This is a genomic window from Paracoccus sp. M683 (assembly GCF_007096355.1).
Lineage (GTDB): Bacteria > Pseudomonadota > Alphaproteobacteria > Rhodobacterales > Rhodobacteraceae > Paracoccus.
Genome location: NZ_VKDF01000011.1, coordinates 1 through 89076 on the forward strand (window position 1 = coordinate 1; position 89076 = coordinate 89076).

89 protein-coding genes and 2 tRNA genes are annotated in these 89076 nt (G+C 63.2%); 51 read left to right on the plus strand and 40 right to left on the minus strand.

Features of this window, described 5'->3' with window-relative positions:
* Positions 1 to 209: 209 nt before the first annotated feature.
* The 3 genes from FNJ84_RS16765 (at position 210) to gorA (ending at position 4456) form a co-directional block, all read left to right on the plus strand.
* Positions 210 to 2174, plus strand: a complete 1965-nt coding sequence (locus FNJ84_RS16765; RefSeq protein WP_143794462.1) for a calcium-binding protein — start codon at positions 210 to 212, stop codon at positions 2172 to 2174.
* Positions 2175 to 2291: 117 nt separating this feature from the next.
* Positions 2292 to 3065 (plus strand): ribose-5-phosphate isomerase RpiA, encoded by a 774-nt coding sequence (rpiA, locus tag FNJ84_RS16770; RefSeq protein WP_185968574.1) that lies wholly within the window; start codon positions 2292 to 2294, stop codon positions 3063 to 3065.
* Entirely contained in the window at positions 3062 to 4456 is a 1395-nt protein-coding gene (gorA, locus tag FNJ84_RS16775; RefSeq protein ID WP_143794463.1) for a glutathione-disulfide reductase, read from the plus strand. Before rpiA ends, gorA begins: the two co-directional genes overlap by 4 nt.
* Before the next feature lie 12 nt (positions 4457 to 4468).
* Here gorA and FNJ84_RS16780 read toward each other — a convergent pair whose 3' ends face one another.
* Complete coding sequence (locus FNJ84_RS16780; protein ID WP_143794464.1) at positions 4469 to 5110, minus strand: histidine phosphotransferase family protein; 642 nt, start codon at positions 5108 to 5110, stop codon at positions 4469 to 4471.
* Positions 5111 to 5143: 33 nt separating this feature from the next.
* Between FNJ84_RS16780 and FNJ84_RS16785 the strand changes: the two genes are divergently transcribed.
* The 8 genes from FNJ84_RS16785 (at position 5144) to FNJ84_RS16820 (ending at position 12993) form a co-directional block, all read left to right on the plus strand.
* Positions 5144 to 5323, plus strand: coding sequence for a DUF3553 domain-containing protein (locus FNJ84_RS16785; protein ID WP_143794465.1), 180 nt, complete (start codon positions 5144 to 5146; stop codon positions 5321 to 5323).
* Positions 5324 to 5502: 179 nt separating this feature from the next.
* Entirely contained in the window at positions 5503 to 6288 is a 786-nt protein-coding gene (locus tag FNJ84_RS16790; protein ID WP_143794466.1) for a GNAT family N-acetyltransferase, read from the plus strand.
* Positions 6285 to 7136 (plus strand): 1-acyl-sn-glycerol-3-phosphate acyltransferase, encoded by an 852-nt coding sequence (locus FNJ84_RS16795; RefSeq protein WP_143794467.1) that lies wholly within the window; start codon positions 6285 to 6287, stop codon positions 7134 to 7136. Before FNJ84_RS16790 ends, FNJ84_RS16795 begins: the two co-directional genes overlap by 4 nt.
* Before the next feature lie 63 nt (positions 7137 to 7199).
* Complete coding sequence (locus FNJ84_RS16800) at positions 7200 to 9464, plus strand: adenosylcobalamin-dependent ribonucleoside-diphosphate reductase (protein ID WP_143794468.1); 2265 nt, start codon at positions 7200 to 7202, stop codon at positions 9462 to 9464.
* A 146-nt stretch (positions 9465 to 9610) separates the two neighbouring features.
* Entirely contained in the window at positions 9611 to 10480 is an 870-nt protein-coding gene (locus FNJ84_RS16805; protein ID WP_143794469.1) for an ABC transporter permease, read from the plus strand.
* A gap of 11 nt (positions 10481 to 10491) precedes the next feature.
* Positions 10492 to 11298: an ABC transporter permease gene (locus tag FNJ84_RS16810; protein WP_143794535.1), complete on the plus strand. Its 807-nt coding sequence runs from the start codon at positions 10492 to 10494 to the stop codon at positions 11296 to 11298.
* Between the two features lie 38 nt (positions 11299 to 11336).
* Entirely contained in the window at positions 11337 to 12440 is a 1104-nt protein-coding gene (locus FNJ84_RS16815; RefSeq protein ID WP_143794536.1) for an ABC transporter ATP-binding protein, read from the plus strand.
* Between the two features lie 109 nt (positions 12441 to 12549).
* On the plus strand, positions 12550 to 12993 hold the full coding sequence (locus FNJ84_RS16820; RefSeq protein ID WP_143794537.1) for a pore-forming ESAT-6 family protein: 444 nt from the start codon (positions 12550 to 12552) through the stop codon (positions 12991 to 12993).
* A 55-nt stretch (positions 12994 to 13048) separates the two neighbouring features.
* Here FNJ84_RS16820 and FNJ84_RS16825 read toward each other — a convergent pair whose 3' ends face one another.
* The 7 genes from FNJ84_RS16825 to FNJ84_RS22065 form a co-directional block, all read right to left on the minus strand.
* On the minus strand, positions 13049 to 13420 hold the full coding sequence (locus FNJ84_RS16825; RefSeq protein ID WP_143794470.1) for an MmcQ/YjbR family DNA-binding protein: 372 nt from the start codon (positions 13418 to 13420) through the stop codon (positions 13049 to 13051).
* The gene (locus FNJ84_RS16830) at positions 13417 to 14766 is read right to left on the minus strand and encodes a cytochrome P450 (protein WP_143794471.1); all 1350 of its coding nucleotides are present in this window, start codon (positions 14764 to 14766) and stop codon (positions 13417 to 13419) included. The genes FNJ84_RS16825 and FNJ84_RS16830 overlap by 4 nt, the downstream gene beginning before the upstream one ends.
* Entirely contained in the window at positions 14763 to 15968 is a 1206-nt protein-coding gene (locus FNJ84_RS16835) for a hypothetical protein (protein WP_143794472.1), read from the minus strand. Before FNJ84_RS16835 ends, FNJ84_RS16830 begins: the two co-directional genes overlap by 4 nt.
* 75 nt (positions 15969 to 16043) lie before the next feature.
* Positions 16044 to 16733: a M48 family metallopeptidase gene (locus FNJ84_RS16840; protein ID WP_143794473.1), complete on the minus strand. Its 690-nt coding sequence runs from the start codon at positions 16731 to 16733 to the stop codon at positions 16044 to 16046.
* 5 nt (positions 16734 to 16738) lie between these two features.
* Positions 16739 to 17326 carry a DedA family protein gene (locus FNJ84_RS16845; RefSeq protein WP_143794474.1) on the minus strand — a complete coding sequence of 196 codons (588 nt, stop codon included), beginning with the start codon at positions 17324 to 17326 and terminating at the stop codon, positions 16739 to 16741.
* A gap of 16 nt (positions 17327 to 17342) precedes the next feature.
* Positions 17343 to 18524, minus strand: a complete 1182-nt coding sequence (locus tag FNJ84_RS16850) for a VWA domain-containing protein (RefSeq protein WP_143794475.1) — start codon at positions 18522 to 18524, stop codon at positions 17343 to 17345.
* Positions 18524 to 18688 carry a hypothetical protein gene (locus FNJ84_RS22065; protein WP_185968575.1) on the minus strand — a complete coding sequence of 55 codons (165 nt, stop codon included), beginning with the start codon at positions 18686 to 18688 and terminating at the stop codon, positions 18524 to 18526. Before FNJ84_RS22065 ends, FNJ84_RS16850 begins: the two co-directional genes overlap by 1 nt.
* A 110-nt stretch (positions 18689 to 18798) precedes the next feature.
* On the opposite strand from FNJ84_RS22065, the gene putA reads away from it, so the two are divergent.
* From putA to FNJ84_RS16865, 3 genes are all read left to right on the plus strand, one after another.
* On the plus strand, positions 18799 to 22233 hold the full coding sequence (putA, locus tag FNJ84_RS16855; protein ID WP_143794476.1) for a bifunctional proline dehydrogenase/L-glutamate gamma-semialdehyde dehydrogenase PutA: 3435 nt from the start codon (positions 18799 to 18801) through the stop codon (positions 22231 to 22233).
* Positions 22234 to 22370: 137 nt separating this feature from the next.
* On the plus strand, positions 22371 to 23495 hold the full coding sequence (locus FNJ84_RS16860) for a Ppx/GppA phosphatase family protein (protein WP_143794477.1): 1125 nt from the start codon (positions 22371 to 22373) through the stop codon (positions 23493 to 23495).
* Positions 23495 to 24262, plus strand: a complete 768-nt coding sequence (locus FNJ84_RS16865; RefSeq protein WP_143794478.1) for an RlmE family RNA methyltransferase — start codon at positions 23495 to 23497, stop codon at positions 24260 to 24262. Before FNJ84_RS16860 ends, FNJ84_RS16865 begins: the two co-directional genes overlap by 1 nt.
* A 168-nt stretch (positions 24263 to 24430) precedes the next feature.
* Here FNJ84_RS16865 and FNJ84_RS16870 read toward each other — a convergent pair whose 3' ends face one another.
* Both FNJ84_RS16870 and FNJ84_RS16875 read right to left on the minus strand, forming a co-directional pair.
* Positions 24431 to 24901, minus strand: coding sequence for a hypothetical protein (locus FNJ84_RS16870; protein ID WP_143794479.1), 471 nt, complete (start codon positions 24899 to 24901; stop codon positions 24431 to 24433).
* 117 nt (positions 24902 to 25018) lie between these two features.
* On the minus strand, positions 25019 to 25471 hold the full coding sequence (locus FNJ84_RS16875; RefSeq protein WP_143794480.1) for an Lrp/AsnC family transcriptional regulator: 453 nt from the start codon (positions 25469 to 25471) through the stop codon (positions 25019 to 25021).
* Positions 25472 to 25619: 148 nt separating this feature from the next.
* On the opposite strand from FNJ84_RS16875, the gene FNJ84_RS16880 reads away from it, so the two are divergent.
* Complete coding sequence (locus FNJ84_RS16880; RefSeq protein ID WP_221932004.1) at positions 25620 to 26579, plus strand: nucleoside recognition domain-containing protein; 960 nt, start codon at positions 25620 to 25622, stop codon at positions 26577 to 26579.
* Here the strand turns inward: FNJ84_RS16880 and FNJ84_RS16885 are convergent, their stop codons facing one another.
* Both FNJ84_RS16885 and miaA read right to left on the minus strand, forming a co-directional pair.
* Complete coding sequence (locus tag FNJ84_RS16885; RefSeq protein WP_143794481.1) at positions 26580 to 27620, minus strand: AraC family transcriptional regulator; 1041 nt, start codon at positions 27618 to 27620, stop codon at positions 26580 to 26582.
* A 138-nt stretch (positions 27621 to 27758) separates the two neighbouring features.
* Entirely contained in the window at positions 27759 to 28637 is an 879-nt protein-coding gene (gene miaA / locus FNJ84_RS16890; RefSeq protein ID WP_143794482.1) for a tRNA (adenosine(37)-N6)-dimethylallyltransferase MiaA, read from the minus strand.
* A gap of 88 nt (positions 28638 to 28725) precedes the next feature.
* On the opposite strand from miaA, the gene pyrH reads away from it, so the two are divergent.
* Together pyrH and FNJ84_RS16900 are read left to right on the plus strand one after the other, a co-directional pair.
* Positions 28726 to 29460, plus strand: a complete 735-nt coding sequence (gene pyrH, locus FNJ84_RS16895; protein WP_143794483.1) for a UMP kinase — start codon at positions 28726 to 28728, stop codon at positions 29458 to 29460.
* Positions 29461 to 29580: 120 nt separating this feature from the next.
* Positions 29581 to 29832 carry a PAAR domain-containing protein gene (locus FNJ84_RS16900; RefSeq protein ID WP_143794484.1) on the plus strand — a complete coding sequence of 84 codons (252 nt, stop codon included), beginning with the start codon at positions 29581 to 29583 and terminating at the stop codon, positions 29830 to 29832.
* A 139-nt stretch (positions 29833 to 29971) separates the two neighbouring features.
* Here the strand turns inward: FNJ84_RS16900 and FNJ84_RS16905 are convergent.
* A tRNA-Ser gene (locus FNJ84_RS16905) sits at positions 29972 to 30062 on the minus strand.
* A 230-nt stretch (positions 30063 to 30292) separates the two neighbouring features.
* Between FNJ84_RS16905 and FNJ84_RS16910 the strand changes: the two genes are divergently transcribed.
* A complete protein-coding gene (locus tag FNJ84_RS16910; protein ID WP_143794485.1) occupies positions 30293 to 31156 on the plus strand; it encodes an SMP-30/gluconolactonase/LRE family protein in 864 nt (287 codons plus the stop codon).
* A gap of 317 nt (positions 31157 to 31473) precedes the next feature.
* Here the strand turns inward: FNJ84_RS16910 and FNJ84_RS16915 are convergent, their stop codons facing one another.
* The gene (locus tag FNJ84_RS16915; RefSeq protein WP_143794486.1) at positions 31474 to 32379 is read right to left on the minus strand and encodes a LysR family transcriptional regulator; all 906 of its coding nucleotides are present in this window, start codon (positions 32377 to 32379) and stop codon (positions 31474 to 31476) included.
* Positions 32380 to 32542: 163 nt separating this feature from the next.
* Here FNJ84_RS16915 and FNJ84_RS16920 point away from each other — a divergent pair, with 163 nt between their 5' ends.
* The 9 genes from FNJ84_RS16920 to FNJ84_RS16960 all read left to right on the plus strand — a co-directional run bounded on the left by FNJ84_RS16920 (position 32543) and on the right by FNJ84_RS16960 (position 42309).
* Complete coding sequence (locus tag FNJ84_RS16920; protein ID WP_143794487.1) at positions 32543 to 35947, plus strand: indolepyruvate ferredoxin oxidoreductase family protein; 3405 nt, start codon at positions 32543 to 32545, stop codon at positions 35945 to 35947.
* A 76-nt stretch (positions 35948 to 36023) separates the two neighbouring features.
* Positions 36024 to 36836 carry a glutamate racemase gene (locus FNJ84_RS16925; protein ID WP_143794488.1) on the plus strand — a complete coding sequence of 271 codons (813 nt, stop codon included), beginning with the start codon at positions 36024 to 36026 and terminating at the stop codon, positions 36834 to 36836.
* An 18-nt stretch (positions 36837 to 36854) separates the two neighbouring features.
* On the plus strand, positions 36855 to 37304 hold the full coding sequence (gene ccmE / locus FNJ84_RS16930; protein ID WP_143794489.1) for a cytochrome c maturation protein CcmE: 450 nt from the start codon (positions 36855 to 36857) through the stop codon (positions 37302 to 37304).
* Positions 37305 to 37453: 149 nt separating this feature from the next.
* The gene (locus tag FNJ84_RS16935) at positions 37454 to 38065 is read left to right on the plus strand and encodes a holin-associated N-acetylmuramidase (RefSeq protein ID WP_143794490.1); all 612 of its coding nucleotides are present in this window, start codon (positions 37454 to 37456) and stop codon (positions 38063 to 38065) included.
* The gene (locus FNJ84_RS16940) at positions 38056 to 38604 is read left to right on the plus strand and encodes a holin family protein (protein ID WP_143794491.1); all 549 of its coding nucleotides are present in this window, start codon (positions 38056 to 38058) and stop codon (positions 38602 to 38604) included. Before FNJ84_RS16935 ends, FNJ84_RS16940 begins: the two co-directional genes overlap by 10 nt.
* 96 nt (positions 38605 to 38700) lie before the next feature.
* The gene (locus FNJ84_RS16945; protein ID WP_143794492.1) at positions 38701 to 40662 is read left to right on the plus strand and encodes a heme lyase CcmF/NrfE family subunit; all 1962 of its coding nucleotides are present in this window, start codon (positions 38701 to 38703) and stop codon (positions 40660 to 40662) included.
* Complete coding sequence (locus FNJ84_RS16950; protein WP_143794493.1) at positions 40659 to 41126, plus strand: cytochrome c-type biogenesis protein; 468 nt, start codon at positions 40659 to 40661, stop codon at positions 41124 to 41126. The genes FNJ84_RS16945 and FNJ84_RS16950 overlap by 4 nt, the downstream gene beginning before the upstream one ends.
* 2 nt (positions 41127 to 41128) lie before the next feature.
* Positions 41129 to 41422 carry a hypothetical protein gene (locus FNJ84_RS16955; protein ID WP_185968577.1) on the plus strand — a complete coding sequence of 98 codons (294 nt, stop codon included), beginning with the start codon at positions 41129 to 41131 and terminating at the stop codon, positions 41420 to 41422.
* A gap of 116 nt (positions 41423 to 41538) precedes the next feature.
* Positions 41539 to 42309: an enoyl-CoA hydratase-related protein gene (locus FNJ84_RS16960; protein ID WP_143794494.1), complete on the plus strand. Its 771-nt coding sequence runs from the start codon at positions 41539 to 41541 to the stop codon at positions 42307 to 42309.
* A gap of 25 nt (positions 42310 to 42334) precedes the next feature.
* Here FNJ84_RS16960 and FNJ84_RS16965 read toward each other — a convergent pair whose 3' ends face one another.
* From FNJ84_RS16965 to FNJ84_RS16975, 3 genes are read right to left on the minus strand one after another with little or no spacing between them, the layout of a single operon-like run.
* Positions 42335 to 43315 carry a methyltetrahydrofolate cobalamin methyltransferase gene (locus tag FNJ84_RS16965; RefSeq protein ID WP_143794495.1) on the minus strand — a complete coding sequence of 327 codons (981 nt, stop codon included), beginning with the start codon at positions 43313 to 43315 and terminating at the stop codon, positions 42335 to 42337.
* A 15-nt stretch (positions 43316 to 43330) separates the two neighbouring features.
* Complete coding sequence (locus tag FNJ84_RS16970) at positions 43331 to 44212, minus strand: methylenetetrahydrofolate reductase (protein WP_143794496.1); 882 nt, start codon at positions 44210 to 44212, stop codon at positions 43331 to 43333.
* A 13-nt stretch (positions 44213 to 44225) separates the two neighbouring features.
* Positions 44226 to 44510 (minus strand): virulence factor, encoded by a 285-nt coding sequence (locus tag FNJ84_RS16975; protein WP_143794497.1) that lies wholly within the window; start codon positions 44508 to 44510, stop codon positions 44226 to 44228.
* Positions 44511 to 44720: 210 nt separating this feature from the next.
* On the opposite strand from FNJ84_RS16975, the gene FNJ84_RS16980 reads away from it, so the two are divergent.
* Together FNJ84_RS16980 and FNJ84_RS16985 are read left to right on the plus strand one after the other, a co-directional pair.
* Positions 44721 to 46358, plus strand: coding sequence for a GMC family oxidoreductase (locus FNJ84_RS16980; RefSeq protein ID WP_143794498.1), 1638 nt, complete (start codon positions 44721 to 44723; stop codon positions 46356 to 46358).
* Between the two features lie 41 nt (positions 46359 to 46399).
* Complete coding sequence (locus FNJ84_RS16985) at positions 46400 to 48097, plus strand: amidohydrolase family protein (RefSeq protein WP_143794499.1); 1698 nt, start codon at positions 46400 to 46402, stop codon at positions 48095 to 48097.
* Here the strand turns inward: FNJ84_RS16985 and FNJ84_RS16990 are convergent.
* The 4 genes from FNJ84_RS16990 to FNJ84_RS17005 all read right to left on the minus strand — a co-directional run bounded on the left by FNJ84_RS16990 (position 48094) and on the right by FNJ84_RS17005 (position 51656).
* On the minus strand, positions 48094 to 48966 hold the full coding sequence (locus FNJ84_RS16990; RefSeq protein ID WP_143794500.1) for a metal ABC transporter permease: 873 nt from the start codon (positions 48964 to 48966) through the stop codon (positions 48094 to 48096). The genes FNJ84_RS16985 and FNJ84_RS16990 overlap by 4 nt on opposite strands.
* A complete protein-coding gene (locus tag FNJ84_RS16995) occupies positions 48963 to 49829 on the minus strand; it encodes a metal ABC transporter permease (protein WP_185968578.1) in 867 nt (288 codons plus the stop codon). The genes FNJ84_RS16990 and FNJ84_RS16995 overlap by 4 nt, the downstream gene beginning before the upstream one ends.
* A gap of 79 nt (positions 49830 to 49908) precedes the next feature.
* Complete coding sequence (locus FNJ84_RS17000; RefSeq protein WP_143794501.1) at positions 49909 to 50757, minus strand: manganese/iron ABC transporter ATP-binding protein; 849 nt, start codon at positions 50755 to 50757, stop codon at positions 49909 to 49911.
* A complete protein-coding gene (locus FNJ84_RS17005; RefSeq protein WP_143794502.1) occupies positions 50754 to 51656 on the minus strand; it encodes a metal ABC transporter substrate-binding protein in 903 nt (300 codons plus the stop codon). The genes FNJ84_RS17000 and FNJ84_RS17005 overlap by 4 nt, the downstream gene beginning before the upstream one ends.
* Before the next feature lie 103 nt (positions 51657 to 51759).
* On the opposite strand from FNJ84_RS17005, the gene FNJ84_RS17010 reads away from it, so the two are divergent.
* The 5 genes from FNJ84_RS17010 to purN all read left to right on the plus strand — a co-directional run bounded on the left by FNJ84_RS17010 (position 51760) and on the right by purN (position 55322).
* Positions 51760 to 52185, plus strand: coding sequence for a Fur family transcriptional regulator (locus FNJ84_RS17010; protein WP_143794503.1), 426 nt, complete (start codon positions 51760 to 51762; stop codon positions 52183 to 52185).
* Between the two features lie 117 nt (positions 52186 to 52302).
* Complete coding sequence (locus FNJ84_RS17015; RefSeq protein WP_143794504.1) at positions 52303 to 53475, plus strand: homoserine O-acetyltransferase; 1173 nt, start codon at positions 52303 to 52305, stop codon at positions 53473 to 53475.
* A 62-nt stretch (positions 53476 to 53537) separates the two neighbouring features.
* Positions 53538 to 53614, plus strand: a tRNA-Ile gene (locus tag FNJ84_RS17020).
* An 80-nt stretch (positions 53615 to 53694) separates the two neighbouring features.
* Positions 53695 to 54741 carry a phosphoribosylformylglycinamidine cyclo-ligase gene (gene purM, locus FNJ84_RS17025; protein WP_143794505.1) on the plus strand — a complete coding sequence of 349 codons (1047 nt, stop codon included), beginning with the start codon at positions 53695 to 53697 and terminating at the stop codon, positions 54739 to 54741.
* Positions 54738 to 55322 carry a phosphoribosylglycinamide formyltransferase gene (gene purN / locus FNJ84_RS17030; protein WP_143794506.1) on the plus strand — a complete coding sequence of 195 codons (585 nt, stop codon included), beginning with the start codon at positions 54738 to 54740 and terminating at the stop codon, positions 55320 to 55322. Before purM ends, purN begins: the two co-directional genes overlap by 4 nt.
* Here the strand turns inward: purN and FNJ84_RS17035 are convergent.
* From FNJ84_RS17035 to FNJ84_RS17040, 3 genes are read right to left on the minus strand one after another with little or no spacing between them, the layout of a single operon-like run.
* Complete coding sequence (locus FNJ84_RS17035; RefSeq protein ID WP_255471263.1) at positions 55319 to 55735, minus strand: LysR substrate-binding domain-containing protein; 417 nt, start codon at positions 55733 to 55735, stop codon at positions 55319 to 55321. The genes purN and FNJ84_RS17035 overlap by 4 nt on opposite strands.
* Complete coding sequence (locus tag FNJ84_RS22430) at positions 55735 to 55959, minus strand: LysR family transcriptional regulator (RefSeq protein WP_255471264.1); 225 nt, start codon at positions 55957 to 55959, stop codon at positions 55735 to 55737. Before FNJ84_RS22430 ends, FNJ84_RS17035 begins: the two co-directional genes overlap by 1 nt.
* Before the next feature lie 9 nt (positions 55960 to 55968).
* Positions 55969 to 56187, minus strand: coding sequence for a hypothetical protein (locus tag FNJ84_RS17040; RefSeq protein ID WP_143794507.1), 219 nt, complete (start codon positions 56185 to 56187; stop codon positions 55969 to 55971).
* 227 nt (positions 56188 to 56414) lie between these two features.
* Between FNJ84_RS17040 and FNJ84_RS17045 the strand changes: the two genes are divergently transcribed.
* From FNJ84_RS17045 to FNJ84_RS17060, 4 genes are read left to right on the plus strand one after another with little or no spacing between them, the layout of a single operon-like run.
* Positions 56415 to 58124: a bifunctional sulfate adenylyltransferase/adenylylsulfate kinase gene (locus tag FNJ84_RS17045; RefSeq protein ID WP_143794508.1), complete on the plus strand. Its 1710-nt coding sequence runs from the start codon at positions 56415 to 56417 to the stop codon at positions 58122 to 58124.
* Between the two features lie 28 nt (positions 58125 to 58152).
* Positions 58153 to 59055 carry a glycosyltransferase family 2 protein gene (locus tag FNJ84_RS17050; protein ID WP_185968579.1) on the plus strand — a complete coding sequence of 301 codons (903 nt, stop codon included), beginning with the start codon at positions 58153 to 58155 and terminating at the stop codon, positions 59053 to 59055.
* A gap of 6 nt (positions 59056 to 59061) precedes the next feature.
* A complete protein-coding gene (locus FNJ84_RS17055) occupies positions 59062 to 59883 on the plus strand; it encodes a PD40 domain-containing protein (RefSeq protein WP_143794509.1) in 822 nt (273 codons plus the stop codon).
* A gap of 53 nt (positions 59884 to 59936) precedes the next feature.
* Positions 59937 to 60437, plus strand: a complete 501-nt coding sequence (locus FNJ84_RS17060) for a GNAT family N-acetyltransferase (protein WP_255471265.1) — start codon at positions 59937 to 59939, stop codon at positions 60435 to 60437.
* 95 nt (positions 60438 to 60532) lie between these two features.
* Here FNJ84_RS17060 and FNJ84_RS17065 read toward each other — a convergent pair whose 3' ends face one another.
* On the minus strand, positions 60533 to 60757 hold the full coding sequence (locus FNJ84_RS17065) for a DUF1150 family protein (RefSeq protein ID WP_143794511.1): 225 nt from the start codon (positions 60755 to 60757) through the stop codon (positions 60533 to 60535).
* A 14-nt stretch (positions 60758 to 60771) separates the two neighbouring features.
* A complete protein-coding gene (locus FNJ84_RS17070; RefSeq protein WP_143794512.1) occupies positions 60772 to 61182 on the minus strand; it encodes an Hsp20 family protein in 411 nt (136 codons plus the stop codon).
* 178 nt (positions 61183 to 61360) lie between these two features.
* On the opposite strand from FNJ84_RS17070, the gene FNJ84_RS17075 reads away from it, so the two are divergent.
* From FNJ84_RS17075 to FNJ84_RS17090, 4 genes are read left to right on the plus strand one after another with little or no spacing between them, the layout of a single operon-like run.
* Complete coding sequence (locus tag FNJ84_RS17075) at positions 61361 to 61579, plus strand: YdcH family protein (protein WP_143794513.1); 219 nt, start codon at positions 61361 to 61363, stop codon at positions 61577 to 61579.
* Between the two features lie 54 nt (positions 61580 to 61633).
* The gene (gene purE, locus FNJ84_RS17080; protein ID WP_143794514.1) at positions 61634 to 62119 is read left to right on the plus strand and encodes a 5-(carboxyamino)imidazole ribonucleotide mutase; all 486 of its coding nucleotides are present in this window, start codon (positions 61634 to 61636) and stop codon (positions 62117 to 62119) included.
* Entirely contained in the window at positions 62112 to 63149 is a 1038-nt protein-coding gene (locus FNJ84_RS17085) for a 5-(carboxyamino)imidazole ribonucleotide synthase (RefSeq protein ID WP_143794515.1), read from the plus strand. The genes purE and FNJ84_RS17085 overlap by 8 nt, the downstream gene beginning before the upstream one ends.
* 2 nt (positions 63150 to 63151) lie before the next feature.
* Positions 63152 to 63592 (plus strand): NUDIX domain-containing protein, encoded by a 441-nt coding sequence (locus FNJ84_RS17090; protein WP_143794540.1) that lies wholly within the window; start codon positions 63152 to 63154, stop codon positions 63590 to 63592.
* A gap of 65 nt (positions 63593 to 63657) precedes the next feature.
* On the opposite strand, the gene FNJ84_RS17095 is transcribed toward FNJ84_RS17090, so the two are convergent.
* Positions 63658 to 64812, minus strand: a complete 1155-nt coding sequence (locus tag FNJ84_RS17095; protein ID WP_143794541.1) for a dipeptidase — start codon at positions 64810 to 64812, stop codon at positions 63658 to 63660.
* 387 nt (positions 64813 to 65199) lie between these two features.
* On the opposite strand from FNJ84_RS17095, the gene FNJ84_RS17100 reads away from it, so the two are divergent.
* Both FNJ84_RS17100 and FNJ84_RS17105 read left to right on the plus strand, forming a co-directional pair.
* Entirely contained in the window at positions 65200 to 67035 is a 1836-nt protein-coding gene (locus FNJ84_RS17100) for a hypothetical protein (protein WP_221932005.1), read from the plus strand.
* Positions 67036 to 67094: 59 nt separating this feature from the next.
* Positions 67095 to 68030: a hypothetical protein gene (locus tag FNJ84_RS17105; protein WP_143794517.1), complete on the plus strand. Its 936-nt coding sequence runs from the start codon at positions 67095 to 67097 to the stop codon at positions 68028 to 68030.
* A gap of 39 nt (positions 68031 to 68069) precedes the next feature.
* Here FNJ84_RS17105 and FNJ84_RS17110 read toward each other — a convergent pair whose 3' ends face one another.
* The 5 genes from FNJ84_RS17110 to fmdA form a co-directional block, all read right to left on the minus strand.
* Positions 68070 to 69050: a DUF4123 domain-containing protein gene (locus FNJ84_RS17110; RefSeq protein WP_143794518.1), complete on the minus strand. Its 981-nt coding sequence runs from the start codon at positions 69048 to 69050 to the stop codon at positions 68070 to 68072.
* Positions 69051 to 69064: 14 nt separating this feature from the next.
* Positions 69065 to 71035, minus strand: coding sequence for a type VI secretion system Vgr family protein (locus FNJ84_RS17115; RefSeq protein ID WP_143794519.1), 1971 nt, complete (start codon positions 71033 to 71035; stop codon positions 69065 to 69067).
* Positions 71036 to 71202: 167 nt separating this feature from the next.
* The gene (locus FNJ84_RS17120) at positions 71203 to 71499 is read right to left on the minus strand and encodes a zinc ribbon domain-containing protein (protein ID WP_143794520.1); all 297 of its coding nucleotides are present in this window, start codon (positions 71497 to 71499) and stop codon (positions 71203 to 71205) included.
* 12 nt (positions 71500 to 71511) lie between these two features.
* Positions 71512 to 72024 carry an AmiS/UreI family transporter gene (locus FNJ84_RS17125; protein ID WP_143794542.1) on the minus strand — a complete coding sequence of 171 codons (513 nt, stop codon included), beginning with the start codon at positions 72022 to 72024 and terminating at the stop codon, positions 71512 to 71514.
* Positions 72025 to 72084: 60 nt separating this feature from the next.
* Positions 72085 to 73311, minus strand: a complete 1227-nt coding sequence (fmdA, locus tag FNJ84_RS17130; protein WP_143794521.1) for a formamidase — start codon at positions 73309 to 73311, stop codon at positions 72085 to 72087.
* 226 nt (positions 73312 to 73537) lie between these two features.
* On the opposite strand from fmdA, the gene FNJ84_RS17135 reads away from it, so the two are divergent.
* Together FNJ84_RS17135 and FNJ84_RS17140 are read left to right on the plus strand one after the other, a co-directional pair.
* Positions 73538 to 76159 carry an ATP-binding protein gene (locus tag FNJ84_RS17135; protein ID WP_143794522.1) on the plus strand — a complete coding sequence of 874 codons (2622 nt, stop codon included), beginning with the start codon at positions 73538 to 73540 and terminating at the stop codon, positions 76157 to 76159.
* Positions 76156 to 77259 carry a sensor histidine kinase gene (locus tag FNJ84_RS17140; protein ID WP_143794523.1) on the plus strand — a complete coding sequence of 368 codons (1104 nt, stop codon included), beginning with the start codon at positions 76156 to 76158 and terminating at the stop codon, positions 77257 to 77259. Before FNJ84_RS17135 ends, FNJ84_RS17140 begins: the two co-directional genes overlap by 4 nt.
* On the opposite strand, the gene FNJ84_RS17145 is transcribed toward FNJ84_RS17140, so the two are convergent.
* From FNJ84_RS17145 to msrB, 3 genes are all read right to left on the minus strand, one after another.
* Positions 77235 to 77996, minus strand: coding sequence for a response regulator (locus tag FNJ84_RS17145; RefSeq protein WP_143794524.1), 762 nt, complete (start codon positions 77994 to 77996; stop codon positions 77235 to 77237). The two genes, FNJ84_RS17140 and FNJ84_RS17145, sit on opposite strands and share 25 nt — an antisense overlap.
* 243 nt (positions 77997 to 78239) lie before the next feature.
* The gene (gene msrA / locus FNJ84_RS17150; protein ID WP_143794525.1) at positions 78240 to 78743 is read right to left on the minus strand and encodes a peptide-methionine (S)-S-oxide reductase MsrA; all 504 of its coding nucleotides are present in this window, start codon (positions 78741 to 78743) and stop codon (positions 78240 to 78242) included.
* The gene (gene msrB, locus FNJ84_RS17155) at positions 78740 to 79186 is read right to left on the minus strand and encodes a peptide-methionine (R)-S-oxide reductase MsrB (RefSeq protein ID WP_143794526.1); all 447 of its coding nucleotides are present in this window, start codon (positions 79184 to 79186) and stop codon (positions 78740 to 78742) included. Before msrB ends, msrA begins: the two co-directional genes overlap by 4 nt.
* A 426-nt stretch (positions 79187 to 79612) precedes the next feature.
* Here msrB and FNJ84_RS17160 point away from each other — a divergent pair, with 426 nt between their 5' ends.
* From FNJ84_RS17160 to FNJ84_RS17180, 5 genes are all read left to right on the plus strand, one after another.
* Positions 79613 to 80083 (plus strand): acetyltransferase, encoded by a 471-nt coding sequence (locus FNJ84_RS17160; protein WP_255471268.1) that lies wholly within the window; start codon positions 79613 to 79615, stop codon positions 80081 to 80083.
* A 255-nt stretch (positions 80084 to 80338) separates the two neighbouring features.
* Positions 80339 to 80791 carry a hypothetical protein gene (locus FNJ84_RS17165; RefSeq protein ID WP_255471269.1) on the plus strand — a complete coding sequence of 151 codons (453 nt, stop codon included), beginning with the start codon at positions 80339 to 80341 and terminating at the stop codon, positions 80789 to 80791.
* Positions 80788 to 82086: a relaxase/mobilization nuclease domain-containing protein gene (locus FNJ84_RS17170; RefSeq protein ID WP_143794527.1), complete on the plus strand. Its 1299-nt coding sequence runs from the start codon at positions 80788 to 80790 to the stop codon at positions 82084 to 82086. Before FNJ84_RS17165 ends, FNJ84_RS17170 begins: the two co-directional genes overlap by 4 nt.
* 130 nt (positions 82087 to 82216) lie before the next feature.
* A complete protein-coding gene (locus FNJ84_RS17175; RefSeq protein WP_143794528.1) occupies positions 82217 to 83290 on the plus strand; it encodes a hypothetical protein in 1074 nt (357 codons plus the stop codon).
* Positions 83290 to 84183, plus strand: coding sequence for an antitoxin (locus FNJ84_RS17180; RefSeq protein WP_143794529.1), 894 nt, complete (start codon positions 83290 to 83292; stop codon positions 84181 to 84183). Before FNJ84_RS17175 ends, FNJ84_RS17180 begins: the two co-directional genes overlap by 1 nt.
* Positions 84184 to 84253: 70 nt before the next feature.
* On the opposite strand, the gene FNJ84_RS17185 is transcribed toward FNJ84_RS17180, so the two are convergent.
* From FNJ84_RS17185 to FNJ84_RS17205, 5 genes are all read right to left on the minus strand, one after another.
* Positions 84254 to 85159, minus strand: a complete 906-nt coding sequence (locus FNJ84_RS17185) for an ArdC family protein (RefSeq protein ID WP_143794530.1) — start codon at positions 85157 to 85159, stop codon at positions 84254 to 84256.
* A gap of 321 nt (positions 85160 to 85480) precedes the next feature.
* The gene (locus FNJ84_RS17190) at positions 85481 to 86209 is read right to left on the minus strand and encodes a hypothetical protein (RefSeq protein ID WP_143794531.1); all 729 of its coding nucleotides are present in this window, start codon (positions 86207 to 86209) and stop codon (positions 85481 to 85483) included.
* A 48-nt stretch (positions 86210 to 86257) separates the two neighbouring features.
* Positions 86258 to 88318 (minus strand): AIPR family protein, encoded by a 2061-nt coding sequence (locus FNJ84_RS17195; RefSeq protein WP_143794532.1) that lies wholly within the window; start codon positions 88316 to 88318, stop codon positions 86258 to 86260.
* Positions 88318 to 88938, minus strand: a complete 621-nt coding sequence (locus FNJ84_RS22070; protein WP_363323853.1) for a PD-(D/E)XK motif protein — start codon at positions 88936 to 88938, stop codon at positions 88318 to 88320. Before FNJ84_RS22070 ends, FNJ84_RS17195 begins: the two co-directional genes overlap by 1 nt.
* A 38-nt stretch (positions 88939 to 88976) precedes the next feature.
* A partial coding sequence (locus FNJ84_RS17205; protein ID WP_143792218.1) for a transposase domain-containing protein occupies positions 88977 to 89076 on the minus strand: 100 nt, incomplete at its 5' end.

Genomic DNA, 89076 nt, shown 5'->3' on the forward strand with positions numbered 1-89076 from the left:
TTGGCACCGAATCCGACGTGAACGGCGATGGTCGCATCGACGCGGTCTTTGATTTCGGCGGCGGCAACACGCTGACGGTTCTGGGCATGACGATCAATGCCCTGGCCGACGACGTGCTGCTGTAATCGCCAGCATCTTGCGCCGCGCCTGCAAAAGGCGCGGCATCATTTGACAGGCAAGTGACTGCCGCCTTTAAACAGGAGACCCCCATGCCAACCATCACCGGAACCGCCGCTGCCGACAGTCTGTTGGGCAGCGAAGGGAACGACCTGATCCTTGGGCTTGACGGTGACGACCGCCTTGACGGATTTTATGGCGTCGACCGGCTGGTTGGCGGCGCCGGCGCTGACCGGCTGACGGATGTTCTGGATGGTCTTGACGATCCCGGCGTCGACACCCTGAACGGCGGCGATGGCAATGACACCATCTACAGCTATTCCGGGCAGGATATCATCCTTGGCGGGGCTGGCGAGGATTACCTGACGATGCGCGGCTATGGCCAGGTTTTTGCTGGCGCAGGCGCGGATAGGATCTATGTCGCAGGCGGTTATGTTTCGGCTGGCGAGGGCCGTGACAACCTTTATGTCACGCCCAATGCCTCTGGTCGGGTTGCCACCACGCTGAACCTGGGTGGTGGTGCTGATTACGTGACCTACAATGATGTCGGGGAAAAGGCGATCACGTTCGATATGCGGCCCGGCGCGACCGGGACGAGGGACACAGTCGCAGTCTGGGCGGCCGAAAGTCTCGCCTATTACGGCAGCAGCAACCACATCACGATCCTTGACGGTGCCAAGGATAGCTATGTGCGGTTGAGGCCATACGAAGCCTTCGTCCCTGCCTCGGGCGAGTCGCCGCTGGCGACGCTGCGGATGGGCGGCGGCGATGATGACGTGCAACTGTTTAGTCATCGGGTCGACGCCCAGATGGGAAGTGGCGACGACGAGATTGAAATCGAAAACCCGCGCGGTGGTGTGATCGACGGCGGCGAAGGCCTGGATTATGTCGAGCTATACGTCGATTACAGCCTGTTGACGCCTGACGGTGCCGGGCCGTTGGTTATTGATGCACGGCAGGGTGCAATGACCGGCGGCCAGGATAAACTGGTCTTGAAAAATGTCGAGGCGTTGGGGATTGATGCCTGGCTCGATGCCCCCAATCAAACTTTTGGCTGGATCCATTATTTTGGCGGCAATGACGCCACCAACCTGGCCCTGCGGGGGGCCAACCTCAAAGCCGTTTTGGGCAGTGCGGCCGATCTCGTCGGCGTGAGCGGCACCAAAAGCACGTTGGATCTTTTTCTGGGGGGCGGTGCTGATACGTTGTCCGGCACGTCGAGTTCTTTGCTCAATGGCACGATCAGGGGTCAGGCCGGCGATGATGTGATCAATGTCTACAATTTCTATGGGACCATCAATGGCGGCCTGGGCAACGACACGATCAATTTGTCGTCCGAGTTGCCGTCGCCGTTAGCCGTTCGGATTGATGGCGGGCAGGGCAACGACACGATCTGGGCCGAGGGCCAAGGCAAGCATGTGATCGACGGCGGCGCCGGGCGCGACAGCCTGAGCGGCGGTGACGGCAATGACGCGCTGTTTGGCCGGCAGGGCGCGGATGTGCTGCTGGGCGGCGCCGGCAACGACACCTTGCAGGGCGGTGTCGGTGCGGATCAGCTGCTGGGCGGCACCGGGAAGGACCGGGCGCGCTACGCCGATGCGGCGGCGGCCGTGGTCGTCGATCTGGTCACGCCCGCGAACAACAGGGGCGATGCAGCTGGCGATGTGCTGACCTCGATCGAGAATATCTCGGGTTCGAACCACAATGACGGGCTGTTCGGCGATGCCGGCGACAACGTGCTGTGGGGCGAGAAGGGCAAAGACCGGCTGGACGGGCGCGGCGGTAGCGACACGCTGTTTGGCGGCAATAACGCGGATACCTTTGTCTATTGGCAGAATTACGGCGCGGATCGGATCGCCGATTTCCAGGACGATCTGGATCAGGTGAACCTGCGCGGCCATGGCCTTGCCGATTTTGCAGCACTACGCGCCCTTGGCACCGAATCCGACGTGAACGGCGATGGTCGCATCGACGCGGTCTTTGATTTCGGCGGCGGCAACACGCTGACGGTTCTGGGCATGACGATCAATGCCCTGGCCGACGACGTGCTGCTGTAATCGCCGCGACCTTGCGCCGCCCCCGGTCATCTTGGGGGCGGCGTTGCTGCAATCGGCACTCGCACGCCGTCCAGCATCGGCCTATAACATCGCCGACCGACTGCCAGCGAGGATGCCATGCCCGATATTTCCGATCTTTCCCCCTCTGACGCGGCCAAGCTGGCCGCATCGCGCGCCGCCGTGAAACTGGTTCGCGATGGCATGAAGCTGGGGCTTGGCACCGGATCGACCGCCGTGATCATGGTCAGGGTGCTGGCCGAGCGTGCGGCGGCCGAGGGGCTGACGCTGCGCTGCGCGGCGACCTCGAAGGCGACGGCGGAACTTGCGACCAGTCTGGGGCTGCGGGTCGAAAACCTGGATGACATCGGCTGGCTGGACATGACCATCGACGGCGCAGACGAGGTGGACCCGGACCTGAACCTGATCAAGGGTGGCGGTGGCGCGCATCTGCGTGAAAAGATCGTGGCGCGGGCCAGCGACCGCATGGTGGTGATCGCCGATCCGGGCAAGGTGGTCGAAACCCTTGGCGCCTATCACCTGCCGGTCGAGGTGATCCCCTTTGGCTGGAAGGTGACCGAACGGCTGATCCGCGAGGCACTGGATGCGCAGGGGCTGGGCAAGCGCCCGATCCTGCTGCGCCAGCGCGATGGCCGGCCCTTCCAGACGGATGAAGGCAATCTGATCCTGGACCTGTCGCTTGAGGCGATTGCCGATCCGCACCGTCTGGCGCGCGGCTTGTCCGACATTCCCGGCGTGGTCGAACATGGGCTGTTTCTGGGCATCTGCGATCTGGCGATCATCGGTCAGCCAGATGGTAACGTCACCCTATTGCGCAGCGAAGCGGCCGAAGGCGATCTCGACCCGGTTCTGGACGCAGGAGAGAACGCATGAATTTCGACTATGATCTTTTCGTCATCGGCGGCGGTTCGGGTGGCGTTCGCGCGGCGCGGATCGCGGCCAGCCAGCATGGCGCACGCGTCGGTCTGGCCGAGGAAAGCCGCATGGGCGGCACCTGCGTCATCCGGGGTTGCGTGCCCAAGAAGCTGATGGTGTTCGCCTCGTCCGCGCCCGCCCTTGCCGAAGAGGCGCGGGGCTATGGCTGGCTGTCGGCCGATGCCGGGCCGTTCAGCTGGACCGATTTCCATAACAAGCTGACCGATGATCTGGACCGGCTTGAGCGTGCCTATACCAGCGGTCTGGACAAGGCCGGGGTCGATATTCACCTGCAACGCGCGCGTCTGAGCGATGCCCATACGATCGAATTGGCCGATGGCAGCCGCAAGACCGCCAAGCATATCCTGATCGCCGCCGGCGGCCGGCCGCAGCGGCCCGATATTCCGGGTGCCGAACTGGGGATGATCTCGGACGATGTGTTTCTGATGAAGGAATTGCCCCGTCGCGCCCTGCTGATCGGGGGTGGTTTCATCGCCTGTGAATTTGCCTGCATCCTGAACGGGATGGGGGTCGATACCGCGCTGGCCTATCGCGGCAATGCGGTGCTGCGCGGGTTCGATCTGGAAACACGAGAGCTGATGACCCGGCAATTGCAGCAGAATGGCATCGACCTCAGGCTTGGTCTGTCGCCAGCGCGGCTGGAACGGGCGGATGACCGGATCAGGGCCAGCTTTGACGATGGCAGCCATGGCGATTTCGACGCGGTGATCTTTGCCACGGGCCGGGCGCCCTATACCGGCGATCTGGGGCTTGAGGAAACCGGCGTCCGGCTGAAACCCAATGGCGCCATCGAGGTGGATGACTGGTCGCAGACTGCCGTGCCCTCGATCTTCGCGGTCGGCGATGTGACCAGCCGGGTGAACCTGACCCCGGTGGCGATCCGCGAAGGCCATTCCTTTGCCGATACCGTCTTTGGCGGCATCCCGCGCAAGATGGACCACCGGCTTGTCGCCCACGCGGTCTATACCCGGCCGCATGAACTGGGCAGCATCGGCCCGACCGAGGAAGAGGCGCGGGCGCAAGGCCCCATCGACGTCTATGCCACGACCTTCCGGCCGATGCGGTCGTTCTTTGCCGGGTCGGATGCGCATGTGATGATGAAGCTGATCGTCTGCGCCGAAACGCAAAAGGTGCTGGCCTGCCATATCTTCGGCCCCGAGGCCGGCGAGATGATCCAGCTGGCCGCGATTCCGATAACCATGGGCGCGACAAAGGCCGATTTCGACGCCACGATTGCGGTGCATCCGACCATGGCCGAGGAAATGGTGACCATGCGCGAGCCGACCCGGCGGTTTCACGAGGCGACGACTGATGCCGCCGCCCGTTGATCGCGCCGGCGCCTAGAACACGATCTCGGCGCCGGTTTCGTCCAATTCCCAGCTGATCGGCCTGCCGCGAAGGCGGGCTGCCTCGGCCAGCAGGGCGAAATGCACCTTGGCGGGCGGCGGCGCCGGCAGCGCCGCTGCGCCGGGGGCGGGCGTGTCCAGCCAGGCCCACAGCTCGGGCTCGGGCTTGACGCGATCGGCCTCGGCGACCAGCCGCCATTTCGGTCCGTTGCGCAGGGCCAGAACGCGACCGCCCCAGGGCATCGCGCTTTCCAGGCACATGATCGCCAGCAGAACCATCTGCACCTCGCTGCGGGGCTGGTCGGCATCATCCTCGATGTCGATCTTCAGCCGGCCCTGCACCGCCATTCCCTGTGCCAGCTTTTTCAGATCCGGCCCGCTGACGCGCTGATCCCCTCGGGTCTGGCCAAAGACCATGCGGAAGGTTTGCAACCGGGTCCGCGCCGCCTCGACCGCGTCCGAGACCAGCTGCATCTCGGGGCCTGCCGCCGGCCCGCCGGTCTGCGCACCGCCCAGTTGCAGCAGCTCGACCCCGTTCGAGATGGCACCGAAGGGCGATATCAGGTCGTGGCACAGTCGCGAGCCAAGCAGAAGCGCCAGATCGAGCGGGTCGATCCGCATTGAACTGTTCGTCATAGGATCCTATTTTTTCCTGGAAAGGGCGTGATCATGAATGAGATTCTGGAACCCGGCATGATCGTGCGCCACCCCGGCGCGCCCGATTGGGGTTTGGGGCAGGTGCAGTCGCGCATTGGCGACCGCATCACTGTGAATTTTGCGAATGCGGGCAAACAGGTCATCGACGGACGCAGGGTCGAATTGCTGATCGTGCGGACGGATGGGGCCTGAAATGCGGGTCTCATGCCGCTGTTTCTGCAATTACGGCGCGATTTTCGCAAGAAGAACTCGACCTTCGGTGGTGAAATCCCGGATGCTGTGACGCCAGTGCCGCGGCAGCACGCTTGCATTGCTGGGTAAGGCCACCTAAACAACCGTCCCGAACGCCCGAAAAGGTCCCGTCCGACCGCATGACCCCCGATAGCAGTTTCTTCCAGATCAGGATCGCCACAAGCGAACTCGACCTAAAGGCCGCGCAACGGCTGCGCTATCGCGTTTTTGTCGAGGAGTTGGGTGGCGATGGCGTGCTGGTCGATCATGCCAACCGGCTTGAACGCGACGAGTTCGATCCCGTGGTCGATCACCTGTGCCTGATCGATTCGCGCCGCAACCCCGACGACCTGGATCATGTCGTGGGCGTCTATCGGGTGCTGCCTGGCGCCCGCGCGGCCCAGTTCGGCCGCTTCTATTGCGACGGGGAATATGACCTGACGCCGCTGCGCGAATCCGGCCGCAACCTGCTGGAACTGGGCCGGTCCTGCGTCGATCCGGCCTATCGTGGCGGCTCGGGGATGTTTCTTCTTTGGAACGCGCTGGCCGATTATGTGCTGGATCTGGGGGTCGAGGTGCTGTTCGGCGTGGCCAGCTTTCACGGCACCGATATTCAGACGCTTGCGCCGTCGCTCAGCTGGTTGCATCACCACCATCTTGCCCCCCAAGCCCTGCGCCCGACCGCGCGGCCCGAGGGCTATCAGGACATGAACCTGATCCCCGCCGACCGCATCGACCGGCGCGAGGCGATGGTGAACATGCCTGCGCTGATTAAGGCTTATCTGCGGGTCGGCGGCGTCGTGGGGCAGGGCGCCTTTCTGGACCGTGCCTTCAACACCACCGATGTCTTTTTGCTGATGGATACCGCGGTGATGTCGGACAAGCACCGCAAATTCTACGAATCGCGCTGGCAGCAGGGGCAATGAGCCAGCCGGGGCGGGGTGCCGCCACCTGGCGCGGCGAGGAAGGGATTCAGCTGGGCCGGCCGCAGGGGGTGACGGGATGGTTCCGGGTGATCCGCCGCGGGGTGCCTGCCGTTCTGGTTCTGATCACCGGCGTCCTGCTGATCCTGCCGTTGCGCCTGATCGAGCGGCTGTTCCACGGCCCGCGCCGTCCCTGGACCGGTCCTTACGTGCAGATCGTCTGCCGGCTGGTCCTGTTCTGCATGGGGATCGGCTGGCATCGCAAGGGTCAGCCCCTGCGCGGCCCCGGTGCGGTGGTGGCCAACCACTCCAGCTGGCTGGATATCTTCGTGCTGAACGCCGCCATGCCGGTGTTTTTCGTCAGCAAGGCCGAGGTTCAGGGCTGGCCCGGTATCAATATCCTGACCCGCGTGACCAATACCCATTTCGTCGTGCGCGACCCGAAGCTGGCCCGCCAGCAGGCGCATGAGTTCGCCCTGCGCGTCCGCGCGGGCCACCGGCTGCTGTTCTTCCCCGAGGGCACCTCATCCGATGGCCGCCGGGTGCTGCCCTTCAAGCCGACGCTGTTCCAGGGCTTTCTGGATGATGAACTGCCCGCCGATCTGGCGATCCAGCCGATCACGGCGGATTACCACGCCCCACGCGGCGAGGACCCGCGCTTTTATGGCTGGTGGGGCGATATGGACCTTGGCCCGCATCTGTTGCATGTGCTTTCGGTGCCGCGTCAGGGCAGTGTGACGGTCACTTTGCACGCGCCGATTCCGGTGGCTGGCGAGACGCGAAAATCACTGTCGGCCAAGGCCGAGGAATCCGTGCGATTTGCCCTTGATGATGGTATGATTGCGCCTTGAGAGTGATCGGTAGTCACCATATATGGTATCTTCTTCCAATAGACCCACTAAGGAATGTTTCGAATGACCCGCTTTGCCGCCCCTATCGCCGAACAGATCTGGGACATGAAATACCGGCTGAAGGATGCCGAGGGGCAGGCGATTGACGGCTCGGTCGAGGATAGCTGGCGCCGTGTCGCCCGCGATCTGGCCAGCGTGGAACAGAACCCGGCGGAATGGGAAGGCCGCTTCTATACCGCGCTGGAGGATTTCAAGTTCCTGCCCGCAGGCCGCATTCTGGCGGGGGCGGGCACAGGGCGTTCGGTCACGCTGTTCAACTGCTTTGTCATGGGCACCATCCCCGACAGCATGGGCGGCATTTTCGACATGCTGAAAGAGGCCGCGCTGACCATGCAGCAGGGCGGCGGGATCGGTTACGACTTCTCGACCATCCGCCCGCGCGGGGCGGCGGTGCACGGGGTTGCGGCTGACGCCTCGGGTCCGCTGTCCTTCATGGATGTCTGGGACGCGATGTGCCGCACGATCATGTCGGCGGGCAGCCGTCGCGGCGCGATGATGGCCACGATGCGCTGCGACCATCCCGATATCGAGGCCTTTATCGAGGCCAAGCAGGACAGCGCGCGGCTGCGCATGTTCAACCTGTCGGTGCTGATCACCGATCCCTTCATGCAGGCGGTCAAGGATGGCGGCAGCTGGGATCTGGTCTTTGACGGCCGCGTTTATCGCACCGTCGATGCGCGCGATCTGTGGAACCGGATCATGCGCGCGACCTATGATTTCGCCGAGCCGGGCGTGATCTTCATCGACCGCATCAACCAGCAGAACAACCTGCAATACGTGGAAACCATCGCCGCCACCAACCCCTGCGGCGAACAGCCCCTGCCGCCCTATGGCGCCTGCCTGCTGGGCTCGATCAACCTTGCCCGGCTGGTGACGGACCCCTTCACCAAGGACGCCCATCTTGATGAGAGCGGCCTGGACGATCTGGTCCGCACCGCCGTCCGCATGATGGATAACGTGGTCGATGCCAGCCGCTTCCCGCTGCCCCAGCAACTGGCCGAGGCCCAAGCCAAGCGCCGCATCGGTCTGGGCGTCACCGGGCTGGCCGATGCGCTGCTGATGCTGGGCCTGCGTTACGGCGCCGATGATGCGGTGGAACAGACGCGCAAATGGATGAAGGCCATCGCCCGTTCCGCCTATCTGGCCAGCGCCGATCTGGCCGAGGAAAAGGGTGCCTTCCCGCTGTTCGATGCCGATGAATACCTGAAATCCGGCTTCATGGCCCGGATGGATGATGATGTGCGCGCGGCCATCGCCCAGAAGGGCATCCGCAACGCCCTGCTGACCAGCATCGCGCCGACCGGGACGATCAGCCTCTATGCCGGGAACGTCTCCTCGGGGATCGAGCCGGTCTTTGCCTATGCCTATACCCGCAAGGTCTTGCAAAAGGACGGTTCGCGCACCGAGGAAGAGGTCGTCGATTACGCCGTCCAGATGTGGCGCGACTTGCACGGCGATGCGCCCTTGCCGGATTATTTCGTCAATGCGCAGACGCTGGCGCCGCTGGACCATGTCGCCATGCAGGCGGCGGCGCAGGAATGGGTCGACAGCTCCATCTCGAAGACCATCAACTGCCCCGAGGATATCAGCTTCGAGGGCTTCAAGGATGTCTACCTTGCCGCGTGGGACAAGGGCTGCAAGGGCTGCACCACCTATCGCCCGAATGACGTGACCGGTTCGGTCCTGTCGGTCAGCGAAAAGACCGAGGCCGCGCCCGAGGCCGACAAGGGTGCCGATGTCGTCTACCTGACCGAGCCGCTGGACCGCCCGGCGGCGCTGGAAGGGTCGACCTACAAGCTGAAATGGCCGGGCAGCGAACACGCGATCTATATCACCGTCAACGACATCGTGCAGGCGGGCCACCGGCGGCCCTTCGAGGTCTTTATCAACTCGAAGAACATGGAACATTTCGCCTGGACCGTGGCGCTGACCCGGATGATTTCGGCGGTGTTCCGGCGCGGTGGCGATGTGTCTTTCGTGGTCGAGGAATTGAAGGCCGTGTTCGATCCGCGCGGCGGCGCATGGATGGCTGGCAAATACGTCCCCTCGATCCTGGCGGCCATCGGCGGCGTGATCGAGCGTCACATGATCGCCACCGGCTTTATCGAGGGCGAGGGCATGGGCCTGAAATCCGACCCTCAGGCCGAAGTCATGGCCATCGGCGAACGCCCGCGTGGCCCGGCTTGCCCCAGTTGCGGCCAATACGGGATGCGCATGATCGAGGGCTGCATGACCTGCCCCAGCTGCGGCCATTCCAAATGTGGCTGATCCGGGGCAGGCTGGTCGATGCAAGGTCATCCGGTCTGCAATGACCGGCTGATCGGGGAGGAAGGCGCCATGCCCTCTTCCCCTTTTGCAAAACTTGTGGAAGAAATTGTTCCGGGTCCGGTCAACAGGGCCGGCAGGGGGCGGCTATGTCCAGCGGATCGAAAAGCGAGGCCGTTCAGGGTGCGACACTGATCGCGCCGCCATTCTTTTATGCGCTGCTGGTGCTGGCCGCGCCGCTTTTCACCATCGTGACCTATAGCTTTCTGACCGATGGCTATCTTGAGGTCGTCCGCGACTTCACGCTGGACAATTACCGCCACGTCTTTACCGACCCGATCGTGCGTTCGGTCATGATGCGCTCGCTTGGCGTGTCGATGATGGTGACCTTGGTGACCGTGCTTCTGGCCTTTCCGGTGGCCTATTACGTCAGCCTTGTCGTCAGGCCCGAACGCAAGGCGCTGTGGCTGTTTCTGATCACCATTCCCTTCTGGACCAGCTATCTGATCCGGGTGTTTCTGTGGAAAGTGATCCTTGGCTATAACGGCGTCATCAACAGCAGCCTGACCGGGCTTGGCCTTATCGACGAGCCGCTGACCTTCATCCTTTATAACGTCAATTCCATCGTGCTGACGCTGGCCCATGCCTATGCGCCTTTCGCGATCCTGCCGATTTTCGTGGCGCTGGAAAAGATCGACCGTTCCCTGCTGGAGGCCGGGCGCGATCTGGGAGAATCGCGGTTGATGACCTTCTGGCGGGTGACGCTGCCGCTGGCCATGCCGGGGGTGATCGCGGCGGTGCTGATCGTGTTCATCCCGACCATCGGCGACTATGTCACCCCCACCGTGATCGGCGGCGGCAAGATCCCGATGATCGCCAATATGATACAGGTGCAGATGCTGGATCTGGACAACCGGCCACTGGGCAGTGCGCTGGCCGTGACCGCCATGTTGATCGTCGCTGTGGTCAGCGGGATCTTCCTGTTTCTCAACCGCCGCTTCCTGCGGGTGCGGCGATGAGATCGGGCGCATTGCAAGGCGGGGGGCTGCGGATCTATGCGCTGCTTTACCTGCTGTTCCTTTACGCCCCGATCCTGCTGCTGCCGGTATTTGCCTTCAATTCCGGCACGATCATTGCCTTTCCGCTGAAGGGGTTCACGACCGACTGGTTCGCGCAGATGTGGGCCGATGCGACATTGCGCCGCGCGTTGACAAATTCGCTGACCATCGCCGTCAGCTCGTCCATTTTCGCCACCTGCCTTGGCATCTTCGCGGCCCGTGCCTCGACCCGGTTCAGCTTTCGCGGCAAGGGGCCGATCATGGGCTTTATCATGCTGCCAATGGTGCTGCCCGAAATCATCGTGGCCATGTCGCTTCTGGTGGTGCTGCTGGGTGCCGGCGTGCAGCTGTCGATCCTGACGGTGATCCTGGGCCATACGCTGATCTGCATGCCCTATGCCATCGCCATCCTGTCGACCGCGTTCTCCAGTCTGGACCCCTCGCTTGAGGAAGCCGCCTATGATCTGGGCGAAACGAAATGGGGCGCATTCCGGCTGATCACCCTGCCCTTGGTCATGCCGGGCGTCATCTCGGCGCTGCTGATTTCCTTCACCATCAGTCTGGACGAATTCATCATCGCCTTCTTTCTGGCCGGTAACGAGCCGACCTTGCCGACCTATATCTTCAGCCAGCTGCGCTTTCCGGCGCTGATCCCGATGATCATGGCGCTTGGCACCGTGCTGGTTGCGCTGTCCATCGTGCTGCTGGCGCTTGGCGAATATTTCCGCCGCCGGTCCCTGGCGAAAACCGGCGGCAAGAATACCGGAGGCCTTCTGTGAGCGATACCCGCTATGACCGGCTCGATAGCGCGCCCGCGATGATCGAGGCGCGCGATGTGCACAAATATTACGGCGAATACCACGCCCTGCGCGGCATCGACCTGACCATCCGCGAGGGCGAGTTCTTTTCGCTTCTGGGGCCGTCGGGCTGTGGTAAGACGACGCTTTTGCGCACTATCGCCGGGTTCGAGGACATCTCCAGCGGCGCGGTTCTGATCGACGGCAAGCATATGGAGGACGTGCCGGCGAACAAGCGGCCGACCAATATGGTGTTTCAGTCCTATGCGATCTTCCCGCATCTGACCGTGGCGCAGAACGTGGCCTTTGGCCTGCGCCGCGATCCGCGCCCGCGCGAGGAAAAGGCGAAGCTGGTCGAAGAGGCTTTGAACATGGTCGGCCTGAAGGGCTATGGCGCGCGCGCCGCCCATGCGCTGTCGGGCGGGCAGCGGCAGCGTGTCGCACTGGCGCGCGCGCTGATCCTGAAGCCCAAGGTGCTGCTGCTGGATGAACCGCTGTCGGCGCTGGACCGCAAGATGCGCGAACAGATGCAGGTCGAACTGATCAAGCTGCAACGCCAGGTCGGCATCACCTTCGTGCTGGTCACCCATGACCAGGAAGAGGCGCTGGTCATGTCAGACCGTATCGCCGTGATGTTCGAGGGGCAGATTGCCCAGCTTGATGGTCCCGAGGCGTTGTATGCGCGCCCCGCCGATCGCCGCGTGGCCGATTTCATCGGGGTGATGAATTTCCTGCCGGCCGAGATCCTGGGCGAGACTGCGGGTGGCGGCGTTCGCGTCAGTGTGGCGGGTCTGGGCGAGGTGGAACTGCCCGCCAGCCAGATCAGCCGCGCGAACCCGGATGATGATGGTCCGACGGTCGGCTTCCGCCCCGAGACCATGACCCTGATCGGCACGGGCCAGACCCATAATCAGGCGCGCGAGACCGGGGCCACCATCGACGAGGTCGTCTATTACGGCGACATGACCTATTACGACCTGCGGCTGGACGGTCCCGATGGCCGACCCGCCCAGCACCGGCCGGTGCGGATTTCGATGCGCAATGTCTTTGGTCGTGATGTGCAGGATGTCGGCTCACGCACTCGTGTCGCGTGGTCGCCCGGCTCTCTGGTGCTTTTCCGCTGATCGCTGAAATCCGCTCGGCGGCTTCCCGCGGGGTGGGTTTGCGGCCATTTCCCACACGTGCAAGGCTTTGCGGGCCTAGTGCAACCATATTGGGAAATGAAGAATGACCATGTGCAAGAAAACTGTCGCGTCGCTGTCGCTGATCGCGGCCATCACCGCAGGCGCGGCCTGGGCGCAGGATACCCAGCCTGCGCCTGAAGCGGCACCCGAGGCGCCCGCAGCCGCCCCGGCAGCGCCTGCCGCGCAGGATCCGCAGCCGGCCTATGATGCAGCACGCAATCAGCTGGGGATTCTGGGCTATTGCCAGGATCAGGGCCATATCGACGGCGGCGCTGTCGAGATCCAGACCAAGATGCTGACCATGGTTCCCGCAGGCGATGTTGCCCAGGGCGACGCGGCCGAAGCCAAGGGCAAGGAAGGCGCCGTCTCGGGCCTGGGCGTTGAAACCACGCTGGCCGATGCCGCCACCCAGCAGGGCACGACCGAGGCCGCGCTGTGTCAGCAGATGGATGCGATGATCAAGCAGGCCGGCGCCGCCTTGCCTGCCGAATAAGCGCCGCCTGACAAGGATCTGGGCCGCCGGTCGCCATATGCGGCTGGCGGCCCTTTTATTGGCTGGCGGCCCCTTGGGTTGTCGGCGGGGCGGGCAGGGCGGACTGCACCTTCCGGGGCAGTTTGTCGCGGATCAGGCGATAGCTGGCCTCGATCCGGTGGCGCAACTCGTCCGTCGGGGCGTCCAGAGACAGCTCGATCCAGCTGCGGTGAAAATAGGCCGCGCGGCGGGCCGGGCCGATCTCGATCAGCATTTCGGCGGTCTCGATGCCCTCGGTCTTGACCGCAACGGCCTCGTTCACAGCGCCGATGACTGCAAACATCTTGCCGCCGACCTTCCAGCAATCATGCCCGCCGCCCCAGGGATCGGAATGCTCGGCCCCCGGCAAGGCGGCGCAGATGGCGTTGACGGTGTCGCGGCCTGTCATGATGGGGCGTCCTTGCGCCGTTTCAGCCTGATCAGGATGCCATCGCGCCCGCGCAGGGTCAAACGCGCCACCGGCACAGGCGGGAGACGGCCGGGCGACAGGCGGAAGGCGCGGGTGATCAGGGCCAGCATCAAGACGCCCTCGATCATGGCGAAGCCTGCGCCGGGGCAGACGCGCTGGCCGGCCGAGAACGGGATGAAGGCCGCGCGGGCCGAGGCGCGGCCCTGATCGCTGTCCCATCGTGCGGGATCGAAATCATCGGGGCGATCCCACAGCCTTTCGTGCCGGTGCAGATGCCAGGGGGACAGGATCAGCTGTGCGCCGCGCGGCACGTCGCGGTTGCGGAAATGTTCGGGCCCGGCGGCCTCGCGCACCATCATCGGCACGGGTGGATAAAGGCGCAGCGCCTCGCGAAAGACCGCGCGCGTGCTTTTCAGTGCCGAGACGTCCGACATCTCGCCCGTCATCGCGGTGGCTTCGGCGGCGACGCGGTCCTGCCAGTCGGGATTGGCCGCCAGCAGCCACAGCGCCCAGGCCAGGGCCGAGGCGCTGGTTTCATGCCCGGCAAGAAAGAAGATCGCCACCTGATCGACCATTTCCGGCGCGGTGAATCTGCGGCCGGTCTGGGGGTCCGGGGTGGTCATGATCTTGGTCGCCAGATCGTCGGGCGCGGTTCCTGCATGAATCGCCGCCATGCGGTCGGTGACAAGCTGCCGGATCAGCCCCCTGATCTCGGCCGCGGTGTCGCGCGTGCGCCGGGAATGCCAGCGCGGAACCCATGACGGCAAAGGCAGCAGCGCCGCCAGGTTGACGATGGGCTGCGCGTCCTGATGGGCGCGAAAGGCGGCAAAGACGCGGGTGGCGATGTCATGTTCGATGGGCAGCGAGAACAGCGTGCGAAAGATCGCATCGGCGGCGGCATGGCTGGTTTCGGGCTCGATGTCGATCTCGGCCTCGGGCAGGCGCTCGACCGCGCTTCGGGCGGCGGCGAGAATGGCGGGAAAGGCCTCGTGCAGGCGCCCGCCCTCGAATGCTGGGTCGATGATGCGACGCTGGAACTGCCATTCCTCGCCATTGGTGACAAAGACCGACCGCCCCAGCAGGGGGGCCAGCCCCTCGCGCAGGCGGTTCGATTTGGGGAAATCGGCGGGTCGATCCTGAAGGATCAGCCGCACCAGCGCCGGGTCATTGCACAGGAAGCTGTGGATCAGCGGATTGCGAAACTCGGCCATCCAGGCGCGGAACAGATGGGCGGGCAGGGCCGATAGCAGATCGCGCCGAAACCCGCGCGCCATGCGCAGGATGCCGCCGCGCGCGCTGCTGGTGGGTGGCTTGGGCGGGATCATGCGGGGCTGCCCGCGCGCGCCAGCCCCGGACCGGCGGGCGTTGTAATGCGGCCGGGCGAATGCGGGCGGTCGTGAAAGCGTTGCGCCAGTGTCAGCGGCCCGGCGGTGATCGCGAAATAGTCGTAATCACCCGGCCGGTCGAAGGCGCAGAGATATTGGAAATGCAGCCTGAACCAATGCCCCCGCAATTCCCGCTGCTTTTCCGGTGACAGCGTCCTGGTGAAGGCGGCCGAGATCACCAGAGGCCAGCGCTGATCGGCGGGTGCCACGCCGGTCACGGCAACCGGATCGCACAGGCCAAAGCTGCACGCATCGCCGGGGGCGGTCACGTCCAGCCAGAAAATCTGATCCCGCGTGCTGAGACAGGCGAGATCACGTCGCAGGCGCTGCGCGCGCGGCAGGAAGGACGCCATCGGCACCACATGGCCAAGCGTCATCAGCGACAGCGCCGGACCGTCCACAGGCACCCGGCCGGCACGGATCAGATCGGCCAGAACCGACACGGCCAGATAGGCGCCCGAGCTGTGGCCGATGATCAGCACCTCGTCCCAATCACCGGCCAGAACCTCGGCAATGCGGTCGGTGAACTGGGCGATGCGGGTTTCCAGCGCGGGCGGATATGCACCGCCCGACTGCGCCGTAAAGGCATAGTCATGCATCAGGTAATAGGCGAATATCCTGCCATCCAGCCGCCGCCACCCGACCAACCCGGCCCAGGTGACCGCGGCCATCACCGGCAGGCCCAGCCACCAGCCCGCGATCAGCGAGACCAGCCAACCCGCCAGCCAGCCGGCCAGCAGGGCCGCCAGCAATTGCAGGATCAGCACCACGATCGGATAAAGCGCGGCGATCACCGGCCCCCGCCTCAGCCGCATCAGCCGGAACAGCGCGCCCGAGCCGATATAGGCCCATGCCGTCCGCGCCAGTTGACCATAGGTGGCGGCGATCCCATGCCCCATGGAACCCTGGACTATATCGGCCCAGACCAGCACCTCGATTTCCGCCTGCCCGCTGCCTTGCGGAAATTCACCCGCAGCACCCCAGCCAAAGCCGGTGCGGTCGCGCCTTGCGCCCATGGTCAGCCGATAACCCGAGATTGCCGCCTGTGCCACGCCCTCGCGGCGATACAGCTCGCGATAGCGGCGCGGGGGGATCGGGTCATAGCCGGGGATATAAAGAACCCGGCGGCGGAACGGCTGCATCTTTGCCCCTTGCTTTTGCCCGCAGCATAGGCGCTGGAACGCAGGCGGCAAGGGCAGAGCCGGACCGGACTGGCCTCAGCCGCCCGCGTTCCAGCGTGCCTCGTTCGCCTCGATCGCGGCGATGCGGCGGCCGGTATGGGGGTGGGACAGCAGCCATGCGGGGGCACCCGCACCCATCCGGCCGGTCAGCGCATCCAGCTTGCGAAACAGCGATTTCTGCGGTTCGGTGCCCAGACCGGCCTTGATCATCAGCGCGCTGGCAAATTCATCTGCCTCGAATTCATCCTGCCGCGACAGGCGGGCGGCGATGGCCACTGCGGCCAGATTGGCCAGCCAGGCACCGACAAAGGGGATGAACCGCCCCAGCACCCCGGTCAGCGCCAGCCGAATCGCATTCTGCCCGGCGAAATCCACCATCCGGCGACGGGAATGCCCGCGCGCGACATGGCCCAGTTCATGCGCGATGACGGATGCCAGTTCCTCGGCCGTGACCTCGCAGGCATCCAGCTTGCGGATGAAGCCCCTTGTCAGGAAGATGCGGCCATCGGGGGCGGCAAGGCCGTTGATCGGCTCGATCTCGTAGATATGGGCTTGCACTGCCGGCAGGTCCATTGCCCGGCCAAGCCGTTCCAGCATCGGCGTCAGGCGCGGATGGTTCAACGGCGTGGCGTTCTGGTTCAGCTCGCGTTTCAGCCGCCATGCGGAAAAGAACCACATGGCCATGGCATAAAGGATGATCAGCAGGAATGGCGTCAGCTTCAGCATGAACCCTATATGGTCGGTCTGCCATGCCTGTGCCAGAGGTGGTGCGCCAACCAGATGACCCCAAGCAGGGCCATCGCCGTGGCAAGGCATTTCAGCAGCGCGGCATCATCGCCGCGAAAGCCCCGTGCCAGCAGATAGCCCGCGCCCAGCTGTGTCAGCGCCCAGAGAAACTCGCCCGGCAGGCTGGCGGCGATGAAACGCCGGGTTGGCATGCCCGTCGCGCCTGCCACGTAATTCATGCTGGGACCAAGCGGCGTGATCAGCCAGCGCGCCAGAAACACCGCCAAGGCGCCGCGATGCGCGATGAAGCCCCGTGCCCTTTGAAACATCGCCTTTCGCCGTCCGCCCATCGCTTCCAGCCGCGGGGCGATGCGATGGGCGAGGCCAAAGGCGGTCAGATCGCCCAAAGCCGCGCCAAGGCAGGCGCCAAGGATCAGCGTGGGAAGAAACAGATGCCCCCCGCCGCTCAGCGTGCCGGCCGTGACCAGCAGGGCCGAGCTGGGCAAGGGCACCATCATGCAGGACAAAAAAGCCGAGACCGCCAGCACCACAGGCCCCCATTGAGGCAGCAGCGGGCCGAGCGTCTCGATCATGATGCCGGCGCCCCGGTCATCCCAGCACCCGCATCGCCTGTGTCAGACCTTCCAGCGTCAGCGGCATCATTCGCCCCTCGAAGACCTCGCCGACCATGCGGATCGACTGGGTATAGCGCCAGCGTGCCTCGGGCACCGGGTTCAGCCAGACATGGTCGGGCCAGGTCTCGGCCACGCGGCGCAGCCACACCTCGCCCGGTTCCGGGTTCCAATGTTCGTTGGCGCCGCCGGGAACGGCGATCTCATAGGGTGACATCGAGGCATCGCCGACGAAGATGCACTTATAGTCGCGGCCAAAACGATGCAGCAGATCCCAGGTCGGGATCTGTTCGTTCCAGCGGCGGTGATTGTCCTTCCAGACCGATTCGTAAAGGCAGTTATGGAAATAGAAATGTTCCATATGTTTGAACTCGGCGCGGGCGGCGCTGAACAATTCGTCGACCAGCCGGGTGTGGTCGTCCATTGACCCGCCCACGTCCAGAAACAGCAGCACCTTGACGGCGTTGCGCCGTTCCGGCCGGGTCTGCACGTCGATATAGCCGTGATCGGCCGTGGCCCGAATGGTCGCCGGCAGGTCCAACTCATCCGCCGCGCCATGCCGCGCCCATTGCCGCAGGCGTTTCAGCGCCACCTTGATATTGCGGGTGCCCAGCTCGACCCCGTCGTCGAAATCGCGGAACTCTCGCTTGTCCCAGACCTTGACGGCGCGGCGGTGGCGGCTTTCGTTCTGGCCGATGCGCACGCCCTCGGGGTTGTAGCCATAGGCGCCAAAGGGGCTGGTGCCGGCCGTGCCGATCCATTTGCTGCCACCCTGATGGCGGGCCTGCTGTTCGGCCAGCCGCTCGCGCAGCTTGCGCATCAGCTCGTCAAAGCTGCCGCTGCCCTTGACGGCTGCCTTGTCCTCGTCGGTCAACAGCTTTTCGGCCAGCTTCTCCAGCCATTCGCGGGGGAGGGTGGTTTCGCTGACCAGCGCGTCCAGCGGCAGGGATTCCAGCCCCGAAAAGGCCTCACCAAAGGCGCGGTCGAAACGGTCGATATGGCGTTCGTCCTTGACCAGCGCAGTGCGGGCAAAGTGGTAGAAGCCATCGACGGTCCAGCCCGTCACCCCGGCCTCAAGACCTGCCAGCAGGTCCAGATACTCCCTCAGACTGACCGGAACACCGTGGCGGCGCAGCGTGTCGAGGAAGGGCGCCAACATCAGAGCAGGCGGTCGATGAGGACGGTAGCGATCAGGCCGATGGCCGCAAAGGCCAGCGCATGAGAGGCAGCGTATTGCAGCTGGTCCTTGCGGTTGCCCTTCAATGCGACGGCGCGGCGCCAGCCGACATAGGCCCCGATCAGCAGGGCGGCGAGGATGATCATGGCGGGCCTTTCACTTGCTATCGGACAAAGCAGATAGACCTGCAAATCGCCCCGTGCAACAGGCGCGATGTCGCGTTAGCGTGACACGAACCCCAGGCCGGAGGATTTCCATGACCGATCTTGCCCAGTTGCGTGAAACCATCCGCCAGACGCATCTGGCCGATCAGGACGAAGCCATCGCGGCTTTGATCGACGATTACGCCCCCGATGCCGCCGCCCGCGCCCGTATCGACGCCGCCACCGCCGGGCTGGTCCGTGACATCCGCACGGGCGACGATCCGGGCCTGATGGAGGTGTTTCTGGCCGAATATGGCCTGTCCACCGACGAAGGCGTCGCCCTGATGTGCCTGGCCGAGGCGCTGCTGCGCGTCCCCGATGCCGAAACCATGGACGAGCTGATCGAGGATAAGATCGCCCCCTCCGAATGGGGGCAGCATCTGGGCAAGTCGTCCTCTTCGCTGGTCAATGCATCGACCTGGGCCTTGATGCTGACCGGCAAGGTGCTGCGCGGTAATGAAAGTCCGGGCATCGCCGGGCATCTGCGGAATGCGGTGAAACGCCTGGGCGAGCCGGTGATCCGCACCGCCGTCCACCGCGCCATGCGCGAAATGGGGGCCCAGTTCGTGCTGGGCGAGACGGTCAAGGACGCGATCCGGCGCGGGCGCGACCGGGTCGGGCAGGGGTTCACCTACAGCTATGACATGCTGGGCGAGGCGGCGCGGACCGAGCCCGACGCCCGCGAATATCTGGCCGCTTACGAGGGTGCGATTGCGGCGCTGGCGGCGCAGGCGAAATCCGACGACATCCGCGACAATCCGGGCATCTCGATCAAGCTTTCCGCGCTGCATCCGCGATACGAGGAAGGCCAGCGCGACCGCGTCATGGCCGAACTGGTGCCCATTGTTCTGCGCCTGGCGCGGGCCGCGCAATTTGCCAATATGGGCCTGAACATCGACGCCGAGGAAGCCGACCGGCTGGAGATCTCGCTGGACGTGATTCAGGCGGTGCTGTCTGATCCTTCGCTGGCCGGTTGGAACGGCTTTGGCGTGGTGGTGCAGGCTTATGGCAAGCGCGCGCCCTTTGTCATCGACTGGTTGGAGGCACTGGCGGAACGGCTGGACCGGCGCATCATGGTCAGGCTGGTCAAGGGCGCCTATTGGGATACCGAGATCAAGCGCAGCCAGGTCGAGGGGTTGCCGGGTTTTCCGGTCTGGACCCACAAGACCGCGACCGATGTGGCCTGGATCTGCTCGGCCCGGAAGCTGCTGGCATCCCCCCGCATCTATCCGCAATTCGCCACCCATAACGCCCATTCGGCGGCGGCGGTGCTGGAACTGGCGGGCGAGGATCGCGATTGGGAATTTCAGCGGCTGCACGGCATGGGCGAGGCGCTGCATGACCTGTTGCACGGCCGTTATGGCACGCGCTGCCGCATCTATGCGCCGGTGGGTGCGCATGAGGATCTGTTGGCCTATCTGGTGCGCCGCCTGCTGGAAAACGGCGCCAATTCCAGTTTCGTCAACCGCATCGTCGACACCGATGTGCCCCCCGAGCAGGTCGCGCCCGATCCCTTTGCCGAATGGCAGGCGGTGGCCGGGCAGCCTGCGCGGGGCGTGCGCGAACCCTCGGCGCTGTTCGGTCCGGGGCGGGTCAATTCGCGCGGCTTCGATCTGCGCGATCCGGTGACGCTGGCCATGATCGAGGGTGCGCGGGCCGAATGGGCCACGCATCAATGGCAGGGCGGTCCGCTTTTGGCCGGGCCGGTCGCGGGGGGCGAGGTCGAAGCGGTGGAAAACCCCGCCAAGCCGGGCGATGCTGTGGGGCAGATCACGCTGGCCGCGCCCGCCGATATTGAAACCGCGCTGGCCCATTCGCGCATCTGGGACGCCGCGCCCGAGGAACGCGCGCGTGTGCTGCGCGCCGCTGCGGACCTTTATGAAGACCACTATGCCGAGCTTTTCGCGATGATCACCCGCGAGGCCGGCAAATCGCTGGCCGATTGTGTGGCCGAACTGCGCGAGGCGGTGGATTTCCTGCGCTATTACGCCGATTTCGCGACCGCCGACGCCCCGCGCGGGGTGATCACCTGTATCTCGCCCTGGAACTTCCCTTTGGCGATCTTCACCGGCCAGATCGCCGCCGCGCTGGCGGCTGGCAATGCCGTGCTGGCCAAGCCGGCCGAGACCACCAGCCTGATCGCCTGGCGCGCAACCCAGTTGCTGCATCAGGCCGGCGTGCCCGCCCACGCGCTGCAATTGCTGCCGGGCCACGGGCGCATCGTCGGCACAGCGATCAGCAGCGATCCGCGTGTTGCGGGGGTCTGCTTCACCGGCAGCCTGCCCACCGCGCAGGCGATCAACCGGGCGATGGCGGCGAACCTGTCACCCGACGCGCCGCTGATCGCGGAAACCGGCGGGCTGAATGCGATGATCGTGGACAGCACCGCGCTGCCCGAACAGGCGGTGCGGGACATTCTGGCCAGCGCCTTCCAGTCGGCGGGGCAGCGCTGTTCGGCGTTGCGGATCCTCTATGTGCAAGAGGACGTGGCCGACAAGGTGCTGACCATGCTGCATGGCGCCATGGACGAGCTGCGCCTTGGCGACCCCTGGCATCTTGAAACCGATGTTGGGCCGGTGATCTCGGCGGTGGCGCGCAAGGGGATCGACGATCATGTCGCGGGCGCGCGCAGCGACGGTCGCGTGCTGCACCGGCTGAAGGCGCCTGCACGTGGGCATTTCGTTCCCCCCGTGACCATCAGCGTCGGCGGCATCAGGGACATCCAGCGCGAGATTTTCGGCCCCGTGCTGCATGTCGCCCGCTTCCGGGCCGAGGATCTGGATCAGGTGATCGCTGCGGTCAACGGCTCGGGCTATGGGCTGACCTTCGGGCTGCATACCCGGATCGACGACCGCGTGGAACATATCGACCGCCACATGCGCGTGGGCAATCTTTACGTCAACCGCAACCAGATCGGCGCCATCGTGGGCAGTCAGCCCTTTGGGGGCGAGGGGTTGTCGGGCACCGGGCCGAAAGCCGGCGGTCCGCATTATGTGCCGCGATTCCGCCGGGCTGCCGCGTCACGGGTCGCGGATGACCGGGATGAGGCCGATCCGTTGCTGGTCCAGGATCAGCTGAACCGCACCCAAACAGATTCTGAAACGCCACTGGAAACGACGCTGCTGCCCGGCCCCACAGGCGAATCGAACCGCCTGACGACCCATGCGCGGGGCAATGTGCTGTGTCTTGGCCCCGACACGGCCGCGCAGGCGGCGATCGCGCGGGCGCAGGGATGCGCCGCGGTCGAGGTGACAGGGTGGCTGTCGCCCGAAGCCCTGGCCGGGCTGTCAGGGGTGGCTGTGGTCGCCTATGACGGCCCCGAGGACCGCGCCCGTGCCTGCCGCATGGCGCTGGCCGGACGCGACGGTCCGATCATTCCCCTGGCCGGCAGCGCGGAACTGGCCGGATATTGCCTGCTGGAACGGCACCTGTGCATCGACACCACGGCCTCGGGCGGGAACGCCTCGCTGCTGGCCGCTGCGGAATAAGGATGTGACGCCGGGTTTTCGGGGGATCGGGGCATTGTCGTTCCGTCCCGCCGGAAAACCGGTTTGAAACCCGGCCCTTGAACGAGGGCGGGGGGCACGCTACCTTGACAGCAAGTTGTTATCGGAGGGCGTGTATCATGGCGCCCAGGCGTCCTGCGGGTGAGGACGCGTTCCCGAAGATTAAGCCGGTTGAGCCATCTGTCACCCGCCATACCGAGGAGGAACCGCTTTATGCGGCGCTGGACCTTGGAACAAATTCGTGCCGAATGCTGATTGCGCGACCGCGTGGCAATCAGTTTCAGGTCATAGACAGTTTTTCCAAGCCCGTGCAGCTAGGCTACGGACTGGAAGCCTCGGGTCGTCTGTCGCGCAGTTCGATGGCGCGGACGGTCCATGCCTTGCAGGTATGCCGCCGCAAGCTGGAAACGCATAACGTCAGCAATATGCGCCTGGTCGCGACCGAGGCCTGCCGGCGCGCGCGCAATTCGCGCGACTTCATGCGCAAGATTCAGCGCGAAACCGGTCTGCCGGTCGAAGTCATCGACGCCGAGGAAGAGGCGCGATTGGCGGTGATTTCCTGTGCGCCGCTGGTCAATCTGGCCACCGAGCAGCTGTTGATCGTCGATATTGGCGGAGGATCCACCGAACTGGTCTGGATCGACCTTGAGGATGTGGAACCTTCGGAACGTGCCCGCGCAATCATGCGTCTGGGTGACGGTTTTCGCAATCCGCAGCCCGGTGGCGCGCGCGTGGTTGACTGGATCAGCGTGCCGCTTGGGGTGGCGACGCTGCGTGACCAGTTCGCCGATGTCGAGGATGATCAGGGCCGTTTCGCGCTGATGTCCTGGTATTTCGAGGAAATGCTGTCCGATTTCGCCACCTATGCCGATGGCTCGCCGGACGAGAACTTTCAGATCATCGGCACTTCGGGGACGGTGACCACGGTTGCGGCCAGCCATCTGGGATTGCGTCGATATGACCGAACCAAGGTTGACGGGCTGACCATGACCAGCGATCAGATCGACAAGGTGATTCATTCGTATCTGGTCATGGGACCAGAGGGGCGCCGCTCGGATCCGCGTATCGGCCGGGAACGCCACGCGCTGATCATGTCGGGCGCGGCGATCTTGCAGACGCTGATGCGGCTGTGGCCGACGAACCGGCTGTCGGTCGCCGATCGCGGCCTGCGCGAGGGGTTGCTTTATGCGCAGATGGTGCGCGACGGGGTGCTGACACCCGAGGGACTGAACGGGGTGGCTTGATGGCCAAAGGAACGGGCGCCGGTTCTGGCAGCGCCAAGGGAAATACCAGCGGTCGCGGCCAGCGTGACCTGAAGGTGCGGGTCAAGACCGCCAAGGGGCGCAAGCTGTCCAGTAAGCTGTGGCTGGAACGGCAGTTGAACGACCCTTACGTCGCGCGGGCCAAGCGCGAGGGCTATCGCGGGCGGGCGGCCTACAAGATCCTGGAACTGGACGACAAGTATCGCTTTCTCGTGCCCGGCGCGCGGGTGGTCGATCTGGGCTGTGCGCCAGGCGGCTGGTGTCAGGTTGCCGTGGCCCGCGTGAACGCGCTTGGCGAAAAATCGGGTAAAGCCATTGGCCGGGTTCTGGGCGTCGATCTGCAAGAGGTCGATCCCATCGCGGGCGCAGAAATTCATCAGCTGGATTTTCTGGAAGATGGCGCCGATGAGAAGGTCAAGGACTGGCTGGGCGGGCGGGCCGATGTGGTGATGTCGGACATGGCCGCCGCATCGTCGGGGCACAAGGGGACCGACCACTTGCGGATCGTGGCGCTGGTCGAGGCCGCCGCGGCGCTGGCCTTTGACGTGCTGGAACCGGGTGGCACCTTCGTTGCCAAGGTTCTGGCCGGTGGCGCCGAAACCGAGATGCAGGCGATGCTGAAGCGCAATTTCACCAAGGTCGCCAATGTGAAACCGCCGGCAAGCCGCAGCGATTCATCCGAGAAATTCGTGGTGGCGCAGGGGTTCCGGGGCCGGCCCGACGGCGAAGAAGCCGGCGCACCGCTATAGGCGCACTCCTGAGATTTCGCTGTGTTCTGAAAAGTGACCAAGGGTTTTCATTGCAGGGAGGCTTGCAATGGGACCCTGGACCGACTTGCATCTTTGCGACGCGCAATGGGTTCAGAATATCTGACCATGTCATCGGAGACTGTCCGGCGGGCGCTGCCGCCAGACACTTCAAGGTCTTCGGTAGCCCTCTGTCTTGTAGGCGATCGGCTGACCGCAGGGGCAACACCGCAATTGACCGTAATATTGCATACCTTCGTCATCCGAAAATGGGCGTATGATCGTCTGAGAAGGGCGGCTTGATGCTCCGCAGACGAGACATTCCAGCCAAAGGAAGTTGCCTGCAAACTTGTCTTCATTAAATGATAACGGTAATTCGCCTGCACCGATCTCGATCGGTGCTTTACCCCGGGGCGTGTTATGAAGCCGATCTTGAAAAGCGACTAACGCACGGTATTCGAGGGCCTTCTGTGCGGCGCATGTGAGAAGATCATAATACTTGGAGTAGGCTTTCTCGTAACGGGAAATGTCCTGCTGAAGCCGTGTCTCAAGATCGTTTACCCGAAGCACGATCCAGTACAACGTTCCCCGTTTGTCATCTAACTGGGCATTGCTGGCCAGACGGATCATATCATAGGTCACGGCTTCTCCGTCTTGATGATGGCAGATGCGAAACGTCGGCGGTCGGGGTCACAGTGGGCTTGTCGTACGAGGTCGGCATCTCGATTGCCGGCCGGATTTTTCTGATCCGATTGCTGGTCATAACCGGATGGCGGTTTCCTCTTTGGCGGTGCGGATCACGACCATCGTATAGAAGCGTGCGACATTCGTCTTTTCGCGGAACAGTCTCTCGCAGATGGCGTCGAATTCTTCCATGTCACGCAGCTGCATGATCAGCACAACATCGGTCTGGCCGGTTACGGCATAGGCCTGGGTCACGGCCTCCTCGGCGATGGCAAGTTGCAGGAACTGGCGCTGCTGCTGGTCGCCATGGCGGATCAGTTCGACCGTGATGACGGCCTTGATCGCGCGGCCGGCCCGTGCCGGATTCAGGATCGCGACGACCCGGTCGATCATTCCCGAAAGACGCAGCCGCCGCACCCGTCGCAGGCAGCTGGATGGCGACAGGCCGACCATATCCGCCAGTTGCGCATTCGTGCGCGAGGCGTCGCGCTGCATCAGGTTCAGGATATGGCGGTCGATGCGGTCCATGGGCTGTTCCGAGGGCGTGCAATATTATTGCATCATTCTGCAATCTTTGACCACATCTGTCATCTGCTTTGTGGCAAGCAGGGGGAAATCATCTTAAGGTTCTGCCATGTCAATATTTGCGCGGTTTCGTCTTAAGACGTTGGAATTGTTGAAGGTATATGCCGGTCTTCTGCGGCTGATTCTGCCCATCGTGCTGCTGACCGAGGTTCTGATCCGGCTTGGCGTCATCGCCGCGATCGCACCGGCCTTCGAACCGGTGATGTCGCTTTACGGGTTGCCGCCGGAACTGGGGCTGGCCTGGCTGACGGGTATGCTTGTCGGGTTTTTCGGTGCGATCCCCTTGATCTTTACGCTGGTTCCTGCGGGTCAGCTGAGCGTGGCCGACATCACCATCTTTTCGGCGCTGCTGCTGTTCGCCCATGCCTTGCCGATCGAACAGGCAATCATCCGGCGGGCAGGTCCGGGGCTGATCGCCTCGACCCTGATCCGCGTCGGCGGCGGCATGTTCTATGCCGCGATCCTGTATCAGCTCAGCGCAGCGTCCGGCTGGCTGGACCGACCGCTTGACGCGATCTGGCAGCCGATGGCGCAGATCCAGGGCTGGGGTAGCTTTCTGCTGGGCCTGGCCGAAACGATGGGGTGGATGCTGGTGATTCTGCTGCTGCTGGGCTGGACGATGGAGATCTTGCGCCTGACCGGCGGGATAGATCTTCTGGGTCGGATCGTCGATCCGGTGTTGCGGCTGGCCGGCATCCGTGGCGAGGCGCGCTATTTCGCGGTGATCGGCACATTTCTGGGCGTGACCTATGGCGGCGGCCTGATGATCCAAGAGGCGCAAAGCGGGCGCATCCCTCCTCGCCAGATTTTCGGCGCCTGTGTGTTCATGGGATTCTCGCACAGCCTGATCGAGGATACAGCCATTGTCATGGCTCTGGGTGCCGATGGGATGGCGGTGTTGTGGGGACGGCTGCTGTTTGCGATCGTCGCGACGGCGCTGGTCATGCGGATCGTCGATCGCCTGCCGTCGGGGGTGTTTCACCGTTGGCTGTTCCCGGTGGCGCGTGATCGGTCGCCGGCCGTGACGGGCAGCGATGGCGGGACGGCCTGATCAGCAGCTTTTCCGAAACTGTTCGGGCAGGCGCCCGGTTGCGGTGACAAAAGCGCGGCTGAGATGGGCCAGGCTGGAATATCCCAGCAGCCGCGCGATCCGGGCCGGGCTTTCCCGCGTGTCGCGCAGCAATTGCACCGCCCGAAGAAGGCGAAGGTCATGCAACAGTTCGACCGCGCGCTTGCCATGCTTGTGGCGGCAGGCGGCATCGAGCGCGGTCGTGGTCACGCCAAGGGCATCTGCCAGATCGGCGATGGTGCTGCCATCTGCAAGCCGGTCGCGTGCAAGTTCGGCAAAGCGCTCGGCCAGGGGCAGGTCGGGATCGTTCTGCATCAGTCTTGCGAAATGGCGCGCACCGGGCTGCAACCGATCCAGCCGCAAGGCCAGCAAGGTCAGGTGGCACTGGATGGCGCTTGGTGCATCGGGGGCGTCGCCGCGCGATTCCTCGGCCAGGTCGTGCAGCATCTGGTGCAGCGCGCCGTCGCCACGCTCGATCATGCCGCCAAGCGGTCTGTCAGGAAAGGCATGCGCCAGATCGCGGGTCAGGTCGGGCGCGATCAGCAGCACATATCCGCTGCAACCGGCCAATGGCATGGCGGCAAATGCCGTGCCGAGGGGGATGAAATACAGGCTGCCGGCCGCCAGTCTGTGCCGAATGCGCGGGAAGTCCAGTTGCAGCGCGCCCTGGGCAATCAAAAGCACCACATGTTCGCCCCTTGTGCGAGGTCGGGGAACGGCGGTGCGGCTGCCCCAGGCAAAGCCCTCCAGCGGCATCAGGCGCAGTTTTTGCTGCCTGCCTCGTATCTGTCGACGCTGTGCTGAGGGGGCCCGCATGCCCCGCAAGGACAGGTCGCCATCGGGTGGTGGCGAATTATTGCCGGTCTGGTCGGGCCGATGGCCTGCGATCCGCCCTGAACTGATGCCCGGATTGACCAGGTCAGAAGTCGAAACCAGTGATGTGCCACCCTGCGGATCAACATTGAACCGACTGGGGGTAAAGGGAAATTCGGTTCTGAAGAAACGGGATCCCGAAACCGACATTGACGATACTCCACAAGGCGCAAGTCATAGGCGGATTATTGCCTACAAACCCGGTCTTGTAAAAAGATTTCGATCTTGGGCCGGGTAATTGGCCGGGGTGATGTGCCTGCCAGCCAACAGCCAGCCAACAGCGGAACCTTAGCCGACCATCAGCGGTTGCCAGGACTTCATCCGGCCACGAAACCACATGCGCTGCGCCTTGGCGTATTGCCGGGTGGCGATGATGGCCAACTCACGCGCCTCGGCCAGGGTCAGTTCGCCGCGCAGATGGCGGATCAGTTCGGGTGCCCCGATGGCCCGCGTCCATTGCGCGCCCGGCTGCCAGATGGGAACGGCATCACGCACCTCGTCCAGCGCGCCGCCGGTCAGCATCAGGTCGAACCGCCGGGCAATCCGGTCGGCCAGCCAGTCGCGATCGGCCTGCAACAGGATGCGCGTGGCCTGATCGGGGCCGATCAGCGGGGCAGTGGTGTCGGCCTGCCAATCCGCCAGCCCGCGTCCGGTCGCGGTCAGGACCTCCCAAGCGCGCTGGACGCGGGCGGGGTTGCGGGTGTCGATGCGTTCGCGCGTCGCCTGATCCAGCGCGGCAACCATGTCCAGCAGGCCACCGGGACGCGCCAGCAGGCCATCGCCTTGGGCACGGATGGCGGGTGGTATGGGCGGCACATAGGCAAGCCCCTCGGTCAGCGTCGTCAGATACAGGCCGGTGCCGCCGACGATGATCAGCCGCTGATCCGTCAGCGCCTGCACCTGGCGCAGCCAGTCACCGACGGAATAGGCACGACCCGGCGTGATGTGGCCGTAAAGCGCATGGGGCAGGGCAGCTTCGTCGCTGGCCGAGGGGCGGGCGGTCAGCACCCGCCAGTTGGACCAGATCTGAAGGGCATCGGCATTCACGATCAGCCCGCCCTGCTGGTCGGCCACCTGCATGGCCAGCGCCGATTTGCCGCTGGCGGTCGGGCCGGCGATCAGAAGATGTCGGTCGGGATCAATATGGCGAAGGTCGAACTTGGTCATGGGTGGCGCTCGGGGGCGGGGCAGTGGTTGAATATGCCACGCTTTTGCGACATTTTGCGGCGCAATGAAACCAGCCGGGGGCCGCGCCATGAGTGACACAAAAGGGGCCAAGCCCATCAGCTATGACCGGGTCATGCTGAAAATCTCTGGCGAGGCGCTGATGGGCGACCAGAATTTCGGCCTGCACCCGCCCACCGTCGCCCGCATCGCCGACGAGGTCGAATCGGTTCACAAGCTGGGCGTCGAGATCTGCATGGTCATCGGCGGCGGCAATATCTTTCGTGGCCTGCAAGGCAGCGCACAGGGGATGGAGCGCACGACGGCAGATTACATGGGCATGCTGGCCACCGTCATGAACGCGCTGGCCATGCAATCGGCGCTGGAGGCCAAGGGCATCCATACCCGCGTGATCAGTGCCATCCGCATGGATGAGGTGGCCGAGCCCTATATCCGCCGCCGCGCTGTGCGCCACCTGGAAAAGAAGCGGATCTGCATCTTCGCCGCCGGCACCGGCAACCCCTATTTCACCACCGACACTGCCGCCACGCTGCGCGCGAACGAGATGAACTGCGAGGCGATCTTCAAGGGCACCAAGGTCGACGGCGTCTATGACAAGGATCCGAAGAAATTCGATGATGCCAAGCGCTACGAGACCGTCACCTATGACGAGGTGCTGCAAAAGCACCTGGGGGTGATGGATGCCTCGGCCATTGCGCTGGCCCGTGACAACGACCTGCCGATCATCGTCTTTTCGCTGGACGAACCGGGCGGCTTCCGGGGCATTCTGGAAGGCACCGGCACCTATACCCGCGTTCACGGCTGATTCGATGCCGGCGGCGACCCTTCCGGTGCGGGCGGGTCGCGGTCGGACGATGGGGGCTTCGCTGCCGGGTCTGAAATCCACGTTCGAAAAATGCCCTGTTTTGATTGAAGGGAATGCACCATGAAGCCCATCGCCCGTCTTGGCGACCGCCACATCTGCCCCATTCATGGCACCAACGTCATCGCCGAGGTTGCGACCCGTTCCACCTGCGACACGCGGCCGATCGCGGCAGTGGGCGACAAGACGGCGTGCGGGGCGGTGATCCTGACTGGCAGCGACGCGTTCCTTGTCGATGGGAAACCGGCGGCCATCCTCGGTTCGAAAACCAGTCATGGCGGAATGATCGCCGAGGGATCGCAGTCGAAAGCCTGAAGGCGGGGCGTCGCTGTAGGCACCTGACGCCCTGTTTTGGGCCGGTCGGTCGCCATGCCCGTGGCAAATCGGCCGAAGCCGACTGAGATGCCGCCAGTCCGGCAGCATTCAGAAAAAACCATCCAGTCGTAAAAGATGATGGCGGAGACGAAGGGATTCGAACCCTCGAGACGGTTTAGCCGTCTACTCCCTTAGCAGGGGAGCGCCTTCGACCACTCGGCCACGTCTCCGTCGACCCGTTTAGTTGCCGCGACCGTCAGGGGCAAGAGGGAAGTCGCCACCCTGATGCATTGATTTTGCAGAAAACCGGGCCGGATGCGCCGGGGCGCGCAATTGTTGATCGCGGGCGCTGGCGCGGCGCTGGATTCGGGGCCAGCCGGCTTTTATGATCGGTCGAGGATCGCTTGCCCGAATGCGGGTTCGCGGCCATCCCGACCGATCCATTTACTGACGAGCCGCCATGATCACCGATCCCGCCATCTCTGTCTTTGACGATCGCCGCTGTGCCTTGGGCGAGGGGCCTTTCTGGCACCCCGAACGTGGCCAGGCCTTCTGGTTCGACATTCTGGGCAGGCGGATGCTTGGCGTCGATGGTTCGGCGCGGCAGCACTGGCAGTTCGACGAATATGTCTCGGCGGCGGGCTGGATTGACAGGGATCGGCTGCTGGTTGCGTCGCAGACGGCGCTGACCGTCTTTGATCTTGTGACGGGCCGTATCGGACAGTCGTGGCCGCTTGAGGCCGGGAATGTCCTGACGCGGTCGAATGACGGGCGGGCCGACCCGATGGGCGGTTTCTGGATCGGGACGATGTCGATCAACAAGCCAAGGGGGCAGCGCGGTGCGATCTATCGCTTCTATCGGGGCGAGATTCGCAAGCTGTATGACCGGATAGGGGTGTCGAACGCGATCTGTTTCGCCCCCGACGGCCGGACGGCCTATTACGCCGATACAGATACGTCAATGATCATGCGCCAGACCCTTGATGCCGAGGGCTGGCCCGCCGGCCCGCCGGCTGTCTTCGTTGACCTGACGGCGGAAAAGCTGCGGCCGGATGGGGCTGTGGTCGATTCGGACGGCAATCTGTGGAATGCGCAATTCGGCGCCGCGCGGGTGGTGTGCTATGGCGCGGATGGCGCGATGCGGCGCGTGATCGAGGTGCCGGCAAGGCAGACGACATGCCCGGCATTTATCGGTGCCGATCTGGATCGCCTGATGATCACCACGGCGGCAGAGGGGCAGGATGGTCCATCGGACGGCATGACCTTCGTGATCGACGGGCTTCAGGCGACGGGCCAGGCCGAATATCGGGTCAAACTGAACTGACCGGCGCTGTTGCCAGCGGATCAACTTCCCGTTATTGTCTGGCTGATCAAAAAAAAGCCGGGCACGAAGCCCGGCCTAAGTCCAACAGGGAGGTTGAAGGCCAGCGGCAAAGCCGCCTCATGCCCTCACCGCCAGATTTATGGGCAGATTGCTTAAACTGCAAGTTTATTCATGCTGCATGTGCAGCATAGCCGCCATGCAGTTGCCGAATAGCTACACGCTAAAGTTGTAGATCGCGCCGGTTTTCATCGGCTGCCTGCGACTAAAGTGTTGGCCGGCACGCTGGCCGGCCCCTGTCCTGTTATTGCATGCGCCGATTACAGGATGCCTGATTCGCTTTGCCATTTCCGATAGGACTGGATCTCTTCAAGAACGAAGTCGCGGAACACCATGACCCGGCGCGACTGGCGCAGTTCTTCGGGGAAGGCCAGAAAGACCGGGACATCGCCGGATTCGATTTCCGGCAAAACCCGCACCAGCCCGTCGAAATCGGCGGTCAGGTAATCGGGCAGAACGCCGATGCCCAGATGTGCCAGAACGCCCTGCAAGACCCCGAAATAGTTGTTCACCATCAGGGTCGAGCCAAGCTTCTGGGCCAGCAGCATCTGTGTCAGGACGGCGCCGGCGCTGACCTGCGGGGTGCTGGGGCTTTGGCAGATCAGCCGGTGGCTGCCCATGTCCTCGATGCTGGGGGGCGTGCCGTTCTTGGCCAGATATTCCTCGGACGCATAAAGCCGCATGCGGATGTTCAGCAACCGGCGACGGATCAGGTCGGACTGGCTGGGTTCCTTCATGCGGATGGCCACGTCGGCCTCGCGCATGGGCAGGTCGAGAACGCGTTCTTCCAGCAGCAGCTCGATCTTCAGATCGGGGTATTTTTCGTAAAGCTTGGGCAGGCGCGGCACCAGCCAAAGCGTGCCGAAGCCGACCGGCGTGGTGACCTTCAATTCGCCAAAGACATGTTCTTCGCTGTCACGGATGCGGGCGGCAGCGGCATCCAGCTTGCGTGCCATGGACGAGGTCGCCTCGAACAGCAATTCGCCCTGCTCGGTCAGAATCAGTCCGCGCGCATGGCGGTGGAACAGGGTCACGCCAAGCGATTCTTCCAGTGCCCTGATCTGCCTGCTGACCGCGGATTGCGACAGGTGCAGCGTGTCTCCGGCATGGGTCAGGCTGCCTGCGTCGGCAACCGCGTGAAATATTCTTAGCTTGTCCCAATCCATCGCTGCTACAATCCTGCGTGGCCGATGATGCAAAATTTGCATGTCGTAAAATCCGACCCTCATTCTCACAATAGCCGTGAGTTGTGAAGTTTTTCCTTCATTGGTCAGCAATTATGACCTATAATGCCCAAGAAATCATCAAGCCGTTGGGGGAGACCGCCAGATGAGCAAGCAGGAATTTTCGCTGGCCGACCGTTTCGATCTGGAGAAGCGCCATGTGCTGTTGAATGGCACGCAGGCGCTGGTGCGGCTGATGCTGATGCAGCACGCACGCGACCAGAAGGCGGGGCTGAACACGGCCGGTCTGGTGACCGGCTATCGCGGCAGCCCGCTTGGTGGCGTCGATCTGCAAATGATGAAGGAAGGCAAGCGTCTGGCCGCGTCCAACGTGACCTTCCAGCCCGGCCTGAACGAGGATCTGGCCGCAACCGCCATCTGGGGCAGCCAGCAGGCCGAGATGCGTGGCGAGGGCAAATATGACGGCGTTTTCGCGCTGTGGTATGGCAAGGGTCCGGGGATTGACCGCTCGGGCGATGTCATGCGGCATGCGAATATGGCCGGCTCGTCGAAACATGGCGGCGTGGTCATGGCGATGGGCGATGACCATACCGGCGAAAGCTCGACCGTGCTGCATCAGTCGGATTGGGCGATGATCGACGCCTATATCCCGGTGCTGTCGCCCGCTGGCGTGCAGGAAATTCTGGATTACGGGCTTTATGGGTTCGCGCTGTCGCGCTATGCCGGCGTCTGGACCGGCCTCAAGACCATGAAGGACACGGTCGAGGCCACGGCGGTTGTCGATGGCGACCCGTTCCGGCTGGATTTCAGCATTCCCGATTTCAAGCTGCCCGAGGGTGGGCTGAACATTCGCCTTGGCGATACCCCGGTCGGGCAGGAAGCCCGCATGATCGACTATAAGCGGTGGGCGGCCGAGGCTTTTGCCCGCGCCAACCGCATCGACCGCAAGGTCTGGGGCAAGCCCGGCGCCAAGATCGGCTTTGTCGCGGCGGGCAAGAACTGGCTGGATCTGGTCCACGCGCTGTCTCTGCTGGGCATTGACGAGGCCGAGGCCGACCGGCTTGGCATCACCACCTACAAGGTCGGCCAGACCTGGCCCCTGGACATGAAATCCTTCCAGGAATGGTCCGAGGATCTGGACCTGATCGTCTGCGTCGAGGAAAAGCGCAAGCTGATCGAGGTGCAGTTGAAGGAAGCCATCTTCGACAATCGCCACGGCCGCCGTGTCCATGGCTGGAAGCATGACCGCACGCATGAGGAACTGTTCCCCACGCGCTATGCGCTGGACCCGGTGATGATCGCGCAAAAGCTGGGCGGCATCCTGATCGAGGAAGGTCGCGGCACCGAAGGCATCAAGGCCGGCATGGACCGCCTGACCGAGGTGCGCCGCAATGACAACGCCCCAGAGATTGCCACCCGCACGCCGTGGTTCTGCTCGGGCTGCCCGCATAACAGCAGCACCCGCCTGCCCGAGGGCAGCCGCGCCTATGCCGGGATCGGCTGTCACTACATGGTGCAGTGGATGGGCCGTGAAACGAACGGCTTTACCCATATGGGCGGCGAGGGCGTGAACTGGGTCGGCGAAGCGCCGTTCTCGACCCGTGGCCATGTGTTTCAGAACCTTGGCGATGGCACCTATAACCACTCCGGTTCGCTGGCCATTCGCGCGGCTTTGGCGGCGGGCACCAACATCACCTATAAGGTGCTGTTCAACGATGCCGTGGCCATGACCGGAGGCCAGCCGAACGAGGGCGGGCTGACCGCGCCGCAGATCGCGCGCGAACTGACGGCCATGGGCGTGAACCCTCTCATCGTCGTCTATGACGAGAAAGAGGATATCGACCGCAAGCAATTCCCTTCGGGCCTGCGCTTCGAGGAACGCGCCAAGATGATGGCCGTCCAGCGCGAGCTGGAGGATGCCAAGGGCGTTTCGGCCATCCTCTATATCCAGACCTGCGCGGCTGAAAAGCGCCGCCGCCGGAAAAAGGGCCAGTTCCCCGATCCCGACCGCCGCGTCTGGATCAACCCCGAGGTCTGCGAAGGCTGCGGTGATTGCGGCGTGCAGTCGAACTGCGTGTCCATCGTCCCCGAGGACACCGAACTGGGCCGCAAGCGCAAGATCGACCAGTCGTCCTGCAACAAGGATTACTCCTGCGTCAAAGGCTTCTGCCCCAGCTTCGTGTCCGTGAAGGGCGGCAAGCTGAAAAAGCCCGAGGCCACGGCTTTCGACATTCCCGATCTGCCCGCGCCGGTTCTGCCCGCGATCACCGGCACCCATAACGTCGTCATCACCGGCGTTGGCGGCACCGGGGTCGTGACCATCGGCGCCGTGCTGGCGCAGGCCGCCCATATCGACGGCAAGGGCGCCGGCATGATGGAAATGGCGGGTCTCGCCCAGAAGGGCGGCGCCGTGCATATCCACCTGCGCCTTGCCAACCAGCCCGAGGATATCAGCGCCATCCGCGTCGCCGTGGGCGAGGCTGACTGCATCATCGGCGGCGATCTGGTCGTAACGGCCGGCGCCAAGACCATCGGGCTGATGACCACCGGCCGCACCGGCGCGGTGGTGAACGATCACGAGATCATCACCGGCGATTTCACCCGCTTCCGCGATTTCCAGGTGCCCTCGGACCGTCTGCGGCTGTCGCTTGAGGCGCGGTTGAAGGATCGCGTGACCTTCTTCGACGCCAATAATCTGGCGCTGCGGCTGCTGGGCGACTCGATCTATTCCAACATGCTGGTGCTGGGTGCCTCGTGGCAGGCGGGTCTCTTGCCGCTGAGCGAGGAAGCCATTCTTGAGGCGATCCGCCTGAACGGCGCCAAGGTCGCGGAAAACCAGCGCGCCTTCCTGATCGGGCGGTGGGCCGTGGCCTTCCCGGCCGAGGCGCGTGAAATGTCGACCATTCCGGGCGAGGCGCCCGCGCATGAGCCCGATCCGATCGGTTACCGCGAGGAACGGCTGGTCGGTTATCAGGGCAAGGGTCTGGCGCGGAAGTTCCGCATGCTGGTCGACAGCGCGCCCGAGGAACTGCGCGAAAGCGTTGCGCGCGGTTACTACAAGCTGCTGGCCTATAAGGACGAATACGAGGTCGCGCGGCTGCATCTGTCGACCGCCGATCAGGTCGCGTCCACTTGGGACGGCGATGTGAAGCTGAGCTTCCATCTGGCGCCCCCGATGCTGCCCGGCAAGGATGCCGATGGCCGCCCGCTGAAGCGCGAATTTTCGGCGGCTTGGGTGCTGCCTGCGTTCAAGGTTCTGGCCAGCATGCGCAAACTGCGTGGGACGCCGCTGGATGTCTTTGGCTATTTCCCCGAACGTCGCCGCGAACGCGCCGCGATCAAGCAATATGCGGGTGACATGGCCGAGGTGATCGCCAAGGTCACGCCCGCCACCATGCCCATCGCCGTGGAACTGGCCGAACTGCCGCTGAACATTCGCGGCTATGGCCCGGTCAAGGAAAAGGCCGAGGGTGAGGCGGCGGCGCGTCGGGTGGAACTGCTGGCGCAGTTCCGGTCGGGTGGTGCGCCGATGCGTGAAGCGGCGGAATAGTCCATTGGCCAAAGGCCCCATTTCCAAATGCCGCTGCGGGGCCTAAAACAACCCCGCAGCGCAAAGGAGTGATGGCATGGCGGTTGGTGTATTCGATAGCGGTCTGGGCGGGCTGACGGTTCACAAGGCCATTGCCGCCCGGCTGCCCGACCTGCCGCTGGTCTATTACGGCGACAATGCTCATACGCCTTATGGCGTTCGCACCGCCGAGGATATTTTCGACCTGACGACGGCGGGGGTCGAACGGCTTTGGGACGAGGGCTGCGATCTGGTCATTCTGGCCTGCAACACCGCATCCGCCGCCGCGCTGCGCCGCATTCAGGAAAAATGGCTGCCAGCTGACAAGCGCGTATTGGGCGTTTTCGTGCCGATGATCGAGGCACTGACCGAGCGTCACTGGGGCGACAACTCGCCCCCGCGCGAGGTGTCGGTCAAGCATGTGGCGCTGTTTGCCACGCCCGCGACCGTGGCCAGCCGCGCCTTTCAGCGGGAACTGGCGTTCCGCGCCGTCGGCGTGGATGTCGAGGCGCAGCCATGCGGCGGCGTGGTCGATGCCATCGAGCAGGGCGATGAAATTCTGGCCGAGGCGCTGGTCACATCCCATGTCGAGGCGCTGCTGCGCCGCATGCCCCACCCCGAAGCCGCCATCCTGGGCTGCACCCATTATCCGCTGGTCGAAGATGCGTTTCAGCGGGCGCTTGGGCCGGGCGTGAAGGTCTATTCGCAGGCCGGTCTGGTGGCGGAAAGTCTGGCTGACTATCTGGTCCGGCACCCCGAGATGCTGGGAACGGGGGCGGAGTCCAAGTTCCTGACCACCGGCGATCCGGTGCGCGTGTCGGGCAAGGCCACGCAATTCCTGCGTAGTCGGATCCGCTTTGAATCTGCTTGAGGTATAGCGATGTCTGGCATGAAATCATTGAAGAAACAGCGCCGTATTCAGGTTCTGATTGCGGCGGCCGTGGCGCTGGTCGTGGCCGTGGTGCTGATCGGTTACGGGTTTCGGGACGGCATCAACCTTTACCGCTCGCCCAGCCAGTTGGCCGAAAGCGCGCCTGGGCCGGAAGAATATTTTCAGCTGGGCGGGCTGGTCAAGGAAGGGTCCATCGCCAATGCCGATGGCGTGGCCTTTGATTTTGTGATCACAGATGGCGCGACCGAGGTGCCGGTGCGCTATGTCGGCCGCGATCCGCGCCCGGACCTGTTCAAGGAAGGTCAGGGCACCATCGCCAAGGGATATTATCGCGGCGGGCGTTTCGAGGCCGAGGACCTGCTGGCCAAGCATGATGAAACCTATATGCCCAAAGAGGTCGTCGATACGCTGAAGGCCACCGGGGTTTATAAGGACCCGAACTCCTGAACTTGCGTCCCGCGATGGCTGGGGGACTTTGCGTCCCCCAGACCCCCTGCAGGATATTTGAGCACGGATGATGCAACGCACGGTCGGTTAACATCGGGTTAATCGTGCTTTGGCAGGCTGCTTCCCATTTCACGCGAATGGGGGTTGGGATGCCAAGCGTTGAGGAGATCGCCACAGAGATCGTGGCGCGCGAAGGGGGGTTCGTGAATGACCCCGATGATCCCGGCGGCGCCACGAATTACGGTGTCACCATCGGCACCATGCGCAAGCTGGGCAAGGATCTGAACCGCGACGGGCGGGTGGATATTGCCGATGTGCGGGCGCTGACGCGGGCGCAGGCCACGCAGATTTTCGTCGAGCATTATTTCCGACGGCCCCGGATCGCGGAGCTGCCCGAGACGGTGCAGGCCAGCGTTTTCGATATGTATGTGAATGCGGGCAGCAATGCGGTGAAGATCCTGCAACGGCTGGTCAGCCGTATGGGCTTTGCCTGCGATGATGACGGGGCGGTGGGGCCTAAGACCATTGCCGCCGTGCAGGCCGCTGCGGCCGCGGCGCCGCGTCATCTGGCGGATGCTTACGGGATCGCGCGGCGGAATTATTATTATGCGCTGGCCGATCAGCGCCCGGCCAGTCGCAAATATGCCCGGCGGAAGGATGGCGGCAAGGGTGGCTGGATCACGCGGGCCGAGGAATTCATGGCGCCGAAATATCACCTCAGCGCCGCGCAACATCGGGAAAGGACCGCAAGATGGGCATGATCGACCGTTTCATCGGCATGGCGCCGACCGTGACCGCCGTGGGGCAGGCGGCAACGGGCATGGCCGAGGTCTTTACCCAGAATGTCACCCGCCGGATGGAACTGGACGAAGAGGCCTATGCCCGCGCCATCAGCCAGATGGGGCAGGAGTTTCAGGTCGCCCGTGCAGGCTGGTTCGACAGTTTCGTGAACGGGTTGAACCGGATGCCAAGGCCGGTCATGACCATCGGCGTCGTCGGATTGTTCATCTATGCCATGGTAGAACCGATGGGGTTTTCTACCCGGATGCAGGGCCTTTCGCTGGTGCCAGAACCGTTGTGGTGGCTGCTGGGGGCTATCGTCAGCTTCTATTTCGGGGCGCGCGAGGCCTATCATTTTCGCAATCGCGGCGGCATTCCGGCCTGGACGGGGCCAAGGTCGCAGCCGACCTCGGGGGGGATGGCCACGCCCGACACCGGCGTCATGCTGGCCCATCAGCGCCCGGACGATGATTTCGCTGACAATCCTGCGCTGAAGGACTGGTCAGCCAGCCTGGCCTGAAACCACACGCAAATCTGACAGGCTGCGTCAAGAGGGGGGACTGTTCCCCCCTTTCTTGCATGCTAAGGTATCAGGCAACAACCGCCGGAGGACCCCATGATCGCCGAACTTGGCCATTTCGCCCTGATCCTCGCCTTTGCCGTGTCATTGTATCAAATGGTGGTGCCGATGATTGGTGCCTCGCGGGGGCTGACCGCGTGGATGGACAGCGCGCGTCCTGCGGCGATTGCGCAATTCGGGCTGACGGGAATTTCCTTCGCGGCGCTGACCGTGGCCTTCGTCACCTCGGATTTTTCGCTGAAGCTGGTCTATCAGAACAGCCATACCGACAAGCCGATGCTATACAAGATTACGGGTGTCTGGGGTAACCATGAGGGCTCGTTGCTTTTGTGGGTGGTGATCCTTGCGCTGTTCGGAGCGGCGGCCGCAGTGTTTTCGGGGAACCTTCCGCCGACGCTGCGCGCGCGAGTGCTGGCCGTGCAGGCGGCGATCGGCGCGGCGTTTTACGCATTCATCATCTTCACCTCGAACCCGTTTCTGCGGCTTGGAAGCCCGCCTTTCAACGGGCGCGACCTGAACCCGCTGTTGCAGGATCCGGGCTTGGCCTTTCATCCGCCGTTTCTGTATCTGGGCTATGTCGGGCTTTCCATGTCCTTCAGTTTTGCCGTGGCCGCGCTGATCGAGGGGCGGGTGGATGCGGCCTGGGCGCGTTGGGTCCGGCCCTGGACCCTGGCAGCCTGGCTGTTTCTGACGGTGGGCATCGCGCTTGGGTCATGGTGGGCCTATTACGAACTGGGCTGGGGCGGGTTCTGGTTCTGGGATCCGGTGGAAAATGCCAGCTTCATGCCCTGGCTTCTGTCGGCCGCGCTGCTGCATTCGGCCATTGTGGTGGAAAAGCGCGAGGCGCTGAAAAGCTGGACCATCCTGTTGGCGATCCTGGCCTTCGGCTTTTCGCTGATCGGGACATTCATCGTCAGGTCCGGCGTCATCACCTCGGTTCACAGCTTTGCCAACGACCCGGAAAGAGGCATGTTCATCCTGGGTATACTTGCCGTATTCGTGGGCGGCGCGCTGACGCTTTATGCCGCGCGGGCGGGGGCAATGGCGGCCAAGGGCGTGTTTTCCCCGGTCTCGCGAGAAGGCGCGCTGGTGCTGAACAATATCTTGCTGGCGGTCTCGGCCTTCGTGGTCTTCATCGGCACGATCTGGCCCCTGGTGGCCGAGTTCTTCTGGGATCGCAAGCTGTCGGTGGGCGCGCCCTTCTTCAACCAGGCGTTCACGCCCTTCATGATCGTGCTGGCGATGGTGCTTCCCATTGGCGCGATCATGCCGTGGAAGCGGGCGCAGTTCGGGCGGGTGATCCGGCCTCTGCGCGGAGCGCTGATCTTTACTGCCGCCATGGCCCTGCTGATCTGGGCGATGTCGACGGGGCATTCTGCCGTCGCGGTGATCGGGGCGGGGCTTGGCAGTTGGCTGATCGCCGGATCGGCGGCGGAACTGATCTTTCGCACCGGCAAGTCGGGCCTGTCGCGGCTGCTGCGTCTGCCGCGCGCCGATTGGGGCAAGGCGGTGGCGCATTCGGGACTGGGCGTCACGTTCATCGGGGTGGCCCTGCTGACCGCCTGGCAGGTCGAGGATATCCGCGTGGCACAGATCGGCGAACCCTATGAGGTGGGCGGCTATCAGATGACCCTGCAATCCGTCGATGAGATACGGGGGCCGAATTACATCTCGACCATGGCAGCGATCCAGATTGCCCGCGATGGCCGGACCGTTGCGACCCTGCATCCCGAAAAGCGGGTCTATCCGGTGCAGGCCATGCCCACGACCGAGGCCGCAATCGACACCGGTTTCCTGCGCGACATCTATGTGGTGATCGGCGATGCGCAGGTGGGCGGAGGCTGGGCGGTGCGGGCCTATGTGAAGCCTTTCGCCAACTGGATCTGGGCAGGGGCGATCCTGATGGCGCTTGGCGGAATGATCAGTCTTTCCGATCGGCGTTACCGCGTGGCCGCAGGTGCCCGGCGCGCGCCCGTCAACGCGGTGCCAGCGGAATGAGGCGGCTGGTCGCGACCATCCTGCTGCTGGTGCTGATGCCGGTCATGGCGCTGGCGGTGCAGCCCGACGAAGTGCTGGACGATCCCGCGCTGGAGTCCCGCGCCCGAGAGATTTCGCAAAAGCTGCGCTGCCCGGTCTGTCAGGGCGAGAATATCGACGAATCCAACGCCCCGATCAGCCGCGACCTGCGCCTTTACGTCCGCGAGCGGCTGGAGGCGGGTGACGATGATGCCCAGGTGATCCAGGCCGTCACCGACCGCTTTGGCGAGTTCGTGCTGTTTCAGCCGCCTGCGCGCGGGGCCAACCTTGTGCTGTGGCTGGCCGGGCCGGTCATGGCGCTTCTGGCGCTGCTGGTCGGCTGGACCTTCCTGCGCAGTCGCCAGCGTGCAGAACCCGACCTTGCCGAACCGCTGGACGACAAGGAACGTGCCCGGCTGGATCAGATCATGAAGGACGGCCCTTAGCCGTGGACAAGCATCAGTGGGATGGTGATTGGGCCGCGATCGACGATCCGAGTGAACGCGAAAGCCTGACGAAAGAGCTGAAGCGCGAACTATCCCCGGCCCATATCCTGCACGGCGTCGACCTGGTTGCCATCGGGCGGAAAGCTCGCCGCGACGATGTGTTGTTCCGGCTGCACGACGGGCGGGTGGCGCAGGTGCATCTGACCTGGCGACCAGAAACCGACCCGATTTGGCCCTTCACTGTAATTTACGCCGATTTTGAGGACTGGAAATCCGTTCCAGTCGCTGATCGCTAGGCCTGTGGGCGGGACGATCCCCCGCGTCCATGCGATCTGACGTCAGGTGACGCTTGGTCCGGGCTTTCCCCGCGCGTCAAATTGCGCATCATGGCGCGAAACCGAGGGGGACTTACATGAACTTCCAGACCATCCAGTTTTCCATTCGCGACGGCATCGCCACGGTGGTGATGAACCGTCCCGATGTCATGAACGCGCTGAACAGCCAGATGCGGGCCGAGATCACGCAGGCCCTGACGGATCTTGGCCGCGATGTCCGATGCGTGGTGCTGACCGGGTCGGGCCGGGCCTTCTGCTCCGGTCAGGACCTGACGGATGCGGCGGCGGTGCTGGATATTCAGGCCACGTTGCGCGATGAATATGAACCGATGCTGCGGGCGATCACCGATTGCCCGGTGCCGGTGATCGCCGCCGTGAACGGCATTGCGGCCGGCGCCGGTGCCAATCTTGCCCTGGTTGCCGATGTGGTGATCGCCGCCGAAAGCGCCGCCTTTATCGAGGCCTTCACCCGGATCGGGCTGATCCCCGATGCGGGCGGCACATGGTTCATCCCGCGTCTGGTCGGCCATGCCCGCGCCATGGGAATGATGCTGTTTGCCGATGCGATCCCGGCAAAACAGGCCGAGGACTGGGGGCTGATCTGGAAGGCGCTGCCCGATGCCGAATTTGCTGAAGGCGTGGCGACGGCGGCGCGCAAGCTGGCCAGCGGCCCCACCGGCGCCTATCGCAAGATCCGCACGCTGGTCAGCGCCTCGATGGATAATGATCTGGAGGATCAGCTGAAGCTGGAAGCACGGCTTCAGGGCGAGGCCGGAAAATCCGCCGATTTCAGCGAGGGCGTGCAGGCCTTTCTGCAAAAACGCCCGGCGCGATTCACCGGGCGTTAAGCAGGTTGCAGGTCGGGCGCGTCCTCTAGCCGCGCGCCCGGCGACGACCGCCACGCCCCCCGCTTGCGGCTGCTGCGGCAGCGGCGGCCTCGGGGAAGGGGGTGCCTTCGTGAACGGCGTCGATCACCCGGCTGAAGCGGATCCAGTCGCCGCCATTGGCGTCATGGTTCATCAGGAAATTGGCGGCCTTGATCGCCTCCATTTCCGCCGCGCGGACCGGGTTCATGATCGCGCTGGTCATGCCAGCGCCAATGGCCATGGGCAGGAAGGCCGCGTTGATGCCGTGGCGGTTGGGCAGACCAAAGCTGATATTGCTGGCCCCGCAGGTCGTGTTCACGCCCAGTTCCTCGCGCAGCTTGCGCACCAGTGCAAAGACCTGATGACCCGCCGTCGCCATCGCGCCGATCGGCATGACCAGCGGATCGACCACGATATCATGGGCCGGAATGCCGAAATCTGCGGCTCGTTCCACGATCTTTTTCGCCACGGCAAAGCGGACCTCGGGGTCTTCGCTGATGCCGGTGTCGTCGTTGGAAATCGCCACCACCGGCACGTTATATTTCTTGACCAGCGGCAGGACCAGTTCCAGCCGTTCCTCTTCGCCCGTCACGCTGTTCAGCAGCGGACGGCCCTTGCAGGCCTCTAGCCCCGCCTGCAGCGCACCGGGGACCGAGCTGTCGATGCACAGCGGCACATCGACCAGCGCCTGCACCCGGTTGATCAGTTCCGGCATCAGCATCGGCTCGACAAAGTTGTTGTCGGCATAGCGCGGGTCGGTGGCCATCTTGTTGGTGAAAACCGCGCCAGAGTTCACATCCAGAACCGTCGCCCCGCAGGCCACCTGTTCCAGCGCGTCCTTTTCGACGGTCGAGAAATCGCCCGCCTCAAGCTCCGCCGCCAGCTTCTTGCGGCCGGTGGGGTTGATGCGCTCGCCAATCACGCAGAACGGCTCGTCAAAGCCGATGATGACGGTCTTGGTGGCGGATTCCAGAACGGTGCGGGTCATGTGTGGCCTTTCAGGTCAGGCGGCTTTCGCGTGGGAAAGCCAGTCGGTCGATGCGGTAATGCCGCCAAGCGGGAAGATATGCGCCGCCTCGATGGCGAAATCGGGATGTGCCGCCTTGTGGCGGGCGATGGCGGTGATGAAGTCGGTGGGCTGATAGGGCACCAGCAGTTTGGTCACGTCGCGGGCACGGCGTTGCAGCACGCGCAGGGATGGGCCGACGCCGCACATGATGGCGAATTTCAGCATGGTTTGCAGCTTGGCGGGGCCGGCGACGCCAATGCGGATCGGCAGGTCAAGGCCCACCGATTGCAGCCGGTTTACCCAGTCGATCACCGGCGCGGCGTCGAAGCAGAATTGCGTGACGATGGCCATCTGCGCATCGGTCCGCCGTGCGAAATCGCGTTTCCAGCGCAGCGCCGTCATCACCTGCGCATCGCCGCCATCGGGGTCGATGTCGCGGTTGCCCTCGGGATGGCCCGCCACATAAAGACGGTCGAAATCGCCAAACACACCCGTGTCCAGCATCTGCATCGAATCGGCAAATTCACCACGCGGCGCCGACAGCCCGCCGCCCAGCAGCAGGGCCTGGCGGGCGCCCGCATCGCGATAGGCCGAAACCCAGTCGGCCAGGGCCGCAGCCGAGGGCACGATGCGCGCGGGGATATGCGGGACGGGGGCGAAGCCCTCGCGCGCCAGCCGGGCAACGGTGGCCTGCATCTCGGCCGGTTCGGTGCCGTCGATATGGGCCACGAAAACCTGCGTCCCCGCCGGCAGCAGATCCCCGAACGAGGGAATCTTCTCGGCCGTGCGTGGCATTACCTCGATCGAGGCCGCTTGCAGAAAGGCGGGCAGGGCCGAGCTTTTGTCCTTGGGCGTCCGAAATTGCATGAGCGACATGTTTGCAGCCTTTTCAAACCGGGTTCCAGCCGTCATTGGCGATGATCGCCTTCAGACGGTCTTTGTCGTATTCGGCCTCTAGCCGGGCGGCTTCGGCCTGCGGGTCGTCTCCTTCTACCGGGGCGCGGCGCCACTGGTTCAGGTAGTCGTCGGTGCCCGCCAGACCGGCCTTCATCGCGGCGCGGTCGATGGCCTGTTCGAAACGCTCGGTCAGAATGACGCGCGTGGCGTTGCGGCCCTTGCCCTGGGTCACCTGGGCAGGGATGTCGCGCCAGTAAACAAGCGTCAGTCCGGACATGCGGGGCTCCTCTTCTTCCGGTGTGAATAGGGCGGTGGCGGACCGGCTGATCATCCGCTTGCGACCATCACGCGGGCCATTTGCGACCTCGCCCGTCGCTTCATGGCGAAAGTGATGCAGACCCGCAACGGGTCGGGGCGTGAAACCTTTGCATGATCATCATGAAGCAGGGCGTTGCCTCTGTCCCGCGGCGCCGCTAGCGTCCTGTTCATGGCAGAAGATCTTCACGATTTCGGCGAACATGATTTCGTCATCATCGGCGCAGGCAGCGCCGGCTGCGTGCTGGCCAACCGGCTGTCGGCCGATCCGCGCCACCGCGTCCTGCTGTTGGAGGCCGGGGGCAGCGACAACCGCTTTTGGGTGCATGTGCCGGTGGGCTATCTGTATTCGATGGGCAATCCAGCCGTGGACTGGTGCTACAGGACCGAACCCGAGGCCGGGTTGAACGGGCGCGCGCTGAACTATCCGCGCGGTCGGGTGCTGGGCGGCTGTTCCTCGATCAACGGCATGATCTATATGCGCGGTCAGGCGGCCGATTATGACGGCTGGCGGCAGGCAGGCAATCCGGGCTGGGGCTGGGATGATGTGTTGCCCTTCTTTCGCCGGTCCGAGCGGCATTTCGGTGCGGCCAGCGAGGTGCATGGCACGACGGGCGAATTGCGGGTTGAACAGCAGCGGCTGAACTGGCCGATCCTCGATGCCGTGGTCGAGGCGGCGCAGGAAATGGGCCTGCCTCTGCGCCCCGATTTCAACGATGGCGATAATGAGGGCGTGGGCTATTTCCCGGTGAACCAGCGGCGCGGTCTGCGCTGGAACGCGCGCAAGGCTTTTCTGGATCCGGCAAGGGGCCGGCCCAATCTGCGGATCGAAACCGGCGCCCAGGCAGAACGGCTGCTGGTTCAGGATGGCCGCGTCACTGGCGTCATCTTTCGGCAGGGTGGCAGACGGTTGGCCGTTCGGGCAGCGGCCGAGGTGGTGCTGGCGGCGGGGGCGATCAACTCGCCCGCGCTGCTGGAACTGTCGGGCATCGGGGATGCGGCGCGGCTGTCGGCCATGGGCATCGCGCCGGTGCTGGACCTGCCCGGCGTGGGCGAGAATCTGCAAGACCATCTGCAATTGCGCAGCGTTTTTCGCATCAGCAATGCCCGCACGCTGAACGACCGGGCGGCGACGCTGTGGGGCAAGGCCGGGATCGCGCTGGAATATGCGTGGCGGCGGTCGGGACCGATGGCGATGGCGCCCTCGCAACTGGGGATTTTCGCGCGCTCATCCGATCGGTTCGAGACGGCGAATATCGAATATCACGTCCAGCCCCTGTCGCTGGACAAGTTCGGCGAGCCGCTGCACCCCTATCCGGGCCTGACGGTATCGGTCTGCAACCTGCGCCCCGAAAGCCGGGGCAGCAGCCATATCCGCAGCGCCGGTTTCAATGACGCGCCGGTCATTGCGCCGAACTATCTGTCGACCGCCGGCGATCGCGAGGTGGCGGCCGACTGTATCCGTCATGCGCGCCGGCTGATGGCCACGCGGCGGATGGCGGCATTCGCCCCGGTCGAGACCCTGCCCGGTGCGGAACTGCAATCGCAGCAGGAACTGGAACGTGCGGCAGGCGATGTCGGCACGACGATTTTTCACCCCGTCGGCACGACGAGAATGGGCGATGATCCGATGGCGGTGGTCGATGCCCGGCTGCGGCTGCGCGGGCTTGCCGGGCTGCGCATCGCGGATGCGGGCGTGATGCCGACAATCCCGTCGGGCAATACCCATGCCCCGGCCACGATGATCGGCGAAAAGGCGGCGGCGATGATCCTTGAGGACGCAAAGACCGGTGCTGTCACGACCGCCTAGCCCGTGTTAGCCTGCCGCTGCCGTCCCTGCCGGAGAATGCGATGCTGACCCGCCGACTGTTCACCGCAACCGCCCTGTCATCCGGCGTTCTGGGGCTGGCGGGCTGTTTCGGCCAGCCCCCGCGCCCCGCCATGTTCGATCTGGGCGATGCGGCGGTGGACGCACATATGCATCTGTTCAACGGCCGCGATGTCCCGGCACGGGGATTTCTGTTGCAGGTCGTGTTTCGCGACATGGCAGGCAGCCTGCCCGGCGGCCTGTTGCAGCCGCTGGCGGATCTGATCGTCGGCTTTCTGCTTGCGGGCACGCGCACGGCCGGGCAGGAACTGGCCGACCGGCGCCCCGCCGCCCCGGTAGATGACCAGGCGCTGCTGGCCCGCGCCATCGACGACTATTACGGACAGGCCCGCACCCAGGCGCAAACCATGGTGGCACGGCGCTCGGTCCGGGCGGGCGGCGACGTTGCGGCAGGCTCTGCCATTCCTTTGCGGCAGCCCGATCTGATCCTGCTGGAGGAAATGTCGAAGGCAGCCGGTGTGCCGGTCGGTCAGGCCGCCGCTGGCATTCCCGCATCCGGGACCGGGGACGGCCCCGCGATCAGCCGCAATGCGGCGCGCCGGGCGGTGACTGCGCCCAGTATCGGCCAGCAGCTTGCACCGGGGCTGCTGAACCCGGATCGCAAGACTGTCGACGCCCAAAGCCTGAACCTTGCCGGCGTGCTGCAATGGGCCACGCTGATGACGCAAGACAGGGCCGATATCTGGGGCAGGGCGGTTTCGCTTTATGGCAAGCCGCGCGAGGCGCGGATCTTTTGCAATTATCTCGTCGACATGGCGATGTGGCTGCAACCGGCCGAGCCGTTCCAGACAAGCAGAATGATCGACCAGATCAGTCTTGCCCAGCAATTGTCCCGGAACCAGCCCGAGGTGCTGGTGCTGAATTTCGTGCCCTTCTGTCCGCTGCGGGCGGCGATCGAGGGGCCGGCGGTATTGCAGCAGGTTCAGCGTGCGGTGCTGGATCACGGCTTTGCGGGGGTGAAGCTTTATCCCTCGATGGGGTTCCGGCCGGATGATAACAGCGCCATCAGCCTTGCCTATGCCAGCGACCGCGTGCGTCGCGACCCGCCACCGCGCCGGGCGCTGGATCAGGCTTTGGCGGCGCTGTATCGCTGGTGCGAGGATCAGGACGTGCCCATTGCCACCCATGCCTCGCACAGCTTTGGCGCGGGGCCGGGGACCGAGGCCTATTCGGCGCCCTGGCTCTGGGCGCCGGTTCTGGCCGATCATCCGGCGCTGCGGGTGAATCTGGCGCATTTCGGCGGCTTCGGCGCACATAATCCACAGCATTGGCAGGACGAGCTGGGCGAGATGATGGCCAGCGGCGCGCAGCTGTTCTTCGATACAGGCTATTGGATCGAGGCCGCGCGTGACGGGACGGGTGAGTTGCTGGCGCGCAGCCGCGCCTTTCTTGCGCGCTTTCCCCAGGCCGAGCGGCTGATGATGTATGGCAGCGACTGGCACATGATCGCACGAGAGCCTGATCACACCGCCTATCATGGTGGGATGCGGGATTTTGTCACGGCACTTGCTGGCGGTGACCGCACGAAATCCCGCGCAATGATGGGCGGCAATGCGCTGCGCTGGCTGGGGCTGGACCGGCCGGACGGGGCGTCATTCCGGCGCTTGCAACGCCATCACGGCCGCCATCCGGTCTGGCGGGATCTGTTCGCGGCCGCCTAGCGGGGCGCAGCTGTCAGCTTTGCCTCTGCGGTGGCGGTGACGCCTTGTGTCGCGCTGCGGTTGCGGATCTGGCGCCAGATGAAGGCGGCGACGAAGATCGCGGTCAGGACCATGACGATGGTGGGTGCTGGGGCGCTGTCGATCCAGAAGCTGATCCAGACCCCGCCAAGGCAGGAAAACAGCGACACCGCCGATGCGGCCGCCAGCATCGCCTGCATCCGCCGGGTCAGCAGAAAGGCGATGGCGCCCGGCGCGATCAGCAGCCCGACGGCAAGGATGATCCCCACCGCCGACAGCATCGCCACCACCGTCAGCGAGATCGCGGCCAGAAGGCCGTAATGCAGCCAGCGGACCGGCAGGCCGACGACCCGCGCCTGCACCGGATCAAAGCTGTGCAGGGCGAGGTCGCGCCAGTTTGTCAGGATGGCCGCGCTGACCAGCAGGGCGATGATGGCGGTGCGGATGATCTGCCCCTCGGTGACGCCGAAGATATTGCCGAACAGGATGTGATACAGATCCATCGACGAGGGGATCGCCACATAAAGCACCATCCCCGCCGCGAACATGCCCGACATGACCACGCCCAGGACCGTATCCTGCTTGACCCGGCTGTTTTCCTGCAAGAATCCCGCCGCAAGTGCGCAAAGCACCCCTGCGACAAAGGCCCCCGCGACCAGAGGCGCGCCAAGGATATAGGCCAGCACCACGCCCGGCAGGACCGCATGGCTGACGGCGTCGCCCATCAGGCTCCATCCCTTGAGGACGAGGAAGCAGGACAGCAGCGCCGCCGGCACGGCGATGATTGCGGCGATGGTGAAGGCCTCGCGCATGAAGCCGTATTGAAAGGGTGCAAGCAGCCATTCGGTCATTCGGTCGCCCCTTCTCGCAGGGCCTGGGCGGCGCGGCGGCGGGCCGCCAGCGTGCCATGGGTGGGCGCAAAGACGAAGGCCGCAAGGAAGATCAGCGTTTGCAGCATCACGATGATGCCCCCCGTCGCACCGTCGAGGAAAAAGGACAGATAGGCCCCCACGCCCGAGGTGATGCTGCCGATGGCCACCGACAGCGCGATCAGCCGCGGAAAGCGGTCGGTCAGCAGATAGGCCGTGGCGCCGGGCGTGACCACCAGCGCCACCACAAGGAAGGCGCCCACCGTCTGCATCGCGGCCACCGTGCTGGCGGCCAGCAGCGTGAAGAACATCACCCGCAGCCGGCCGGGATGCAGCCCGATGGTGCGGGCATGGCTTTCGTCGAAGAAGACCGCCAGCAGGTCTTTCCATTTCATAAGCAGGATCGCCAGCGAGACGAAGCCGATGATGGCCAGTTGCCGCACGTCCTCGGGCGTTATGGCCAGGATATTGCCCATGGTGATGCGCTGGATATCCACCGCAATCGGATCAAGCGAGATCATGAACAGCCCCAGCCCGAAGAAGCCGGTGAAGATCAGCCCGATGATCGCATCCTCGCGCAGGCCCGTGCGGGTGTTCAGAAACAGCATGGTCAGCGCCGCCAGCCCGCCAGACAGGAACGCCCCAAGCGCGAAGGGCAGGCCCAGCATATAGGCACCGGCGACGCCGGGAACGATGGAATGCGAAAGGGCGTCGCCGATCAGGCTCCAGCCTTTCAGCATCAGATAGGCCGAGAGGAAGGCGCAGACGCCGCCGACAAGGGCCGAGACCCAGATGGCGTTGGCCATGAAGTCATAGCGGAAAGGGATCAGCAGCGTGTCGATCATGGCAGGCGCCATGCGGGGGTTTCACACCCCCGCACCCCCGTGGGATATTTGCGTGAAGAAGAACCGGTCTGCGTCATGGTCATATGCCGTCGGTGGTGCGGTGGCGGTCGTCATAGAAGATCAGCGGGCGTTCATCATCGCTGAAGACATCGACGGCGCGGGCGTCGGGGTCGTCATGCAGGGCCGGGCCGCCAAGGACGAAATGGCGCAAGACGCCGCCAAAGGCGCGTTTCAGGTTTTCGGGGGTGAAGGTTGTTTCCACCGGACCCGAGGCCAGAACGGTGCCCTTCACCAGCACCACCCGGTCACAATATTCGGGAACCGAGCCAAGGTCGTGGGTCGAGACAAGGATCACCCGCCCCTCGTCGCGCATCTCGCGCAGAAGGGTGATGATGGTTTCCTCGGTTTTGACGTCAACGCCGGTGAAGGGCTCGTCCAGCAGGATGACGCGGCCCTCCTGCGCCAGCGCGCGGGCCAGAAAGACGCGCTTTTTCTGGCCGCCTGACAATTCGCCGATCTGGCGGTGGCGGAATTCGGCCATGCCCACGCGGGACAGGGCATCGGAGACGGCCTGGAGGTCGGCCGGACGGGCGCGGCGCAGAAAGCCCATATGGCCATAGCGCCCCATCATCACGACATCCTCGACGAGGACGGGAAAGGACCAGTCGACCTCTTCCGCCTGCGGAACATAGGCGATCAGGTTGCGGGCCAGAGCCTGTTCAACGCTTTGATCCAGCACCGTGATGCGGCCACGCGCCGCCGGGATAAACCCCATCAGCGCCTTGAACAGTGTTGATTTGCCCGCGCCGTTGACCCCGACCAGCGCCGTGATCGAGCCTTTCGGCGCGGTCAGGCTGGCATCGCGCAGGGCCGTATGGCCGTTGCGATAGGTGACGGTCAGGTCGGTGACGGTGATGCCATCGGTCATATTGCAAGCTCGGTCAGGATGGTTTCGGTGGTGACGCGCAGCAGGTCCAGATAAGAGGGCACCGGGCCATCGGATTCTGACAGGCTGTCGACGTAAAGCTGGCCACCATAACGGGCGTCGGTTTCCGCCGCGATGGCACGGGCCGGCCGGTCGGATATGGTGGATTCCGAGAAGATCACCGGGATGGCATCCTTGTGCATCGTGTCGATCACCCGGCGGATCTGCTGGGGCGTGCCCTGGCCATCTGCATTGATCGGCCAAAGGAACAGCTCGTTCAGGCCGAAATCGCGGGCGAGATAGGAAAATGCGCCCTCGGATGTGACCAGCCAGCGGCGGTCCGGGGGCAAGGCGCGCGCGGCGTCGCGCAACGGGCCGATGGTGCCCTCGATCCGTTGCTTGTAGCGGGCCGCATTGGCCAGGTAGGCCGTGGCATTGGCCGGATCGGCCGTGGCCAGCGCACCGGCGATATTGTCGATATAGATCAGTGCGCTGTCCAGCGCCATCCAGGCATGGGGATTGGGGCGGCCGTCATAATCGCCGCCCGTGATGGCGATTGGCTTGACGCCCTCGCTGACCACGACCACCGGAACATCGCCCAGTTTCGCGGTGAACTGCTGGAACCAGGCCTCAAGGTTCATGCCATTGGCCAGAATCAGATCCGCGCCCGAGCTGCGGATCATGTCGCCTGCCGTGGGCTGGTAATTGTGGATGTCAGCCCCCGGTCGGGTGATTGATTCAACATCCGCCAATCCGCCCGCAACATTGCGCGCCATATCCGCGATGATGGTGAAGGTGGTGGCGATCTTCAACCGCTCGGCTTGCGCGGGAAGGGCAAAGGACGCCGCCAGCAGGAACGGCAAAGTGGAACGGATCAGGGTTCGGGTAAGCGCTTGGATCATGATTCACAGGTATCTGCGAATGATTCTCAACTGTCAACAGTTGCGATTGGGTCGCAACTGATGGCCCAGTTGCAACTGATGTCGCGATGGGGCAAGAGGGGGCATGACCAAGGACCGTGCCCGACAGCTGGAGGCCGCATTGCGCGAGGCCGGCGTTCGCATCACCCGGCAGCGGTCTGCGCTGTTGCGGGTGCTTGCGGCCTGTGACGACCATCCTGACGCGACCGAGCTGCATTTGCGGGCCAGGGATGCGGGTGTGGCTGTCTCGCTGGCCACGGTTTATCGCACGCTGACGACGCTTCAGGCGCAGGGCGTGATCGAGAAGCTGGAATTTCGGGGCGAACCCGCCCGGTGGGAACCGGCCGATCAGCAACATCATGACCATATGATTGATGTCGATACCGGCGCGGTGATCGAGTTCACCAATGACCGGATCGAGCGTCTTCAGGCCGAGATCGCCGCCGAGATGGGATATGAGATCGTCCATCACCGGCTGGAGTTGTATGTCCGCCGGCGCGGCAACGGCTGATGATCCGGGCGTGATCGCGTAGATTTCCAGCGAGCGGTGCGCGGATCGCGCCTGGGGGTGGACAGTTTCCGTCCCGAACTGTTCCATGCCAGGGTAAACAACCCCAGGGGGATCAGGATGAGATATGCACTCGTATTCGGGATGATGCTGGCCACACCCGCACTGGCCTATGAGCCGCTGGTCGAAAAGCAGGAATTCACCCTGGCCGATTTCGTGACCGAGGGTGGCGAAACCATCCCCGAGATGCGGCTTGGCTATGAAACCTATGGCACGCTGAACGAGGCCAGGGACAACGCCATCCTGATCCCGCATTTCTTCAGCGGCAACAGCCATGCGGCAGGGAAATATGCCGAAAGCGATGAAGCGCCGGGTTACTGGGATGCGATCATCGGGTCGGGTCGGGCCATCGACACCGACAAGTGGTTCGTTGTCTCGGTCGACAGCCCGGTGAATCTGGGCGCGAATGATCCCAATGTCATCACCACCGGCCCGGCCAGCATCAACCCGGCCACGGGTAAGCCGTGGGGCATGGATTTTCCGATCCTGACCATGGGCGATTTCGTCGAGACGCAGAAAGGGTTGATGGAACAGCTTGGCATTCCGAAATGGCACGCGGTCATGGGGGCCTCGATGGGGGGCGTGCAAAGCTATGAATGGGCCGCGCGCCATCCCGATCTGCTGGGGCGGGTCGTGCCGGTCATCGCCTCGGGCTGGGCCGATGCCGACCTGATCGCCTGGCTGGACATCTGGGCCTCGCCCATCCGGCTGGACCCGAACTGGAACGGTGGCGACTATTACGGGGGCGAGCCGCCCAATGCCGGGCTTGCTGATGCGCTGAAGATCGTGACGCTGCATGCCAATTCGGCCGAATGGACGAATGGCAGCTTTGGCCGGACATGGGCGGCCGAGGGCGCCGACCCGGCCGCCAGCTGGGACAATGAATTTGCCGTGGTCGATACGCTGAACAAGGCGGGCGCGGCGCGGGCCGGCCTGTCGGACGCCAATCACTTCCTGTATCTCGTCAAGGCGAACCAGCTGTTCGTGGCCGGGAACGAGGGCGAGAACCTGTATCAGGGCCTGCTGGACATCAACGTGCCGGTGATGCTGATCCATACCGACGAGGATCTGGTCTTTCCCGGCGATGCCGTGCGCGAGACCGGGGCAATCATCAAATCCGACGGCACGCCGGTCGAGATCGTGGAATTGCAGGGCACGCGCGGCCATCTGGATGGCGTGCTGAACATCGCCCAGGCAGGGGACCGCATCCGCGCCTTTCTTGAGGCGGACTGAAACAGCCCAGCGCCGCGCTTGACCAGGCGTGGCGCAGGTTCTAGGACGATGCGGATCATTGGGGGCCTGTAGCTCAATTGGTCAGAGCAGGGCGCTCATAACGCCTTGGTTGGGGGTTCAAGTCCCTCCGGGCCTACCATTTTCACCGATCCCGCGCTGATCCGTTGCCCCGCCCTGCGGCTTCCGCTATGGGGACGCCATCCAAGCGAGGGCGGCGAGATGAGCGACAATCCCAATGGTCTGACCTATGCCGAGGCAGGGGTCGATATCGACGCAGGTAATGCACTGGTCGAACGCATCAAGCCGGCGGCGGCGAAAACGCAGCGCTCGGGCGTGATGGAGGGCCTGGGCGGCTTTGGCGCGCTGTTCGATCCGCGCGCGGCGGGCTTCACCGATCCCGTTCTGGTCGCCGCGACCGACGGCGTCGGCACCAAGCTGCGCATCGCCATTGATACCGGGCATCTGGATGGTGTGGGCATCGACCTGGTCGCCATGTGCGTCAACGATCTGGTCTGTCAGGGCGCCGAGCCGCTGTTCTTCCTTGACTATTTCGCCACGGGCAAGCTGTCCGTCGATGAGGCCGCCCGCGTGATCGAGGGCATTGCGGCGGGTTGCGCCGGCTCTGGCTGCGCGCTGATCGGCGGTGAGACGGCGGAAATGCCCGGCATGTATGCCAAGGGTGATTTCGATCTGGCGGGCTTTGCCGTAGGCGCGATGGAACGCGGCACGGCGCTGCCCTCGGGCGTCGTGGCGGGCGATGTGCTGCTGGGCCTGGCCTCGGACGGGGTGCATTCCAACGGCTTCTCGCTGGTCCGCCACGTGGCCGAGGCGGCGGGGATGGATTGGGAATCGCCCTCGCCCTTCGGCCCCGGCACGCTTGGCCGGGCGCTGCTGGTACCGACGCGGCTTTACGTCAAACCGGTTCTGGCGGCGGTTCGCGCCGGTGGCGTGCATGCGGCGGCCCATATCACCGGCGGCGGCATCACCGAGAACCTGCCGCGCGTGCTGCCCAAGGATCTTGGCGCCGAGATCGACCTGAATGCCTGGACGCTGCCTCCGGTCTTTGACTGGCTGCGCAAGTCCGGCGGTATCTCTGAAGCCGAGATGCTGAAGACCTTCAACAGCGGCATCGGCATGATCCTGTCGGTCGCCGCCGACCGCGCCGATGCGCTGACCGCGCTGCTGACAGCCGAGGGCGAGACGGTTCACCGGCTTGGTCGCGTCGTCGCGGGGCAGGGCGTGCGCTACAGCGGCAGCCTTTCGTGAAGCGAGTCGCCATCCTGATTTCCGGCGGCGGCTCGAACATGGTGCGGCTGCTGGACAGCATGGATGGCGATCATCCCGCCCGCGCGGTTCTGGTCGGGTCGAACGATCCGGCGGCGGGCGGGCTGGCCAAGGCGGCCGGTCGGGGAATCGCGACCTTTGCCATCGACCATCGCGCCCATGCCAGCCGCGCCGCGTTCGAGGCCGCGCTGCTGGAACCCTTGCTGGAAGTACAGCCCGACATCATCTGCCTGGCCGGGTTCATGCGCATCCTGACGCCGGATTTCGTGCGCCGCTTTGACGGGCGGATGCTGAACATCCACCCGTCTCTCTTGCCCAAATACCCAGGCCTTCACACCCATGCCCGCGCCATCGAGGCCGGCGATACCCAGGCCGGCGCAACTGTGCATGAGGTGACGGCCGATCTGGATGCCGGCCCGATTCTGGGGCAGGCGCGGGTGCCGGTGCTGGTGGGCGATACAGCCGATACGCTGGCCGCGCGGGTGCTGGTGCAGGAACATCGCCTGTATCCGGCGGTGCTGCGGCGCTTTGCTGCTGGCGATCGGACGCCGGTGATACTTTAGACGCCAGTGCCAAGCGAGGCGGACAGTTCCGCCCGCAGCCAGTCGCGAAACTTGCCGATGGCCGGCTTGCGATGCGATTCAGGTGCCGTGACCAGCCAATGGAAATCATTGGTGACCGCATGGCCGGGCAGGGGGCGCACCAATGTGCCCTGCGCCAATGCATCGGCGGCAATAATCGCCCAGGCCATGAATACGCCCTGGCCCGACATGGCCGCATTCAGGCACAAGCCGCCATCGGCCAGCTCTGGCCCGTCAGACAGCATGGCCGGTGTCAGCCCGTGGGGCGCCAGCCATTCCGACCAGCCTGCCAATTGCGCATTTTCCCGGATCACCGGCAGCCGCGCCAGATCGGTGACGCTGTTCAGCGCGGGCGCAAGCGTCGGTGCGCAGACCGGAAGGAACTGCTGTTGCATCAGCCGGTCCTGCCGCAGCCCCGGCCCAACTGGGTCGGGCGCAGGGCCTGACCGCTGCGATCAAAGACCGGGCGGCCAAGTTGCGCCTCGGTCCTGGTGATACGCTGGCTCAACGCGCCCGAGGTCACGCCCAACTCGTCGGCTGCGGCGGTCAGCGTGCCAAGCCGGGCCACGGCCTCGATCGCACGCAAACCTGACAGCGAAATTCGGTTCAGCGAGTTCATTTAGGTTATCTAAAATAGACGCTGAATAATCGCAAAATATGCGGGATGATTTCGCAGATATATTAAGATCATGGAAACATCTTCAGCCGCTGACTTCACCGCCTTGCCCCGCAAGCGCAGATCCGCGACCTGCTGGATCATCCCGAAATCATCCGCATGAGCCGTCACGAGTTGGACGACCTTCCGCTGCCGCGGCCTCAACAAAAAAATCTTGTTCTGCAAACCCATGTGCTGTGCAAATGAATGCCGCCTGGGTGTTTTGCGGTCGGGATGCGGTTCTGTCCGATGGCGGGTAAAGGACACAGGCATTCCGGTCGGACAATGCTGCATTGCAGCAATTGCCGGCGGATTTGCGCCGTGCTTGGTTGATTGTCGGGCAGGACGGGTATAGGCCCCACGCAGCACCGTGCCGTTTGGCGCGCAATCCCCGTATGCAAGTTCTTCCGAGCGTTATCATGACCGAAGCCAATCAGACCCCGATCCCCGAACTCTACGTCTCGCCCGAGGCCGCCTCTGCCCTGAAGGACGAGGCAGGCAACATGCCCAGCTGGGATCTGACCCCGCGTCAGATCTGCGATCTGGAACTGCTGATGAATGGCGGTTTCTATCCGCTGAAGGGCTTTCTGACCGAGGCCGATTACAACGGCGTCGTCAATGACATGCGCCTCAGCGACGGCAGCCTGTGGCCGATGCCGATTAATCTGGATGTCAGCGAGAAATTCGCCGAAGGGCTGGAGCCGGGCACCGATATTGCCCTGCGCGATCAGGAAGGCGTGATTCTGGCGATCATGTCGGTCACCGACAAGTGGGTGCCCAACAAGGCGCATGAGGCCGAACAGGTCTTTGGTGCCGATGATCTGGCCCACCCGGCCGTCAACTATCTGCACAATGCCGCCGGCCCGGTCTATCTGGGCGGCCCGGTCAAGGGCCTGCAAGCGCCGACGCATTACGATTTCCGCGGTCGTCGCAATACGCCGAACGAACTGCGCGCGCAGTTCAAGAAACTGGGCTGGCGCAAGGTCGTGGTCTTCCAGACCCGCAACCCGCTGCACCGCGCCCATCAGGAACTGACCTTCCGCGCGGCGCGCGAGGCTCAGGCCAACCTGCTGATCCATCCGGTCGTCGGCATGACCAAGCCGGGCGATGTCGACCACTTCACCCGCGTCCGCTGCTATGAGGCGGTGCTGGATAAATACCCGGCCGCCACGACCTCGCTAAGCTTGCTGAATCTGGCGATGCGCATGGCCGGCCCGCGCGAGGCGGTCTGGCACGGCATTATCCGCCGCAACCACGGTGCCACACATTTCATCGTTGGCCGCGATCATGCCGGCCCTGGCAAGAACAGCGCCGGCGTCGATTTCTATGGCCCCTATGATGCGCAGGAACTGTTCCGCAAGCACGAGGACGAGATCGGCGTGAAAATGGTCGATTTCAAGCATATGGTCTATGTGCAGGAACGCGCCCAATACGAACCTGCCGACGAGATCGAGGAAGGCGTGACCGTCCTGAACATCAGCGGCACCGAGTTGCGCCGCCGTCTGCGCGAGGGGCTGGAAATCCCCGAATGGTTCAGCTTCCCCGAGGTCGTGCGCGAATTGCGCCGCAACTCGCCCCCGCGCGCCAACCAGGGCTTCACGGTGTTCTTCACCGGCCTGTCGGGTTCGGGCAAATCGACCGTCGCCAACGCGCTGATGGTCAAGCTGATGGAGATGGGCGGCCGTCCCGTCACGCTGCTGGATGGTGACGTGGTGCGCAAGCATCTGTCCTCTGAACTGGGTTTCAGCAAGGAACACCGTGACATCAACATCAAGCGCATCGGCTATGTCGCTTCGGAAATCACCAAGAACGGCGGCATCGCCATCTGTGCGCCCATCGCGCCCTATACCGCCACCCGCCGCGCCGTGCGTGAAATGGTCGAGCAATATGGCGCCTTTTGCGAGGTGCATGTCTCGACCCCGGTTGAAGAATGCGAACGCCGCGACCGCAAGGGCCTGTATAAACTGGCCCGCGAAGGCAAGATCAAGGAATTCACCGGGATTTCGGACCCTTATGAAGAACCGCAAAAGCCTGAACTGCGGGTCGACACCACCGAGATCGACGTTGACAATGCCGCGCATCAGGTTCTGCTGACGCTGGAAAACATGGGGTTGATCGGCCTGCGCTGATCGCCCATCGGCGCAGGGTGTGGGGGACATGGCTGATCCGACGATCATCACGCTGACGGCGATTCCCCCCCGCTTTGGCGAGCTGACGCAGACCCTGCGGGCCTTGCTTGAACAATCACTGCCGGCGGATGATATCCGCCTGCATATCCCCAGGGCCTATGCCCGCTTTCCAGACTGGGATGGTGGGCTGCCCGAGGTGCCGCAGGGCGTCACCATCTTTCGCAGCGATACCGATGACGGCCCGGCCAGCAAGGTCTTGCCGGCGCTGCGTGATCTTGCCGGGCAGTCGGTCGACATTCTGTTTTGCGATGATGACAAGCTGTATGACCGCGACTGGCACCGCCGCTTCAAGGCCGAGCGCGCCCGCCGTCCCGGCGAAGCCATCGTCGAGGCGGGCGAGAACCTGCCCGATATCGACCCGGCCAGCCGCCCGGCCGCGCGCCTGCCGCGGGCAAGGCGGCGTGGCAAGGGCCTTGGATATCGCTTGGGCCGGCTGTTGACGGCGGGGCTGTGGCGACCGGGCAATTATGCCGCATCGGGTTATGTCGACATGCTGTCGGGCTGGGGCGGGGTGATGGTGCGCCCCGAGTTCTTCGATGCGGCTGTTTTCGACATTCCGGCGCGGCTGCGATCGGTCGATGACCCCTGGCTGTCGGGTCATCTGGAACGCATGGGCGTGCCGATCTGGCTGATGGCCGGCGCCGCCAAGCAGCGCGAGCGTGACGGAACCGCCGATACCTCGCTGGTGCGCGGGACACATATGGGTCAGGATCGGATCGCCGCCGATCTGGCCGCCATCGACCACTTTCGGGACAGTTATGGGATCTGGCCTGCCGCGCGACAGCCGCAGCCGGATTGGCTGGGGCCGAATCCGATGGGCTCGATGCGGGCCTTGTGGCTGCGCGGCCGCGACGGGCGACAGGGCGGTTAGCGGCACATGGGCTGGCGCTCGTCGCTGGAAATCCACGACCTGACCACCGGCGAGACGCGGATCGTCCTGCGCAGCGACCGGCTGATCGAGGCACCCAACTGGCACCCGGACGGCTGGTTTCTTGTCAATGGCGAGGGGCGGCTGTGGCGGGCCGATGGCGACGGGCTGCGGCTGGTGGATACGTTCGGGCTGGATCGCTGCAACAATGATCACGGATTTCTGCCCGATGGGCGGGTCATTTTTTCCTGCCACAACGAACAGGGGGCCGGCATTCACCTGCTGACCGCCGATGGCGCGCCGGCATTGGATCTGCCCCGGCCAAGCTGGTGGCATGGCGCATATGGCGGGCAGATCACCTATGCCTGCGCCAGGGGCGGCGACCGCGTGGTGCGGATCGCGGTGATGGATCTGGCCAGCGGTGCCGAGCGGCTGTTGACGCCCGGCCGCGCCCATCATGACGGGCCGGATTTTTCCGCCGATGGCCGGCATATCTGGTTCAATTCCGACGCGACCGGCCATGCGCAGATCTGGCGCATGCGCGTCGATGGCGGCGATGCCGCGCCGGTTTTCCGCGACGAGAACGTGAACTGGTTTCCCCATCCTTCGCCCGACGGGCGGCATGTGCTGTATCTGGCCTATCCGCCGGGCACCATCGGCCATCCCCGTGATCTGGATGTGGGGCTGTGGCTGATGGATTGCGATGGTGGCGCCAGGCATCCGGTGGTGCGGCTGTTCGGCGGACAGGGCAGCATCAATGTGCCATGCTGGGCGCCGGACGGCCGTGCCTTTGCGTTCATGCGTTACGCGCCAATCGGCGCCCCGGAATAGGGCGGCCGATCAAGGCCGGGCAGGCGCCACCAGACCATCAGGACCGAAAGGCCATGAGAACCCCGATGAATGACATTTTGTCCCGGTCCTACGATCCCGCTGATCTTGCTGCCTGTCTGGCGATTTTCGACAGCAATCTTCCGGTCTTTTTCGCAGCCGAGGAAAGGGACGAGTTCCGCGCGTTTCTGGGCAGCGCCAATGCCGTCGATCAACGACCCTATCTGGTGCTGGTGCGACGGGGGGTGGTGATCGCCTGTGGCGGGCTGTTCGTGGAAACGGCAAAGCGGCGGGCGGCGCTGGCCTGGGGGATGGTTGACCGCAGCCTTCACCGGCAGGGCCTGGGCAAGCGGCTGATGCTGGCCCGGCTGGCGCAGGCGCGGACAATCCCGAATATCGCTGTGCTGACCCTGCAAATCAGCCAGCACAGCGGCGGCTTTTATCAGCGTTTCGGGTTTGCCGTCACAAGGATTACAGCCGATGGTTTCGGGCCGGGGCTTGATCGGTGGGATATGGCCTTGCCGTTGAGGCCGTCGCAGCAAGGTCATTGCCGATAGCGGTCCTGCGGCCATTGCCCGCGGCCTGACCATGCAAAAGGGCGGCCGACCTGCCCGGTCGCACCGCCCCGCAATTCCTTGGCCCCAAGCGCCGTTCAGTGAACGCTGACAGGTTCCAGATCGTTCTGGCGGGCCAGGAAAAAGGCCAGCTTGCGATCCTTGACCAGCGCCAAACGCTCGCCATCCATGCCATGCACGGCATAAAGACTGTCCAGCCCCTCGGCCTGTTCGCGGACCTCGTCGGGCAGGCTGTCCATCTCGACACGGCGGATATAGACCGTGTTCTGCGTGTCATCGCCAAATTCGTATTTCGTATTCATTGCTCTGATCCCCATTATTTGCGGCTGATCGGAATGGTTTGCACCACCTGTTGCGGCTGCACCCGTCTAAGGTCGATATTCAGCAGCCCGTTTTCAAGACGTGCCTCGGTCACATCGACGCCATCGGCAAGAACGAAGCTGCGCTGAAAGGCGCGGGCGGCGATTCCACGGTGCAGAAACACCCGCTCGCCATCATCCTCGGTCTGACGGCCGCGAATGACCAATTGCCGATCCTCGATGGTGATCGTCAGGTCATCATCGCCGAAACCGGCCACCGCCAGCGTGATTCGGAACCCGTCGGGGGCGAAATGTTCGATGTTATAGGGCGGATAGCCCTCGGCCCCCTTGGCGGCCCGTTCTGCCAGCCGTTCCAACTGGTCGAAGCCCAGCAGATAGGGATGCGTCCCCAGGGAAATCTTGCTCATCCTCAGCCCTTTCAAGCGAAGCGACTGTTTGTCGCCGGCCCCGCAATGCAGCCGCCAGCCCAATCAATATGTGTGGTCCCCAGCATATGCGCAAGGGCGCGAAGATTCTGTTAACAGGGCAGGATTTGCGCGCTATAACGGTCTGCCCGATTTCGGCAGGCAGCAAGAAACGGTTCCGATGAACAGCCACCACGAAATGTCGCATGAAGAGATCACCCGCGCCCGGCTGGAGGTGCTGAAACGCGAACATCGCGATCTCGACGAGGCGATCGCGGCCCTGGCGGGACAGAACCTGTCATCCTCGCTGACCCTGCAACGGCTGAAAAAGCAGAAGCTTGCCCTGAAGGATCGCATCGCGCGGCTGGAAGACGAGTTGACCCCGGACATCATCGCCTGATTGCGAAAGCCGCGGCCGCGCGCTATGGCGAGGCCGTCAGCCAAAGGGAGCAAGATGGAAAAACCCGTTGGAATCATCATGGGCAGCCAGTCCGACTGGCCCACCATGCGCGAGGCCGCCACCATCCTTGACGAGTTGGGCATCGGCTATGAGGCCCGTATCGTCAGCGCCCATCGCACGCCCGACCGGCTGTGGGATTATGGCAAGACGGCGGTGGAACGGGGGCTGAAGGTCATCATTGCGGGCGCCGGCGGGGCGGCGCATCTGCCGGGGATGATGGCGTCCAAGACCCGTGTGCCGGTGATTGGCGTGCCGGTGCAGACTAAGGCGCTGTCGGGGGTCGATTCGCTGTATTCCATCTTGCAGATGCCCAAGGGCTATCCCGTCGCGACCATGGCCATCGGTACGGCCGGCGCGGCCAATGCAGGGTTGATGGCGGCCGGTATTCTGGCGATCGCGGATCCGGTGCTTGCCGAGCGGCTGGACGGCTGGCGCGCGGCCTTGTCGGCCAGCATTCCCCACGAGCCGCGCGATGAGTGATGTTCGCATCATCGGCATTCTCGGCGGGGGGCAGCTGGGTCGCATGTTGTCGGCCGCGGCCAGCCGTCTTGGCCTGCGCTGCCATATCTATGAACCCTGCGCGGCGCCGGCTGCCGACGTCGCCTATCGGCTGACCAATGCCCCCTACGAGGACGAGGCGGCGCTGCGTGCATTCGCCGAGTCGGTCGATGTCGTCACCTATGAATTCGAGAACGTGCCGACCTCGGCGCTGGATTTGATCGAGAGCATCGTCCCGATCCGCCCGAACCGGCGTGCGTTGGCCGTGTCGCAGGACCGGCTGACCGAAAAGACCTTTCTGAACGAGATCGGGCTGACGACCGCGCCCTTTGCCGATGTCCCCGATCAAGCCGCGCTGGCCGGGGCGCTGGCCGGTATCGGCGCGCCCTCGATCCTGAAAACGCGGCGGCTTGGCTATGACGGCAAGGGGCAGGTGCGGATCGCGGATGCGGCCGTTGCGGAATGGACCGGCGCGCCCTCGGTGCTGGAGGGTTTTGTCGATTTCACCGCCGAGATCAGCGTGATCGTGGCGCGCGGGATGGATGGGCAGGTCGCGGCTTTTGATCCGGGGCTGAATGTGCATCAGGGTGGCATTCTGCGCAGCACGACCGTGCCTTGTGGGCTGCCTGGGCGGGTGACCACCGATGCGGTGCTGATCGCCGCGCGGATTGCGGCGGCGCTGGATTATGTCGGCGTGATGGGGGTCGAGTTGTTCGTCACGCCCCAGGGGCTGGTTGTCAACGAGATTGCGCCTCGGGTGCATAATTCGGGCCACTGGACCCAGGCCGGCTGTGCGGTGGACCAGTTCGAGCAGCATATCCGCGCCGTGGCGGGCCTGCCCCTGGGCGATGGCAAGCGCTATGCCGATGTGGTGATGGAAAATCTGATCGGCGATGATCTGGCCCGTTTGCCCGATCTGCTGCGCGCGCCGGATGTGCAGGTTCATCTTTACGGCAAGGGCGAGGCAAGGGCTGGCCGCAAGATGGGCCATGTGAACCGGATCACGCGGTGAGGCTGGCACGGCCGCGTCTGGCCGTTCGCGCGGCGATCTTGCAGGATGATCGGCTGCTGATCGTGAATGCCTATCCGGGACGCCAAAGCGATCTTTGGGCGCTGCCCGGCGGCGGCGTCGAGCCGGGGCAGTCGCTGCCGCAGAACCTGATGCGCGAGGTCGCCGAGGAAACCGGGCTTGTCATCCGCGTCGGCGCGCCCTTCCTGGTCAACGAATTCCACGATCCCGACAGCGGTTTTCATCAGGTCGATCTGTTTTTCCGCGCCGGGCTGGCGACGGATGGCGCGATCCGCCTTGCCGATCCCGAAGGGGTGGTGAACCGCTTTCGTTGGGTCACGCGCGATGAATTGTCGGGCTTGCGGCACAAGCCGGACAGCCTGGCCCAGGCCGTCTGGGGCGATGCCGCCGCCATCTATGACCCGCTGGAACGCATCGTCGGCTAGGGGGCTTCGCCCCCTCGTCGCTGAACGCTCCTCACCCCCCAGGATATTTGGACACGGCTGATGGGTTATTCTGGCAGGGTCTCGGCCAGATAGCGCATCATGTTGCCGCCCATGACCTTGGCGATCTGATCCTCGGTCAGGTCGCGGTCCAGCAGGGCCTGGGTCAGGGCGGCGAGCCCGGCCGTGTCAAAGGGCGCGTCGACCGAGCCATCGTAATCCGAGCCGAGCGCGACGTGATCCTCGCCCAGCAGGGCAATGGCGGCCGAGATGCTGCCGGCGATATCGGCGGGGCTGCGGCCGCAGACGACATCCTGCCAGTAGCCGATGCCGACCAGCCCGCCCTTGGCGGCGATGGCGCGCATCAGGTCATCGGGAAGATTGCGCGGGGTTTGGCAATGGCCATTGATGCCGGTATGCGAGACAATGGGGCGCGTTCCCTCGATCGCCAGCACGTCGCGGATCAATTGCGGACTGGCATGTGCCAGGTCGATGATCATGCCCGTCTGCATCATCCGCCCGACAACCTGACGGCCGAAATCGGTGATGCCCAGATCGCCCTGACCATGCAGGCTGCCGCCCAGTTCATTGTCGAAGAAATGCGTGAGCCCCATCAGCCGGAACCCGGCGTCGAAAAGCTGGTCGAGATTGGTGATGTCACCTTCCAGCGGATGTCCGCCCTCGCTGCCCAGGATCGCGCCAAGGACCGGCTGGCCCGAGATGCGCGCTTCGAGCACGGCTTGCAGGTCGGCGCGGGTCAGGATCAGCGTCAGCCGGTCGGGTGCGGCCTCGGCCATGTCGCGCAGGGCCTCGGCCTGAACCAGCGCGCGTTCCTTCAGGCTGAACCAGGACCGGACCGGCCGCAGCTGGCCAATGAACAGCGGGGTGATGTTGTCGGGCGCTTCGGCGCTGTTTTCGCTGTAATTCTGGCCGCGCGGGCTTTTCGTGACGGTGGTGAAGACCTGCACCGCGACATTGCCCTCGGCCAGTCGCGGGATATCGGTATGGCCGCGATTGCCGCGTTCCAGCAGGTTACGTTCCCACAGCAGCGGATCGGCATGCCAGTCCCCGATGACCAGGCGGTCATGCAGCACCTGCGCCTCGGCCGAGACCGGCCAGCCCCCGGCCGGAGTGGTCAGCGGGTTCAGCTGCCGTTCGACATAGGCCGGCCCCCAGATCAGCACCGCCATCACGGCAATCGCCGCCAACCCGATCACCCCCATCAGCAGTTTTCGCAGCACGACATCCCCCAGGCTTTATCGTCACACATATACGCTGACGCGCATGACAGCACTGTGGCATGGCGCAGGGCGGTTGTGGACCTGCCGCGTGCAAGTATTTTGGGATGATGACAGGTGGTTGAAGCCGCATTGCGCGGGGGCGCCCAGCCCTGGCCGGTGTTGATTGCATCCCTGGCCGCAAGCGTTCATGGCCGCCGCTGTCCGGCAGGCAGGGCACAATGGTGACAGGCTGCAAAACCGTTCGTGTGAATGCGCCTAACTGGTTGCATCCTGACCCGATCTGTATCAATTGAACGAACAGTTCGTTTACACATCCGTTTAAGATCTTGTGGTGAGTTTATGGGAAATTATGCGCCGACGGCCGAAGACTTGGCGTTTCTGGTCGAACAGCATCCCGAAAGGTTCAGCAACGGGTTGCAGACCTCTCGCGAGTTGCAGAACACGTTGCGCAACCATGCCGGTAGTGACGGCGTCAGCCAATCCCTGCGTGAAGCGACGGTGCAGCGGGAATATCAGGATTATCTGAAGAACGGCAATGCGCCGCTGACGCGATCGCCGATTCCGCCTGCTGCCGATGCCGATGGTGACGGCGCGATGGATGCCGAGTTTGCCGCCTATTGCCCTGCCTGCCAGACCGGCGAGCCCTGTTGTCTGACCGGCGGCGCGATCATTGATGCCGATGAACCGTCGCGCAAGATCGAATGGCCGGTGGCCGCTGGCGCCGAGGCGAAGTCGCGGTTGTATGTCATCGCCAAGGACGTTGTCGGCACCCAGTTGCAGGCAAAGGTCAAGCTGAAGGGCGAGGGCAAGGATTGTCAGGTCGGCAAGGCCAAAACGCCGGGATTCGCCTATATGCAGCGCGATTCCGCACAGGTCGATGTCGCCCGCGCCGAAACCGAGATCGGCGTTGTCGTCCCGCAGTCGATGAGCACGCTGGTGGCCGCCGCCGATCTGGCCCCCGAGATCATTCCGCAGAACTTCCTGATTGCGCTGGCGATCATCGACATGGCCTTTGCCTCGTCCTCGGACTGGAACGGTGATGGGTTTCTGGGTGTGATCCCAAGAATGTGTGTCCGCACGCCCGAGATGAGCAAGCAGTTGAATGTCACCGCCTGGCCGCAATTCGAGTTGAACGGCGAGGGCGAGTTCAACCTGGAAGCGGGCCTGCATACCAGCGGCGGCTCGTTCACGACCGACTTCAAAAGCAAGCTGACCGGCAAATATGGCTCGTTTACGCTGACGCAATCGAATGAACGAAAATCCGGGAACAAGAACCACGAAAAGGCGCGGGGCCGGCGTCAGGCACCGGGTCTGGTCGGTACGATTTCCTCGATTTTGGGGAATTTCTCCAGCTACCTGTCGATGAGCTCGGCCGACCCGGCCGCACGGCGCAGCCTGACCTCGCATGCGTCGGGCGTCTTGTTGCAGCTGGTGATCAAGCTGAATGTCGATGCATTGAAGCTTGAAGAGAAGGAAGCCACGCCTGACCTGCTGATGCGGCTCGCAGGCTTCGATATTTCGGCCACGCTGACGGTGTCGGGGACAATCGACTTCATCGACGTTGCTGCGCAGGCCCTGTTGTCGCCCGCCGGTGCACGTCTTGTGCAAAAGGTGCGTGCCGAGGCGGCTGACACGTCGAATGCCGTGAATGCCGATTTGCAGGCCGCTGTGACGCTGAGCACCGAGGGGCAGTTGAAATTCGCCTGCAAGACGCCGTTCACCTGGGTTTACGTTGCCAATGGCCAAAGCCACTATGAGAATGATGGCGGCGAACAAGAATTTACCGGTCACGTCAAGATCCGGGGCCAGGCACAGATATCGCTGCATGTCGAGGCCGAGGTCTGGTTAGTCTCGGCCGAGGCCGGCGCGGCCGGGTCACTGCATACCGGCTGGAACTGGGAATGGAAGATTGGCGATTCCAAGCGGTTGACCCGCTATTACTTCGAGGGGCTGATTGCCAGTGCGCGCGGTTATGCCAGCATGAATGTCACGACCTCGACCAGCCGCAAGCCACCAAAGCGGGAACGTGGGAATGCCGAGATCACCAGCAAGACCGAGCTTGAGCAAACCGTTGGCAAGGCCGAGATCGGCAGCGATAAATGGAAGGATCCCCGTGAAAGCAGCGCCGATGGCGCGCGCTATGTGATCCTGGAGCCGACGGTTGCCACGATCACCGATAGCGCACCGCCCTGGGAAAAATACTGATGTTCAAGTCAAAGGCGTCGGCCCTTGCCGTCGCCATTTCACTATTCGGAGGCAGCGCGATGGCCGAACCCGGTCAGGCATTCAACTATTATCTGTATATCGCGGGCGAAGGCGCCTTTTATGACATTCGCATCAACGATGTCTCGATCCATCGGGATTTCGACGGTGGACAGGCCAATATGACGCTGCCGGTGAATACCTATCTGACATCGGCCGAGAACACGGTCAGCTTCCGTTTTGTTTCCGTCATGGGCGATCCCTATGAATATAACGTCGCCAATCCCGACTTTTTCGTCGATGCCCAGATGCAGCGGCTGGATCTGGTTTCGCGCGAGCGGGCCAATCTGACGGTTCTGGGTCTTCAGCTGGACGAAACCAACCGGATCGTCTTTCCCGAGATCAACACTTTTGGTCTGCCGGCGCAGACCGGCGATGCCCGGCTTGGGCTGATCGGAAAGGCGCGGATCAATGACCAGTTGGTATTGGACAGCGGGTGGGGCGACAGCTGGCCCGCGCGCGAGGTGCAGCGCAGCTTTACCGTGACCGGCGACTTTCCCGATCCGGTCTGGCTGAAGGGGCAGGTGCTGGAGAATACGCCGCAGATGCGCGCGGATCTGCTGGCGGCCTATGCCGATCTGCACCGGGTGATCGCCGGCGGCGACGAGGCGGCAATCACCGAGGCCTATCGCGAGGTCTGGCAGCACACCGCCGTCACCGCGAATTTCGGGACGCTTGAGGGTTTTCTTGAAAAAGCCTCGCCGATGAAACAACTGGCTCCGGTCAATGCGGCTGGCGAAACCTTGCAACCGCTGGATCTGGTTCTGGGCGAGAAGGATTTTCAGATTCAGATGATGGGCGGGGGCCGGTTGGTCCGCATCATTCCCGATCCGATCATTTGGTCTGCCGTTCCGGGATCCGATCACGTGACCAGCACCAATGTCGCCTTCTATCGCGATGCCGATGGTCGCTTCCGCATCGGTGCGGTGCTGTTCTGATGACCTGCTGCGGCGCCCGCCGATGACGGGTGCCGCCTTCTAGAAGCCGCGTGCCTGCCGCAGGACCCGGCCCCGGCTCATCCAGGCGGCAAGCGCCTGGCGGCGTTGCCAATCCTCTTGTCCCCTGCTGGTCAGGATCTTTTCGGCCTCGGGGTAGTGGCGCGGGAAATCGTCGCCGAATTCGATCATGCAGGCCGCCAGGGTCGAGATCTGCTTGGTCGAGGCCAGGCCAAAGCGCGCGGCCCTGGACGGTGCCTGGCGCACCGTCGCCAGCAGCCGTCCATCCTCGACATCGCGATAGCGGGCTGCCAGTTCGCGCGCCAGATAAATCAGGCTGCGATCGGCCTGCCGTTGGCCGAACAGCGCGGCCTCGGCGTGGTCGATGGCGAAGGTGGATCCCCCGGCCGGTCCCTGCATGTCGGGCATGGCATGTTCCGCCGGCGGTCGATGGGTCAGATAACGCAGGGGTTTCCCGGCAGCAGGATGCAGCAAGGCACTTGCCGGGGCCGCGTCGATGCGATGGCTGAGGTCAAGGCTGGGGCCATCGGGCAGGATCCAGCGGCTGACCGGCCGGGACAGCTGTGCCAGTTTTTCGGCCGGCAGGATGGCGAACAGGTCCAGCAGCACCCGCGGGTCATAAAAGCGGAAATAGACCGGCGCATCGGGGTCGGCCGGGGTTCTGATCATGGTGAACCGGCGCAGATGCTGCCGCAGGGCCAGCATCTCGGCATCGCTGTTCAGCAGCAGGCCCCAGGGGCTGTCGGCGGGCTGGGTGGCCAGGTCGCGCGACAGCTGACTGCCCGGATCCAGGCGGACCAGCCAGGGCGCCATCGCGCGCTTGTCCGGATCGGTCGAGGCCGAAAGGCAGCAATTCTGCAACCCGCTGACCGGCAGAACCTGCGCGGCATTCCGAAAGACAACGCCGTCGATCAGCGCCCAGAGGGGGCTGCGGGATGTCGTCTCGATCGCGGTCCAGGATGAAAGCTCGGACCAGCCGTTAGGCAGAGGAAGCGGCTGCATGTCAGGTATCGTGATCAGATCTGCGGGCTGTCATCCGCAAGCGGGCAATGTGACACGAAAGGCGTGCCCACACCGGCTGCGGCTTCCAGAATGGCGGGCAGGGCGGGCAGGGCGGCGCTGCCCGGATTGGCCGATCCGGTGATCAGCACCGGCGCCACATTGACGGCCCCGCCTTCCAGGACCAGCGCCGCGCCGCCTCCGACAAGCGTGATCTTGGATGCCTGAAGCACGATCTCGCCCTGCGCCGACAGGGCCAGATCGCCCTTGGACTTTGCGGCCAGATCGCCGCCCACGGTCAGCCCGAACGAGGCCTCGGTCTTTTGCGTCAGCTCGCCCTTTACGGTCAGGTCGCTTTTGCCGTCGATGGTCACCGTCCGGTTGCGCGCCACCGTCAGGTTCGAATCGTTCCCGATGCTATCGGTGTCGTCAAATTCGACCCGTGCCATGCGCGAGTTGAGCACATGGGTTTCAAGGTTCTTCTGCGCGTGCAGATAGATGAATTCCTCGCCCGCCTTGTCCTCGAAGCTGAGTTCGTTGAACCCTTCGCCGCCATGGCTGTTGGTCTTGAACATGCTGCGGGTCTTGTTGGCGGGCAGCTGTGCTGGCAGCGCGGTGCCGGCGTTATAGACGCAGCCGGTCACGATCGGCCGGTCGGGATCGCCGTCCAGAAACTCGACGATCACCTCCATCCCGACACGCGGCAGGATCATCGCGCCAAAGCCCGGCCCGGCCCAACTTTGGCTGACCCGGCAGCGCATGGAATAGTCGCCGTCCAGATCCCAGTGGAACTGCACCAGCACCCGCCCGAACTGATCGCAGTCGATGCCGTCATCGCCGACGACAAAGGCCGTCTGCGGTCCGTCAGCGCGCGGGCGGGCGGTCTTGCGCGGCGGCACGATCGGCATCTGGTCGGGCCGCAGCACATATTGCGCGACATAGCTGGGACCGTCATCCTGTTGCGACGAGCTGGCGTAATGCTGCGCGGTGAAATGGTGCCGCGCCTCAATGCACAGGCAAGACAGGTCATTCAGCAGCTTGTCGGCATTGGCCTCGATCAGCACCCGCAGGCCCGGTGCCAAAGTGACCGCATCGCCCTCGGCCCGGATATGGCCGTCATGTGTCGCGGTCTGAAGCCTGCGCACACGGGCGGCGGCGCGCGCCTCGGATTCGTCGCGGAACTGGCCGGGATAGTCATAGCTGGAATTGCGCGCCTCGGTCGGCAGCTCGTCCTCGCTGTCGCTGCGGTTCAGCCCGGCCTGCGGCGTCTTGAAATTGTAATCGGTCAGTTCGACGAAATTCAGCGCCAGGCTGCGCGAGGGCTCGACCAGCCAGAAATGTTCCTCATCGGCGATGTGGTGGGATTCATTGGGCTGGAAGGGGCGCGTGGTGCCGGGCAGCATCGCGCAGACCAGCGGATCGTCGATCAGCACCAGGCAATGCGAGCCGGCCGTATGTTCCCAGAAATAGCTGATCCCAAAGCGCTCCATCAGGCGCGAGACAAAGTCGAAATCGCTTTCGCGGAACTGCACGGTATATTCCAGCGTCGGATAGTCGCCCCACAGCCGGATGTCGTAAAGCTGGCTGTCCAGTGCCTGCCAGTCCTTCAGCACCGCTTTGATGATCTCGATCGGTGTCTTGTCGTGAAAGATGCGCAGGTTGTCACGCTGATGGGCAAGATGCAGCCAGGGTTCCAGCACCAGCCGATAGTGAAAGCCATCATGGCTAAGCCCGACCCGGCTGGCCGAGGTGACGATGCCGTCGAAATCGCGCGAGGCCCCGTTATGGGAATCAATCCTGACCGAGGCATGGGTGCCGATCAGCGCATCCAGCGACAGGTCGTCGGTGATGCCGACCGCGTCGATCTGGAACCGGAACAACCGGTTCAGCCCTTCCTCGCCGTCCAGGCTTTGCAGAACCAACTGGTCGCCGCCAAGCACTGTCGTCAGTTCGGCGACGCGATTAGACTGCGAAAGGGTGGTATCCATGGGAACTCACAACTGAACACTTCATCAGTTCTCTAACCGGTCCCGGCGTTCAGTTCTATCCGCAAATGGCCCTTTTCATGCGAAAATGGATGTGATGTTGCCCGGCAGTGGGCGGGGCTGCGGCAAGGCAAGGCGACGCCCGCCGATTCTGCGCACGCCGCCTTGGTTCAGCACTGTCCCAACATCCATTTGCGCGAGGTGGGGGGGGCCTTTTTCTTGCACATGTTACAGCCGCAGCTGGGCAGATGGCTGCGCTTGACCACGCGCGGCGCGGCCGAGCTGGCCTCGGCCCGGTTCTCGGCCTTGCGCAACCCGCTGGACAGCGTGCTGACCTGCGGCAATGCGGGCAGCACCGCGCTGTTGCCGCCACAACAGGGGCAGGGCGCGCCGGCGCGGCTGGCCTCATAACTTAGCCGGTCGGTGAAAAGCCCATGGGCCGCGCAATTGAAATCATAAACAGGCATGGTTTCTTCCCCTTACATCAGGCCGTCAAGCAGCAGGAAACCGGGCAGCCAGCCGGTCACGATCCCCGCCAGCAGCGTAACCCAGGCGGTCGGCCGCAGGATCGGCCGCCCAAGCGCCAGCAGCAGGAAATACATGAACCACAGGACGCCCCAGATCAGCCAGTTGCTGGCCAGCCAGATCTCGGTCGGGGTGCCGGCCGAGCTGATGCCGCGCAGAAAGACCGGCACGGTGGTGATCGCCACGAACAGGCTGAACCAGCCAAGCCCGCGCCCGTCGACCGCCACCAGGCGGTTATAGGCGACCCAGAAATAGGTTGCCGCGAACATCAGCGTCAGCGCGGCCGCCCGGATCGACCCGGCATCGGCGCCCGCGCCAAAGGCACCCTGCACCACCACCCCGCCAGCCACCAGGCCCGAGACCACGTTGATCACAACGATCTCGCGGTCCTCGATCTTGCCCAGAAGCCACAGCCCGTTCAGGAACAGCACCGCACCGACATAGAATAACAGAAAGCCAAGTATCATGGCCATTTCTCCCCTTGGGCCTCGCCCCGATAGTGGCCGGGGCGAGGCAAATTGGACCTGTCAGCTTGTCGTGGCAACAGCGATATCCGCGACAGACTTTCGCGGACCATCGCTATTGGGGCGGATGTCGAAATCGAATATGGCGGTGGGAATCGCCAGCGTCGCGCAGACATTGGGGATGTCGACGATTCCGGCGATGCGCCCCTCGACCGGGGCCGTGCCCAGGATCATATAGGCCTGTTCGCCCGAATAGCCGAACTTCTTCAGGTACTCGATCGCGTTCAGGCAGGCCCGACGATAGGCGACATGGGCGTCCAGATAATATTGCTCGCCTGTGTGTTCATCGACGCTGATGCCTTCGAAGATCAGGTAATCATCAAAATGCGGGTCGATCGGCGAGGGCCGGAAGATCGGGTTGGTCACGCCATATTTCGACATGCCGCCCTTGATGATCTCGACCTTGATCTCGATCCAGCCGGCCATTTCGATGGCCCCGCAGAAGGTGATCTCGCCATCGCCCTGGCTGAAGTGGATGTCGCCCATCGAAAGCCCGCCGCCCTTCACATAGACGGGGAAATAGACCTTGGAGCCGCGCGACAGGTTTTTGATGTCGCAATTGCCGCCATGTTCGCGCGGCGGCACGGTGCGCCAGGCCTCGGCGGCGGCGGTGGCGGCGGGATTGCCGGTCAGCGACCCCATCAGCGCGGTAGAGGCATCGGGCGGGCAGGCCAGTGGTGGCACGCGGTCGGGATCGGTGGCGATCAGCGCGGCCTCGCGGCGGTTGGCCTCGTCCAGCAGCTTCTTGTCGGGCAGGCAGCCGATCAGGCCGGGATGGATCAGGCCGGGATAGCGCACGCCGGGAATATGGCGCGAGGTGGTATAGATCCCCTCGAAATCCCAGATTGACTTGGTGGCATTGGGGTAATGCTCGGTCAGGAAACCGCCGCCGTTTTCTTTGGCGAACAACCCGTTGAAACCCCAACGCGATTCGTCCATCGCGCCGATGTCCAGAATGTCCACGACCAGCAGATCGCCCGGCTCGGCCCCCTTGAAGGCGAAGGGGCCGGACAGGTAATGCACCCGCGTCAGGTCCACGTCGCGAATGTCATTGGCGCTGTCATTATTGCCGATCTGGCCGCCGGTCCAGTCATAGCATTCTATGCGCAGGACCTCGCCGGTCTTGAACTCCTCGACCATCGGAATGTCGGGATGCCAGCGATTATGGGGTTTCTGGATGGCCTGTTCCGGGGCCTTGTTCAGATCGACCTTGAAGACGGTATTTGACATGTATTCCTCCCTGCTTCTGCACCGGCATGGACCGGGCCGGGGGCAGAGTGGGATGGCCATGTAATCGCAATATGTGCCGAAATGCGGCGAATTGTAATTTTATGTAACCGGCCCTTGCGCGCGGCGCGTTTTCGATGCCCCATATCGGGCAACAAAGAAGATCTGGCCCGCGCATGATGCGCCGGGCTGGTTGCGGCGTTCCGGGGAGGGGCCGCCGGGAGGAGATATGGACAGCCAAGGCGCCATCGCGCAGCCAGAACCGCAGTTGCGGGCTGATAGCGGCTATCCCGGTCTCGAACCCGCGCCGCGCAGCTATCAATCCTGGGTGGCCGACGAGACGATCGAGGATTACGCCCTGCGTTACGTCCCGGCCAGCCATCGCCGCTGGAGCCCTGCGGCCATCACCCATACCGCCCTGGGTGGAATATCCTTCCTGGCGCTAGAGGCGATCGGCGCGGCGCTGACGATTTCCTGGGGGGTGCAGACGACGGTGGTGGCGGTGCTGATCGCTTCGGTCTTTATCTTCATCACCAGCCTGCCCATCGCCTATCACGTTGCCCGCGCCAATGTGGACATGGACCTGCTGACGCGGGGGGCGGGCTTTGGCTATATCGGATCGGCTGTCACCTCGCTGATCTATGCCAGCTACACGATCATCTTCTTCGCGCTTGAGGGGGTGATCATTGGACAGGCATTGCTGCTCAGCTTCGGGCTGCCGCTGCCGGTTGGCTATCTGCTGTCGGCGCTGGTCATCCTGCCGGTGGCGACCAAGGGGATGACGGCCATCTCGCGGTTCCAGATGGCCACGCAGCTGCCCTGGATCGTGCTGGCGCTGCTGCCCTTCGCCGCGATCATCTGGGCCGATCCCGATGCGGTATCGGGCTGGCTGGCCGCGCCCGGACCCGGTGTCAGCCTGCTGGCCCTGGGCGGGGCCATCGGCGTGCTTTGCGCGCTGACATTGCAGATCGGGGAACAGGTCGACTATCTGCGCTTTCTGCCCCCGCCCGAGGCCACGACGCCGCTGCGCTGGTGGGGGGCGGTCATTCTGGCGGGGCCGGGCTGGATCCTGATCGGCGGGGCCAAGATCCTGATGGGCAGTTTCCTGGTCTGGCTGGCCATCGGTGACGGCATGTCCGCCGATCTCGCGGTCGAGCCGATCGGCATGTTCTGGCATGCCTATGGCTATCTTCTGGGGCCGCAGACCGCGCTTTTTGTCGCCACGATCTATATCCTGATCGCGCAGATCAAGATCAACGTCACCAATGCCTATGCCGGGTCGCTGGCCGAATCGAATTTCTTCCTGCGGGTGGCGCGCTATCATCCGGGGCGGCTGATCTGGCTGGTCATGCATATCGCCATCAGCTGCGCGCTGATGCTGATGGGGGTGTTCGCGACGCTGGAAGCCGTGCTGGCCATCTATGCCAATCTGGCGCTGGCCTGGCTGGGGGCGATCTTTGCCGATCTGGCGATCCTGAAACCGCTTGGCCTCAGCCCCGCGCGGATCGAGTTCAAACGCGCCTATCTGCCCGATTTCAACCCCGTCGGTTGCGGGGGCATGGCCATCGGCGCGCTGGTCGGGGTGGCGCTGCATCTGGGGCTGGCGGGCGATCTCGCAAGGGCCTGGTCGCCTCCGATCGCATTCGCGGTTTCGCTGCTGTCGGCGACGCTGATTTCGGTCGCGCGCCGGGGCAGGGGCTATACCGCCCGCGAGCGGCATGATTTCCACCCGGCCACGGGCTGCGACTGCGCGATATGCAGCCATAACTATGAACCCCGCGACATGGCCTATTGCACCTTCTACGAGCGGCCGATCTGTTCGCTGTGTTGCAGCCTGGAACCGCATTGCCGCGATTTCTGCAAGCGCAGCACGGTGCTGTTGGCGGTCGATCCGGCCGCGCCTGCCTTGCGCCTGCGCCGGGTGCCGCCACATCTGGGACAAAGGGCATGGCAGGTCGGGCTGATGTTCCTGATCCTGCTGGGGGCGCTTGCGGTGCTGTATCTGGTGGCGCGGAACCTGTCGGACGGGCTGCATGACCCGCAGCTTGTCTGGCAGTTCTTTCTGGGCTCGGCGCCGCTGATGGCGTTGCTGGCCTTCTGGGCGGTCATGGCCAATGAGCGCCGGCGCCTGACCGAAGATGACCTGATCGACGCTGTCCGCCGCCTTGGTGGGGCGCAACGCGAGCTGGCCATCCGTCAGCGCCTTGCTGCCGTGGGCGAGGTCGCCGCGACCATCAGCCATGAATTGCGCAACCCATTGGGCACGATCACCAGCTCGGTTGAGGTGCTGTCGCGCAATCCCGGCCTCGGCCCCGAGGCGGATGAGGATGTCCAGCGCATTCGCCGCAATATCATGCGATGCAGCCGCATTATCGACATCCTGCTGGATTTCGCGCGCCAGGGCACGCATGAGACGGTGCCGGTCGATCTGCATGACTGGCTGACCGCCTTGCTGGCTGAACATCAGGCCGCCGCCCATGTCGCGCTGGAGGTGCCGCAGGGGATGCGCCTGCGCTGTGATCCGGCGCGGCTGCAATTCGCCATCCGCAACCTGCTGGAAAACGGCTGGCACGCGGCCGAAACCGTCAGCAACCGGCAGCCCCGCGTCACCCTGCGCGCCTTTCGTGACGGTGCCTTCAGTATCATCGAGATTGAGGATAACGGCCCCGGCCTTGCCCCCGAGATCCGCGCCCGCGCCTTTGATCCGCTGGTGACGACCAAGGCTACTGGTGTGGGTCTTGGCCTTTCGCTGGTCCGCAGGGTGGCGCAGATGCATGGCGGCGATGTCTGGATCGAACGCTCGGACGCCGAAGGGACGGTAATGCGCCTCAGCATCGCCGAGACGCCATGAACCGCCGCCTGCTGATCATCGACGATGACGCCGATTTCGCGGTTGCCACCTCGCGGGCGCTGGCGCTGGAGAATCTGGATTGCCGGATTGCCCCCGATGGTGCCACGGCCTTTGCGCTGCTGGAAGCCGAGCCTGTTCAGGTCGCGCTGCTGGATATTCGCCTGGGGCAAGAGGATGGCGTCGAAATCGCGGCGCGGCTGCTGGCGCGGCATCCGGGGCTGATCCTGGTGATCATGACGGCCTATGCCTCGGTCGACAGCGCCATCGCGGCGCTGAAGGCGGGGGCCTATGACTATCTGCGCAAGCCCTTCTTTCTGGATCAGCTGATGCGGGCGCTGGAGCGCTGCTTTCAGCTGGTCGAGCTGCGGGCGGCCAAGGCACGGGCGGAACGGCAGCTTGCGCTGCTGCACCGGATCGAGGTGACGTCGCAGCTGGCGGCAGGATTATCGCATGATTTCAAAAATATGTTGGCCGTTATTCAGGCAAATGTTACGGTGATCGAGGACGGGCTGCCGATTGGTGACGGGCTGTTCCCCTATGCCCGCGATGCGCGCAAGGCGGTGCAAAGCGCCGATGGGCTGGTCCAACGGTTGATGGGTTTTGCGCGCAATGGCAGCGCCCCTGCCGCGCCTGTCGACCTGCGTGACCCCATCCGCGCGGCGGTGTCACTGCTGGGTGGCACGCTGTGTGCAGGGATGACGATCCGCTGCGATCTGCCCGATCACCCGCTGCGATCGCCGGTGGCGCCCGAACAGATCCAGACCGCGCTGGTCAATCTGCTGATCAATGCCCGTGACGCGACCGGCGGTCAGGGGCGGGTCGACATCGTATTGCAGCATCTGTCGCAAGGCAGCGACTATGCGCGGCTGGTCGTCGAGGATGACGGTCCGGGCTTTTCCGCCGCAACGCTCGAACGGGTGATGGAGCCGCTGTTCACCACCAAACCCGAGGGCACCGGTCTGGGTCTGGCGATGATCCAGCATCTTGCGCTGGTCACTGGCGGCAGTTTCGGGGTCGGCAATGGGGTGATGGGCGGGGCGCGGGCGGTGCTGGACCTGCCTTGCCTGGGGCAGGATCAGCTGTCGGGCGCGAACATGTAGCCCACGCCCCGAATGGTTCGGATCCGGCGGTGATCGGGTCCAGTGTCGCCGATCTTGCGGCGGATCTTGCCGATCATGACATCGACCGAACGGTCAATCGGCGACCATTGCCGGCTGGCGGTCAGATCCAGCAGCTGATCACGGCTCAGCACCCGTCCGGGCCGCTGCGCCAGCACGCTGAGCAGATTGAATTCCTGCGTCGTCAGCCGCTGTGTCCTGCCCTCCGCATCCATCAGCACGCGCCCCTCAAGGTCCAGCTGCCAGCCGTCGAACCGGACCTGCCGCGAAGGCGGCAAGGCCGGGCGCGGCTGCATCTCGGTTATGGGCAGGCGTCGCAGAATCGCGCGGATCCTTGCCAGCAATTCGCGCGGCTCAAAGGGCTTGACCAGAAAATCATCGGCGCCGATTTCCAGCCCGACAATCCGGTCCAGAGGTTCCTGCCGCGCCGACAGGAACAGGATGCCGATATCGCGATCCTTCTTCAGCTCGCGGGCCAGCGTATAGCCATCTTCCCGCCCCGGCAGACCGATATCCAGAACCACCAGATCAAATTCCCGCGCCGCCAGCGATCTGCGCATGGCCGGCCCATCATGCACCACATCGACCTGATAGCCCTGTTCGGTGAAATAGCGACCAAGGAAGGCGCATAATCCGCGATCATCCTCGACAAACAGAATGCTTTGCGGCGTCTCGTCATCGGACGGCTGCGACGAAGATCCTGTCAGTTCGGAAAGCATGGCTTGCGTCTTTTGATGCTGAAGGGGTTGGCCGGTGGGGGCGTTCAGGTCTGAATTTCATGGAACTTATCGCAGGCGCAGGACTTCTCAAAGTTTCTTTGCGTCACGTTTTGGGCAACAATGCCGGCGATCCGTTGCGGCCAGAGCGCCCAAGGTGGCAGAGCCGTTCGCATGGGACCATGAAAAAAGCCGGACCCCGCAAAGGGCCCGGCTTCGGTTTCGGCTTGTGCTTTGGCGGCTTGCCTATTCCGCCGCGCGTTTGGGCAGAACCCAATTGGGACGCGGGAAATGGCAGGTATAGCCGTTGGGGATCCGTTCCAGATAGTCCTGATGCTCGGGCTCGGCCTGCCAGAAATCGCCGGCGGGCTGAACCTCGGTGACCACCTTGCCCGGCCACAGACCCGAGGCGTCAACATCGGCGATCGTGTCCAGCGCCGTCGCGTGTTGCGCATCCGACGTGTAGTAGATGCCCGAGCGATAGCTGCTGCCGCGATCATTGCCTTGCCGGTCACGGGTGCTGGGATCGTGGATCTGGAAAAAGAACTCCAGCAACTGCCGATAGCTGATTTTGGTTGGATCGAAGATGATCTCGATCCCCTCGGCATGGCTGCCGTGGTTGCGATAGGTGGCATTGGCCACATCGCCGCCGGTATAGCCCACGCGGGTTGTGGTCACGCCGGGCAGCCTGCGGATCAAATCCTGCATGCCCCAGAAACAGCCACCGGCCAGAACGGCACGTTCGGTCATCGCTTCGCCTCCACCTGATCCAGATAGTCGCCATAACCCTCGGCCGCCATGTCTGCCTGCGGCACAAAGCGCAGGCTGGCCGAGTTGATGCAATAACGCAGACCGCCCATCTCGCGCGGGCCGTCGGGAAAGACATGGCCCAGATGGCTGTCACCATGGGCCGAGCGGACCTCGGTGCGGATCATGCCATGGCTGGCATCGCGCAACTCGGTCACATTGGCATCGACGATCGGCTTGGAAAAGGCGGGCCAGCCGCAGCCCGAGTTGAACTTGGCCGACGATGCGAACAGCGGCTCGCCCGAGACGATGTCGACATAGATGCCGGGCTCGAAATGTTCGTCATACTCGCCGGTAAAGGCGCGTTCGGTGCCGTTTTGCTGGGTGACGCGGAACTGTTCCGGTGTCAGGCGGGAAATGGCGTCATCGGATTTAGTGTAACTCATCCTTGGTCCCCTGATCTGATTTCTGCCCAATATGTAGGACCGTAGCGTGAAATTCCAATGCCTCGCAGGTCACCCGGATCGGTATGATGCCCAGGCAGATCGACGGCCTGGGCGCCAGGGGATTGCGGCTGTGCCGGAAACAGCCGCCCACAAGCGTTTCACACTCGCAGACAGGCGCAAACTGCGTGGGCAGAGTGCGGCAAGGAACGCGCGGTTGTCGACGGAAATCGGGGTTTCGGCATTCTTGCCGAAATGGCGGGCCGAAGCCGACGAATCCGAGAACTACATCTACGCTATAGCCCTCCAGAACGGTTGATGGCGCATATGGCTCGCGTCGCGCCTGACAGTCGTTCGTGCCTATGGACGTCGTGTAACCGGACACTCGTGTAATTTGCGGCGAATAGCGGTCTGGAGGCCTTTGCGGACATGAGGAATGATATGCTAACAAGCACCATGCTTGCTTTCAGACCTTCGACAGATCGGGACTTGCCGCGCGTCATGGAGATATGGCGCCGGGCGGTCGACGCCACTCATCACTTCCTTGCACCCGTTGACAAATCGGCTATCGAGGCGGAGCTTATTAAGTTCTTTCCACAGGTGAGCTTGCAGCTTGCAGTGGATGTCGCGGGCGAACCTCAGGGTTTCATGTTTCTGCATGACGGCCATCTTGAAGCATTGTTTATCGACCCGGATCAACATGGGATGGGGATCGGCAAAGCCTTAATATCGCGAGCCATAGCGGCCCATCCTGAGCTGACAACCGATGTGAATGAGCAAAATCCGGAGGCACTCGGATTCTATGAGCATATCGGCTTCGCCCGCACGGGCAGGTCTTCTCATGATGGGCAGGGAAGGCCTTATCCGATCATTCATTTGCGGTATCCGTCGCCCATGTGAGCGGCAGCTTCGTCCGCAGAACTGCCATCTGCGGTTGTGGCTGTGTCCGTCTGCAATACGTTGAGGCCGGCAAGACCCGGTAAAACGGCCGCCACCACGACGCGCTGTCATCCGGGGCACATCGGTTGTTTTCGGCGGCATTCTTGCCGAAATGGCGGACCTGACGGGAGAGTGTTCGAACTCCCTGTTTGAGGTTTTGGAGGACTGGGAAGCGCAGTTGAAGCTGGTTGCGGCGCAGTTGCCGGAGCTGGAGCCATGAGCGTCCCGGCCCGTTTTTCACCCGAGCCTGTCCGGCCTTCCTTTGCGGAGTCCGTCAAACGGCCCGCCCGCCGCAAGTTGGAGAAGGCACCACCTCCCTTTTCCCTGCGTCTGAGTCCGGAAGATCGGAAGCGGCTGGATGCCGCCGCCGGGGAATTGCCGCTCGGGGCTTACATCAAGGCGAAGTTGTTCGACGGGGACCTGCCCTCCGTCCGGCGGCGGGGCGCGGCCCCGGTGAAGGACCACGCGGCACTTGCCCAACTGCTCGGGATGCTCGGCCAGGTGCGCCTCGCCCATGATCTGGGGACTTTGGCAGATGCGGCTAAGATTGGCGCACTTCCGGTAACCCCGGAACTGGAAGACGATCTCGGCAAAGCACTTGCCGCTGTCATCGCCATGCGCGCCGAACTGATGCGGGCGCTTGGCTACGGCTCGGGGGACGCCTCATGATCCTCAAGGGCTCGCAACGTGGCGGCGCGCTCAAGCTGGCGGTTCATCTTCTGAATGAGCGAGACAATGATCACGTCGAACTGCATGATCTGCGCGGCTTCACGGCAAACGATCTGCGGGAGGCTTTCCGGGAGATCGAGGCGGTCGCCAAGGGAACGAAGTGCCGTCAGCCCCTGTTCTCGCTCAGCTTCAATCCGCCGGAGACGGAGCGGGTCGGAGTCCCCGTCTTTCTGGAAGCGATTGAAGAAGCGGAAACGCGGCTCGGCCTGAACGGTCAGGCTCGGGCCATCATTTTCCACGAGAAGGAAGGACGGCGACATGCTCATGTCGTCTGGTCGCGGATCGATGTCCAGCAGATGAAAGCCGTCAATCTTCCCTTCTTCAAGAACCGCCTCAACGGCCTCGCCAAGGAACTGTTTCTGGAATATGGCTGGCGACTGCCGGACGGTTTCCGGGACCATTTGAGGCGGAACCCCCTCAATTTCACGCTTCAGGAATGGCAACAGGCCCAACGGGGCAACGAAGACGCGCGCGATCTGAAGCTTCGCTTACGCGAATGTTGGTCCGTCTCAGACAATCGAGCCGCCTTCGAACATGCCCTCGAAGACCAGGGCTTTGTGCTGGCGAAAGGGGACCGGCGGGGCTTCGTCGCTGTGGACATGCGCGGCGAAGTCTATTCCCTTTCACGCTGGACGGGGGTGAAGGCCAAAGAACTGGAGAGCAAGATCGGACAACCGGACGGCCTGCCGACCGTGGGTCAAGCGAAAGAACGGATCGCAAGCCGGATGACGGAGAAGCTCCGCGCCTTACTCGCAGAGTCCGAACAACAGGCCGCCGCCCGGCAACGGGACCTTCAGACCCGGAAAGACGAACTCAAAGACGCGCAACGGCGCAGGCGCCGTGACCTGGCCGATCACCAGGACGCGCGCGCCAAAGAAGAAGCGGTCATTCGCGCCGCACGCTTCCGCAAGGGGATCGGCGGGGTCTGGGACTGGCTCTCCGGCAAGACCCGGAAAACGAAACTACAGAATGAGGCAGAGGCCAGAGCGGCACGAGAACGGGACGCCCGCGACCGCGAAGCCCTGATCACCGCTCAGCTTTCAGAGCGGCGGGTTCTGCAAAATCAACTGCGGGAACTTCGCAATGAGGCGAGGGACGCGGCGGCGGACCTGCGGCTCGATCTCGCGCACTATCTGGGGTTTCGGGACAGACCTTCGGAAGGCGAGAATGCCGGGCGAAAGACCTCCCGCCGGAGGCGCGACTCGTCACGGGAGACGCTCTCACCGGAGCGTTAGGCTCAGCAGGTCAGGACTACGCGCTGGCCATCTTCGCTGTACAGCGAATATTGACAAAACAGCAAATATTCGCTATTTTTAGCATATTCGCTGTGCAGTGAAGCAAGCGAAAGTAACAAAGGCAGGAGCAGTGGAGCAAGAGCTCATAAACAGGTTCGTAGAAGCCCTAGAGGCAGTGCCCGAGGCGGAGGCCAGCGTACTAGCGTACGAGAAGCGGCATGGCGATGCTCGGCTTGATGCCGAAGCCGAGTTCACTGTCGGCGGCAAAAGCTATACGCTGTTCATCGAGCTTCGAAAATCTGTCTATCCGCGTGATGCGCAGCAGATTCTATGGAGCCTTCAACGCCTTGCGAGCCATGCCAACCAAGAGCGCCGCAAGAGCGTCATCCCCTTCATCGTCGCTGAGTCGATCTCGCCCGGCGCGAAGGACCTGTTGAAGAGCGAGGCTTGCGGGTTCTTCGACAAGGGCGGCAGCCTCTTCATCCCTGCGCGTGGGGCTTACATCTATATCGACAGGCCGCCATCGAAGAGCCATGAGAAGACCGTGGGCGGTCTGTTTCGCGGAAAGCGCTCGCAAGTGCTGCATGCACTGCTCGTGCATCGAAGCGAATGGTTTGGCGTTCACGATCTTGCCAAACTGGCCAAAGTCTCCCCAGCAACAACATCAGAGACGCTGTCTGCTATGGAGCAGTTCGAGTGGCTCGATGCACGGGGCAAAGGCCCGTCGAAGGAGCGTAAGCTTGTCTCGCCCGGCGCTATGCTGGATGAGTGGACAAAGCGGATGCTCGCATCGCCACGCCGCCAGAAGGCAAAGCTATTCTACGTGCCGCGCAGCAAACCGAACGAAATCATGCATCGGCTTTCGTTGTTCTGCGAAGAACGAGGCCTCGACCACGTCTTTACCAGTGAAACTGCCGCGCAGATATACGCACCATTCCTAACTGATGTTGCACGGACAACCTGCCGCTTGACTCCCGGCTCCGAGGCGGATGCGCTCTATGCCGCGGTTGATGCGCGCCAGGTCCAAGAAGGGGCGAACTTTCAAGTTATCGAAACGCGCGAAAGTGGCGCGTTTCTCTTCAAGGAACAAATTCAAGGGCACTGGCTTGCCAGTCCCGTTCAAGTCTATCTCGATCTGCTTCAAAGCGCAGGGCGCAGCAAAGACATGGCCGAATATCTCCGCAACGAGAAAATAGGATTCTGATGACGAAGCCTTCAATCGCCGCAGGATACGATAACATTGTGACGCAAAACTGCGAGCGCGTGCTTGTCACACTGCTCCGCGGGCTTGGCCCCTGGAAGGACTCGGTCTATCTTGTCGGAGGTCTGACGCCGCGCTATCTTGTTATGGCGCGTCCGCCAGATGTTCCGGCGCATGCCGGAACCGGCGATGTCGATATCGTCGTTGAAATGCAGATGCTCGCCGACACGGACGCCTACCATTCGCTCGAAGAAAACCTACGAAAGCTCAGTTTCTCTCGCGCGGAGAACAAGAAAGGTGAAAAGGTATCCTGGCGCTGGGAGCGCGAAGTCGATGGTAGGGCTAAGATCATTCTGGAGTTGCTAGCTGATGATCCAGAGCTTGGCGGCGGGAAGGTCCAGCCATTACCCACGGATGGCAGTATCTCTGCGCTGAACATCCCTCACGCTTCTATGGTTTTTGATCTGCACGAAATAAAGGACATCAAAGCCGAGCTCCTGGACGACAACGGCATCGCCACGGAAACTATCCGCCACGCCGACATCGTTTGCTTCACTTGCTTGAAAGCCTTTGCTTTTGATCAACGCTTTGAGCGCAAAGACGCCCATGATTTAGTCTATTGCATTGAGCATCTTGAGACTGGACTGGATGGCATCGCTGCGTGTTTCAAGACTGCCATGGAAGGAAAGCACCGCGCCGCTATTGAAGCGGCGCTTGGCATTCTCGCCAAGCGGTTCGCCGATGATGCTAGTGCCCAAGGTGTCAACAAAGACGGGCCGGTCGCGGTGAGCAGGTTCGAGCTCGGCGAGGATGCTGCCCTGCGCGAAGCGCGCATTGTGCGCCAGCGCGATGTGGCGGGAATCATAATGGACCTTCTGAAAAGGATCGCAAAGTAGGCTCAGCCCTGTTCCCCAAAGGTTGAAGCGCCGGTGGCCCGCGCCCGCCATTTGGCGGGCGCGAAGTTTTTCATACGGCAAGGTACTGCTGTTCGTACTCAGTCAGCGGTTGCAGACCGTGCAGGAAGTCGGCGGCGCGTTGGGCATGGGCGGCGGCGGAAAAGATCGCCCGCTTGTCGTCGCGCAGAACCTTCAGCCAGCTCTGGATGTAAGCCGCGTGTCCCTCTCCCGGCTCCGGGGTCAGGGCAAGATCGGCGCAGAGGAAGGCGGCTCCCAGTTCGGCTACCAGTTCCTCCTTGGCATATCCTTCATCCCCCCAACTCTTGCGTCCGAAATCCCGGTCAAGGCGGCTCTTGTGCTTCGTCCAGTGGGTCAACTCATGGGCAAGCGTGGCATAGTAGGCTTCCGGAGTCCGAAAGGCCTCATAGACTGGCATCTGTACGTGATCGGTTGCGGGGCTGTAATGGGCGCTGTTGCCGCCATGCCGGATGGTGGCACGGGTATTGGCAAAGAATGTCCCCGCCCGCTCGATGCGCGGCACCGGGTCGGGGGCGGGTTCAGGCGTGACCGTGTAGTGCGCGGGTAGCCCCTCGATCTGGCTCGCGTTGAAGACGGTGTAGCCCTTCATAAAGGGAATGGTGCGCTCTTCTTCCGTCCCGTCTGCACCTTCTTCCGTCTTGGTGATCGTGTTGGCATAGACGACGAGACTTCCCTTCTCGCCCTTCCGGACATGCGCCCCGAGTTCCTGCGCTTGGCGGAACGTCATCCAGAACGGGGAGGAGAAGCCCGCCTCGACGCTCGCCGCCCACAGCATCAGGATATTAATCCCGCTATAGGGCAGTCCGTTATGGCGAAGCGGGCCGATGATCTTCCCGTCCGTGTTGCCGCCGCTCCACGGCTTGAGCCAAGTCAGTTCCCCTTGCTCCAGATCGGCGATGATCTTGTTCGTTACTTGTCTATAGATGTCCTGTTTCATTGGCTTTTTCCCTTTCCTAATACCGGTTGCGCCATGCAACCGGGACTAGGCCCGCGCCAATGAGCGGGGGGATGCGGTCAGGACCCGCGAGGCGGGAGGGGGATCACCCGTTCTGCACGAAACGAAGAGGAGGAAGAACGGGGACACCCGCCGACGCGCACCCCAAGGGAGTGTTCAGGTCTTGACGGCTGGGGGGCGGCACGCCCCCTCTTCAAGAAGAGAAAGGACTTCAGCAGTACACGGCTGGCAGGTAATCTTCCCGCGCAAGGGATCGAAGCCGGTCCGCGCTATGCTCGAACAGACGAATAGCACTGATAACCTTCAAAAAAGCTGAAAAAGAAGTCGAAGTGTCGAAAGGACTTGTTCACCAAGCCCGCTGAGATGCAATCCGAAGCCGCTACCGGCCGCAATTGCGCTGGCTTTCGAAAAATCGGTTATGCGTTGCCCGGCCCATACAGCGGCTTTGAGACCAAACGAAGAAATGACCTTGGATAGCTGACTGACCCGCTCGCCTTCACTTTCGCCTAGAGCCACCTCCTTGGCGATCTCTTCAACTGACTTCGAGACCGTGCGCACCTCGTCCGAGGAAAACTCAAAATCACCCGGTGGATTGTTGTGGCCGATGCCAATGGGCCGCGACGCTTCGAGTTCAGAGAGGCGATTCTTGAGTTCCTCAAGTGCTCTTAGGACCTCCAGACTTGTAGTGTTCTCAGCATCACTTTGAAGCTTTCGGATAGATGCAAGCGCATCTTCGCGAGACATGAGAAGTTTCTCTAGTTTCGCTCTTACGTTGCGTCCTACTTGTTCGGCGGGTGAGAATGCGGAAAGTGTGGGCAGGCCGTTTGACGCAGCAACAGCAGAGATATTGCGCATTCGATAGCGGATGGATGCAGAATTCCGGCGGCTCAGCGGCCCCGAAAGCAGCGCATTGGTCAACTGCGCTGCCGAAAACGGAACATCCGAAAGCTCCATCTGTAGCATATAAAGATATGCGTCTAATGCAGCCTGCAATTCCTCATCAGTCCAAAGCGCTTGACTCCTATCATTCATTCTTGTTTTTCTGCCCTTCATAATTCAAATTGTGAAACTGCCCTGCCGTTAAAGAATTCCTTCCGCCTTTGCCTTCTCTAAAACTTCAATAAGTATCTCGCTCTGTTTTTCAGATGGAATTTTTTGTGGAATCTGTTCGGCAACTCTTATGATGCCCGCCTCTTTCTCGGACAGAAATCGCTTCTCGATTCCCAGTTGTCTAATTTTGCTCCATTTCTGAGCTGGCACCTCGAGCACTTTCCGCTGTGCGTATATACCGCCATCGATCTGTTGCGTTTTCTTTGCGCTCTTCTGCTCAGCCTTTTGTTCATCAATGCCGACAAGGGTTTGGAAGAAGCTTGAGCTGATCTCTCTTTCAAGCTGGTCAATTTTTCCTTGTATCCGATCCCAGCAGGAATCCTTCTTGCACCATTCAGAAATGTTCGAAATCCCTTGAGGTGGTTGCGAGATGTCATCGTTCACGAACTTCGCCGCCTTGCACAAAGCCTCTGCAAGTTCCTGGTAAACCTCCTGTGTGTTCCAGCACCGCTGAAAATCGACGACCTTGTCAACCCGCTTGCTAAGCTCGTTGATCGTCGCGATAGCGTAGGCAACGATGTTGGCCCGGTAGCCGCCATTGTACCAAGGTTCGCCCGAAACCATCTTCTCCGTCCACCTGAAAATGATCGCTCGGGCTATTGCGCGCCGAAAGTAGAGTTCGTTGAAGCTGTCCTGGTTTTTCGTCCAGGCTTTACCTATACGAGCGGCATAGCGAGCGAAGTTCTTCTGGGCACCGAGGTTGACCCACTTGGGATGATCGTCCCAGACATTTTCGAACTTTGCGATGTCAGTCTTGGTGAACATTTGCGGCTTCGGATATTCAGCCTTAAAGCGCTTCTGCTCGCCCTGCGACAACTTAGACTGTGCGTCAGAATATTGCCCTCTAGCACGTTCGTAGAACCATTTGGTTTCACGTTGAGCACCACTTCGAGCCGGTGCCCAGATGCGCCGGGAAAACTCCTCCATCCGAACATGGAATGGATGGTTTGAGAAGAAGTCTGCAGCATTCACGCGGTTTTGAGTGTTAGCGTATTCCGAAATCCTCGGAACAACGATCTCACTATCTTCTGGGCTGATGACCGAGAGCTTCATTTGGACGAACACGCCGTCCAAGGCTGCCTTGTCACGTCTCTTGGTATGGAAAAGCGAGGCTGTAGTCTGTCCACCGTTCACAATCTGGAGGTCCTTGATGCGGACGATCTCCAGCCCGTCTTCGCCTTGCTCCACCTCCACCTCCTGAGCCGTGGCAGTGATGCCATTGTTGTAGGCGAAGAACATCCCGGGCTCATTCAATATTGTGGTGCGGATACCTTTGTTCACTTTCCCGCGCGCTTGGAGGAAGGAGCGCACGTTCTGTTCAAGGAGCCGCGCTCCGTGCTTGCCGTACAGTGCAGCCAGTACCTCTCCGGGCATGACGATGAGGTATGAATGATAGGCGCCGGAACCGAGATGCGCAGGTAGACTGTTCAATCCACTCCCGAATTCTTCCTTGAAGTCGATATCCAGCGCTTCCTTGTGTCCACGGGAGCTGCGTTGCCGTTGCAGACGCGATACGTCCCAGATGTGATACGTCGCCTCAATAGCGTCAACCTGCCGACCTTCAATGCTCTGCATGCGGTCGCTCAGCGCCCGCTCAGATACCAGGAAGAAATTGACCTTACGGATGAGAGCCTTGCGATCTGATATTTGGCGCGAAAGTCCATACTCCGGGGTGGTTTCATCAAGATCATTAAAGAGACGCTTTGAGAGACTCGCTTCAAAGAAGTTCTCGACCCTCTTGAACGCAGCATTTACATCTGTTTGCGTCAGCGATTGAAGATCTTCACGACTATCAAAGTCCGCAACGAACAGATCAAGAGTGCCCTCATCGTCGAACCAATAGCCGTCAACACGCATGCCTCGCTGAGCTCTGTAGTGGCATAGTTCAAAGCCTTCGATGAAGCCGGTTTCGATCAACTCGATTGAGAAGGCCTCCATGAATTCGGAGAGCTGAAATGCTCCGTGAGCCTCAGCTCCTGCCATAAGCTCCTGACGAAAATCGTGGAAAAATTCGGAGGTCGTTTGCTCCATCAGTTCCCCCAGATTTCGTTTTGGTTACACTCGAACGTCGTAATCTTCTCCAACTGAAGACTATACTTTACATCAACAACGCCGTCCGCCAGTTCCGATCTCACCAACCGGGGAAAGTCATCAGCAACGCGGTATGCGTTCGAACCGTTCACTAGAAACCTCGGGTTATCATATTCCCTCATCTCCACGTATCCGTATGACGCCAGTTTTCGCCAGTAGTCTTCGATTGCATCGGCGTCGCACAGTTCATGTCCAACCACCGAAACGAGTTCGTTGAGCGACTGAGCTGGCGTGCCGTCAGGTGCCTCGGTCAGGCGGTAGACTTTAAGAAATAGATGTTCTGATACTGTCTCCAGCTGATCCTCAGAAGAAATGCGCACTACGCTCCGATCCCGACCACTGATCGACTTCACTTCAACTGCTGTATCACCAAAGATGAAGTCCTGGTGTATGCGATCAGGTCCGCACCAGGCTTCAACCGCTTGAGCATCGGACAGGTGTTTTTCCTTGAGAAGTCGGAGGAAGCTCAGTTCAGCAAAAAGACCTCGTGCCTCTTCCGCCGATAGAACCCGCGTTCGTTTACCTGCAAGGAAGGCCTTCCAACGTTTGATGTGGTTCAGGGCAACACCGTAAGCGGTCGCAGAACAGCACGGTCAGCTTAGCTTGACGGCTTGAAGTTCCACGGCAGCAGGTCGTCGAGGCGGCTTTGAGGGTGGCCGTTGGCAATCGCGGTCAAGGTGGCCCTTAGATATTCGAAG

Excerpts from the sequence above, each read along its gene's own strand:
- FNJ84_RS16765 (WP_143794462.1), top strand. The coding sequence starts at position 210 with ATGCCAACCATCACCGGAACCGCCGCTGCCGACAGTCTGTTGGGCAGC.
- rpiA (WP_185968574.1), top strand. The coding sequence starts at position 2,292 with ATGCCCGATATTTCCGATCTTTCCCCCTCTGACGCGGCCAAGCTGGCC.
- gorA (WP_143794463.1), top strand. The coding sequence starts at position 3,062 with ATGAATTTCGACTATGATCTTTTCGTCATCGGCGGCGGTTCGGGTGGC.
- FNJ84_RS16780 (WP_143794464.1), bottom strand. The coding sequence starts at position 5,110 with ATGACGAACAGTTCAATGCGGATCGACCCGCTCGATCTGGCGCTTCTG.
- FNJ84_RS16785 (WP_143794465.1), top strand. The coding sequence starts at position 5,144 with ATGAATGAGATTCTGGAACCCGGCATGATCGTGCGCCACCCCGGCGCG.
- FNJ84_RS16790 (WP_143794466.1), top strand. The coding sequence starts at position 5,503 with ATGACCCCCGATAGCAGTTTCTTCCAGATCAGGATCGCCACAAGCGAA.
- FNJ84_RS16795 (WP_143794467.1), top strand. The coding sequence starts at position 6,285 with ATGAGCCAGCCGGGGCGGGGTGCCGCCACCTGGCGCGGCGAGGAAGGG.
- FNJ84_RS16800 (WP_143794468.1), top strand. The coding sequence starts at position 7,200 with ATGACCCGCTTTGCCGCCCCTATCGCCGAACAGATCTGGGACATGAAA.
- FNJ84_RS16805 (WP_143794469.1), top strand. The coding sequence starts at position 9,611 with ATGTCCAGCGGATCGAAAAGCGAGGCCGTTCAGGGTGCGACACTGATC.
- FNJ84_RS16815 (WP_143794536.1), top strand. The coding sequence starts at position 11,337 with ATGATCGAGGCGCGCGATGTGCACAAATATTACGGCGAATACCACGCC.
- FNJ84_RS16820 (WP_143794537.1), top strand. The coding sequence starts at position 12,550 with ATGTGCAAGAAAACTGTCGCGTCGCTGTCGCTGATCGCGGCCATCACC.
- FNJ84_RS16825 (WP_143794470.1), bottom strand. The coding sequence starts at position 13,420 with ATGACAGGCCGCGACACCGTCAACGCCATCTGCGCCGCCTTGCCGGGG.
- FNJ84_RS16830 (WP_143794471.1), bottom strand. The coding sequence starts at position 14,766 with ATGATCCCGCCCAAGCCACCCACCAGCAGCGCGCGCGGCGGCATCCTG.
- FNJ84_RS16835 (WP_143794472.1), bottom strand. The coding sequence starts at position 15,968 with ATGCAGCCGTTCCGCCGCCGGGTTCTTTATATCCCCGGCTATGACCCG.
- FNJ84_RS16840 (WP_143794473.1), bottom strand. The coding sequence starts at position 16,733 with ATGCTGAAGCTGACGCCATTCCTGCTGATCATCCTTTATGCCATGGCC.
- FNJ84_RS16845 (WP_143794474.1), bottom strand. The coding sequence starts at position 17,326 with ATGATCGAGACGCTCGGCCCGCTGCTGCCTCAATGGGGGCCTGTGGTG.
- FNJ84_RS16850 (WP_143794475.1), bottom strand. The coding sequence starts at position 18,524 with ATGTTGGCGCCCTTCCTCGACACGCTGCGCCGCCACGGTGTTCCGGTC.
- FNJ84_RS22065 (WP_185968575.1), bottom strand. The coding sequence starts at position 18,688 with ATGATCATCCTCGCCGCCCTGCTGATCGGGGCCTATGTCGGCTGGCGC.
- putA (WP_143794476.1), top strand. The coding sequence starts at position 18,799 with ATGACCGATCTTGCCCAGTTGCGTGAAACCATCCGCCAGACGCATCTG.
- FNJ84_RS16860 (WP_143794477.1), top strand. The coding sequence starts at position 22,371 with ATGGCGCCCAGGCGTCCTGCGGGTGAGGACGCGTTCCCGAAGATTAAG.
- FNJ84_RS16865 (WP_143794478.1), top strand. The coding sequence starts at position 23,495 with ATGGCCAAAGGAACGGGCGCCGGTTCTGGCAGCGCCAAGGGAAATACC.
- FNJ84_RS16875 (WP_143794480.1), bottom strand. The coding sequence starts at position 25,471 with ATGGACCGCATCGACCGCCATATCCTGAACCTGATGCAGCGCGACGCC.
- FNJ84_RS16885 (WP_143794481.1), bottom strand. The coding sequence starts at position 27,620 with ATGTCGGTTTCGGGATCCCGTTTCTTCAGAACCGAATTTCCCTTTACC.
- miaA (WP_143794482.1), bottom strand. The coding sequence starts at position 28,637 with ATGACCAAGTTCGACCTTCGCCATATTGATCCCGACCGACATCTTCTG.
- pyrH (WP_143794483.1), top strand. The coding sequence starts at position 28,726 with ATGAGTGACACAAAAGGGGCCAAGCCCATCAGCTATGACCGGGTCATG.
- FNJ84_RS16900 (WP_143794484.1), top strand. The coding sequence starts at position 29,581 with ATGAAGCCCATCGCCCGTCTTGGCGACCGCCACATCTGCCCCATTCAT.
- FNJ84_RS16910 (WP_143794485.1), top strand. The coding sequence starts at position 30,293 with ATGATCACCGATCCCGCCATCTCTGTCTTTGACGATCGCCGCTGTGCC.
- FNJ84_RS16915 (WP_143794486.1), bottom strand. The coding sequence starts at position 32,379 with ATGGATTGGGACAAGCTAAGAATATTTCACGCGGTTGCCGACGCAGGC.
- FNJ84_RS16920 (WP_143794487.1), top strand. The coding sequence starts at position 32,543 with ATGAGCAAGCAGGAATTTTCGCTGGCCGACCGTTTCGATCTGGAGAAG.
- FNJ84_RS16925 (WP_143794488.1), top strand. The coding sequence starts at position 36,024 with ATGGCGGTTGGTGTATTCGATAGCGGTCTGGGCGGGCTGACGGTTCAC.
- ccmE (WP_143794489.1), top strand. The coding sequence starts at position 36,855 with ATGAAATCATTGAAGAAACAGCGCCGTATTCAGGTTCTGATTGCGGCG.
- FNJ84_RS16935 (WP_143794490.1), top strand. The coding sequence starts at position 37,454 with ATGCCAAGCGTTGAGGAGATCGCCACAGAGATCGTGGCGCGCGAAGGG.
- FNJ84_RS16940 (WP_143794491.1), top strand. The coding sequence starts at position 38,056 with ATGGGCATGATCGACCGTTTCATCGGCATGGCGCCGACCGTGACCGCC.
- FNJ84_RS16945 (WP_143794492.1), top strand. The coding sequence starts at position 38,701 with ATGATCGCCGAACTTGGCCATTTCGCCCTGATCCTCGCCTTTGCCGTG.
- FNJ84_RS16950 (WP_143794493.1), top strand. The coding sequence starts at position 40,659 with ATGAGGCGGCTGGTCGCGACCATCCTGCTGCTGGTGCTGATGCCGGTC.
- FNJ84_RS16960 (WP_143794494.1), top strand. The coding sequence starts at position 41,539 with ATGAACTTCCAGACCATCCAGTTTTCCATTCGCGACGGCATCGCCACG.
- FNJ84_RS16965 (WP_143794495.1), bottom strand. The coding sequence starts at position 43,315 with ATGACCCGCACCGTTCTGGAATCCGCCACCAAGACCGTCATCATCGGC.
- FNJ84_RS16970 (WP_143794496.1), bottom strand. The coding sequence starts at position 44,212 with ATGTCGCTCATGCAATTTCGGACGCCCAAGGACAAAAGCTCGGCCCTG.
- FNJ84_RS16975 (WP_143794497.1), bottom strand. The coding sequence starts at position 44,510 with ATGTCCGGACTGACGCTTGTTTACTGGCGCGACATCCCTGCCCAGGTG.
- FNJ84_RS16980 (WP_143794498.1), top strand. The coding sequence starts at position 44,721 with ATGGCAGAAGATCTTCACGATTTCGGCGAACATGATTTCGTCATCATC.
- FNJ84_RS16985 (WP_143794499.1), top strand. The coding sequence starts at position 46,400 with ATGCTGACCCGCCGACTGTTCACCGCAACCGCCCTGTCATCCGGCGTT.
- FNJ84_RS16990 (WP_143794500.1), bottom strand. The coding sequence starts at position 48,966 with ATGACCGAATGGCTGCTTGCACCCTTTCAATACGGCTTCATGCGCGAG.
- FNJ84_RS16995 (WP_185968578.1), bottom strand. The coding sequence starts at position 49,829 with ATGATCGACACGCTGCTGATCCCTTTCCGCTATGACTTCATGGCCAAC.
- FNJ84_RS17000 (WP_143794501.1), bottom strand. The coding sequence starts at position 50,757 with ATGACCGATGGCATCACCGTCACCGACCTGACCGTCACCTATCGCAAC.
- FNJ84_RS17005 (WP_143794502.1), bottom strand. The coding sequence starts at position 51,656 with ATGATCCAAGCGCTTACCCGAACCCTGATCCGTTCCACTTTGCCGTTC.
- FNJ84_RS17010 (WP_143794503.1), top strand. The coding sequence starts at position 51,760 with ATGACCAAGGACCGTGCCCGACAGCTGGAGGCCGCATTGCGCGAGGCC.
- FNJ84_RS17015 (WP_143794504.1), top strand. The coding sequence starts at position 52,303 with ATGAGATATGCACTCGTATTCGGGATGATGCTGGCCACACCCGCACTG.
- purM (WP_143794505.1), top strand. The coding sequence starts at position 53,695 with ATGAGCGACAATCCCAATGGTCTGACCTATGCCGAGGCAGGGGTCGAT.
- FNJ84_RS17035 (WP_255471263.1), bottom strand. The coding sequence starts at position 55,735 with ATGCAACAGCAGTTCCTTCCGGTCTGCGCACCGACGCTTGCGCCCGCG.
- FNJ84_RS22430 (WP_255471264.1), bottom strand. The coding sequence starts at position 55,959 with ATGAACTCGCTGAACCGAATTTCGCTGTCAGGTTTGCGTGCGATCGAG.
- FNJ84_RS17040 (WP_143794507.1), bottom strand. The coding sequence starts at position 56,187 with ATGGGTTTGCAGAACAAGATTTTTTTGTTGAGGCCGCGGCAGCGGAAG.
- FNJ84_RS17045 (WP_143794508.1), top strand. The coding sequence starts at position 56,415 with ATGACCGAAGCCAATCAGACCCCGATCCCCGAACTCTACGTCTCGCCC.
- FNJ84_RS17050 (WP_185968579.1), top strand. The coding sequence starts at position 58,153 with ATGGCTGATCCGACGATCATCACGCTGACGGCGATTCCCCCCCGCTTT.
- FNJ84_RS17055 (WP_143794509.1), top strand. The coding sequence starts at position 59,062 with ATGGGCTGGCGCTCGTCGCTGGAAATCCACGACCTGACCACCGGCGAG.
- FNJ84_RS17060 (WP_255471265.1), top strand. The coding sequence starts at position 59,937 with ATGAGAACCCCGATGAATGACATTTTGTCCCGGTCCTACGATCCCGCT.
- FNJ84_RS17065 (WP_143794511.1), bottom strand. The coding sequence starts at position 60,757 with ATGAATACGAAATACGAATTTGGCGATGACACGCAGAACACGGTCTAT.
- FNJ84_RS17070 (WP_143794512.1), bottom strand. The coding sequence starts at position 61,182 with ATGAGCAAGATTTCCCTGGGGACGCATCCCTATCTGCTGGGCTTCGAC.
- FNJ84_RS17075 (WP_143794513.1), top strand. The coding sequence starts at position 61,361 with ATGAACAGCCACCACGAAATGTCGCATGAAGAGATCACCCGCGCCCGG.
- purE (WP_143794514.1), top strand. The coding sequence starts at position 61,634 with ATGGAAAAACCCGTTGGAATCATCATGGGCAGCCAGTCCGACTGGCCC.
- FNJ84_RS17085 (WP_143794515.1), top strand. The coding sequence starts at position 62,112 with ATGAGTGATGTTCGCATCATCGGCATTCTCGGCGGGGGGCAGCTGGGT.
- FNJ84_RS17095 (WP_143794541.1), bottom strand. The coding sequence starts at position 64,812 with ATGGGGGTGATCGGGTTGGCGGCGATTGCCGTGATGGCGGTGCTGATC.
- FNJ84_RS17105 (WP_143794517.1), top strand. The coding sequence starts at position 67,095 with ATGGCCGAACCCGGTCAGGCATTCAACTATTATCTGTATATCGCGGGC.
- FNJ84_RS17110 (WP_143794518.1), bottom strand. The coding sequence starts at position 69,050 with ATGCAGCCGCTTCCTCTGCCTAACGGCTGGTCCGAGCTTTCATCCTGG.
- FNJ84_RS17115 (WP_143794519.1), bottom strand. The coding sequence starts at position 71,035 with ATGGATACCACCCTTTCGCAGTCTAATCGCGTCGCCGAACTGACGACA.
- FNJ84_RS17120 (WP_143794520.1), bottom strand. The coding sequence starts at position 71,499 with ATGCCTGTTTATGATTTCAATTGCGCGGCCCATGGGCTTTTCACCGAC.
- FNJ84_RS17125 (WP_143794542.1), bottom strand. The coding sequence starts at position 72,024 with ATGATACTTGGCTTTCTGTTATTCTATGTCGGTGCGGTGCTGTTCCTG.
- fmdA (WP_143794521.1), bottom strand. The coding sequence starts at position 73,311 with ATGTCAAATACCGTCTTCAAGGTCGATCTGAACAAGGCCCCGGAACAG.
- FNJ84_RS17135 (WP_143794522.1), top strand. The coding sequence starts at position 73,538 with ATGGACAGCCAAGGCGCCATCGCGCAGCCAGAACCGCAGTTGCGGGCT.
- FNJ84_RS17140 (WP_143794523.1), top strand. The coding sequence starts at position 76,156 with ATGAACCGCCGCCTGCTGATCATCGACGATGACGCCGATTTCGCGGTT.
- FNJ84_RS17145 (WP_143794524.1), bottom strand. The coding sequence starts at position 77,996 with ATGCTTTCCGAACTGACAGGATCTTCGTCGCAGCCGTCCGATGACGAG.
- msrA (WP_143794525.1), bottom strand. The coding sequence starts at position 78,743 with ATGACCGAACGTGCCGTTCTGGCCGGTGGCTGTTTCTGGGGCATGCAG.
- msrB (WP_143794526.1), bottom strand. The coding sequence starts at position 79,186 with ATGAGTTACACTAAATCCGATGACGCCATTTCCCGCCTGACACCGGAA.
- FNJ84_RS17160 (WP_255471268.1), top strand. The coding sequence starts at position 79,613 with ATGAGGAATGATATGCTAACAAGCACCATGCTTGCTTTCAGACCTTCG.
- FNJ84_RS17165 (WP_255471269.1), top strand. The coding sequence starts at position 80,339 with ATGAGCGTCCCGGCCCGTTTTTCACCCGAGCCTGTCCGGCCTTCCTTT.
- FNJ84_RS17170 (WP_143794527.1), top strand. The coding sequence starts at position 80,788 with ATGATCCTCAAGGGCTCGCAACGTGGCGGCGCGCTCAAGCTGGCGGTT.
- FNJ84_RS17180 (WP_143794529.1), top strand. The coding sequence starts at position 83,290 with ATGACGAAGCCTTCAATCGCCGCAGGATACGATAACATTGTGACGCAA.
- FNJ84_RS17185 (WP_143794530.1), bottom strand. The coding sequence starts at position 85,159 with ATGAAACAGGACATCTATAGACAAGTAACGAACAAGATCATCGCCGAT.
- FNJ84_RS17190 (WP_143794531.1), bottom strand. The coding sequence starts at position 86,209 with ATGAATGATAGGAGTCAAGCGCTTTGGACTGATGAGGAATTGCAGGCT.
- FNJ84_RS17195 (WP_143794532.1), bottom strand. The coding sequence starts at position 88,318 with ATGGAGCAAACGACCTCCGAATTTTTCCACGATTTTCGTCAGGAGCTT.